Origin of the sequence: Bifidobacterium sp. FKU (genome assembly GCF_026016385.1) — a bacterium.
Lineage (GTDB): Bacteria > Actinomycetota > Actinomycetes > Actinomycetales > Bifidobacteriaceae > Bifidobacterium > Bifidobacterium infantis.
Map to the genome: position 1 here is coordinate 287,976 of NZ_CP092888.1, position 115,343 is coordinate 403,318.

The window sequence follows — 115,343 nt, forward strand, 5'->3', positions numbered from 1 at the left end:
CGTTTGGACAAGGAGACCAGCTCCCTGTCCGCCGCATTGCGCAATAACAAGGTGCGTGGCGCGTGGGGCGAGGCCCAGCTCAAGAACATTGTCGAATCCGCCGGATTGCTGGAACATGTCGATTTCGATACCCAGGTGGTGGTCACGGATGCCGATGGGCGTATGTTGCGCCCGGATATGATCGTGCATCTGCCGGGAGGCAAGACCATTCCGATTGATGCCAAAGTGCCTTATGCCGATTACCAGCGTGCCTGCGAAATCCCGGACACCGCCAGCCCCGAGGATATTGCCCGCCGCGATGATTTGCTGCGGTCCCATGCCAAGGCGTTGCGCGAGCATGTACGTGCTCTCGGCGAAAAGGCCTATTGGAATGCCTTTGATGTGGCACCCGATTTTGTGGTGGCCTTCATCCCCAATGAGGCACTATTGCAGGCCGCGCTCGAAGCCGATCCCACACTGATGGATGATGCGTTCTCTCGCAAAGTGGCGCTCACCTCGCCGGTCACGCTGTGGGCCGTGCTGAAATCCGTCGCCTATGCCTGGCAGCAGCAGTCGCTCACCGATGACGCCAAGCAGCTGTTCGATCTGTCCCGAGAACTGTACGAACGGTTCTCCACGTTGGGTGATTATGCCATCAAATTGGGCACCCAGATTACTAAGACGGTCAGCGCCTACAACAAGTTCGCGTCCAGCTTGGAACGCCGTGTGTTGCCCACCGCTCGCAAGCTGCAAAAAATCGAACCGACCAAGATCATCGAGGAAGTACCGATCATCGAATCAGATAAAGGCAATGTGAGCGAACTGTCCGCCCCTGAAGTGGTGCCGGCCGATGAGGGTGATACTCATCTGACTGCCTCAGGCGATAGTCTGGAGTCATGACTGAATCTGGATTCCGCCCCACTGGTACCCCGGACCTCGCCGTCGCGAAGAGCCATAATGACTTTGCCATGCTGGAGCCGCGTGAGCAGCTAGCCACCTTGCTGAGGGAGCATGTGGTGGGCCGTCCGTTCTCCGAACTTGCCGCGGTGACTTTCGACCACCATGCCGCCACCGTCATGGGCCATGTGCTGATTGACGCTTTGGAAGATGCGGGCTATTCGGTTGATGACTTCGATGCTGTTGGTGCCTTGACCGCAGCATCTGTGCCCATGGTGTCCGCCATGATCCAGGCCGCCTCCTCTCGTGGCGAGGACCTAGATGGATTCGTGATGGACTTCGTCTACCCGTCCATCAAGGGCCCCTCCATCGAAGGCCGCCGTGTGGTGCTGTTGGATGCTTGGCTGTCCGAAAAGTCGTACGTGCAGACCAGCTCGCTGGTCACCCTGCGCAACGGCAATGAGCTGAGCCTCGACTTTGGCATAGTGGAGCAGCTGGGTGCCAAGGTCGTGGCCATCGCCTCGCTGGTCGGTGGCGGTGCCAAAGACATCAATGTGGTCAACCCCTCCACCGGCGACGAGCAAACGCTCCCCTTCATCCAGGTCTTCGACGAATCCGAACTGCGGTAAATCCACCTTTGACTTCCCTCGCATAAAGTCAGCCGGGCTGAGCAGCGAAGCTGACTAAGAGGAACCGGTGAATAGCGTTATCGAGGAGAAAGATTGCACGCACCCAACCAGATTTCTTTGGCTGCCAAGGCTTCAGGTGAACCGGAATTCCGTGAAATCGGCCTTGGGCCGTGGTCTGAGACCCATCCCGGCGAGCCTCGTCCTGACGATCCGACTTCTCCGAATTATGACGGTCGTTTCGACTCGGTGCTGTTGAACGACGGCGACCGCCGCAACGTATTGGACCGTTACCGCTACTGGACCGTCGCTGCCATTAAGGCCGATCTTGACGCTCGAGGGCGTCACGACTTCGAAGTTGCGGTGGAAAACTGGACCCACGATTTCAACATCGGTTCCATGGTCCGCACCGCCAACGCCTTCCAGGCCAAGCGCGTACACATTGTCGGTCCACATAAGTGGAATCGCAAGGGAGCGTTGATGACCGAACTGTACCAGCACGTCGAACACCACCCCTCCATCGCCGAACTGGTGGAAAGCTGGCATCATCGCATCGCCGGTGAAATCGCCTATGAACGAGCCAAGGCCGGTGCCGCCGCCATCCATGCGCATGATGTGGCTGTGGATGGAAACAACAAGCACCTTCATGAGCTGCTGGCCGAAATCGATGCTTGTGATGCGCGCATCAAGGAGCTTCAAGCCGCCCGCGTCATCGCCCTCGACATTATTCCCGGCGCAGTGCCGATGGAAGCCTATACCTTCCCCAAGCGGTGCCTGCTGCTCTTCGGTGCAGAAGGCCCCGGATTGAGCGACAAGTCTCTCGCATTGGCCGACGATGTGGTCTACATCTCTCAATTCGGTTCCGTGCGCTCCATTAATGCAGGCGCTGCGGCGGCCGTGGCCATGCACGCATGGATTGCCCAACACGCCGTATCAGGCGTGTAGCCATGCGCCGACAATCCCGCCGCATCTGCCCAATATGGGCCACATTAGAGGCATGATCTACGCCACCAAATCCATCGCCGCGGCATTAATTCGCATTTGCCGCCGGCATCGTCGGCATCCTGCTCGCCGCAGGCATCAGCAGCTCCGCGCAGTCCACACTGGCCGAAGCCGTTAAACCGGACTACTGGATTCCCGAATGGTGGCAGTCCGGCCTGATTCTCATCGCCTGGGCTGCCGCCGCATGGATCGGCGGTCTCATCATCACCGGAAAAGCGGATATCAGATATCAAATAACGCGGGTTACTGCTTTGGCAGTTCTGCCGGTTCGGCCATGGTCCTGGCAGTTTGTCATGGCTATGGCTTTGGCGGTTCTGCAGTGACCATGGTTCTGGTGACTCTGACCCCATGGATTTGACCACCGTGGTTCACTGCGCTTAACCAGCTCCCATCACTGTTCCAGCATGAGGTATGCCGGCTGCCCGCAGCTTATTGAGTAAAGGATGTTGTTGCATCACCTCCTCATAGGTGAATCGGACAATGGTGTCGACTTTGGCCCGGTACAGTGCCGTCTCCCGTTCTTTCTCCGCCTGAACTGCACCACGAACGCCCTTGCGGTCATTCATATCCGGGTTCACATATTTTTCATAGCCATCGAATTCGCCCACGATAAGCCGATTCTCAGGTAGCCGCCAGAGGAAATCCACGCGATACAGAGCACCGGTTTGCGGGTCGGTGATGTTTTGTTGCAGTTCTGGGGCTAATAGGCCGCCTGCGATGATGGTGCCTCGTCCAAGTGACTCGCCACCATTCTCACTCGCCGGATTGGCATAATGCAGTAGGCGGAATATCGGCGTGCAATCACGTCGCATAGTGCTGCACACATTCAGAATGTCCGTGATGGCGACGCCGTTGCGCAGCGCCGAATCGATAATGGGCAGTGCAAATCGGAAGTCGACGGACAGCCCGCAATCCACCACCGTTCTGGCTTTGCTGGTCACCGGGAGTCCATTGGCATATTCTGGCGTGCTGCTTGACGTGAAGATGCGTTTGACCTTTGCACTGCTGGCGTTGGGACCTCGTGATGTTGTGGCGAGAGTGATGGTGCCAGCATGAAGATGCCATTGGTGTTCAAAATCGTGGATGGCCGCTGCCGTGACCCCGGCGAACACCCAATCCGGATGTCTGTTATGAAGAGTTCGTGCAATATGTCTGATACGTTCGTCGGGTTGTAGCGAATCCCAGTATTCCGAAGCGGCGTACATGTTGGGGAATACACGTTTGAGTTCGCGCGCCTGCACGCGCCGAGCCAGCGCCGAGCGGTGTGCCTTGGTTGTTCCATAAGCGCACTGTTGCGTTGCTTCAGCCTTCGTGATGAGTATGTCCACTGCTTTGTGATGTTTCATGATTCGACGGTATGCCAATGGTGAACACGGTGTCTATCTGTCTGGGGTTATGTGGTTCTAGCTTCGGTGCCTAGATGTGTGTTTTTGCCTGATTATCAGGCATCTGACCGTATTGGACTGATTATGTGGATTCTTTTGGGTGGGTATGCAAAATGTGGATAACTGGCGAGGTGCGCAGGGCGATTGTCGTTCATATGTTCGATGTAGGTGTGTTTGGGCTCATTGTGAGCTTATTAGGGTGGCCATGCAGATACTTCAGTGGGGCACATTTGCGGTTGGGCCGTGGCGTTGCCTCGCTGCGGGGCGTCTCAGCGGGGCGTTCTATTGGTTGGACCGCGGTTTTGTTTTGCTGGGATGGCTGAGCGGGGCGTTTCATCGGTCAGCTCGCGGTTTTGCTCTGCTGCGAGTCGTCTCAGTAAGGTGAACTTGCGGTCCGGCAACGGTTTTGCCCCGCCGAAGAAGCCAGCAGCGGGGCAAATGCTCGACCGGCTTGAGCTTCTGATTCGCTGAAGGGCTCCAGTAGGTAGGAAAATGAGGATTCCCGACAACTGCGTGTCACATACGGCTCATATAGTTATGGCCATGCCAACATTTTCACGCGAAGAAATCGTGCATTTGGGCGATCTGGCCCGAATCGCGCTCACCGATGAGGAAATCACCCGTCTGCAGGGCGAACTGAACGTCATCGCAGACTCCATCAACAAGGTCCAGGAAGTCGCCTCCGACGATGTGCCGCCGACCGCCAACCCGGTTCCGCTGGAAGCCTACCTGCGCCCGGACGTCGCCGAAACCCCGCTCACGCAGCAGGAGGCGATCGCCGGTGGCCCGAAGACCGAGGCCGGAATGTTCGTGGCACCGCGAATCCTGGGAAGCGAGGAGTAATCGATGAGCAACGAAACCGCAACTCTTGTCAAACTGTCTGCTGCCGAGCAGGCCGCTGCCATCAAGAAGGGCGACGTCACCTCTCGCGAGCTCGTCGAAGCCCACCTCAAGGTGATCGAAGCCGCTGAGCCGTCTATCAAGGCCTTCCTGAAGGTTTCCGGCGATGTGGCTCTCGAGCAGGCCGACGCCTTCGACGCCAAGTCCGCCGAAGACAAGGCCGCCCTGCCCGAGCTGGCCGGTGTGCCGATCGCCATCAAGGACATGATCGTCACCAAGGGCATCGAAACCACCGCCGCCTCCAAGATCCTCGAGGGCTGGGTGCCGCCGTACGACGCCACCGTCATCGAAAAGCTCAAGGCCGCCGGCATGCCGATTCTCGGCAAGACGAACCTCGACGAATTCGCCCAAGGCTCCTCCACCGAACATTCCGCCTACCAGACCACCCACAACCCGTGGGATACCGAGCGTGTGCCCGGCGGTTCCGGTGGTGGCTCCGCCTCCGCGGTCGCCGCATTCGAAGCCCCGCTCGCCCTCGGCACCGACACCGGCGGTTCGATCCGTCAGCCCGGCGCCCTGACCGGCACCGTGGGCGTCAAACCCACCTACGGCGGCGTCTCCCGTTTCGGGGCCATCGCCATGGCCTCCTCGCTCGACCAGATCGGCCCGGTCTCCCGCACCGTGCTCGACTCCGCACTGCTGCAGGAGATCATCGGTGGCCACGACAAGCGTGACTCCACCTCCATCCCCGAAGGCCCGCGTCCGATGGTCGCCGCCGCCCGCGAAGGCGCCAAGCGCGATCTGAAGGGCATGAAGGTCGGCCTCATCAAGGAACTCGGCGGCGACGGCTTCCAGCCCGGCGTCGAGGCCCGCTTCAACGAGGCCGTCGACAAGCTCAAGGACATGGGCGCCGAAGTCGTTGAGGTCTCCTGCCCGCACATCGGATACTCGCTGGGCGCCTACTACATCATCATGCCGTCCGAGGTCAGCTCCAACCTGGCCCGTTACGATGGCATGCGCTACGGTCTGCGCGTCATGCCGCCGGCCGGCGTGCCCCAGACCGCCGCCAACATGATGGCCTACACCCGTGAGGCCGGCTTCGGCGACGAGGTCAAGCGCCGCATCATCCTTGGCACCTACGCCCTGTCCGCCGGCTACTATGACGCCTGGTACGGCTCGGCCCAAAAGGTTCGCACGCTCATCATCGAGGACTTCAAGAAGGCCTTCGAACAGGTCGATGTGCTGATCTCGCCCACCAGCCCGTCCACCGCCTTCAAGTTCGGCGAGAAGATGGACGATCCGCTGGCCATGTACGTCAACGACATCGCCACGATTCCGGCCAACCTTGCCGGCATGCCCGCCATGTCCATCCCGGCCGGCCTGTCCGACGACGGCCTGCCCGTCGGCTTCCAGTTCATCGCCCCGCAGCAGCGCGACGAAGTCATGTACAAGCCGGCTGCGGCCCTCGAAGCCGCGCTGGAAGACAGCTGGAACGGCCCGATCTGGAACGACCTCAAGACCCCGTGGCTTGACGGTCTAGGCAAGTGAGCATCGGAAGGAAAGAAACAACATCATGGCTGAAAAACTGATGAAATACGCCGATGCCACCAAGAAGTACGATGTGGTCTTCGGTCTGGAAACCCACGTGGAGCTGTCCACGAACACCAAGCTGTTCTGCCCGGCCCACATCGAGTTCGGCGGCGAGCCGAACACCGAACTGACCCCGGTGAGCCTCGGCCTGCCGGGCTCCCTGCCGGTGATCAACAAGACCGCCGTCGATTACGCGATCAAGCTGGGCCTGGCCCTGCACTGCGAAATCGCCGAGTGGAGCCAGTTCGCCCGCAAGAACTACTTCTACCCGGACATGCCGCGCGACTATCAGATCTCGCAGTACGACAAGCCCACCAACGGCAATGGCTACCTGGATGTCGAACTGGAGGACGGCACCGTCTTCCGTGTGCCGATCGAGCGCGCCCACATCGAGGACGACGCCGGCAAGAACACCCACGTGGGTGGTGCCGACGGCCGTATCGAAGGCGCCGATCACTCGCTGGTCGACTACAATCGTGCCGGCGTGCCGCTGATCGAGATCGTCACCAAGCCGATCGAGGGTGCGGGCGATCGCGCTCCCGAAATCGCCGGCGCCTACATGCGCGCCATCCGCGACATCGTGCGCGCGTTGAACATCTCCCACGCCCGCATGGAGCAGGGCAACATGCGCGCCGACGTGAACGTCTCGCTGCGTCCGAGCCCGGACGCCCCCTACGGCACCCGTTCCGAAACCAAGAACGTGAACTCGTTCCGCGGCATCGAGAAGACCATCCAGTACGAGATCCGCCGTCAGGCCGCCCGTCTGGACGACGGCAAGGAGATTCTGCAGGAGACCCGCCACTGGGATGAGGCTTCGCAGACCACCGCCGGCGGCCGTCTGAAGTCCGATGCCGACGACTACCGCTACTTCCCGGACCCCGACCTCGTCATGCTCCACATCACCAAGGAGCACATCGAGGAGATGAAGGCCCAGATGCCGGAAATGCCGCGCGAGCGCCGCAACCGTCTGAAGTCCGAATGGGGCCTGAGCGACCTTCAGATGCGCGACATCCTCAACGCCGACGCCCTCGACCTGATCGAGGAAACCGTCAAGGCCGGTGCCAAGGCCGCCGGTGCCCGCAAGTGGTGGTTGGGCGAGCTTTCCCGCGAAGCCAACGCCAAGGGCGTGTCCCTCGAAGAGCTGCCGATCACCCCGGCCGACGTGGCCGAAGTCGAGAAGCTCATCGCCTCCGGCAAGCTCAACGACAAGCTCGCCAAGCAGACCGTCGAAGGCGTGCTGAAGGGCGAAGGCACCCCGGATGAAGTCGTCAAGAAGCACGACTACAAGATCGTCGAAGACAACGGCGCCATCGAGGCGGCCGTCGACGCGGCGTTCGAAGCCAACCCGGATGTCGTCGAGAAGCTCAAGAGCGGCAACATGAAGCCGATGGGCGTGATCATCGGCGCCGTGATGAAGGCCACGCGCGGCCAGGCCGACGCCAAGGCCGTCACCAAGGTCGTCATGGGCAAGATCAAGGGCTGATTAGATTCACTGGCTCCCGCTGGCGGGAGCTGTCGAACGGAGTAAGACTGAGGGTAGTCGCCATGGTCGGATGACCACCCTCAGTCCGCTTCGCGGACAGCTCCCGCCAGTGGGAGCACTTATTTGTAGGGAAATCCTCCAGTTCAAATTCGTTAGACAGCTCCCGCCAGCGGGAGCCTTTATTGATTCTGTAAGAAAGTCGACTCAGAGCATTTCCAGCGTTCACCCAGTCGAGTAAGATATGCTCGGCACTGGACCGTGAGCCGAAACAAGCCGAACCGGGGGATGTATACCGATGACCGCAACCAACGAGACGCTGAGCATGGCTACCGAAGTGCAACTGAAGCGCGATCTGCCACAGAGCATCGTCATTCCGCCAATTCGTGGCGAAATGGTGCACCTGCGCCCCGCCACCGCCGAGGATCTGCCTCGTTTGGATGAACTAGATGCCTTCTATGGCGCATCCAAGATCACCGGCAAGGATGCGGTCACCGAACGCGCCATTGTACACACGTGGGTCCGCCGCTCCCAAGCCTGGGAAGCCGGTCAGGCGCCCGCCGAATCCGGCGTGGGCGACCCGGAATCCCGCCGCACCATCGCATGGGCTGTATTGACTGACGCCGACCATGACGATGACGGTCAGCTCGATGCGGCCAGCACCGATAATGTCATCGGCATGATTTTCCTTATCGACATCGACGGCTGGTCCAAGTCCGCCCGCATCCAGATCATCTTGGGCCGTGAATACCGTGGCCGCGGCTACTCCCGTGACGCCATGCCGCGTGTGATGACTTACGGCTTTGCGCCCGAACCGGCCGGCCTGGGCATGCACCGCATCTGGGTGAGCGTGCCGGAAAAGAACAGCCGTTCGATTTCGGTCTACCAGTCGCTCGGATTCGTGCCGTCCGGCACCTCGCGCGACGCGTTGTGGGATGTCGAGAACAACAAATATCAGGACCTTATCGTCATGGACACGTTGGTCGACGAGTACGATCCGATTCGTTCGCTTGACGCTTTTGGCATGCACTTGATTGAGGACAACCCGGGTGTCAAGGAAGCGCTGTCCGCGCGTGAGCATTCCATCGCCATCCAGCAGAACAAGCCGGAACCCGAGCCGGCACAGCGTGGTGAGGCAGCCGCCGTCACGACGAGTGACGTGCAGTCCCAGGCCCAGACGCCGGCGGCCGCACAGCCAGTCGAGCCACAGGCCGGGCACCACGACGATACGCAGAAGAACGCGCGCCACAGTCTCGAAGAGGAAAGCAACTGGCCGTACGATCAGGCAGAACGCAAGCCCTCAAAGGAAGCATGGTGGCGTACGCTGGGCCGCGGCCGCAAACGCGATACGGAAAGTGAGTGAGTAAACAAGCATGAGTGCCGAGGATCTCGACAATTACGAAACCGACGCCGAACTCGCGCTGTATAGGGAATACCGTGACGTCATCAAGCTGTTCACCTATGTGGTGGAGACCGAACGTCGCTTCTACTTGGCGAATAAGGTCGATTTCAACGTGCGTTCCGCTGGCCAGGACGTGTATTTCGATGTGCAGCTGACTGACGCATGGGTATGGGATGTCTACCGTTCCAGCCGTTTCGTCAAGTCCGTGCGCATCGTGACTTTCAAGGACGTGAACGTCGAAGAAGTCCAGAAAACCGATATCGACATCCCCGACGACATCCACTGATCCGGTGTCACGCCACGGCGGTCGCCTATTCACCGATTATGCGACCACGGTTTGCCGGGATGTCACTTGATACGTGTGTCGTGTTCGATTCATGCTCATACCATACTCATGGCGCGCTCGGGTCGCGGGCCCGTCTTTTTCCGTTGATGAGATGAGAGTGAATAATCGATGTCAACACGAGTGATGAAGAGGATAGTCGGTTCCGTCGCATGCCTCGTCGCGTCTGCCATGTTGTTGCCGGGAACAATCCGGCCGGCTCAGGCTCTGGAGGCCGACGGCCGGTACTACAGCAGCAAACAGCCGTATGTGGCCCCGAATGACGCGACCGCGTCGTCCTATAGCAAGGCTCCGAAAGGATACGGACCGATTTATACCGAGAGCATGGCCCGTCACGGATCACGTGGCCTGTCCAGCTACAAGTACGATGCGTTGCTGATGAGGATGGCCGAGACCGCCGCTCGGGATGGCGGGTTCAAGTCGGAGGCCATCAAAACCGAGTTCGTGAAAAACCTGAGCGGCATCACCGCGGCCAATGTCGAGAACGGCTATGGCATGCTGACCGGTCAGGGCGCACAGCAGCATTACGGTATCGGAGAACGTGCGTACCAGCGTAATCGGTCGCTGTTTGATCAGGCCGCAGCGGATGGCGGGACGATTGCCTACCAGTCCTCCGGCGAAGCGCGTGCCACTGAGTCCGGCGAGAACTTCGAGAAAGGTTTCAACGAGGCTTCGGGAGGCAGGCTCATCGGCAATGTCAGCGCGCCGACGAATCCCGCCGATTCCGGCAATGGCAAGGATTTCCAGAAGAATCCCGACACCCTGTACTTCCACAAGGTGCAGAATCCCGATGGCACAAGCAAGGTGCCGGGTACCAAGGCATACGACATCGCGAACAACTACCAGAATTTCGTTGCCAATGATGCGACCATCGCCGGTGCTGAGAAGACCATAGGTGACAACGTCGACGTCAAACGGGCCTCACATGACCTGTTGTCCCAGATTTTCACCGAAGAATTCCTCGCCAAACTCGAGAATGGCGAATATAAGTGGTACAACACCACAGACGGCACCAAGAAAGGCGGCAAGAACTGCGCGCCAGGTGCCGATGCGTCCAAAGATCCCGACGCATGCGGCGAAGTCTCCAAGAAGATCAAGAGTGAGTATGACGCCGCGATGGATTTGTACAACCTGTACATCATCGCCGCCGACATGCACAATGAGAACACCGGTGACCACACCTTCGCCTTCGACCAGTATTTCCAGGGAGCATATGCGGATGATGCCAGACTGTTCGCATGGGCGCTTGATACCGAGGACTTTTATGAGAAGGGGCCGAGCTACGCCGGTCAGAACGAGACCTATTCCATCGCGCAGCCTCTGTTGGATGATTTCCTCAATACCATTGATGCGCGGGTGAACGGAGGATCCACTGTGGCGACGTTCCGGTTCGCCCATGCGGAAACCATGATGCCGTTTGCCGCATTGCTGGGATTGCCGGGCTCCACGCAGCAGGCACCGGCCTCCACCACGGACGTGTACACTTACGACAACAATGAGTGGCGTGGCGAATCGGTGACGCCGATGGCCGCGAATGTGCAATGGGATGTGTACGCCAGGAAGGGTGAGGACCCCGCCACCGGACAACGGTACACGCCCATCGTGCGCATGTTGTACAACGAGAACGAGGTTCCGTTCCGTTCCGAATGCACGCCGGTCGCCGATGGTTCGACATGGTACAAGCTGACCGAACTGAAAAGCTGTCTGGCCGCCGATCATAAGACGCTCGGTCAGGATGCCCGCATCGCGGAACAGGCCGATGCGACCCCGTCGCCGCAGCCATCCGGCAAGCCCGCGACCGATCCCGATGCGGCGACGCATGGCGCCGGCAAGGGAACCGGTGCCGGTCAGGCATCATCCACCACGAATGCCCGTCCGACGTCACTGGCACGTACCGGAAGTTCGGTCACGGTGTTTGTCGTGCTGACGGTCGGATTGATGCTGATAGGCGTCTCGCTGAATGTGTGGCGTATGCGTCGCTGATGCCGACTGTCCGCTCATAATCATCCGGCGCCGTCTTCCACATGAAGTGAAGGACGGCGCCGCCTATTCGACGCGAATGAAAGCCGCATGCCGGGCACGGGTCGAGCCTTCGCGCGACAAAGCCGCACGCCGGGACCATGCACGATTGCAAGCATCGTCTTCCCTACCTTCGGGTAGACTGCTTGAGATCTTGTTTTATAAGGAGACCTCAAAGTGACGCAAAAGCAATCCGTGGTGATTATCGGCGGCGGTCCGGCTGGACTGACCGCCGCATGGGAACTCGTCAAGGACGGCGGCGCGGAAAACTATGACGTGACCGTGCTGGAAGCGACCCGCGAATTCGGCGGTATCTCGCGCACCGTAAAGCACAACGGCAACCGCATGGATATCGGCGGCCACCGTTTCTTCTCCAAAGACGAACGCATCATGGATTGGTGGAAGACCGTTCTGCCGTTGCAGGGCGCACCCTCCTATGATGACAAGAAGCTCGGCCGCGACCACGACATGGAGCCGGGAGGCCCCGATCCGGAGACGGAGGACAAGGTGATGCTCAAGCGCCACCGCGTGTCCCGTATCTTCTGGAACCGCCACTTCTTCGATTACCCGATTTCGCTGAGCCCCAACACGTTGAAGGCCATGGGCTTCAAGCTCACCATGGTGGCCGGTTTCAGCTACCTGAAGTCCATGTTCCACAAGCTGCCGGAAGACAACCTGGAGAACTTCTACATCAACCGTTTCGGCCGCAAGCTGTATTCGATGTTCTTCGAGGGCTACACGGAGAAGCTGTGGGGCCGCCACCCCTCCCAGATCTCCGCCGACTGGGGTGCCCAGCGCGTCAAGGGCCTGTCCATCATGGGCGTGCTCAAGAACGCCTTCCAGAAACTTAGCCCTAGGAAGCGCTCCAACGCGGAGGTCGAGACCTCGCTGATCGAGGAGTTCTGGTATCCGAAGTACGGTCCCGGCCAGCTGTGGGAGACCGTCGAGTCCAATTGCGAGGCCGCCGGCGTCAAGGTGCTGACCGACGCCAGGGTGGTCGAGGTCCGCCAGACCGATGGTGCCGTGTCTTCCGTGGTGTACGAGGATTCCGAGGGCAACCGCACCGAGCTTTCCGGCGACCAGTTCATCTCCTCGATGCCGGTCAAGGACCTGGTCAACGCCATCGACGCGGCCGGCGACGATCCCGAGGCCGCTGATTCCAAGCCCGCCCCGGCCGATATGACCGAGGTGGCCAACGGCCTGCCGTACCGCGACTTCGTGACCGTGGGCCTGCTGGTCAAGCACCTGAAGCTCAAGAACACCACCAACATCCCCACCCTCGGCAACCCGCCGATTGTGCCGGACTGCTGGATCTACGTGCAGGACCCGGGCTACAAGGTCGGCCGTCTGCAGATCTTCAACAACTGGAGCCCGTATCTGGTCAAGGACGTGGACGACACCGTGTGGGTCGGCCTCGAGTACTTCTGCGAGGAGGGCGACCCGTTCTGGAACATGAGCGAGGAGGACGTCACCAAGTTCGCGATCTCCGAGCTCACCCGCATGCGTGTGATCAACGGTCCGGACGAGGTCATCGACTCCCATCGTGAGCGCGTCAGGAAGGCGTACCCCGCCTACTTCGACACCTATGAGCACATGGACGAGCTCATCGAGTACCTCGACGGCTTCGGCAACCTGTACTGCGTGGGCCGTAACGGCCAGCACCGCTACAACAACATGGACCACTCCATGGCCACCGCCATGGAGGCCGTCGGCAACATCAAGACCGGCAAGACGTCCAAGAAGAACGTGTGGTCCGTCAACACCGAAAAGTCCTACCACGAGAAAAAGTGAGTAAACCTTGTTGAGCTCCCTCGTCACAGAGGGAGTTTTTTTGGTTTTCGGCGGGCCGTTTTGCGTTGGTCGAGTTGGCGTTGTACAGTAAACGAAGTTCGCGAAGACTCAGAGACGCAGCGAACATTCATGAGCGGTACGACCGCAATAATCACTCTTAACGCCTGGATAGGCATGGGCCTGTTCGGTATGGAAAGGGCAACCAGTGGCAAATAGCCAGAATCTTGAGGATATGAAGCTGCCTGAGCTCAAAGAGCTCGCTAAACAGATGGGCCTGCGCGGCACGTCGACCATGCGCAAGCCCGAGCTGCTCGCCACCCTGCAGGCGGCGCGCAATGGTGGAGAGCCGCCGGCCGGTGTGACCGTGCGCGCCCCCAAGGCCGCCAAAACCGCCAAGGTCGTCAAGGCTCCGCAGTCCGATGCCGCTGAGGCCAGCACCACAGACAATGCTGACGTGGCCACCCAGTCGCTGGCTCCGGCTCCGGCTGCCACGGAACCGCAGCTCGATTTGCCGCTTCCCGTGGCCGACGATGCCAAGAAAGACGAGACCGAACCGCGACGCACCCGTCGTAAGGCCGCCGATGATGCCGCATTCGAACCGCGTGCGGCCCGTCGTCGTCGCGATGACGACCAGTCCGATTTCGCTCGCCGCAAGCCGCGCAAGAAGGCCGATGAGGCCGGCGGTCTGCTGGCCACGCTCGATTTGGGAGATGCAGCGCCTACCGAGCGTCGCCGCGAGCGCCATGAGGACGTGGAAGTTCCTCTGATTCGCCGAGTCCGTGATGATGAGGACGAGCAGCCTCGCCGCCGCCGTCGCACTGCGGAAAACAGCGAAGAAACCGTGCGTGACCTCGACGATATCCTGGCCACGCTGCCCACGCAGAAGCACGAGGAAACGTCCGAAGACGGCGAGCAAAACGACGATCACGAGTTTGTGCGTCGTAACCGCCGCGACCGTAGCGATCGTAACGATCGCGATAACCGTAATGATCGCAACGATCGCCGTAACCGCCGCATGCGTGGCCGTGATCGCGACAACGCCGATGATGATCGTCGCTATGATGATCGCGATAATCGTAGCGATCGCAATGACCGTGATAGCCGCCGCGAAGAGCCGCAGGAGGATCTGGTGCCGGTGGCCGGCATCGTCGACGTGCTCGACTCCTACGCTTTTGTGCGCACTTCCGGCTACCTGCCAGGCCCGAACGACGTGTACGTTTCCATGGGCCAGGTCAAGAAGTACGGCCTGCGCAAGGGCGATGCCGTCCATGGTTCGATTCGCGCCCCGCGCGAAGGCGACCGTCGCAACCAGCGCCAGAAGTTCGTGCCGCTGCAGGCCATCGATTCCATCAACGGCCAAAGCGTCGAGGATGCGCTCAACCGTCCGCAGTTCTCCAAGCTCACGCCGCTGTACCCGCAGGAGCGTTTGAAGCAGGAGACCGCCCCGAACAAGCTCACCGGCCGTATCATGGATATCGTTTCCCCGATCGGCAAGGGCCAGCGTGGTCTGATTGTCTCCCCGCCGAAGGCCGGTAAGACCATCACCCTGCAGAACATCGCCAACTCCATCGCCGCCAACAACCCCGAGGTCCACCTTATGGTGGTGCTCGTGGACGAGCGCCCCGAAGAGGTCACCGATATGGAGCGCACGGTCCAGGGCGAGGTCATTTCCTCCACCTTCGACCGTCCGGCCTCCGATCACACCACGGTTGCCGAACTGGCCATCGAACGCGCCAAGCGTCTTGTGGAGCTCGGCCAGGACGTGGTCGTACTGCTCGATTCCATGACCCGACTGGCTCGCGCTTACAACATCGCAGCCCCTGCCTCCGGCCGCATCCTGTCCGGTGGTGTGGACGCGCAGGCCCTCTACCCGCCGAAGAAGTTCTTCGGTGCGGCCCGCAACATCGAGAACGGCGGCTCCCTGACCATCATCTCCTCTGCGCTGGTGGAAACCGGCTCCAAGATGGACGAGGTGATTTTCGAGGAGTTCAAGGGCACCGGCAACATGGAGCTGCGCCTGTCCCGCGAGCTGGCGGACAAGCGACTGTTCCCGGCCATCGACATCAACGCTTCCGGCACCCGCCGCGAGGAGCTCATCACCAATCCGCAGGAACTGCCGGTCATCTACCGTCTGCGTCGTCTGCTGGGAGGCATGGAGCCCGAGCAGGCCTACCAGACGCTGGTGCCGCGCCTCAAGAAGACCGCCACCAACCGCGACTTCCTCGCCGCCATCGTGCAGCAGGCCAACACCGGCAACGCGGTCAACGGCAACTGATCAGACCGCTGAACAATAGTGTAAGGGCTGCACCCCGATTGATACGGGGTGCAGCCCTTGTCGTATATGATGCAAATACATCAACTATCACATTGCAGTTGTAGTATTGCCGTCAACGTTCACATGCACGCTGACGATATATGAGATGAAAGAGGCATCCATGTGTTCGATTGTTCTGGGAGTGGGCAATGGTGCGGCCATATTCGGCGATGCGGATGCCAGCCATATCCCCACCGGCGACTATGACATCTGAGATATCTGACTTTGCGCATCGTGCAAAGCCGTAATCGGGAGTATCCTCGAATCTATGAGCGAAACGAGCAGCGACTGGCAAAGGACCACCATCGACTCCGCCCAGGCGGCGGCCCACCCGGAAACCGCACAAGCGGTGGCGCGCATCAAAGCGCTGCGCCAAACCATCGATAACATCGATTCGGCGGCCATCGCATTACTGGCCGAGCGGTTCAAGACCACCTCGCAGGTCGGCGTGCTCAAAGCCAACGCCGGATTCGCACCCGAAGACACCAAGCGTGAGGACTATCAGATCGAGCGCCTCCACCGCATCGCCATCGATGCCGGGCTTGATCCGGAAATTGCCGAGATGTACCGTGAATTCGTGGTTACCGAAGCCAAGAAGCGCCACCAACGCATAGCCGATGCCGGTGGCGACCCGGGCGTACTCGACGTATTCGCCTGATTCGCCCGCAGCGAATGGGCACCTTTCGGATATTCGTCTATAGGGCAAGTTGCCTGCAGCGACTACATTAATACGGGAATGGAATGCCCATAGTGGCCGACTGTATGAATGGGATACGTAGATGAGATGTGGCACCGCACTGGTCAGTTGCGCATTGTGCGTGGCTTCGATTCTCGGCGGTGCTTGGATGTCTCGTCCGACTCCGGTTGATTACGGTCCGGTGCTCGCTACGGCAAGTGATATGTACGCTGTCACCGATGCCGAGGGGGAGCCGGTCCGTTGGTATGTGGTAGGGAAGGGCGGCGCCGGCAATGGCGCCAGTGCCGATTCCGGCAATAGCGGTTCCACTGATACCGATTCCGCCAATAGTGATTCCGGCACGTCCAAGGTTTCTCGTATCCCCGCTTCCGCCGCCACCCTGCCATGGAAAGTCAGCGTCACCTACTCGCTTGACGGTCCGAACGTCGAGGCAAACGAGGTTGCCGGCGCGTCTGGACTGATCGGCGTGTATATCGATATTAAACCGCAAACCAAGGAGGCCAACCGTACGATCCCGGTTGTCGCCTTTACCGTGCCTACGCAGGTAGCCGATGATGTTTCCGCTGACAACTCCATTACGGTAACCACGCAAGGTTCCAATACCGTAGTCGCCGCAGCTGGAAAAGCCGCAACCGGCTTGGAATTCAGCTGCTATATGAACGCCAAAGACTTCTCCATGAGTTCCGTGGCGCTCGCCGTATTGCCTGCCAATTCCAGCAGTCCGGCAGTTGGTGCTAATCCCGATGCCGCGAATGCTGCCGCACAGCCTGCTGCCGATACGGATGTCGCCCAACTCACCGCCTCTGCCGACACACTGGTTGATGCACTGACCGACGCCGGTTCCGGTGAACAGCAACAGCTCATCGAGCAGCTTCAAACCCTGCGCGATAACGAGCGTGCATTGAACAAGTCTGTAGTGGCCGAACGCGAAACCGCCCATAAGCGGACGTTTGAAGACTATATGGCCGCGTATGTGGGCGCATATACCACGCACCTGTCTGGATCGATTGGCACCTCCACCCAGTTGCCGGCGTTGATGGGCACGGCCGGCGAACTGTCCGGGGACACGCCTTTGGCTCAAGCCGTACTCGACTTGGCCAACGCGGTGAACAACGTCAGTGCCGCACATCAGCATGCCGGTGCGGTCGATGCGTTGGACGAGGTGATTCGCCGCATCCAGCAGCAAGGCACCACCGGACTGGTGGATGATCTGACCGCCGAGGCTTCGGAGGAAGCCACTCGAGGCTCCAAACAATACGCCGATGGACAGAGCCAGCTCTCCGCCGCAATGATTCCGTATTCGATGAAATACACGGACGTCTATACGGCCAATTTGAGCGCCCTGACCGGTGGCACGTCCTCGGGCGCCACCGCTTACGAGAGCCAAGCCATCGCCGAAACCAACGGTAGCGATGAACTCGCCGACGCTCAATCCAAGGTCGATGCCGCGATGAGCACGCTTGCCACCGCCTCCGAGCATACGGGCAAAGCCACGGCCTTGCGCCAGATTGTATTGCGATTCTCCGATCAGTTCGAAGGCGGCGCGTCCTCGGCTTCCGGCAGTGATGGTGATGGCTCGTCCGGTGATGTCTCTTCCGGTCCGGTGACCGAGGCTCAGGCACTGACTAGCCTGGTCGATTCGCAATCGCAATCGTTCTACGGTAAGACCCGGGCCACCCAAGCCAAGCGTAAGGCTGATGCTGCCCGTAAGCAGGCCAAAGCCGTGCAACAGCAGCAGTCGCAGCATTCCAAGGCCTCACTGGTCGATGACACCATGTCCATGTCTGCTGGCGATGTGATGAACTATGCGGGTGGTCTTACTTCGGCCATCGGTGGTGGTGATAAGTCCGACTCGTCTAAGAGCGCTGGTTCGGGAACGAACGACTCAGCCAAGTCGAGCGATACTGGCGATTCCGGCAACAATCTTGACACCGCTCCAGTACTGTTCGGTTTTGGCACTGGCGGCACGCTGCTCAAGCACGATATGAACGCGCTGATTAATGAGACCGTGGAGATCAGCGATGCTGGCACGCTCTTGGCGCAGGCCGTCGCGCAGCTCGATAGCCCCAATACGCAACAGAAAACCGCCGAAACCCGATATCTCATCGTGATTCCGACGGTGTGATGGTGTATGCGGGAAAATCCGCATGTGACAGGTGCCCAATACGCGTAAAGTGCGTTATCGGTGTGGGACGCCGCGTCAAAAACTGGCTTTTTCGATGCGGCGTCCCACACCCTCTTGTAAGTCAGAGCTAACTATAGTTTGAAGAATGGCTAAATTCCAAGGATTTGTTGATTTGGTCTGTGGGACGCCGCGTATATAAAACGTTTGACACGCGTGGTGGCCCACGCTATTGTGGGCCGCCAGCTTACAATGCGGGATATTTGCGTGCCGTCCCACAGTCGTGTCATCCGAACGTCAAAAAACAAAAGAGGGGAACCTCAATAGGAGGTTCCCCTCTTTTGCTGCTGCGCGCAACGCTCAGTGCTTTGGCTTCTTAGCTGGCCGAGCCGTTAAGCGGGAAGCCCGGTGGGCTTCCCGTAGGCTCGGAACGAGCGGCATTGCCGTGAGACCTACTGTTGTTGTGCGCAACGCTCAGTGCTTTGGCTTCTTGGCTGGCGGCTCACCGAGCTCGCTGGCTTCGACGGCGACCTCGGTTTCGGGCGCGTCTTCGGCGGCGGATTCCTCAGCGTGCTTGGCCACCAAGTCGAACTTGCCGACCACGCGACCGGCCTGCGCGATATCGCCCAAGGCGGCGTGAATCGCATCCACGCCATCCGCCGCCGCGGACAGCGCCACGGACAGGATCGGGGTCTTCATGGAGACCTTGGCCTCGGACTTGATCTTACGCAACTGCTCCACGGCCTTGCCGGCCCAAGTCAGCAGCTCGGGGGAAGCACCGGTGGCGGCCTCGACATACGGGTCCACGACCGGCCAGGCGGCGCGATGCACGGAACCGGAACCGGCGTGCATCCAGCTCCACACTTCCTCGGTGGCGTACGGCAGATACGGGGCCAGCAGACGGGCGAAGGCGTCAAGGCCCAGACCCAGTGCGGTGCGTGCGGACTTCACGGCCTTCTCGGACGGTACGTGGCCCTGCTCATCCGGGGTGCCATAGGCGCGGTTCTTGACCAGCTCGATGTAGTCGTCGCAGAACTGCCAGAAGTAGGACTCGATGGTCTCCAGCGCCTTGGAATGCTCGTAGGATTCCAGCGCCTCGGTGGCCTGACGCACCACCAAAGCCAGCTTGGCCATAGCGGCGCGATCCAGCGGCTCGGTCACGTCGGCCGGGTTCCATGCGGCCTGGGCGGCGGCACCCACATGATGGTTCTCGTCCTCGCGGCCGATGGCCAGCGCGAACTTGGTGGCGTTCAGCAGCTTGATGGCCAGTCGACGGCCGATCTTCATCTGGCCGATGTCGTACGTGGCGTCCAGGCCGAGGCGAGCGGCGGCGGCCCAGTAACGCACGGCGTCCGCGCCGAACTTCTCGATCGGCTCGTTCGGCACCACGACGTTGCCCTTGGACTTCGACATCTTCTTATGGTCGGGATCCAGAATCCAGCCGGACAGCGTGGCGTGAGCCCACGGCAGGCACTTGTTCTCCAGATGCGCGCGGTCCACAGTCGAGAACAGCCAGGTGCGGATGATGTCCTGACCCTGCGGGCGCAGGTCCATCGGGAAGGTGGAAGCGAACAGGGCCTTGGAGGCCTCATCCGGCTCGGCCCAGTGGGCCACGATCTGCGGGGTCAGCGAAGAGGTGGCCCAGGTGTCCATGATGTCCTTTTCGGCGGTGAAACCACCGGGCACATCACGCTGGGACTCGTCGTAGCCCTCCGGCACGTCGATGGTCGGATCGATCGGCAGACGATCCTCGGACGGAGTGATCGGGTGATCGTAATCCGGCTCGCCGGAAGCGTTCACCGGGTACCACAGCGGGAACGGGACGCCGAAGAAGCGCTGACGGGAGATCAGCCAGTCGCCGTTGAGGCCGTGGACCCAGTTCTCATAACGCACGCGCATGAAGTCGGGGTGGAACTCGAGTTCCTTGCCGCGCTCGATAAGCTCGGCGTTCAGCTTGGCGTCGGTACCGCCGTTCTTCAAATACCACTGGCGGGAGGTGACGATCTCGAGCGGCTTGTCGCCCTTCTCGTAGAAGTTCGTCATACGCTTGGTCGGGGTCGGCTCGCCGTCCAGATCTCCGGACTCGCGCAGCTTGTCGACGATGATCTTGCGGGCGGAGAACGTGGTCTTACCCGCGGTTTCGGCAAAGACCTCGCGGCCGGCCGGGTCCTCGATCCAGTCCGGGGTATCCATCACGATACGGCCGTTGCGCTGGATGATCGGGCGGGTGGGCAGCTTCAGGTCGCGCCACCACTCGACGTCGGTCACATCACCGAACGTACAGCACATGGCGATACCGGCACCCTTGTCCATTTCGGCGGCCGGGTGCGCCAGAATCGACACCTTGACCTTGAACAGAGGGGAGTAGACGTACTGGCCGAAGTACTGCTTGTAGCGCTCGTCGTTCGGGTTGGCGATCAGCGAGGTGCAGGCCGCCAGCAGTTCGGGGCGGGTGGTCTCGATGTAGATCGGGGTGCCGTCCTCAAAGCGGAAGGCCACCTTGTGGTAGAAGCCGGGGTATTCGCGGGACTCGAGCTCGGCCTGGGCCACGGCGGTCTGGAAGGTCACGTCCCACAGGCCGGGGGCGTCCTGCTGGTAGGCCTCGCCACGGGCGAGGTTGCGCAGGAAGGCCTTCTGGGCCACGCGCTGCGGGTGCTGGCCGATGGTGTGGTAGGTCTGCGACCAGTCGATCGACAGGCCCAGCTTGCGCCACAGGGCCTCAAACAGTTTCTCGTCCTGAGCAGTCAGACGCTCGCACAGCTCGATGAAGTTCTTGCGGGAAATCGGCACCTGATCCTTGGCGTCAATCTTCTTGCCATCGGTGCCCTCGAACGGCGGCTTGAAGTCCGGGTCGTAAGGCAGAGACACGTCCACGCGCACGCCATAGTAGTTCTGCACACGGCGCTCGGTAGGCAGGCCGTTGTCATCCCAACCCATCGGGTAGAACACGTCGTAGCCGCGCATGCGCTTGTAGCGTGCGATCACATCGGTATGCGTGTAGGAGAACACGTGGCCCACGTGCAGCGAACCGGAGACGGTGGGCGGCGGGGTGTCGATGGAGTAGACGGCCTTGCGGTCGCGGGTGTTGCGGAATTTGTAGGTGCCGTCTTCATCCCAGACGGCGCGCCACTTGTCCTCAAGTCCGTCCACACCGACCTTGTCGGGCAGCGGGGTGAGGTTGGCGTTGATGATGGATTTGCCTTCAGTCATAAAGCCAAAGTTTATGCACGTTGCATGACAAGCCGAACTGTACAGTAAACAGCCCAGTAGGCTGTTCGCAGGCGAGGTACGAACGATCGAACGATAGTGAGCCAAGGACTATCGGGCGTAGTCCGTCCGTGACTGAAGGTTGCCTATTTCACCGTCAACCCGGCCAGCGGCATGCGGCGATTGATCATCGAGGTCGGGTAGCCGGAGACCTTGGTGGACGCCACAGTGAAGCATTTGCGGGTATACAGCCAATCACTGGCCGCATCCTCGCTGATCAGCCGGGCGTACGCCTTCATTCGTGCCTCATAATCGGCGTCATTAGTGGCGGCGCGAGCATCCGCATAGGCCTGTTGCGCTTCGGTATGGTCGTAATGGAACATGGAATCAGGGTCGGCGAATATGCCGGCATCATCCGTGCCGTCCATGCTCATCACGGTCAGTTCCCATTTGCCGTCCTTGATTCGTTTGGCATAATCCTCATCGGAGAGCACTTCAAGGTTCACCGTGGGGCGCGGCTGCCGCTCGATCTGCTGCTTGATGGTTTCGGCCAACGACCGGTATTCTTCGGGAACCACCAGATTCACCGTAGTCAGATATTGCGCGCCGAAGTAGGAGAACATCTGCCCGGCTTGGTTTTCGTCATGCGGGTACAGTCCGGTCAGATCTTCGTATCCGGGTTCCAGCGGGCTGATGGGGCCGCCCAATGCTCCGGCAGCGTCGGGTTGGGCGGAGGCGATGCCGGCTGCGTCGATTTGATAGCGGAAGGCTTTACGCGCCTGTTCGTCGGAGAGCAGCGAATCGGTACCGTTGTTGTAGGCCAGCAGCACCTTATCCGTAGTGGCCCCCTCCTTGACGGTCAGGCCATCCTTGTCGTTCAAACCGGTGGCCGTCGAAGCCGAAACCGGTGCCGCCATATCGAGACTGCCGTCGGTCAGGGCCTTGCTGAGCGCATCGGCGTCGGAGTATTGCATAAATTCAACGACATTGCTGGCCGTTTTGGTGCCATGGTAGGTATCGCTGCGCGCCAGCTTCAGGGAATGGCCAGGCTGGAAATCGGCCACGATGAATGGTCCGGAACCTATGGCCTTGCGTTGATAATCGGCACTGGACGACTCGGAATCGTAGACAATGCCGAGTCTGCCGGACAGCGCTCGCAACAGCGTCGGATTGGGTTTGGCAAGCGTGATGACCACCGTGGTGGCGTTCGGATTGGTGACCGACGCCAGATCGCCCAATTCGTCGAAGTCCGCCACCTTGTTGGTCACGTTCTGTTGCAACGACCACACGGCGTCCGAGGCGTCCAACGTATGACCGTTCGAGAAGGTGACGCCCGATTGCAGTGTCAGGGTGACGGTCAGTCCGTCATCGGAAGTCTTCCAGCTTGTCGCCAGTCCCGGCTGAAGCTTGTTGTCTTGATCGACGGTCACTAATGTCTCATACACATTGTCGATGAGCAGACGTTCGGCTGCTGCAGAGGAATCGGACCGAATATCCAAGGATTGCGGCATATCGCCGATGCCAATGGTCACATCGGCATCGAGAGGCGATCCCGGCTGGAACCGGTTTTGCATGAACGTCCATCCCACAACCACGAGTGCGCCGAGTGCCACGGCGACTCCGAAAAAAATCCCCCACTCGGACCATGTATTGTTCCGCTTGCTGTGCTGCATGGTCTTCAGTCTAGCGGTGGACTCAGCCTAGAATCCGCAATTCACCATGATGAGGCATGAGCTAGTGCTTGGACGTGCTCTTGCCGGCTGGCGGCGCATAGCTAGGGCAGGTGTCGGACAGCGGGCAGTTGGCGCAGTCAGGGGTACGTGCATGGCATGTGGCTCGGCCGAACAGAATCAGTCGGTGGCTGAGATTCGTCCACTCTTCGGGCGGAAAACAGGCGGTGATTTCCTTCTCGATTTTCACGGGATCAGGGTGCGCGGACCGCCAATCCGACCGCCAACGCAGTCGTCCGGTTACGCGCATCACATGCGTATCGACCGGGAATCCGGGGATATCGAATGCGTTGCCGAGCACGACGTTCGCGGTTTTGCGGCCGACCCCCGGCAAGCTGGTCAGTCCATCCATCGTGCGCGGCACCACGCCGCCGAACCGTTCGTCCAGTGCCGTGGCCAGTCCGATGAGATGCTGGGTTTTCGAACGATAGAACCCCAGTGGATGAATGATGTCTTCGACTTGGGCCGGATTCGCGGCCGCCAAGTCACGAGCGGTGGGGAAGGTGGCGAAGAGTTCGGGGGTGACCGTGTTGACACGCTTGTCGGTGGTCTGGGCGCTGAGCACGGTGGCGATCAGCAGTTCGAACGGATTCGAGAAATGCAGTGCGCAAGCTGGCGCCGGAATCACCTGGCGCAGAATGTCGTATTCGTCATGCATGCGCGTGAGACGCGCGGATTTGGTTTCTCTCATCGTATGGATCTAAGCGGCGTAGTGTCGATGATTGGTAGTTTGCAGCGCTGCTGGTCTGTCAGGCGGCGGTGTTGAGATCGGGAGTATCGTCATCGGCGTCGATGGCGGCAGAGGATGCTTTGGCGGCCTGCTGTGCGGCGGCAGTTTCCTTATCCGTCTCCGGCGGGTCGAATCGGTAGCCCACGTTGCGCACGGTGCCGATGAGGTGTTCGTATTCACCGCCGAGCTTGGCGCGCAGACGACGGATATGCACGTCGACCGTACGAGTGCCACCGTAGTAGTCGTAGCCCCATACTTCCTGCAGCAACTGGGCGCGCGTGAACACGCGGCCGGGGTGCTGGACCAAGTACTTGAGGAGTTCGAACTCCTTGTATGCCAGATCGATGGGGCGTCCATGCAGGGAGGCGGTATAGCCGTTGGTGTCCACGATGAGGTCGCCGGAGCGAATCTGGCCATCTTCCACCGTGGTGGTGGATTCGGCGGGAGAACCGGCTGCTGCGGCTGTGGGAGCGTTGCCGCGCTCGGAGACCAATCGCAATCGGCCCTCGACTTCAGCCGGGGAAGCGGTGGTGACCACCACATCCGCAATACCCCACTGGGAGTTGACCACGGTGAAGCCGCCTTCAGTCAGCACCAGTACGATCGGCGTGGATAGGCCGGAAGCGTGGATGAGGCGGCACAAGGTTTTGGCGGTCGCCAGATCATCGCGTGCATCCAGAAACAGAATGGTGTTCTCCGGCATCTTCACCAAGCTGGCTGCATCCATCGGCAGTACACGGACGCGATGAGAAAGCAGGGCGAGTGATGGCAAAACGGTGGCGGGGTCGCTGGCGAAAGTCATCAACGTAAGATCCGTCACGCTAATCCCCCTTTATCCTGCAATGTGTTACGCAATTGCTTAGTGTGGCCGTACGAGTCGTCAGCGGCGTTATGCCGCTTTCGCAAAGTTTTCATTATTCTACGCGCTTGTAGTGGACACATAGGTTACAAGTTTGCGGAATATGGAACGGCGGACGTCCATCAACCGATGATACGGCCGAGCACCAGTGCGGTTGCGGCGATGGTCACGCCCATCAGCATTACCGACATCAGGCCGGTGCCGATCCACGGATAGCGGATATCCGGGTCCGGATCGGCGTCGCGCACCCACAACGTGGAGGCCACGGCCAAGGCCAGTCCCAAAACGATGAGGATGATCAGGGCAACAGTTCCCGCAACGGTGCCCTTGGCAAGCATTGCGCCCAAATCAGGCAGGAAGCACCAGCCGGCCACGGCGAGAGCCGCCACACCGGAAGTCACGGCGTGGGACAGGGCGCGGATGAGATGGTCCCGCTTCTCGCGGGCCATCTGACGTCCGAACGAGAAGACCACCAACATGACCAGCAGCAGGCCCATGGCCAACGCCCACGAATACCACGGAAGCGTCGAACCATCCGCGGCGGTCTGGTCCGGCGGCACCTTGCCGGCGGGGAACGGCACGGTGACGAACATCAGGGAGGCCGCGCCGAACAGCAAGGTGACGACGCGATCCAGCATCGTGCCGCGCAACGGCCAGAAAACAAGGAACACGACCAGCGTCAGGCAGGCGACGACCCGGGGGGCGGTGGGGTCGGCGCCGGGCAGGGTGACGGCCGCGGCCGCGATGAGCAATGCGTAGGCCGACAGCTGGACCAGCAGCATGCGCAGAACCTTGTTCTTGCATTCCTTCCAGGTGATTTCTGCCATGGTACGCCTCTCAGATAATCGAATCGCTACGTCAATCCTACGTCGGGCGTTGGAACGGTGCCGTCGAGCATTGATGGCCATCCGTGGCGACGAGATGCGTGACGGCAAGTCAGAACGCGATGACGCCCAGATGCTCCAACAGCACTTTGACGCCGATCAGAATCAACACCACACCGCCTGCGATCTGCGCGGGTTTCTGCCAGTGAGCGCCGAAGGCGCGCCCGATGTACAGGCCCGCCGCGGAGAAGAGGCCGGTCACCACGCTGATGCAGAGGATGGCGAACGGCACGCTGGTTGCCATGAACGCCAGACTCACGCCCACGGCGAAGGCGTCGATGCTGCACGCCACGGCGAGCGGCAGCATGTGCTTCCAGTCGAATTGCGCGGTCTCCTTGGCGTTCTCCGCGTCCTCCTCGTATGCCTCATGCACCATGTTGCCGCCGATGAACGCCAGCAAACCGAAGATGATCCAATGATCGAATGCGGTTACATACGCGCTGAATGCGGAGGCCGCGTAATGCCCCAGTATGAGGAAGAGGGCCTGGGAGCCGCCGAACCAGAGCGCCGATCTGACGGCATCCCCGGGTCTTACGCGGGAGACGGTGAGTCCCTTGCCGATGGAGACGGCGAACGCATCCATGGCGACGGAGACGGAAATGAGCAGGGTCTGAACGATTATCGCAATCATGATGTGATGGAAGGTTCATCGCCCGAACTCCAGACGATGGGCCTCGACCAGCGTTCCCACACGCCGCCTACGCCTAGCTGAAAAATACATCAGCACTATATCACGCGATGCGCGTCGAATCAAAAAGGCGGGAGGCCTCCGGAGAGGTCTCCCGCCGACGATTCGGAATCGAATCACTTGCCTTCGTTGGCGAGGCGTTCGCGTGCCGCGATGATTTCCTTCTCGGCATGCAATTACGGACGGCCTGCGGCCGGCTCAATGCTGGCTCAGCCGCTGTCGCGTCTTCGTACGCCGCCGCCGGAAAGCCCACCGGGCTTTCCTAAAGGAAATCACTTGCCTTCGTTGGCGAGGCGTTCGCGTGCCGCGATGATTTCCTTCTCGGCGGCGTCAGCACCGGTCCAGTAGTCTCCGGGCAGGACTTCCTTGCCCGGCTCCAGAGCCTTGTACTGTTCGAAGAAGTGCTTGATTTCGGCCTTGTGGTACTCGTTGACGTCGTCGATGTCCTTGATGTCGTCGAAACGAACGTCGGCGGGCACGCACAGCACCTTGTCGTCGCCGCCGGCCTCGTCGACCATGTGGTACAGGCCCACGGCGCGGCACTCGACCACGCAGCCCGGGAACACGGAGTTCGGAATCATCACGAGAGCGTCCAGCGGATCGCCGTCCTCGCCCAGGGTGCCGTCGATGTAGCCGTAGTCATCCGGGTAACCCATTGCGGTGAACAGGGTACGGTCCAGGAAGACGCGACCGGTATCGTGATCGACTTCGTACTTGTTCTTGGAGCCGCGCGGAATTTCCACAACGACGTTGAAGGTCTCTGCCATGTCAGTTCTCCTTGAAAATCGACGGTTACGTTATCGTCTCACCACAATACCCTGTTTGCGCCTGCAAAACAGGTGCGGAACTCAAGAAACCGTGCTGAGATTATGCCGACACTATGCCTAAACAGACGAAATCCTCCCGTTGAGGGGAGGATTTCTAGCGGTTTACGCGCACGATATACCCGTGCGCGTAAGCGGCATCACTGTTGCATTACCGTTGCAGTACCGCATCACTGCACGGACAGGATGTGGGCCACATCCGCCCAAGGAGCCAGAGACACGTAGTTGTCCCAACCCCACTGGAATTCGCGGCCGGTCAGCTCGTCGCGCACGTTGAGCGGGCGGTCGGTGGGCAGACCCAGCTCGCCGAGTTCCAGGTGAATCATCGACTGGTGTGCGTTGTGTCCATCGAGGTTCACGACCACAATCAGCGTGTCCGCTTGGCCGGTACCGGTCAGTTCGGCCGGCGTGTGGCGTGCGAAAGCCAGAATATTCGGGTCGGACGTAGGCAGCACGGTGAGGTTGTGGTAGCTCAACGCGGCCGGGTGGGCGCGACGAATCTTGTTGAGCGCGGTGAGCATCTCGGCCACGCCGTACTGCTTGGCCTTGCTCCAATCGCGAACCTTGACCTCGTACTTCTCGTTGTCGATCTGCTCTTCGAAGCCGGGGCGCTGCTTGTTCTCGATGAGTTCGTAACCGTTGTAGATACCCCAGGACGGCGAGCCCATGGCTGCCAGCACCGCACGCACGCAGTGGCCGGCTACGCCGTTGTCTCGCATGTAAGCGGTGAGAATATCCGGCGTGGTGGGCCAGAAGGTGTTGTGCTGGTAGTAGCCGTCGTCGCCATTGGTGACCGGCAGATACTCTTCCAGTTCGTCCTTGGTGTTGCGCCACGGGAAGTAGCAGTGGGACTGGGTGAAGCCCACGTAGCTCAGGGCGCGCATCATGCCTGGGCGGGTGAATGCCTCGGCCAGGAACAGGATCTCCGGGTGCTTCTTGGTCACGGCGGCAATCACGTCCTGCCAGAAACGCACCGGCTTGGTGTGCGGATTATCGACCCGGAAGATCGTCACGCCCGCCTTGATCCACAGGTCCATGACGCGCTCGACTTCCTTTTCGATGCCCGCCATGTCGGCGTTGAAGTCGATCGGATAGATATCCTGATACTTCTTCGGCGGGTTCTCGGCGAACGCGATGGAGCCGTCCGGCTTGTGACGGAACCAGTTCGGATGAGCCCTGACCCACGGGTGATCGGGCGAGCACTGCAGTGCGAAATCAAGCGCTACCTCCAGTCCGAGTTCGTGCGCACGCCGGCATAGGGCCTTGAAATCGTCCATGGTGCCGAGCAGCGGATCCACGGTGTCGTGGCCACCCAGCTCGGAGCCGATGCCGAACGGTGAGCCCGGGTCGTCGGGGCCGGCGACCAGCGTGTTGTTGCGGCCCTTGCGGTTGGTCACGCCAATCGGGAAGACCGGCGGCAGGTAGACGATGTCGAAGCCCTCGGCAGCGGCGCGTTCGAGACCAGCCATCGAGGTCTTCAGCGTACCCTGAATGATCTTGCCGGTGTTCGGATCGATGGTGGCGCCTTCGGAACGCGGGAAGAACTGGTACCAAGCCGCGAAGCTGGACTTCGGGCGTTCCACCTTGAAACGCTGGGGCTGACTGGGGGAGATGCCGTCTCGCAGCGGGTGAGTCTCGTGCAGGGCGGCGATGGTCGGGTTGTCGCCGGCGGCGAGACGATCCTCGGCGCTCAGCGTCTGATCGGCCATGGTCTCAGCGGCCTTCTCCAAGGTCTTGCGATCGCGTGCGGTCAGGCCGGCGTCCGGGGTTGCGGCCCAACGGGCCAGCAGCTCGGCACCGGAATTGAGTGCGTTGTCCACGTCGTCCATCACACGCACCTTGATACGGGTGTCGTGCAGCCAAGAAACGTACGTGTCTTCCCAACCTTCGATGGTCACGGTCCATTCGCCGAGCTGACGCTTGACGGCCGCGTAGCCATCCTCCCAAGGCTTCAGATCGCTGTGCTCGCCGCACTTGACCATCACGGTCCAACGATCGAGGCCGGGATTTATACAGGTCATGGCCTGGCGCATGGTTTCCTTGCCGCGCGGGTTGCGCACGATGGCGGTGGCACCCACCTTGGTGCGGCCTTCGATGAACACTTGGGCGGTCATCTCAAACGGTTCGCCGAGTTCCACACGGGCGGGGAAGATGCCACGCTCCTCGGCGGGAGTGATGTCCATGACATTGATGCGGCCGAACTGGCCGGGCTCGTTTGCTTCGATGGACGGTGCGGGGGCTTCGACAGCCAGGCCTTTCAGCGCTGCTGCGACGCGTGCCGTTTCGGCGCTGACTCTCTTGCTCTTGGTTGCGGGGCTCTTTCGGGCAGAAGTCGCCTTTGACTTCGTCTTCGTGGTGTTGTTATCGGTATTACTAGTGCGCGTGGTCGCGCGATGTTGTACTGCTGCCATAAGGCCCCATTCTAGAGGCTTTTGAACATATGTTGCACATTGTGGATAACTTTCAGGTAAACGTTCGGTCAACCGCATGAGGTGGATAACTCGGCGGAAGAGTTATCCACAACTCGCCGGCAAACGGCAAGCTCGGACCACATAGGCCGAAAAACCGGCTGTAGTGAATGAAAATCTGCCATGATCGTGGCCTACCCGTACACAGTGCAGTATGCGGGGAACGTACCAGGAAAGGACGAATGATGATAACGACATGGCGGCAACGGGGCATGGCCATCGTAGCGATGCTGACCGGTCTGATAATAATGGTGGGAGTGGTGTTCGGCTCGGCGAATACGGCGTATGCCGCGACGTTGACGCCCGCCGACGAAAGATATCACGTGACGTTTCCATACAACGATATGGAATATTACGTCGGTGTCGCGGGGCTGGACGCTTCGGGCAACAAATACTACTGCATCGAAGCGGGGAAGCTGAGCGACTATGTGATAGGCCCCACCACGGTGCTTGCCTCCGATGAGAACGCCCGGCGTATGGCATGGATCCTTGACCGGTACCGCGACACGGATGCCGCCACCCATGCGGCGATCGGCATCATCGTGCAGGATCACTTCGGGCGCGATCGGGACGAGTGGGCGAGACAGATGGCGGTCATTCAAGGCCGGTATCCCGAGATCGTGGCGAAGGCGGCCCAGATCTGGGATCAATCGGCCGGCAAGACGCCTGCGGGCACGACGGTGGAACGCACCGATGCCGAGGCTTTGCGCAGCGGTTCCATCTTGGTGAAAGTGGTGAACCGCGCCGGCGACGCGATCGCGGGAGTGCCGTTCACCGTCACCTTGCAGGGGCCGGCGCGGTTCGTCCAAGGCGGCAACACGTTCTCGGGGGTGTCGACGAGCGCCGGATCCTCGATCGCGTGGGAGGCGACCGGTGCCGGCGAGGTGACGGCGAACACCACATACGAGTATGGGCGGATGCACGTCATGGACAGCACTCAGGACATGCTGGCCTTCGATTCGATGGCTTCCGTCGGCGGTTCGTCGTCGACGTTCCAGGTGCGCAAGGATTTCGTTCCGTCGGTGTCCACGCAGGTGTCCGATAAGGTGCTTGATGCGGCTTCGCCGGTGTTCGATGATGTGACCAGCGGCGTGGGGGACGAGGGCAGTCATTGGGTGCCCGGTCTGAAGCTGCAGGCGCGTGGATACTATTTCGACGGGCTCGGCAAGGACGATTTGGGCAAGGTCATCGCGCCGAACGCACGGGAGAGCGCGGACGCTTTTCTCGCCCGGTTGGCGTCCTCGGGTCATAAGCCGGGTGCTTATGGCAAGGCGTCCTTCACCGGTGTGGGGCAGCGGGTTCGTGTGCAGGCCATGACCAAGCCGGACGGTGACGCCGCCTATCTGACTCCGAAGACCGGCGGCTTTGGCACCTGGGTGTGGGTGTTCCGGCGGAGCGAGCAAAGCAAACGGGCGCAGGAATACCTTACCGGCGACTGGGTGAGCCCGTTCATGGAGGCTTCGGAAAGCAACGTGGGGCGCGGGAAGGTCGAAGTCATGTCGACGGTCACCGAACATTCGGCGGATATCGGCGCCGAACTCAGCGACACCATCACCGTATCGGGGTTCCCGGCGGACCACGGCCAGTTCACGGGCGATGAAACCTATGGTTTCGCGGCGGATCAGCCGTATGCGACGGTGAGCGTATGGTGGTCCGGCGATCCCGACAACCCCTCCAACGATGAGGCATACAAGCCATCCGGGGGAGAGGTTCCCACGGAGGACGACAACCACCGACTGCTGGCCACCTGGGAGATTCCTGCGATGAATGGCACGTTCAAAATCGGCGCCGGGGCGTTGGACGCGCATGGCGCTCCCATGCATCTGACCGCCGATCGGCATGGGTGGTACGTGTTCGTCTGGCGGTTCGAGGGGGATGACCGTGTCTCCCCGGCGTCCAGCCGGTATGACGATGCCTGGGAGCGTGTGCGGGTGCTTCCCCCATGCGAGCCGGAGAAACCGTGCGAACCGGAGAAACCCGAGACGCCGCCGGCGCCGGCGGAGGCAACCACGCCCAACCCTCGCCCGTCACTGCCCGTCACGGGTGGCGATGTGTCGCTTGCCTCGGTTCTGGCCGTGTCGGTCCTGGCGATAGGCGCCATACTGTCCATCGTCGTTCGGTGGCGTCGTCGCTATGACCGATTCAACTGATTTTGCCGAGGATTCCCCCGCCTCTTAGCGGAAGCGTGGGCGGGGGATGAATCGGCTTTCCTTTTATGCTATACCGGCATTCAGTCGTACCTATCGGAAGCGAGGTGTTTGCTGTGAAACTCGAATCGAATCATCATTCGGTGTTCCTCATGCATTATCATCTCATACTCGTCGTGAAATATCGGCGCGAAGTGTTCGACGACACCATAAATAACATTATATTGTAGTGCTTACTTTTGCAATAATACTATTTCCAAGGAGATGCTATATGGAAAGAAATTTAATTTTGATTGATTCTATACCAACTGTCGTTTGGGGCAAAGAATCAGAGAAAATATATATCTATGTTCATGGAAAAAACGGGAACAAAGAAGAAGCTCTTTTTTTCGCCAATATTGCTGAAAGAAAAGGTTATCAAACTATTAGTTTTGATTTACCATCTCATGGTGAGAGAAAAAATAAAGATAATGAGTGCAATATATGGAATGGAATACATGACTTAGAATGTATCTGGAAATATGTTCAACGTAACTGGGATAAAATTTATTTATATGCTTGCAGCATAGGCGCATATTTCAGTCTGCACGCTTATAAGAGCAGAAATATTGAAAAATGTCTTTTTCTTTCGCCGATACTAGATATGGATTATTTAATACATAATATGTTTTCATGGTTTGATGTAAGCGAGAATGAATTAAAGGAAAGACAAAAAATCGAAACACCGATTGAAACTTTATCATGGAAATACTACCAATATGTAAAAGAGAATCCTGTTCAACACTGGGATATACCAACAGCTATTATGTATGGCAGCAAAGATATATTGCAATCAATAGAAATTGTTCGTCATTTTTCAATGAAATTTAATTGCCAATTATACATATCAAAAGAAAGCGAACATTCATTTATGAGTGATTCTGATAGAAAAATTGTAACTGATTGGATAGAGGGAAGTATTTGAATCTCTTATTTTGTATAAATCTAAACCAATCTAATGCAGTCTAAGGTAAATATGGAGCTATCATCATCTATCAAGACAACGCTCGCCGATGGTCTTTGCCGTTCATGCGGTCAGCGCGGTGGCTTGCACGGCGGCCCTGAGCCGGTCCTCGGGCATGGCTTCGGCCGCGCCGCCCAAGGGGAACTGTGCGGCCCCATGGGATCGCGACAGGGAGGCGTGCAAGGGTCGGAAACATGGTCGAACGCGTCTTCAACCGCATGAAGCACTACAGCAAGGCCGCCACCCGCCACGACGGGCTCGACGAGGCCTTTCTCGCCGGCCCCCGGCTCATCCTCATCGCCATCTACCTGAAAAAACGCGGCCAAAAACCCAACTAGTGTAAACATAGGGGAGAAGCCCGTCATTTCTCATAGGCAATTCCCTCCATTTCCCGTTGTAGCTGCCGCAGGGTACGCCGGATATGGTAGCCTGCTGTGGTTCTGGATCGTCCGTAATGTCTGCCGATTTCTTCATGTGTGTACTTCTTAAAAAATACAGGTAAATCATTTCCCGTTTCTTCTCTGGCAACCGGAACATGGCAGCAACAAGGGAAGCGTTACAAAAGGTTACTGTCTGCCCGCAGATTGTGACGGGATATTCCGTGTCCGGTTCCGGGGAGGGAAAATATTCATCATCTGTGCTTAAAGGATAGTGCTTTTCATCAATGAAATATTCAAGGAATATTTCTTTTCCCGTCTTTTGCACCTTTGCCGTCCTGCGTCAATTGCTGCATGGCGTATGACAATCTTACAGTAGGCGTTGAACGTATACTCGATATATTCCCGGTATGCTTCTGTATCGGTCGTGGAAATTCCCTCCCCTTCCTCCTAAAAGGGTGGTACTTGGTTTAAAAGTTTTTGTATGATAGAGAGAGACGGCAGCACTTTTTGCTGTCGCCCCTTGACTACCCATAAGCGAAAACAGGCGAGACTGTCAACGGCGGCTCGCAGAGCCGTTTATCTTGACCGTTGACTGGCTCGACTGGTTTTGCTAACCGTTCGACAAACTGGAAATTATCAAACAGGGGCTGTCAATTCAATATGATTCCCCTCTGAATCAATAAACTCTACTACCCAATTAGTGTTTATTTGCGTCAACGGAAAACATAGTTCTAAATCTTTAATTTTATTTTTAAGAATTTCTAAATCTGCAACATCAATACTGGGTAAGCAATTACTCCCAAAGCTGTGATTTTCATTCATTTTTTCAAAAGCAAATAAACCAAAACGAAATCCGTTTATATCAAAAACACTATAAATTTCGTTTTTTATAGTCACTTCTTTTTCGAAGAAATTCTCATAAAAACGGATTGCTCTCTCCATGTTCTTAACGCATAGATATAGTGACTTAATATGACAGTCCAATATTTTCTCCTCCCAGAATCCTTATTTGTCTTTTAGTTTCTGGTTTTATTTTATCGCATAAATATTAACTTCTCTATGAATTTTCCCTTATATTTTTCGGAATAGAGGGATAGCTGCCTATCAGATTTTAGTGTGTTACTTTATCGCACATGAGCATTGGAACCTGGGTTGTCCGATCCATAGCCCTCCAGCGGATTGACAACGCCCCACACGCCAAGTCCAGCGCCGAGGGCTACAACAAGAGTCTGCGAAGTATCAATAGCGGAAGTGAAAAACTGCATAGAACCTCCTTTTCTCCGGGATATTCCCGGCCATGAAAAAAGCCGCCATTTGTGGCGGCAGGTTACATACTTCGGCTGTGATGTCTTGGGACATAGTTGACGGGTATCCTGAGGCATGCTTCACATCTGTCGTGGGGCATCGTTGACATCGTTCGCCGGCTTGCGGTATCGATGTTCGCGGGTGGCGTCGAGCGTCTGGCCGGCGAGGATCTCGCCGGTCTCCGGGTCGGCGGCGACGGCCTTGTCGCGCGGGTGCTCGCCGCGTTGCGCTCAGGACGTGGTCTGATTGTCGCCGGCCGTGCCGGACCGCCGCCGTGCATCCATGACGCCACAACGGCCGCCAACCCCATCGTTGTCAACCATGCCCCGGAACACCTGTCAGCCATGCCCCAGGACATGCGTCAACCATCCGCTCGAACTAGACACTCCGAAAAGCCTTGTACTTACAGCGTTCCTAATAGGAAACAATCATACGTATTGGGGTGATTTCCATTCGTTGAAGAACGAGGACGCGATGGAATACGAGTGCTTCCAGATGCTGACGATGGGCGCCGGCTGCTCCATCGGGGACCAGCTCCATCCGAGAGGCGGGTTGTCCGACGCCACCTACGATCTGATCGGACGGGTCTACTCCTAGGTGGAGGCCCTCGAACCGTACACGCTGGATACCGACACGATGGCGGACATGGCGGTCATGACGCCGGAACGCGAATGGAACATGGACAGCGCGCTGTCCGATTCGTTGATCGGCGCCAACCGGATGCTCACGGAACTGGGATGCCAGTTCGACATCATCGATCCGGGCATGGACTTCACGCGGTACGGCGACGTCGTCTATTTCTCCCACCCGTTGTTCCGCATCTACAAGGATTTCGCCCCGTCGTGGGTCAAGGCGGTCTTCGCCGACGTCCTCGATCTGCTGATGCCGAGGCAGCTGGTGCGCAAGGATGACGGGCATACGGTCAGCGGGCTGGAGGTGCAGCTGCGCCGTTCGGGTTCGCGCAATTCGTTGATGCTGCATTGCCTGTATTATCCCTGCAAGAAGTCGGCCGCCAACCTGTACACGATCGACGAGAAGGTTCCGCTGTTCGACCAGCGCGTGCGCGTGTACGCGGGCGACGCCGAGATCGAGTCGGTCCATGCGATCCGTCAGGGCGAGGTGATCTCCGAACGGGACTACACCGTGGCCGACGGGTATGTTGATCTGAACATTCCCAAGATCGACGGGTACGAGATCATCGAGTTGTCGCTGAAATGACGCACTGACTCAAAATCTCACCACGGACTAACGGCCAATACGGGTGTCCGATCGTCTCTGAGCCCTTGTCTCACAAGGGTTCAGAGACATTGAATGTGACTGCAAGGGTGCGGGAGTTCCCTTGATTCCTTTGTACCATGGAACGCAAGAGGCCGCCAGCCTTGTTGGCTGGCGACCTCTTGCGTTATTGGTAGCGGGGCATGGATTTGAACCATGGACCTCTGGGTTATGAGCCCACGTTTTCTTATATTGTTCTAGTTTGTTATTGTCTATTGTATAGTGCGACAATGGTTCGAAATACGGCGTTTTGTTTGTTTCATATTGGTTGTGATTGGCGAGTTTGTCCAACTTTTGTCCAGATTATTTGTGTCCAGATTTGTCCAAATCTGGTAGCATATAACCAACTGTTGAAGGAGTAGCTGATATGACGAAGCGGGAAACGTCCGGACAGATCACCGAACTGGAGCGAGGACGGAAGTATTCGATTCGCGTCCGTCTCGCTCCAGACAATGAACATAAGTCTTGGCATTGGTCAAAGTCGCGTAAGGTCTACGGGAACAAAGCCGAGGCCACGGCAGCGATGGTTGCCTACAAACAAGAACTCGAGGATGAGCGTTCCGGCAAGAACGTGACGGTGGCGGAATACGCTGACATGTTCCAATCCAACCGCAAGGCTCTCGGCACGGTTTCCGTGCTCACCATTGAGCGGGACCAACATGAGATTGACCACATCAAGAAATATCTTGGAGAGACAAGAGTAATCGACCTTACCTCGCAGCAGATCGAGAACGCCTATTTACGCATGTCGGAACAGGATGGAGCTTCGCCAGATGCCATTCACAAGGTCCATATGAAATTATCCCAGATCATGCGCAAGGCTTTCTTGGATGAGCTGATTAACCGCAACCCATGTGATGCGGTGGAAGGCGTCAGGCGCCCAAAGGTGAGCCAACAGAAGCGCAGGGAAACACGAATCACAAAGGAACAGGCACTCGCATTCGTTCACAAGATACGGCAGGAACCTCAAGACGGGCGAATTGTAGCGGTCTGGTTGGGCGTGGCCACGGGTCTTCGCCGTGGCGAAGCACTGGCGCTGGTGTGGGAAGACGTGGACCTAGACAACGCGCGATTGCGCATTCGTAAGCAGCTCGGCAAGGAGAAGATTCTGAAGGATCCCAAGACCGCCAAGTCTCGACGCACCATTTCCATCGACAGGCAGACAGTTGAATTTCTGAAGCAGTGGAAAACTCGCCAACATAATCTATTCCGCGCCGCAGGTGTTGAACAGCAAGATGATTCACCAGTATGCAGCAACGAATTATGCGGATTCTTGGACCCCGACAACTTCAGCCGTTGGCGTCGAAAGTTTTACGTCAAAGAAGGTCTGGCGCACTATACCAATGAGACTCGGTACGTTGATAAGCGCGGAGTCGAAAGGGCGAAACAGACTGGCTACGTCGGTCCTAATTTCCATGCGCTTCGTCATGCTCAGGCCACACTACTCGTTGCTGGAGGCGTGGATCCTAAAACGGTTCAGGCTCGTCTTGGACACGAGAGCCTGAACACGACGTTGAATATCTATGCTGAGGAGGTAGGAGAAAACGACCGCAAGGCAGCTGACTTTATGGGAGAGCTGCTTCGCAGCTAATGTTAGTGGCCTATTCTCCGTATGGTCCCATGAAACGGGATCCGTTGAAGTGCATCATATGATCTGGTGTGTCGGCGCACCATGCTTCGGTTTCCCATGCTAGTAGGGCGAGGTATTTTTGCATGGTCTTGCGATCAGGAAAGCATGAGACCAATACGATTTTGTCCCACTGCTCGGAGAACAGTTCGTGCAGTTCATTCTTTCTGGTCACGTCAACCGGGCCGTGAGTACTTGCAGCTTCCATGAGAAATAGCCAGCCACGTTTTGCATCCCAAGCGATGACGTCTGGCACCTTCTCGCGAGCCTTAAGACTGATTCCAAGTTCATCCAACAATGCGGGGTCTACGGCACCATGCTTATGGTCAGTATCGTCGATATAAGCGACTTGGCATCCGGGAGCAAAGCGTGGCAGCATTTCCTCCACCATTGCTTTAATCAGAAGAGACTGACCACTTGGAGATAGACTCAGGGCAGCACCTGAAGGAAGAATCACAGGTGTTTTTGGCATATTCTTCCGTTCCTCTGCAAGAGATTGATAGGATTCATGCTGCTCGAGGAATCTCTTGAGAATCAATTCGAACTCGGACTCGCCGCGATGCAGCAGCATATTCAACGTGTCATTTGTTATACGGTAGTTCCATTTTGGAGAATTGATTGGGCGATCGGGTCGATCGGCATTCTCCTCCACTAATTCGGCGATTACGAATTGATGGAGCGTAAACCTGCGGATGGTTTCACGGGTATTTGGTTTGTAGTCCACTTCATAGTAGTCTCTAATCCAATCCATGATGGCGCGGGTTCCCAACATGGGATTGGTAGCCTGCTGCCAGTTGTCTCCGGGCTTGAGCTGAAGTAAGGCGAGCAATGTCATTGCGCTACGCTCATTTTGTTGGTCCTTGCCAACTCCAAGTTCGCGCAATGTGTCAATGGCATCAGCAATCAGCTGGCTTTTGTCCATGAAAAACAGATACTAAATTGAGAAAAGCCGCGTAAATACAGTATCTATCAGCAAAAAACCAAAAAGAAAATAAGGAAAATTACAACGAAATTACAACAAATGAAAGAGCCTGATGTAACGACTTATGCAAAGAAATACAGAGTTATGAAAAAATAACATTTGAAAAAGAGTGTCTTTTTCTATGCAGTGTAACAGCAGACTATTTCATTTCTGCTTGATTACTCTAAAACTTATTAGTCTATGGTTTGTCAAGGGCTTGTTGCGTAAGCAATGCTGAACAGCACCCTTTACAAAATATAGGCTAATAAGTAGTTTTTCAAAAGCAGAAAAGAAATGACAACGCTTATAACAGCATGATTTAATGCAGATAAAGGCAAAATTGAAAGTTATGGAGGTAACGGAAATGAAAATGAAAAATCCTATGCTGGTGGTAACAGATATAGAGAAATCAGTTGAGTTTTATAAAAAGGTTTTTGGGCTTCATGTGATTATGGATTTCGGAGCAAATAAAACTTTAACTGGCGGTTTGGCTTTGCAGACAGTTGAAACATATAAAGACTTTATTGGGAAAAGCGATATTTCTTTTGGTGGCAATAACTTTGAAATTTATTTTGAAGAAGATAATTTTGATGAATTTGCGGATAAGCTGAAAGAATGTGATGTTGAATATGTCCACCCTATTGTAGAACATTCATGGGGACAGCGTGTTGTTCGTTTTTATGACCCAGATAAACATATTATCGAAGTTGGAGAGAATATGAAAATAGTATGCAAGCGTTTCTTAAACAGTGGAATGACGCCGGAACAAGTAGCGGAACGCATGGACGTACCTATGAAATTTGTCAATGCTTGTATGCGATAAATTAGAATTTGTGGAGATGATAGAATGGAATTTAACAAACTAATACCAGAATTAACAGTTAAAGATATAAAAAGAACGAGGGAATTTTACCTTAATATATTACAATTTAAAATTGAATATGAACGAGTAGAAGATAAGTTCATGTTTCTATCATTTGAAGATTCACAGTTTATGTTTGAAGAATTACGAGATGATGGCTGGAATGTTGCTGAAATGGCATATCCTTTTGGTAGAGGAGTTAATTTTTCTATTGAAGTAAATGATATTGATAAAGTATATCAACAGCTTATTCGCTCTCAATATCCGTTGTTTAGAGAAATGATGTTGAATAAATACGAATCTAATGGAGAACTTATTGAACAAAAAGAGTTTTTAGTGCAAGATCCAGATGGTTATTTATTAAGATTTACACACGAATAATACAAATCCCAGTTTGTTTGGGAGATACGCTCCAAATCTCGCAAACCGACGGAGTGATCCGCCAGCGGTGGCAGTCGTAAGACATAGCGCCACGCCAGCTTGCTGGCGAGCGGGCGGTTCACTTCGGCGGTTTGGCGAGCGCAGCGAGCCTTAGAAAGCCCCCGTTATCTAACAAGGGGGGCACAAAAAACAAGAAACAATATACACTACTAAGCGGAAAACGCTGTATTTATAAGGTAAAACCGCTTATGACAAGGTGTTAACTAAAAAAGCACTCATTTAACACATAAAAATTGAATAAGGCATAGGAAAGACAGTTGATTTCAAATAAGGAATTGATTGTCTTTTTCTTTTAGGAAAAATTTAAGTAGAGGCAATTATCAGTAAATGGTAGTTGTTTTTTTGATTGGAGGAATTAAAGAATGAATGATAAAAATTTTATTGAAGAATTAAAACATAAACGGAATGAATATGGGGTATCTCAAAGAAGATTTGCCGTTGCCTGTGGTATCAGTCGTACATATTTTAATCAAATAGAGAACGGTAGTGTTGTTCCCTCTGATGAACTAAAACAAACAATGCAAAAACAGATTGAGCGTTTTAATCCGCAAGAACCATTATTCTTATTGATTGATTACTTTCGTGTCCGCTTTCCTACTACGGACGCATTAAAGATTATTCGTGATGTGTTGCAATTAAAATCTGATTATATGCTTTATGAAGATTTTGGCAAGTACGGATATGAAAGCAAATATGTTTTAGGCGACATCAACATCATGTGTTCCATGCAAGAGCATTTAGGTGTTTTATTAGAACTAAAAGGCAGAGGGTGTCGGCAAATGGAAAGTTATCTATTGGCACAGGAACGCTCATGGTATGACTTTATGCTTGATTGTTTAACGGCAGGTGGTAAGATGAAACGGCTTGACTTGGCAATCAATGATAAAGCAGGAATATTAGATATTCCAAAATTAATGGATGACCTTTGTCCTATCGCAAACTTGGGCGAGAGAGAGCTCGGAAGCAGAGGCGAGCTTGTCGTCCTGTTCAATGGCTAAGACGCTGCTGCCGGGGGCTGCTTGACGTGCAGTCACCGCTCCTAAGATGCCGGTGCCGGAACCAAGATCGAGTATGTGAACGGGCTTATCAGAGTGAGTGAAGAGACTCGTGGCTTGTTCGGCAACTGGCATGGGAGTAAGAAACTGTTCCCATTGCTGCTGCTGTTCTGGAGAAAGCAGAGTGGCGGCTTTGTTGCGTATTTCGGCGATGGTTTCACTCATGTGGTTAAGAATAACCGGTCCCGTCGTCGTGCGCAGAAAGGCCCGGCCTCCTTCTGGCTATTTGCCTTAGAAGAAAACCGGGCCGAAGTTTTATCGGCGGCGCTTGGGCCAGCTGATGGGAATGCCGCCATTGGCGGTGAGGTAGCCGTTCAGGGCCTTCTGACTGATGTAGTCCTTGTTTCCCACTCGGATTGATGGCAGCGCGTCCATCATTAGACGAGCTTTGGAACGGCCAACTTTGAACATGCTTTGGAGAGCTGCGACATCGAGGAACTGGAGCTGAGTGTCTGGTTCAGGCTTTTCCATGACGTTCCTCCTTCGGCAAAGCGAAATACGAATTCCAGTAGCTCCAAATGACTTCTCGACAGAAAGTGACTTGTTTAGTCGCGAATTCGAGAAGGTCGGGGTGGTCAGCCTCACAGGCCTTCAGAAGATCGAAATATCCGTGAATGCGCTCTTCCTCCACCAGTTTGACAATGGACATGGCGTCGGATTGATTGCCTTCAACCAGTGCGATTTTTTTCCAGTCCGCACCGTTGAACTCGAGCACGTCTTCGGGACTGTATGGAGCCTTATCCGGATCATCCATGTGGATCAGGTATCGAGCCATGCCACGGGGATTCTCCAATCGCAGGATCATCTTTGGGCCGCCGAATTGCTCAAAGAAACGCTCGGCGTTCTGGCGTGTGGTCGTGTTGGCCCACATTGCGATTACATGGCGGTGTGGCTTCTTCAGTTCGCCAGTGGTGATGTCGGCAATGTCCTGATCGTGTACGGGAGAAACAAGGATTTCCAGACCGCTGATCTTCATTCGGTCTTTCCAATCGTCGGGACAACTATCGGGATAGATTAGGCCAGCCCAGTACCTGCCTTTTTCGTTCGTAGCTTTTCTCTGATGAGTCATGTCCCTCATCTCTCATCCCTTGCGGGGGCGTCGTAGTAGCCCCCACAACTTGTTTGTCGGGTGTGAACGGGCTCCCGCTGTCGCTTCGCCCGCTTCGTCGTCAGTGCCGGGGCGTCGCAGTGAGTGGATGTCCTGATCCGTCATGAACGGCACATGGATATACCGCACGGTATTGGACTCGCTATCCCACAAATAGCCATCACCGGGACGGTTGAAACTGATCTGCCATGGGCGGGCACCACGCTGCACGGCGTCCTCGCCAAGGGCCATCACAGCCTCGCTCTTGGAATTCAGACGCAACGCTAACGTGGTAAGCAGCAGACTGCGATAGGGGAGACTGGTGCTCACGCGCGGGTTCTGCGTGGACACGACCACGGTACAGTTCAATGCTCTAGACCGAGACAGTGCCGATCTAATGGACTCCACGCACGCGTCCGAAGTCTTCTTATCAGAACCGGAACGGATGAGATCGGCGGCCTCATCAATGACGAGCAGGCGGTGCCGCTCATGCTGATCATCGACGGTGCGGACTTGCCCACGCCAACGTTCGGCTCGTGTGTCCACGTCCATGTTGAAAGCGGAGAGAAGATCTTTCGCTTCTTGCAAGGAGTAAGCCTTGTTATCGAGCACGGCGGCGTAGTTTTCGGCCTCCATGCCGGACTTCAAATCAATGAACCAGACTTCCCCGCCAGCCTCCACTTCTTGCCTGATGATGTTTGCGATGACGCTGCCCTTGCCGGAATTGGATTCACCGATGATGGCGAGGTGGGCGGTGCGGGGTATCGAGGCCATTTGCTTTGGCCTCGATACCTCTGCACCTAGCTCATACCGTTGAACGGCATTTTGTTTCTTAAGAAGCATTATCGGAGCTCCTTCAGTTTTGCGAAGGTGACCTTGTATTGCGCTGATCGGAAGAGCCTGCGTGGAATGATCCGGACCTCGGTAGGCTGGAATCTCATTCCCAATCGTGGAGCTACTTCGTCCGCCCACTTGTTGATTCCCTCGTCGCTCGTGTAAGCGGCTGGAATTGTGAAAGTGATTCGTGAGGGGTTCCAGCGCCATTCCACGGAGCAGCATTTGATCTGTTCTTTCGTGAGGGACATCGGCTTAGCAGATAGTGCGGATGCCATGAGACTATTGCGTAGAGCGAATACCACGTATGCTGCGACCCCGATAACTGCAATAGCGCAAGCGATTGCAAGAATGGCAGCCGGATGTTGATGTACTAAGGTGATGAGTGCGTCCATTTGTCCTCCTTGTGGACTTAAGGGTTTGGATTGTGGATGTGGCTGGAGGGCGTCCGACAACGTCCTCCAGCGCTATATGTCAGATGCCGAGGGTCTGCTTGATCATGGCCATTTCGAGCTTGCTGGGGAAGATTCTGCCGATCGACATTCCGTCGAGCAGGACTTCGATGCACTCGTAGCGGTTACCGGCTTTGCTGATACCCTGCACGATTTCCGCGTGCAGCCGTGGTGTCTGTTCGTCTGCCATGTTGCCCACCTCCTTTCTGGGTTTCGTCGATGGTTCCATCCAATCGCGTATCCGAAAACTTGTTTTTATTGAGGTGTAAAATTTACACTAAACAGTATTGAAGAGGATTGTTTTTCGTTGGAATCCCGGCGTTTCTAAGGATCTGATAAAAATATGAAAATTGACTGCGATAATCTGATTCGTGCCTTGAAAACGTTGGCTATGTCGGAGGGCTTGAGTCAGAAAGAGCTGGGTGCGAGTCTAGGTTTTAGCCTTAATCGAACGAAGAACCTTTTCTCCGGACGGTCAAAACTCAGCGGTGAGGAAGTGCTCCGGATTCTTACCAGTCGAGAGCATCCATTACCGAAATTGAAGCGTTACCTACCGCTCTGCCAACTGCAACAAGATCTATGGGCTATCGAGTCCGAAAACCGTGGCGCGTCTGAAGAGAGCGAACTGGCTGTTGCGGATGCACAAGCAATACAGGGTTCCCTCATGACGGTGAATGTCAATAAACCACTTTCGGAGATGGCTCGTGATGTCATGCATGACAAGAAATGGCGAGTGCTTCCGACCGGTTGGATCTGTTCGGTGACAATCGTGGGTGACCAATGTACGTATGATCCGATTGCTCCGGACTTTGTTACGGCAGTATCGGCGATGAAGAAGATGGGGTGGATTTGGAAGCGAGGAAGTGGCGTATTCGCAAATTGGAACAAGATAAACGGCGGCATGTCGGGGGAAGAAGCAGCTGGATATTGTGAGAACGCCTTACGGTCGTTCATTCTTGATCCTGAAAATGATGTAAGTATGAGTGACTCGTTTCGCCGGGCCGTACAGAAATATTGGGTGGGGGCGTCCGATACCGAAGAAATCGACAGGCTTCGGAATGTTGTGGAAAATGTTCGGCGGATGGCGGAGCATTGGGTAGATTGGGAATTGTCTGACGAGCCCAATGAATATGGTGTGTCACCAAAACAGATTTATGCGAACAAGTTCGACTACTTCGAGCAAGAGGTTCTCGGAATGCGGCAGCTTCATTTTGATTTGCTCAATGATGGAACTGAAATTCCGTCCGACTTAGAAACTAGATATCGTGAGACCTTCTCGGAAGACGGCAAGCCTTACAAATATTCCTACCGTATTGACCTTATCCTCAAAGTCAACGATGGTCCGGGACCCCTTGTAGACGCCTCTCCAGAGGACTGGAAGCGGTACCATGCAATCCGTGATGGTTCGTGAATTTGTTGATTCATGTTGGTACTGCTTGGCGGATTTGTCCAGAATTTGTCCAGATTCACGGTGTGTAGACGGATGTTGGAATACGAGAAAAGGCTAGGAATCAAATAATTCCTAGCCTTTTCACTGGTAGCGGGGCATGGATTTGAACCATGGACCTCTGGGTTATGAGCCCAGCGAGCTACCGAGCTGCTCCACCCCGCGTCGGCACGTCCTGTATTTGGACAGCTCGCTCAACAATACCCGACTAATCAGGAGTGTCAAGATTCTCGGGCGTGTCGGCCATGGGATGGGGCACGGCTCAGGCGGCCGGCTGGCCGGGCGCTGACCTGACGGTGACCGTGCTCAACGCGCTCGGCCTGTTGGTCGGCGCGTTCATCGGCGCGTCCACGTCCACGGCCAAGCTCACGGCCTGATATGCGAAATATTTCGCCCGGTGGATTCGGTGGAATATTTCGCGCCCCGGACAAACAACCCCCGCCCAAGATCGCGGACCATGCGCATGGCGTGGATGCCGCGACTTGGGCGGGGGTTTCGTCGTTTCAGACCGTCAGAAGCCGTTGTTCCTTCCTGCGTTCGGCGATCTTCTCGGCGAGCCATGTGTTGACCACGGCGTTGCGGCTGACCGCCAGCTCGTCCGCTTCGGCGTCGAGGCTTTCGACCATCCAGTCGGGCAGGGTGAGATTGACCTTGCGGGTCTTGGTCTTCGCGGGGCGGATGACGCGGGGCTTCGTCATGTCGAAGTACCGGCGCACGTCGTCGCCGCGTTCGAAGGCCTCGTCGATGTCCGAGGCCTTGACCGTCTCAATCGTCCTTGTGCTGCTCATAGGTGTCCTCCTCGTAGTCGCGTGAGTGCCGCACTGAGATGATGCGGACGATGTCCTTGTGTTCTCCCCGGTAGGTGACGATGGCCGTCCAGTGCTTGCCGTCGATGACGCCGAGCTCAAGGTAGCGGGCGTCGTCGCTGCGCGGGTCGGCGTCGAATTCAAGCACGACGTCGTCCCGCATGCGTTGGGCCTGCTCGAAGTCGATGCCGTGCTTGGCGAGGTTCTTCGCGCTTTTGGCCGGGTCATACTCGAATTCCACGTCCTACCTCCTACTGAATACCTATCATACACTTAACGAATACCATTGCAATACCTGTGGTGTTCATGAGGTGAGTATGCTCGCTGACACCGTCTTCCCGGGCCTTGAATCGGGCATGGGTGCGGATGCGGCTGAGGGACGTCAACTGGCAGCGCCTCGTGCTGATTGTGTTGCGAAAGAACCCCCGACCGGATGGTCAGGGGCTATGCAAAGTATGGAATTGACGAGGTGAAAACCTCTGGGTCATGAGCCCAGCGAGCTACCGAGCTGCTCCACCCCGTGTCGCGCCGGTGTCCCGTGAACCGCCCGCCGGACGGATGCCTTGAACCGTTATCCCGAATGTTGACATAATGGGAGCATGCCTATCAAGATCCCCAGCGGCCTGCCGGCCAGAGCCATCCTCGATTCGGAGCGCATCTTCGCTCTGGAGAAACCCGAAGCGGAGCGTCAGCGCGTCCGTCCTCTCAAACTGGTGATCCTGAACCTGATGCCCAAGAAGATCGAAACCGAAACGCAGCTGCTGAGACTGATCTCCAAATCGCCGCTGCAGGTCGAAATCGACTTCATGAAGACCTCCACGCATGAGGCCACGCACGTTTCCGCCGATCATCTCGTCAAGTTCTACGAAAACCTCGATGCGCTCAAAGACAACTACTATGACGGTTTTGTGGTCACCGGCGCGCCTGTAGAGCATATGCCGTTCGAAGATGTGGACTACTGGGACGAGTTCAAGACGATTCTCGACTGGGCCTCCACCCATGTGTTCTCCACCATGTACCTGTGCTGGGGTGCGATGGGCGCACTGTACTACCGCTACGGCATCCACAAGGTGGATTACCCCGAGAAGATTTTCGGCGTATTCCCGCAGTACCTGCAGGACGAATACTGCTTCCTGACCAATGGTTTCGACGAGATTAATCTGCAGCCGCACTCCCGCCTCGCCGGCGTGAACGAAAACGAGGTACGTGCCAACCATGACCTTCAGATTTTGACTTGGGGGCCACAGTCCGGCCCGGGCCTGATCGCCACACGTGACTTCTCCGAAGTGTTCGCGCTCGGCCATTGGGAGTACGGCAAGTACACGCTCGCCGAGGAATACGAGCGCGATATGGCCAAGGGCATGACCAACGTGCCCTTCCCGAAGAACTACTTCCCGCATGACGATTCGAAGCTGGAACCGTTGTTCGCCTGGCGCGCCCACGCCAATCTGCTGTGGCGCAACTGGCTCAACTGGGTGTACCAGACCACGCCGTATGACCTGACCGAGGTGCCGCAGCTCAGGGCTGAGAAGAAGCTCGGTACTGATCGTTCGATTCGGCATGAGCCGGGCGGGCCGCGCCAGGATGATTTCGAGCCGTTCGCCCACGACGGATATGGAGTGATCAGAGGGTAGCGCAAATGCCGCACATCCTCGTATTGTGACTAATAGCGCGCAACGCTTGCGCAACATCCGAATAACCTTGCGCCGCCGCCGATTCCAGAAGACGCGCCGGTGTAGTATTGACATTGTCTAGACGCAGGCAAATAATCACTCTTCAGTCATTCGGAGCCGAATGCCAGCGCAGACTCCGTGTCCGCGCCCGGCAGACTCCACACCGAGGAGACGAAAGTAACGAGCACGTCACATTTGCCTGCCCGGTGGGTTTAAACTGACACCTGACATTGAAGAAGCAGGAGGCGTGATATGGTCGGTTCGCTCAGCGCAGGATTGCTGTTGGCTGACGAGGCAGGCGCTCATCTGCCCTCGGTTGATGACTTCCTTCCCCCGGAGATTCTGTTCCAGGGAACTCCGTTTGCCATCAACCGCATTATTCTGATTCGTATCGTGGCAACCATCGTGCTGTTGGTGGTGCTCGGCGTGACCGCAAAGCGCGCCAAGCTCATCCCCGGCCGTTGGCAGGGCGTAGTCGAGTACGGTCTCGACTTCGTGCGCGACAAGGTCGTGTATGACGTGATGGGTGAGGCCCGCGGCAAGCGTTACGTGCCGATGATCACCACCCTGTTCTTCACGATTTTCATCTTCAACCTGTGCGGCATCATTCCTGGTATGAACATGGCGGCCAACGCCACGGTGGTAATGCCGCTCGTGTTCGCCGTCTGGACGTTGGTCCAGTACTGGGTCGCCGCCGTCCGCTCGCAGGGCCTCGGCCACTATCTGCGCCACGAGCTGTTCACCCCCGGTGTGCCGTGGCCGGTCTACATCCTGCTGGCTCCGATCAACCTGCTTGAGTTGTTGATCATCCGCCCGGCCTCTCTGACCATCCGTCTGTTCGCCAACATGGTTTCCGGCCACCTTATGGTCGCCACCTGCCTGGCGTTCGCACAGTTCTGGATGGTTGACGCGGCCAACAAGCTGCAGGGCATCCCGGTGGGTGCGCTGTGGTTCGCCGGTGGTTTCGCCATGACCTGCTTCGAGGCGTTCGTCGCCTTCCTGCAAGCCTACGTCTTCGCGATTCTTTCCACCGTGTACATCAACCTGAGCTTCCCGGAAGAGTGACGGGCGACTAACCCGCCGCTTCCGGTCCCCGGTCTGGGAAAATCGCAGACCGACCAAACCCCAAGATTTATAACGTCGCCAAGTACGTTAGAAAGGAAACACAATGGATATCATCACCCTCGCAGAGGTCGCCGGCAACCTGTCCGTCATCGGTTACGGTATCGGTACTCTTGGCCCTGGCATTGGTCTGGGCATCCTCTTCGGCAAGGCCATGGAATCCACCGCTCGTCAGCCTGAGATGTCCGGCAAGATCCAGACCATCATGTTCATCGGCCTGGCTCTGGTCGAGGTGCTGGCACTGATCGGCTTCGTCGCCGCCCTGATCATCCGCTGATCAACAGACGAAAACCGATTATGTCCATCACTGAAAGGAGGGCTTGATGACACAAGCAGCAAGCGGGATTGACCTGTTCATTCCTGAGGTTTATGACATCGTATGGTCGCTGATCATTCTTGTCATCGTTGCGGTGTTTTTCTACAAGTTCTTCATGCCGAAGTTCAATGCGATCTTCGACGAGCGTGCCGCCAAGATTCAAGGCAACATCGCCAAGGCGGAGCAGGCTAAGAAGGACGCCGACGAGGCCAAGGCCAAGTATGAGGCCCAGCTGAGCGCCGCCCGTGTGGACGCCGCCAAGATCCGCGACGACGCCCGTGCCGAAGCGTCTCACATCATCGCCGACGCCCGTTCGCGCGCCGAGTCCGATGCGGCCCAGATCGCCGCATCCGCACAGCGCTCGATCGAATCCCAGCACCAGCAGGCCATCGTCTCGCTCAAGGGCGAGGTCGGTGCGCTTGCCACCGCTCTGGCCGGCAAGATCCTTGGCGCCAAGCTGGAAGACAACGACGTGCAGTCCTCGATGATCGATTCGATGATCGACGATCTGGCCGTCAAGAAGTGACCGTGACCATCCGTAACCAGAAAGGGAGGTGACCATGCGAGGAGAGGCATCACGTATTGCAGACCGCGAGTCGCGTGATTCGCTGGCCCCGAAACTGCGCGACACCCGTGAGGACGCGTGGCGGATCGGCAACGAACTGTTCACGATCACCAAGGTGCTCGACGACAGCATCCAGCTCGAACGCGCGTTGACCGACCCGTCCCGCCCGGTTGCCGACAAGGTGGCCGTGCTGACGGAACTGCTCGGCGACAACGTGCATCCGATGACCATGGAGATCATGACCGATTTGGTCTCCCGTCACTGGAGCCGTGCGCGGGACATCGCCAACGCGGTGGAGGATTTCGGCGTGGACGCCATGATGTACTACGCGGACGCCACCGGCGCCACGCTGCAGGTCTCCGTCGAGCTGTCCGAACTGCATTCCGCGTTGCTGAACCTGCCGGTTGTGCGCGCCAAGCTGTACGACTACCAGGCCACCAGCGAAGCCCGTGTGAAGCTGTTCCACGAGGTGTTCTCCGGCAAGACCCTGAACAAGGTCACCATGAGGCTCGCCGAGCACGCCACCTGCAACCTGCGCCGCCGCCGATACCTGGAAACCATCCAGTGGCTGATCAACAAGCTCTCCCGCCATATGGGCGAATCGATGGTCACCGTGACCACCGCCACCCCGTTGAAGCCGGAACAGATCAAGCGACTGGTCGAGGTCTACTCCGCCAAGGTGGGCCGCCAGGTGCACATCAACTCGGTGGTCGATCCGACCGTGCTGGGTGGTATGCGCATTCAGGTGGGCGACGAAGTCACGGACAACACCGTGGTCGCACAGCTGCAGAACCTTCATCGCAAGGTGCAGACGGAGGCGACTCCGGCCTGACCGGCCGATCCAATCCGTCCAACACCACACACAAGCAAAGACTTGACTGAACAATAACCAATAGAAGGAGTGATCATGGCAGAACTGACCATCGATCCCGCCTCGATTCGCAAGGCCCTCGACGACTTCGTGTCGTCGTACAAGCCGAGCGACACCCCCACCCAAGAGGTGGGATATGTCGCCACGGCCGGTGACGGCATTGCGCATGTGACGGGATTGCCTGGTTGCATGGCCAATGAGCTGCTGACGTTCGAAGACGGCACGCTCGGCCTGGCGTTCAACCTTGACGCCCGTGAGATCGGCGTGGTGATCCTCGGCGATTTCGCTGGAATCGAGGAAGGCCAGGAAGTGCGCCGCACCGGCGAAGTGCTCTCCGTGCCCGTCGGCGACGGCTACCTCGGTCGCGTCGTGGACCCGCTGGGCAAGCCGATCGACGGCCTCGGTGAGATTCAGAACATCGAAGGCCGGCGTATCCTCGAAGCCCAGGCCCCCGACGTGATGCACCGCCACCCGGTCGACGAGCCGCTGTCCACCGGCCTCAAGGCCATCGACGCGATGACCCCGATCGGCCGCGGCCAGCGCCAGCTCATCATCGGCGACCGCCAGACCGGTAAGACCGCCATTGCGATCGATACCATCATCAACCAGAAGGCCAACTGGGAATCCGGCGACCCGAAGAAGCAGGTCCGCTGCATCTACGTGGCCATCGGCCAGAAGGGCTCCACTATCGCCTCGGTGAAGCAGAGCTTGGAAGACGCCGGTGCCATGGAGTACACCACCATCGTGGCCTCCCCGGCAGCCGATTCCGCTGGCTTCAAGTACATCGCCCCGTACACCGGCTCGGCCATCGGCCAGCACTGGATGTACAACGGCAAGCATGTGCTCATCGTCTTCGATGACTTGTCCAAGCAGGCAGAGGCCTATCGTTCGATTTCCCTGCTGCTGCGCCGCCCGCCGGGGCGTGAGGCATACCCGGGTGATGTGTTCTACCTGCACTCCCGCCTGCTCGAACGTTGCGCCAAGGTCTCCGATGACCTGGGCGGCGGTTCGATGACGGGTCTGCCGATCGTCGAGACCAAGGCGAACGATGTGTCCGCCTATATCCCGACCAACGTGATCTCCATCACCGACGGCCAGATCTTCCTGCAGTCCGATCTGTTCAACGCCAACCAGCGCCCCGCCGTGGACGTCGGTATCTCCGTCTCCCGAGTCGGTGGCGCCGCACAGACCAAGGCTCTGAAGAAGGTCTCCGGTACGCTGAAGATCTCCCTGGCGCAGTACCGTTCGCTGGAATCCTTCGCCATGTTCGCTTCCGATCTGGATGCGGCTTCCAAGGCCCAGCTGACCCGTGGTGCCCATCTGACCGAGCTGTTGAAGCAGCCGCAGTTCCACCCGTACTCGCCGGAACAGGAAGTCGTGTCCGTATGGACCGGCACCCACGGCAAGCTCGACGACCTCGACCTGAAGGACGTCCTTCCGTTCGAGCAGGGACTGCTGGACTACATCGACCACAACACCGATATCCTCAAGACCATTCGCGAGACCGAGGAATTCACCGCCGACACCGAGGCTGCCCTCGATAAGGCCGTGGATGAGTTCCGTTCGACGTTCGTCTCTTCCGCCGGCAAGCCGCTGGTCGAGAAGAAGCCGGACGTTGACAAGGCCGCGCCGGTCGATCAGGAAAAGATCGTGGCGGGAGAAAAGTAAGCCATGGGCTCGCAACTCGCATTGAAATCACGCATCCACTCCACCGAGTCGTTGGCGAAGATCTTCAACGCTCAGGAGATGATCGCGTCTTCGCATATCGCCAAGGCCCGTGATGTGGCCCTGAACGCGAAGCCGTACTCCGATGCGATTTTCGATGCCGTGCAAGCGTTGGTGGCCCACACCCATATCACGCATCCGATTGCGGTGAAGGACGAGAACAACCCGCGTGTGGCCGTTCTCGCCCTCACCTCGGATCGTGGCATGGCCGGCCCGTACACCTCTTCGATTATCCGTGAAACGGAGTCGCTGCTGTCCCGCCTTGATGCGGCAGGCAAGCAGCCGGAGCTGTTCGTGTACGGGCGTCGCGGTTCGACGTACTACAAGTACCGCAATCGTGACATCGCGGCGACGTGGGAAGGAAACACCGACCAGCCCGGCGTGGAAATCGCTGAAACGATCTCCGACACCCTGATGGACGCCTACATGAAACCGGCCGAGAAGGGTGGAGTCTCCGAACTCTACATCGTCTACACCGAGTTCATCAACATGGTGGTGCAGAAGGTGCGCGTGCTGCGCATGCTGCCGGTCGAGATCGTGCAGAACGAGACCAAGGTGCCGTCGCCCGATGAAGCGGCCCCGTCCACTGCGGACATCGCCCCGCTGTACACGTTCGAGCCCAGTCTCGAAAAGGTGTTGAACGCGATTCTGCCGAAGTACATCAAGTCCCGAATCCACGAGTGCCTGCTGACCGCAGCCGCGTCGGAAACCGCAAGCCGCCAGAACGCCATGCACACGGCGACCGACAACGCGCGAAACCTGATCGATGACCTTACCCGCAAGCTCAACGCTTCCCGTCAGGCCTCGATCACCCAGGAACTTACCGAAATCATCGGCAGCGCCGACGCGCTGACCAAGAAGGAAGAGTAGGAACGCATATGGCTGACAACCAGACCACTGCGGCCGAGCCTACCAACGGTCGCGTCACCCGCGTCCAGGGCTCGGTTATCGACGTTGAATTCCCGGTGGGTCATCTGCCCGACATCTACAACGCCCTGAAAGTAACGATCGTCAACACCGGCGCCAAGGAAGAAGGCGAGGCGAAGGAGACCGAGATCACCCTCGAGGTCGAACAGCACCTCGGTGATTCCACGGTCCGTTGCGTCGCTCTGAAGCCCACCGACGGCCTGGTCCGTGGTGCCTCCGTCTCCGACACCGGCGTCCCGATCTCCGTGCCTGTCGGCGACGTGACCAAGGGCCACGTCTTCGATGTGTCCGGTAACATCCTCAACAAGAAGCCGGATGAGACCATCACCGTCTCCGAGCGTTGGCCAATCCACCGCAACCCGCCGGCCTTCGACCAGCTGGAGTCCAAGACCCAGATGTTCGAAACGGGCATCAAGGTCATCGACCTGCTGACCCCGTACGTGCAGGGCGGCAAGATCGGTCTGTTCGGTGGTGCAGGTGTGGGCAAGACCGTGCTGATTCAGGAAATGATTCAGCGCGTGGCCCAGAACCACGGTGGTGTGTCCGTGTTCGCTGGCGTCGGCGAGCGTACCCGTGAGGGTAACGATCTGATCGGCGAAATGGCCGAGGCCGGCGTGCTTGAGAAGACCGCACTGGTCTTTGGCCAGATGGATGAGCAGCCGGGTACCCGTCTGCGTGTCCCGCTGACCGCACTGACCATGGCAGAGTACTTCCGTGACGTGCAGAACCAGGACGTGCTGCTGTTCATCGACAACATCTTCCGCTTCACCCAGGCCGGTTCCGAGGTGTCCACCCTGCTGGGTCGTATGCCTTCCGCCGTGGGTTACCAGCCGAACCTGGCCGATGAGATGGGTTCCCTTCAGGAGCGCATCACCTCGACCCGTGGTCACTCGATCACCTCGTTGCAGGCCATTTACGTGCCGGCCGATGATTACACCGACCCGGCCCCGGCCACGACCTTCGCCCACCTGGATGCGACCACCGAGCTTTCCCGTGACATCGCCTCCAAGGGCATCTACCCGGCCGTGGATCCGCTGAGCTCCACTTCGCGAATCCTCGATCCGCGTTACGTGGGCCAGGCCCACTACGACTGCGCCAACCGCGTCAAGGCGATTCTGCAGCGCAACAAGGAACTGCAGGACATCATCGCCCTGATCGGTATCGACGAGCTCAGCGAGGAAGACAAGACCACTGTGAACCGCGCCCGCAAGATCGAGCAGTTCCTCGGCCAGAACTTCTACGTGGCCGAGAAGTTCACCGGTCGCCCCGGCTCCTACGTGCCGGCCGACGAGACCATCGAAGCCTTCACCCGCATCTGCGACGGCGTGTACGACGACGTCCCGGAGCAGGCGTTCTCCGGCATCGGCGGCATCGACGACCTCGAAGAGAAGTGGCACAACATGCAGAAGGAACTGGGTGCGTGATGGCTGCGGAAAAAACCACGATGAAGGTCAACATCGTCGCCGCTGACCACCCTGTGTGGCACGGCGAGGCGACGAGTGTGACCATTCCCGCCTCTGAGGGCGGCATGGGCATCCTGCCCGACCATGAGCCTGTGCTCACAGTGATCAAGCAGGGTACGCTCACCGTGGTTGAGCCCGATGGCGATCGTCACATGTTCGAGGTGACCGACGGATTCATTTCCTTCGACTCGAACAAACTCACCGTGGCGGTCGAGCGCGGCCACGACGTCCAGTACTCCGGCATCGCCGAGTGATCTGAACCAACTCCTTAAGGGGCTCTCTGGTTTTCCAGAGAGCCCCTTTTGCTATGTATGCCATGTGTTGCGCTACAGTGGTGGCCTATGCGAGTTATTGTTGCCGACTGTTCGGCCGAGTATTCGGGCCGCCTCAACGCCTCACTGCCCCTGGCCAAACGTGTATTGCTGATCAAGGCCGATTCCAGCCTGTTGATTTTCTCCGAATTGGGCTCCTACAAGCCGCTGAACTGGATGACCGCGCCCTGCACGATTCGTGAGATCGACCCAGCCGCCAAATCTGCGCAACATTCCCGGGAAAGTGTCGCTGGTGGGGCTGTGGATGGTGATTCCGCGACGCATTCCCCGGAAAGTGTCGCCGCTGGTGAGCCGGAAAAGGTGTTACGTGTCAGCGCCGACAAGGGCTCGGACATTCTTGAAGTGACGCTGCAACACATCTATTCCGACCAAACCTATGATCTGGGCGAAGATCCGGGTCTCATCAAGGATGGCGTGGAAGACCATCTGCAGCGCTATCTGGCCGAGCAGATCGAGCGTATCGGCAAGGGAGCCAAGCTGGTGCGTCGCGAATACCCGACCGCCATTGGCCCAGTGGATATTATGGCCGTGAATGCCGAAGGCGAGCATGTGGCTGTGGAAATCAAACGTCACGGCGGCATTGATGGCGTCGAGCAGCTGACTCGCTACTGCGAACTGCTCAATCGTGATCCGCTGCTGGCCCCGGTGCACGGCATCTTCGCCGCACAAACCATCACGCCTCAAGCCCAGGTCTTGGCCAAGGACCGCGGCTTCACCTGCCTCATTCTCGATTACGACGATATGAAAGGCACCGAGGACGACAGTCTCAGGCTGTTCTAGATATAGCAGGGGCTCCCTCATCAGAGGGAGCCCCTGCTATATCTTTTAGTACGCGGCGAGAATATCGATTACGAAGACCAACGTGGAGTTGGCGGGAATCGAACCTTGCTCCTTATCTCCATAGGCCTGATCCGGCGGAATCACCAGCAGAACCTGAGAGCCGACGGTCTGGCCGACCAGACCCTTCTGCCAGCCCTCGATAACCTGATGCTGGCCGCTGGAATCGCTGAACAGATCGGCGTCGATTGTGGAATCGCGATCCCAGGACGAATCGAACTGCTTGCCATTCGTAAGCCAACCGGTGTACTTGACTACCACGGTGTTCTTGTCGGTCAGCTTGGCGCCGTTACCCTTGATCAGCGTCTGCGAGATCAGCGAATCAACCGAACCCTGACCGTTCATGTCAATGGACGGCTTGCCATTCTTGGCTCGCGTCACCTTCGGCAGATTGGCCGGCACATTCTTGACTTCCTCGCCAGTGGCCTTCTTCAGGTCCTTGGACTTGGAGACAAATGTCATCGCCAGAATGTAAGAGTATCCGGACGAATCCTGAGCGTTGACGCCAAAGCCGATCGTGGTGTTGATCTTGGCGCCCTTGATCTGGTTGTAGTAGGTCGAGGAGAGGGTCTTGGAATCCACCTTCAGCGAGCAATCCGGCGTGTTCTTGGTCCAGGTGTCCATGAGCTCGGTGCCGTCTTTAACGTTGAGCGCGATGCCTTGGGCACAGACGCGGTCGCCCTCCTCGATCACGTCGCCATCGCCCTTTTGCAGCACCACATAGGAGCCGTCGGACACGGTCATCGGCGTATTAAAGGAGATGGTCGGCTTCTCGCCGAGCTTGCCCTTGGCGGTCACGCCGGCAATTTGGCCCTTCTTGTCAGAAGAGTCGGAAGATGAAGAGGAATCGGAAGAAGAGGATTTCGAGTCCGAGTTCGAACTGGAGCAGGCAGCCAGCGACACGCACATCGCCAGTGAACAGGCAAGAGCAACGGCCTTGCCGAGGGGGGATAACATAGACTTAACAGACTTACGCATGGCACACCACCCTACTGGTAAACCTTGATTTTCTGCGCTCCTAGGTAATAAACAGGTGAAGATTGTAGAATGGTTGAGTTATGAGTGCTGAAGAACAGACTACAAGACCGGATAAGGGCGCCAAGCGTCCATCTCGTCATGCCAAGATCATGCGTGGAGTGGTGACGCCTATCTTCGGCCTATTGGCCGTGGCGGCTGTGGTGTTGGGGTACATGAATGCCACGATATGGAAGCCTTCCACCGAAATCACCGCTTCCGCAACCATGAGCGGCTCCCGGTATGCCGTCACTGATCCGAATGTGCTGACCTTGTTGGATCAGAACGCCACGATAACCGTGGACTCGGGATCCTCTCAGGACGAGGCGTGCGTGGCGTTGGGTCCGGCCAAGGATGTTGCCGGATGGGTCGCGTCCGAGAAGTCCTATACCCGCATCACCGGATTGGCATCATGGAGCGAGCTGAGCACCCGGAAGGGAAGCAGCACGAGTCAGGGAGCGCCTACCAGTGCCGATGACGCGGTGTCGTTCAAGGATTCCGATATGTGGACTGACGTGAGATGCGGCACTGGGTCCGTTTCGCTGGAGAGCAAGAAGACCGGCGCCTCGACGGTAGCCATTGTGGATCTGGGCGAAAATGCCACCAACGCCAAGGTGCAGCTGCACTGGGTGCGCTCCGAAGTGCCGGACTTTGCGATGCCGTTCTATCTGTCCGGCGGATTGCTGGCCGTGCTGGCCGTACTGTGCGCCTCCGTGTTCGCCATGCCGCCGCATAAGCGCCGCAAGCGCATGGTGGAAGGCACGGCAAGCGCCGTAATTGAGGAAGAGGCGCCCGCCAGCATCGCAGTGTCCGGGAAGCCGGATGGGGCAAGTCGACGTAATCGTCGCCGCCACGCCACGCATCAGCGTTCGGGCCGTGCGTCCTCGCAATCTGAAGCCACCGAAACACCGGTTATCATCGACCCAAGTTCGCGTAACCTGGTCGCCGACCAGCAGACCGGTGCCGAGAGCGGCGCTGAGACCGGCTTCAGCGCCGGCGATAACGAAGCGACTTCGGTAATCACCCCTGACGAACTGCAGGCCTACTTCTCCCGCTTGGCCCAAGAGGTCAATACCGGAGACGACTCGGCCGATGCCGGACAGGAGGAAAGCTGATGAACAAGCGATGGAACAAACTGTGTGTGGCCGCCCTCGCCTGCGTGGCGTTGGTCGTGCCGTTGACCGCCTGTGAAGGCCGGCTGCCGACGCCGGCTGCCGATACCTCCACCAAGGTTGCGCCGGATTTGACCGAGACGCAGGAGAAGAAGATTCGCCTGAAGATTCTCAAGACGATCGATGAAGCCGATCAGGCCAAGAATCCCGATGGATATGCGGCCGTTATGGGCGGGCCCCAGCTGGACATTCGCATCAGCCAGACCACGATCAATCAGCGTGGCGGCGGTATGTCCCAATATGCGACCATTCCCAAGGACATCGCCCAGACGGTGATTCCTACGGACGACGGATGGCCTCGCTCGGTGTTCACCATCACGACCACCACCGAAGATCAGCAGTCCAAGCGTTTGCTGGTCTTCGATCAGGAATCCGCCCAGCAGAATTACAAGCTGATGGCCATGGCTCGACTGTTTGAGGGAGCCAAGCTGCCAAAGTTCGAGATTCCGACTCTTGGCTCGCAGATGGGCACCGCAAAGGATGAGAAGCTGGTGGCCACTCCCGCCGATGCCTTGACCCAATACGCCGATGTGCTGCAGAACGGTTCCAAGAGCCAATACGCTTCCAAGTTCGCAGACGATCTGCTGCGCCAGGAACTGGCCAATACCACGGCCAAGGTGCAGGAAGGTATGCAACGCAACAACGGTACGCAAGAGCAGAAATTCACCGCTGTGCCTGAACAGATGTGGGTGATGCGTGCTGCAGACGGTGCCGGTGATTTGGTGGTTGGCCGTATTAACGGCGAATGGACTCGCAAGGCAGGGGATGGCCGCGAATCGCAGCCGGCTTCCGACGACGAGAAGGCGCTGTTCAATAGCGACAAGTACACCAGCACCATGAAGGTCACGTATGTGAACGTGGTGGCCTTGTACATTCCGTTGGCAAGCTCCGGTGCGCAAATCACCGCCGTGGGCGCCGACCGTCAGCCGGTAAAGGTCGAAGCGCTGTAATTGTTGCCGCCACCCACCGCGCGGTTAACGCCCCACCACGATGTGATTCGTCCACCACGATGTCGATAAAATCTTACCTTTCGCATAATGATGCCGTTTGGGGTCACATCGTGGTGGGCGTTTTGCTACGTGGTGGGAATTTCACCGCGTAGTGGAAGAATCCCTACGTGGTGGGAATCGGCATTACAATCAATGTCAGCAAATGTGATTGTTGTTGTACGCGAATCGCGTGGAATCGGGAGGCATTATGGCAGAACAGCAGTTCAATCCGGGAGTCTCATTGGCGGGCGCCGTCGATTTGGAGGCGCTGAAGCATCAGGTCAAGGCCGAGCCCGGCCAAGCGGGCGGCGCGCCTGCCGCTGGTGGGTACGTGATCGACACCACCGAAAACACCTTCCAGGCAATGGTGCAGACTTCTGCGACCTTCCCGATCCTGCTGCTCCTGTGGGTGCCGACCGATGACCGCCTGTTCCCGATGGCCCGTGTACTGGGCGACGCGGTGAATGCCCTGAACGGCCAGATTCAGCTCTCCCGTATCGATATCTCGTCCAATCCCTCGATTGCCCAAGCGCTGCAAGTACAGGGCGCGCCCGCACTGTTTGCGTTGATTGCCGGCCGTCCGATGCCGCTGTTGCAGGGCCTTCCGGGTGACGACGAGCTCAAGCAACTTACCGACGAGGTGATTCCGAAGATCATTCAGGCCGCCGCACAGTCTGGTGTGAACGGTACCGCGCCGTACTCGGGTGATCCTGATTCCGATGCCGCCAAGAGCGCTGGTGCCACCGGTGCCGGCGCGGGTGCTGAGCAGGTGCCGCCGGAGCATGCCGAAGCCCATCGTTTGGCCGAGGAGGGCGATTACGCCGGTGCCGCCGCCGAATACGAGCGCGTGCTCGAATCCGACCCGTCCGATGCACTGGCCGCCCGCGAACGTGCGAAGGCGCTGTTGCTGGCCCGCTCCAGGGCCGCTGATGTACGTGACGTACGTGCCGCTGCCGCCGCAGCGCCGGACGATGTGGAATCGCAGTTGGCCGTGGCTGATATCGACATGATCGGTGGCCAGATTCAAGACGCTTTCGATCGTTTGCTGGACTTTTTGGCCGCCGGGCACAAGGCCGATATCGAGCAGGTTCGCAAGCGTCTGCTCGAATACTTCGCCATCCCCGAACCCACCGACCCGCGTCTGGCCCGCGCCCGCCGTCGCCTAGCCACCCTCATGTACTGATTGGTTTTGGCTCCCCTCTTTGAGAGGAGCTGTCAGGCGTAGATGACTGAGAGGAGCGCGCGAGCGTACTTGATTGCTTCCCCTAAACCATCCGATTCTTCCCGAAATACTGCTGGAATCTTGGCCCCTCCAGCGCCAGCTCCTCCTCGAAATCGTCCGCCCACTTACAGAACGGACGGTTGGCGAGACCATCGTTATTGAATCGCGCCTGATCGGTGATTTCGGTGATGCAGAATTTCGGAATCGTCAGATTGGTAACCGGCCCGGATCGTTCGGCCTCGGCTACGATGAGCGGCGCGTTCGGCCCGCCGAACACGTCCACGCTCCAGCCGTCTTCCGCAATCCACACGGAATACCGGTTCTTGATGATTACCGAGCCGCCGCGCTTGATGAGTTCGGCGGCGATGCGCGTGTCGATCTCGCGCTCGACCTCGTAGCGCGTGCCACCCACGGACGGACCTTTGACGGTGACATACGCTTCCGAGAACCGGTCGCGGTATTCGTCCAGCACGGCCACCGGATTTACGTCGGACGTCATGTCGACGTGAACCTTGTGCGAGACCAGCCGCACGCGCAAGGCGTAATTGTCGGCATGCACGTAGTAGCTTTGAATGATGAGGGTCGGGGCGTCGCCGTCGTCGTATTCCGCCGGCAGCTCGCGGCAGAAGAAGCGGCGTTCGTATTCGAAGTCATCTGTAGGTTCCGACATAACCCCATTGTAGAGCCGATGATGGCGATTTTCTCGTTATTTTGGCGACGTATGTGCCTCATGCAGCGTGATGTGGTGTACAGTAAAGAAGTTACTCGGGTTTGTAGCTCAGTGGATAGAGCGTCTGTCTCCGGAACAGAAGGTTCCGGGTGCACTCTCTGTCGGAGTTACCGGCCAGCCCTACTGCTGACTGGGTTTGTGAACTTGAGCAATAATTGAAAAAACAGTCTCAGTAACGATTAGTAACGATGACTGCAGCACCTCGCCACCTCTGAAAGTGGTGTAGAATTAGTTAGGTTTGGGTTCGTAGCTCAGCTGGATAGAGCGTTCGCCTCCGGAGCGAAAGGTCGAGAGTTCGAATCTCTTCGAGCCCACAAACAGAAAAGCGTCTTCATTGAAGGCGCTTTTCTAATTACGGCGGTTGCGGGGACGGCTACGTTCCCGGGTGAGTTCAACCAGTCGTTTGACAGGCATACGACCATCGTTTCTTGCATGGATTAGTCCTCTGTGTGACCATCCACGGATGGTGCTGGTCGGGATCCGGATACCTTCTCTTGCAAGATGGTCGCGGTATTCGGATGCCGTCATCCAACCGGTGGCTTTATTAAGCCGTGCTAGGAGTCTGTCCGCCACTTCATGGCGTTGCACGAGGGAGCCGCATGCGGAGCATCTGCCCATCGGAGCTCCCTCCTCTGCCCACACGACGCCATGTGCACAGTGCGGGCATGCGCCCATAGCTTGCCGTGGTGCTGGTGGGTTGAGCATGCGTCGAATCTTTTCGTCCAAATCAGCCAGTTCTTCAAGCCAGCCTGCGGCATTGATAAGCAACAGTAGGCGATCGACATGGAGAAGAATAAGTTTGCATAGGAACGGCACATCGTCGTCGGTCCGGGGAAGCGCGCGTAATCCTGCGGCGATAGCAGCGATACGGAGCTCATGTTCGGTATGACAGTACAGATCCCAAGCGCCGAAGCGCAGCATGGCAGGAGCAGTACCTGGCTGTGGTGTTTTTACCGGCCTTGGAAGAAAGATGATGGAACCATGATTTCTGACCAAGATGCAAAGACAGACATGGATCAAAAAGTTGTCAGGTTACTTTCCACCTATGGTTCAACTATGGACAACAAAGCTCATGGTGGTAACCTCATACACAAGCTTCTCATTGAAGGTAGGCTTAGCGTCAAAAGAATCTAGGCATCGTTCAAATTGCGGGAGAGCGACGTGTGCATATAGCGAGCTAAGTCCTAGGAATGAGAGTAGATAAAGTCCCCATAGGAAAGGCAGCTTCTTGGAAAGTGAGGACATTTTCTTCTAATCCAAGGCGAAATGCTGCACGTCTTTTGAATCAGAATATATTTCTGAGGAAAGGTGAAAGAGAAATGAATGCTTTTGCTAAAGCAGTGCGTCGATCAATCGAACACGATAGCGATATGGCCCCAATCATTGCCAATGTCCCCTACTTCAAGCTGCCGAAAGACGCAGGGGAAGAAGATTCTCCGACTAACGAAGCGAACGAAGCAAAACTGAAGACTCCTGAGTACGAGAACACGTTCAGGGAATGTTTGGATCCATCCAATGGCGGGGGCTATTTTCTAACCGACGATAATCAGTCAATGTCGGATGATGAAGTCAGGCGCAAGATTGATCTACTATTGCACGAACCGACTGTTTATATCGTGTATTTCCATGAGCCCAAAGGCGGTTACAAGGGTTACAACAAAGGCGATAACCGTCGCGACTGGACCGTGTATGTGGGAGAGACCAACCATATCGCTCAACGAACTGTCCAGCATGTTCTTCACGTCGAGGACGACGAAGACCATGTCGATGATGCAGGGAATGAGAGTGAGGCTCATAAGTGGGCAAGGGAGAAGCAAACAATAGCTGATAAAACCATCTCTTATGCATTGAAAAACAATGTCGAAGTGCGTCAGTTTGTAATTCATCAAGGACTGTTCAATAAATCATTGACTCTTGATATCGAAAACAAGCTCATCGATTATATGCAATCGGTCGCTAACGTCCACTGCCTCAATGGTCGACCCAATGCCCAAGGACGCTATTTTACCGCTGAGGCAATGCCGTATGTCGTTTCGGCAATCTGGAATCGTCTCTGCGGTGATAACGATCGAATACTTGATGTTCAAAGTAAGCATGATGCCGCCCAATCCTCCCATAAAAAGGCGAAAAAGCAGAAAACGCTTAGCACACTTTTCGAGCTCGAAGAGAACATTTGGAATTTGTCCACTTACAAGCTCTCGCCATTCCACAGCCTTGGTGATGGTCAGAAGAAGGCAATAGATGAGGTTCGTGCTATCGCTGATCGGGTGGTGTCGGAATGGCCGGCAAATCCCAGGCATCGGCTCTTCCTGCTCGAAGGCAGCGCCGGAACAGGCAAATCAATCGTGCTGAGCTCGTTATTCTATCGTTTGTGCACTGAATACGACATGAAGACCCCGCCGTTGGTGAAACTGCTCGTACATAACGAGGAATTGTTAAAGCAGTATAGGGAAGTTGCCAAACTTCAGAATATTTTAAAATCGCGTCGTGCAGGGGCTTTGGCTGAATCCGATAATGTTCTGAAGGCTGGCACATTCGCTGAAAAAAATACTCACGATGTAGCGGATATCGTACTTGTGGATGAGGCTCATCTCTTGTTCACGGCCAAGGGATTCATGACGCATAAGAATTATCTCTCGAGGATTGTGCGGAGGGCGAAGGTCGTTATCGCGGTGTTCGATCCCCATCAGATAATGAATTCAAGAATGCAATGGGATCGGCAGCTTTTGGAAAAGCTGTTCGAGGGGAAATACCCCGAGAAGAATCCAGGGGAACACGAGGAGCGCCTGCTACGAAGCGAACCTTATGAGATGAATCTGCCATCCACTGAAACGACTGCGCAACAACCGATTCCAGTCACGGTGCAACGACTGAGGCTCAACCAGCAATTCCGCATTTGCGGCAGCGATGCTATGGTCCACTGGATCCAGGCGCTGACAGGAGCTGATGAAGACGAGATGTTCATTACAGCCAAGTCGGCGTCAAGTGGCATCTCGGCATCCCGTATTATCAAGCCAATTCCCGACGAGGAATCTCAGGGCACTGATGATGGCGCTTACATTCCTTTCGATGAAAAGCAATATAGCGTCAAGGTCTATAGTTCTCCTCTGGCCATGCTCAAGGCGTTGGATAATAGACGCAAATCATTCAGAGAGGAGCTTGAGGATATGCGGAAGAAGAGTAAGCTGTCTTCCGCGTATCCGATAACAGACCTTTGTCGTATAACTGCAACATACGACTGGCCTTTTAGTTCTTCCAAGCATCGAGGATCTGTGACGCTCTACCGCATTCAGAAACTTGATGGACATGCCGAATGGAGAATGCCGAAGTGGGAGAAGGACGGTCTTACCCCTGTGCCGGATCTCAAGGAAGGCGAACGACTGCTTGATTCTTTCGATATGCCATGGAATGATGGCCAATCCATGCTTAAGTCTGCGGAGTCTGTGGATCTAGATGGAACCAGCTTTGGCGATAATGCGGATAAGAATGATCACTGGGTTTCAAGGCGTAACACGGAGCAGGAGGTAGGCTCTTATTTCACCGTGCAGGGCGCTGATCTCAATGTCGCCGCCGTCATCATTGGCCCATCGGTGACCTGCGGCCATATCAGTGACAATGACGAAGGCAAGTGGATAAAGCGCGGGGTCGATGGGCATGAAGAGGAAGTGCAATACATTCAATTTGAACCGGAATACTCCAAAGATCCAGCTATCAAAGTCATCAAAGAGGGCGACGACTCGAATGCCAATGATTCAAGCGCCAATGATTCAAGCGTAACAAAGGACGTTATTGTCCAAGACGCCATTGACTTCAACAGAACGTTTATCCGTAATCAGCTGAATGTCCTGCTTACCCGTGGCGTTCGGGAGCTGTACATCTACGCGGTAGATGAAGGGCTGCGCGCGGCTTTGAAGGATGCCGTCGGTGGATATGCCAAAGACTAAGACAAAGCTGCTTGCCGCTGATCGGAGACGGATGGTCCTGGGCAGTTAACGCCTTATGACAAATCAGCCATTGCCACTGTTTCGCTCATGCTGGTTGCTTTGCATGGCTAAGTGACATGCGGCAAATATTCTGTTCCTCCAGTAACGATTCAGTAACGATGACCTCCCGATTCAGCGAGTTTTGGGCCCTCCAACGAGAAAACAACTAAAGGCAGAAATGGCGGAATTCCAGCGATTATAGCCCCAATCAGTGTTGTCTGATACACTCAGTTTCTGGCCAAGCGGAACAGAAGGTCGTGGGTTCGATCCCCATCAAGCCCACCAGCATGGCTTTCGGCTAGCCGCCGGAAGCCTTTTGCATATTCGGCGCGTGATATTAAGCGCGTGCAAAGCTGGTGCTGGTGCTGGTGCTGGTGCTGGTGCTGGTGCTGGTGCTGGTGCTGGTGTCGGGGTCGGTGATGCCGGCTCGCTTGGGTCGTGGAAAAACCGCCCGGTTTGGCGAGAACGGTAGTCGAATCGTCTGGAATCGTCTGGAATAGCAAGGAATAGTCTGTTGATGGCCGTATGCCGGGCATCATGCGCGCTAAACGCGACTTCGCTCAGTAGACTGCTACGTAATCGGCATTGCCAATCGTTGCTGATCGTGCGATTGGTCGTAGCCGGTGGTGATGTGTACCGGCGCCGGCCGCAGCAGGTGGGCGCCCCAAGATGAGAAGGAGCACAATATGAGCGAAAAGATGGAAGCCGTAGCCACTTCCGAGGCGCCGGCCGCGCTGGGCGCATACAGCCAGGCGGTGAAGGCCAATGGCTTCGTGTTCGTATCCGGCCAGCTGGGCATTGATCCGGCCACCGGCGAACTGGCGGGCGAGACCGCTGGAGAGCAGGCTGCACAGGCGCTGAAGAATATTAAGCACATTCTCGACACTGCCGGTACCGGCATTGAGCATGTGTGCCGTGCCACCATCTACCTGAAGAACGTCGAGGACTTCAAGGAAGTGGACGCACGTTACGCTGAGGCGTTCATCGGCTCCGTCAAGCCCGCCCGCGTGGCCTTTGGCAACAACATGATTCCCAAGGGCGCGCTCGTGGAGATCGACGCCATCGCGGTGGAGTGATTCGAACGTTTCCCCGGCGGCCCGTCTGCGCGCATGGTGTGTGCAGACGGGCCGCCGCGTATTGTGCGACGCATTCCGGGGAATGTTTCGCTGGGCGGGGGGTGCGAGGTGTGGTTCCGCGACACGTTCCCGGGAACGTTGCGCTGGAATCGTTGGGCGGTGGTCCGTGCCACAATAGAGACCATGGCATCCAAAGGAAAACCGTCGCCGCGTTCGGCCGTAAGCCCGCTGAGTGATGAGCAGGTCAAGCGTCTGGCCGCCCGCCACACGCTTGTGGACTCGACACAGTATTACCCGACCGGCCCTCGCACGCCCAATCAGCCGGAGATCGACGCGCAGAATCCCAAGGCCACGAAACGGTTGCTGGCCGGCGTGTCCGGGGTGTTCCGCGCCAGCTGCAAGACCAAGGCCTGGGGCTTGGAACAGGTGCCGGAAACCGGACCGTTCATCACCGCCGCCAGTCATATCACCATGTTTGATGTGTTCGTGCCGATGATGAGCCTGTTCCACATGGGCCGCCGCCCCCGTTACATGGCCAAGGCCGAGATGGCGAAGTGGCCATTGATCGGCAAATGGTTCCAGTTGGTCGGCATGCAGCCGGTGCAGCGTCATTCGGGCAAGGCCAAGCAGATCGAAGAGACCTCGATTGATATTCTGACGTCCGGCCGTCCGCTGACGGTCTGGCCGGAAGGCACCGTGACCCGCGACCCGAAAAAGTGGGTGATGAGCATTAAGGAGGGCGTGGGATATATCGCCCTTGAATCCTCGCGCAGACTGGGGCATCAGGTGCCGCTGTACCCGGCGGTGACGTGGGGTGCCGCCTCCATCAACCACTGGTGGCCATGGCCGCGCAAAAACGTGGTGATGTGCTATGACCATGCGCTCGATTACTCCGATCTGCTTGCCGACATGGACTCATGGGGTGAAGAACCGCCTGCCGAGGCCGTGAACGAGCTGATGTGGCGCGTGCTCAAACGCATGAACACAGTACTGGAGGAAATTCGTGGCGAACAGTTCCCCGCTGAAGGCTACTGGGACTACCGCAGCATGAGTCGCAAGCCTTGGCCTGAAGCCGGCGGCCCGTTCCCGGCTGAGAAGTAGCCGCACAAGTTCCCGTACGGGGAGCCTAGGCGAGTAGCATGGCACAAGATTGTACCGATGAAGTTGCGCGACAAGCGAAGGTAGGAATTTGATATGGGTAAAAATATAACGGTTCTCGGTGCAGGAGCATGGGGTACCGCTTTCGGCCAAGTGCTGGCGGACGCCGGCAACACGGTGACCATGTGGGCCAAGGAGCAGCGGATTGTCGAGGACATTCGCGATCGCCACCACAACACCGTGCGCCTGCCGTCCGTCGAAAAGTTGCCGGACAACATGACCGCCACCGGGGATCGCGCCGAAGCCGTCAAGAACGCGGACATCGTGGTTGTGGCCATCGCCGCGCAGTTCGCGCGAGTGGCACTCGTCGAATTCAAGGGACTGATTCCCGATCACGCCATCGTCGTCAGCCTGATGAAGGGCATCGAGCGTGGCACCAACAAGCGTATGGACGAAGTCGTCCGCGAATCCCTTGACCTGCCGGCCGACCGGTTCGCCGCCATTTCCGGACCGAACCTGTCCAAGGAAATCGCCGATCGTCATCCTGCCGCCACCGTGGTGGCTTGTACGAACCTCGATAATGCCACGAAGGTGGCTGAGGCATGTACCACCTCCTATTTCAAGCCGTTCGTGACTACCGACGTCATCGGCCTGGAAATGTGCGGCAGCCTGAAGAACGTGACCGCGCTGGCCGTGGGCATGGCCCGCGGTGCCGGCTATGGTGAGAACACCGCAGCCATGATCGAAACTCGTGGACTGGCCGAACTGACCGCGCTGGGCGCAGCTGCTGGCGCCGATCCCAAGACCTTCTTCGGCTTGGCCGGTGTGGGTGATCTCATCGCCACCTGTGGCTCTCCGCTGTCTCGTAACTATACGTTCGGCGCGAATCTCGGCAAGGGATTGACGGTCGAGGAGGCCACCAAGGTCAGCAACGGTGTGGCCGAAGGCGTGCCCACCACGGATGCGGTGGTGGCTCTTGGCGAGCAGTTTGATGTGCCGACCCCATTGGCATATCAGATGAGCCGTGTGCTGAACGAAGGCATTTCCTGCTCGGAGATGCTTGCCGGACTGTTCGGGCACGAAGTTACCGGCGAATAACGAGAGAAGCGACGTATACGTGGCGTATACGTTGTACGTGCAAAGTCGTGTGGCGTATACGTCGTTGACGTGCGCGAGTAGACTGGTGTGTGTCTCTTGTGCGCGGCGGTCCGAGCGCGGTTCGGTCCGGTTGGCGGTGCAAAGCATAGGCTTGAAAACGGTTGTAGTTTCAATAAAAGGATGGTTATGGCCAAGAAGCGTGTTGTGGTGCTCTATGGTGGGCGTGCAGACGAGCATTCAATTTCCTGCATCTCCACTGCCGGTGTGCTGGGGGCCATGGACACTGAACGGTTCGAGCCGATTCCGGTCGGCATCACCAAGGACGGCAAGTGGATCATCAACGGCGAAGATCCTCGTGGCTGGAATCTGGATGGCGGCGAGCTGCCGACCGTAAAGATCACCCCGGAATCGCGCCCGGTGATGCTTGACCCCTCTCGCGGCCAGGACGGTTTCTTCATCGGCGAGCCCAGCCACATCAATTCCGCCGATTCCGGCTTCGGCACCAGCTTCGTCAGCATGCCCGACCCGGAAATGCACCATGCGCTGACCTCCCTTGGCCATGTGGACGCGGTACTGCCAGTGCTGCACGGTCCCTATGGCGAGGACGGTACGGTTCAAGGCCTGCTGGAAATGATGGGTGTGCCGTACGTGGGGTGCGGAGTGTTTGCTTCCGCCGCCTGCATGGATAAGCATTACACCAAGGTGGTGCTGGGTGCCGCCGGCATTCCCACCGCGCCGGGTGTGACGGTCGATGCGCGCAACTTCACCGCCGCCGATGTGCTTGCCAAGATCGAGGACGCCGGTCTTACCTATCCGCTGTTCATCAAGCCTTCACGCGCCGGCTCCAGCTTCGGTGTGACCAAGGTCGAGAAAACCGATGACCGCGAGACCCAGCAGGATCGTCTGGCCGCCGCCATCGCCACCGCCGGCGAGCACGATTGGAAGGTGCTCGTTGAGCAGGGGATTGATGGCCGCGAAATCGAATGTGCCGTGCTGTGTCCGAAGGCCGGTGACGAGCCTGAAGCCAGCTGGCCCGGCGAAATCGTGCTCGATCATCAGAACGACGACCAGTTCTACGATTTCGACTCCAAGTACATGGATGCCTCCGCCAGCCACGTGGAAGTGCCTGCCAATCTGCCAGTCAGCGTGCTTGAGGACGTGCGTGACGTGGCCCGGCGTGCGTTCAAGGCCGTGGATGGTGCCGGCTTGAGCCGTGTGGACACCTTCGTGACGCCTGATGGCACGGTGATGGTCAACGAAATCAACACCATGCCCGGCTTCACGCCGATTTCTATGTATCCCAAGGCTTGGGATGCCACCGGAGTGAGCTACACCGAACTCATCACGCGATTGATTGAGGGTGTGCTGAGGTAGGCGCTGCGCGGCGGGCGGATGACGTGGGTCGGCCGGTGGTCGGCCCACGGCCGACACGTCGTCCGTTGTCGTTGCCGTGCCCGTTCCCGTCGTTCGTTCATGCCGGGTTTCCCTAAGTTCAGCGGACGGACACCAAATGGCGAACGCAGTTCATCGTCGCGCCACCGTCAGGACAGGTTGGGCGCTTAGTTTCTTCTCTTGGATTTGCAGGCCGTGCGGATGCCGCGCATCACGGGCCTGATTCCCCAGACCATCGTCTGGATGATGTTGAGAAAAGGAACAGTATGAACAACCTGCGTAAGATCGCGGCCGGCTCCCTTGCCGCCGTACTCGCGTTTTCGATGGCCGCCTGCGGTTCGAGCAACGCCTCCGACGGCAACGCCAAGACCTCCGGCAAGGCCGTCACCGTGAACGAGAAGTCCGCCAAGGCCACCTCCCTCGCCGATTTCGGCACCATGGAGGACCTTGAGAAGGCCGCCAAGGAAGAGGGCGCGCTGAACGTCATCGCCCTTCCGCACGACTGGTCCAACTACGGCGAGGTCATCGAGGGCTTCAAGAAGAAGTACCCGGAGATCAAGGTCACCGAGCTCAACCCGAACGCCTCATCCAAGGAAGAGCTCGACGCCGCTAAGACCAACAAGGGCACCGACGCCGCCCCCGACGTCTTCGATGTCGGCCAGGCCATCGCCGCCACCTCCACCGACTACTTCGCCCCGTACAAGGTGCAGGCCTGGAACAAGATCCCTGATGCTGCCAAGAACGCCGACGGCGCCTACTACGCCGACTACACCGGCATCATGTCCGTGGGCTGGAACGCCGACAAGTACGGCGATGTCGCCTCCCTGAACGACCTGATCGATCCGAAGTTCGCCGGCACCGTGTCCCTGAACGGCAAGCCTACCGAGGCCGGCGCGGCCTTCAACGGCTATCTGATGGTCAACCAGCTCGCCGGCGGCGACATCAACAACCTGCAGCCCGGTCTCGACTTCTTCAAGAAGCTCAAGGAAGCCGGCAACCTGAACACCATCGATGTGACCAACGGCACCATCGACTCTGGCCAGACCGGCGTGGTCTTCGACTGGACCTACAACCAGGCCTCCTACAAGAAGGAACTCAAGTCCAAGGGCGTGAACTGGAAGTACAAGACCTTCCCGAAGGCCCAGGTCGTCAGCTACTACAACCAGGCCATCAACAAGGACGCGCCGCACCCCGCCGCCGCACGCCTGTGGGAGGAATACCTGTACACCGCCGAAACCCAGAACCTGTGGTTCAAGGGCGGTGCCAACCCGGTGCTGCTCGACTCCATGAAGGCCGACGGCACCGTCGACCAGGCCACCCTGAAAGACGCCATCACCATCGAAGGCCAGCCGGTCACCTACAGCAACGATGACTCCACCCGCATCACCGAGTGGCTTCAAAACAACTGGGACAAGACGATCGGCAACTGAGAGTCCACGATGACCGCCGCAATCGCACCCATCGCGCCGGACGGACCCGTCGCCTCCAAGGCCGCGGGTCCGTCCGCCGCATCGTCCCCCGCTTCGTCCGCACTGGCGAAGCACCGTCAGGAGCTTGGCACGCTCGCCACCACGCTCCCGTTCTTCGCCTACACCGCCTGCTTCCTGCTGGCACCCACCGTGATCGTGATCATCGGCGCGTTCCAGGATCGCAGCGGCGGTTTCACGCTTGCGAACTTCCACAAGATGTTCGAAGCCAACACCATCGCCGCATTCGGCACCTCGATTCTGGTGTCTTTAGCATCCTCTCTGATCGGCGCAGTGGTGGGCGCGCTCGCTTCCTACGCACTGGTCATCGGTGCCAAGCCGAACGGCCTGCTGCGTCGTATGGTCTCCGCCATCTCCTCCGTGCTCGCCCAATTCGGCGGCGTGATGCTCGCGTTCGCGTTCATCGCCACCCTCGGCATCAACGGCATCGGCACCATGCTCATCAAAACCCTGACCGGCTATACCGTGAACCCGAACTGGCTCAGCTCCCTGCCGGGGCTGGTGACCGTCTACTGCTACTTCCAGATTCCGCTGATGATCATCATCTTCCTGCCCGCGGTCGATTCGATTCGCCCGCAGTGGCGCGAGGCATGCGAATCCCTCGGTGGCAATACGTTCCAGTACTGGACGCGTGTGGCCTGTCCGATTCTGGCACCCCGCTTCATCTCGGCGTTCCTGCTGTTGTTCGCCTCCGCGTTCTCCGCCTATGCGACCGCCGCAGCCCTGTTCTCGCAGCGCTCGATTCTGGTGCCGTTGATGATCCAAGGTGCCATGCGCAATGAGATGGACCCCAACCAGCAAGGCTTTGCCCAGGTGCTGGCATTCGCAATGATCATCGTCGTGGCCATCGTCATGCTGCTGAGCCACGCCGTGGAGAAGAGGGCCGGACGTTGGCAATGACTTCCCGAACCATACGCACCGTCGAAACCGTCGGCACCGGCGAAACCGTCGGCACCGGCGTCAAGCCGCCGCAGCTGCGTGCCGCCCGCGTGCGCAGGCAGAGCATCATCAAATTCGTGATCCTGTTCGCCACCCTGTCGTTCCTGTTCGTGCCGCTGCTGGCCATGTTCATCTTCACGCTGCGGCACCCGTTGTCCGGTCGCTGGTCGGCCGCGCCGTGGACGGCGATTTTCACCGGCAACGGCGAATCGTTGGGCGCCGATCTGAGCGTGCTATGGCAGGGCGTCGGCATCTCGCTGTCGTTGAGCGCCGTCACCGTCGCGATCATGCTCATCCTGCTGGTGCCCACCATGGTCATCGTGCATATTCGGTCCAAAGCCCTAGAGCGTGCGATCGAATGGGTGGCCACCTTGCCGCTGACCATTCCGGCCATCGTACTGGTGGTGGGTTTGGGCCCGATCTACCGCTGGCTGTCCGCCGACGTGTTGAGCACCAACCCAATCTGGCTGTGCTTCGCCTACGTGATTCTCGTGATGCCGTTCGCCTTCCGCGCGATCGCCGTGGGGCTTAACTCCATCGACGTCAAGACGCTGGTCGAGGCATCCCGCTCGCTCGGTGCCTCCTGGCCCAAGGTGTTCCTCAAGGTGATCATCCCGAACCTATGGCAGTCGATTCTCTCGGCATCCTTTATCTCCATCGCCGTGGTGCTGGGCGAATACACCGTCGCCTCGCTGCTCGGCCGTATGAACCTGCAGGTCGCGCTCTACCAGCTCGGCCAGTCCAATTCTCAAATCTCCACTGCCATGTCGCTGCTGGCTTTGCTCTTCGGCGTGGTGCTCCTCGTTGCGCTCGACCTGATCTCCGACGCAATGCGTAAGTCAAGGGAAGGTAAGTGACCCGATGAACAACGATTCAACTCCCACCCGTCAGGAAACCGGTACCGCAGTGGACGCCGCCCCGGCGTCCCCGGCCATCCCGGCAGCCGTGTCCTCTACCGCCGAAGACGCCTTCAAGAACGATCCCACCGCTACCCTCGAGGGCGTGCGCGGCAAGGACGTGACCAAGGCCGCCAAGGCCCTGCTCAAAGACACCGTCAAGCGCGGCGGTGGTTCCATTCAGATGCAGAACGTCGTCAAGATCTATCCCGGCTCCACCGTTCACGCGCTCGACGACTTCAACCTGGACATTAAGCCCGGCGAAATGGTCGTGCTGCTCGGTGGATCCGGTTGCGGCAAATCCACCGCGCTGCGTTCGCTTGCCGGTCTCGAAGACATCCAAGGCGGACGCATCATGGTCGGCGGACAGGACGTCACCGGTGTGCCGGTGAACAAGCGCGAGATGGCCATGGTGTTCCAGGCGTACTCGCTGTTCCCGCACATGACCGCCCTTGAGAACGTGGAATTCGGCCTCGAAGTGCGCGGCATGGGCAAGGCCGAACGCCGCAAGATCGCCATGGAACAGCTGGAGCTCGTGGGGCTTGCCGATCAGGCCAAGAAGTACACGCAGCAGATGTCCGGCGGCCAGCAACAGCGCGTGGCCCTGGCCCGCGCGCTGGCCGTCAAGCCGCGCGTGCTCCTGCTCGACGAGCCTCTTTCCGCCCTCGACGCCAAGGTGCGTGTGCAGCTGCGCGACCAGATTCGCCGCATCCAACTCACCACCGGCACCACAACCGTCTTCGTGACCCACGATCAGGAGGAGGCGCTGGCCGTGGCCGACCGCATCGGCGTGATGAACAAGGGCAAGATCGAGCAGATCGCCGCCCCGCAGGACCTGTACCAGCGCCCTGCCACCGAGTACGTGGCCACGTTCATCGGTCTCACCAACCGTCTGCCCGGCGCATCCAATGGCGACGAGGCCGTGGTCTTCGGCCAGCGCGTGCCGCTGCTCGCCGGCTCCGCCAAGGGCGATTCCGTGGCCGTGCTCGTGCGCCCGGAGAATCTGACCCTGACCCCGGCCGGCGACAACGATTCCCATGTGGGCGAACGCGCTCGCGTGGAGGTCATTCACTTCCTTGGCTCTTTGGTTCGTGTGGACACGGTCATCACCTCCGGCGAATACCAGCGCTGGAACAAGGGTGAACAGCTCAAGGCCACCGTGCAGCTGCCCGCCAGCGAGCTGCCGGCCGGTCTGGCGGTGGGCGATGACGTGATTGTCGCCCCGCGTCCGGTCGCCGTGCTCGCCTGCTGAATGGCGCTGCGATGATCGTGCGGTTCTGTTCTGTTTTTTGTGACTGTACGATCGTCGAATGGCTTATCGGCAATGATGTGTGTGGGACGGCGGCGATTTTTGGGCGATTATCGCGTGCCGTCCCACGCCGGTGCGGGATGGCATGAACGTCAAACGATGTACATTCGTGCCGTCCCACAGAATGTATTGGGGAATCGTTGCAATGACGCCATTTCTTCGTGCGGCGTCATCAGTCATATGTGGAGTGGTGTGGGCCGCCGCGAAAAAATCGGGTAAAATCGCGTGGCATCCCACAGTAATCTTGCAGAGTAGGGGACTTTCTCGTCATTGGGAATGATTGACGTTGATCATTCCTTGCCCATTGATGATTTCGGGTATTCGGATTTTATGGTGGAAAAGGGCTTATAAATCACCCTTCTCCAAATTCTTAATAAGTGTGGAAAAATCGACACCTAAGTTGTCTGTAATGTCGTGATCATTCACTTCATGCCAATTGAAAGTATCGTATAACATAGCTTTATTGAAAGCACTTGAATTAAATCGTGGCTTACGCTTTTTATGGAGCTTCTCATTGAAAAGGATTTTGGCTCGTAAGGCATCAAACGAGTAACCTCTACCCATTCGCTCTACCTGCCTAATAATGCTGTTAATTGACTCCGTATAAGCATTAGTGAGCCTTTTATCAAAGTAGTTGAATATTTCAACATGCCAGTTGTCTACGGCTCTCACGAGGTCTTTATATGCGTCTTTAGAGTTGCTGGACATACAACGGTGTCTCCATTGACTATAACGAAGATGACCTTCATCTGGATCAGGAGTATCCCATATCCAGTAAAACTCTTCTTTGAGTTCATAGGCTTCTTTTAAAGCAGGAAGATTACCTAACCAAGTATCTAAGAGGAATGATTCACGTTCATTTAGATCGTGTTTACGCTTTAGAAGGATAAACCTTTCACGCATAAGGGTACGTCTTTCTTTTTGGCTCATATGGGCTTTCAAAGACTTTCTGACGTTATCTAAGGCTTGATTAGCCATTCTAACTACATGAAACTTATCTACGACAACTTTAGCTTGTGGAAGGATAGTGTTCACTGCGTCTTTGTAGGGCTTCCACATATCCATTGTGACGTACTCAATGTAAGTCCTGTCACTGATTTCTGAAAGACGTTGGATGACTGTTTCCTTGTTACGGTTAGGCTTGATGTCATAAATAGTCCTGCGTTCAATATTAGTCAATACAAGCCGAGGTCTACGGATAATATGTATCTCGTCTATCCCAAGCCACTTAGGAGTTTCAAACTGGTATTCACGTTCTTTGAGTGCCACATAGTCCTTAAAAACGTTCCTAATGGTTTTCTCGTCAACACCAACGCTTTCTGCGACTTCTACAAAGGTCTTAGACATGGATTGCTCTTGAATGGACTTTAAAAGCCTTTTGGTCATACTACGCTTTTCATCTACAGATATTAGGCGTTCCCAGAAGGTAGATCCGCATTCACGACACTTGTATCGTCTACGGTTCAATTGTAAGCCCACTCGCTTTAAACGAATGGGCAAATCCATAATTAGTTGATTTCTTGAACTGTGTTTGTACAACTTGTCAAAACCACATTTAGGACAACGTTCAGGTGGTCCGACTGCTTCAACTTTAAACATCATATCGGTTTCATTTTCTTGTGGCGGTTCTATTGTTTTAATGTCTGGTAGGGATAATAAGTCTGACATATTATTCATCCTTTATTACTCTGCGGTGTTAAGGTATCAATTATAGATTTGATGTCGAAATCATCAGTGTTAAATTATTTTTGTGACCACAAATGCACTTAGAAAATCCCTTAAAGCATTAGCTGGTTCACTTGAATAGGGAGTTGTAAAAAAGTTCCCTTAGCCTGCACAACAAGATAATTTCGAAATATCTTTATCGAACGTAAGTGCAACTAATTTTAGCCCTTCAGCCATTGTTAAATATGGTGCTAGGGTTTCTGTTAAATCTTCTATCGTTAAGCCAAATTTAACAGCTAATGATGCTGCATAGATGACATCTCCTGCATTTTCAGATACAATATGAACCCCTAATACTTTTAGTGTTTCTGCATCTGCTACTAGTTTAAATACACCGGTTGTTTCACGGTTTACAATTGCTCTTGGAACAGCATCTAAAGGTAATACAGATGTCTTCACATCATACCCTTTCTCTTTTGCTTGTTCTTCTGTTAAACCAACCGTTGCAACCGTCGGATTCGTAAACGTAACAGCAGGAACTACCGATAAATCTATTTTTTTGTTTAATCCACCAATAGCATTATCAGTAATAATTCCACCTTCATAGGCTGCTACATATACAAATTGTGGTCCTAAAGTCACATCTCCTGCTGCATAAATCTTTTCATTACTTGTTTGACCAAAATCATTGATCAGGATTTCATTATCTTTTCCAGTTTCAACACCTGCTGCACTTAAATTTAAAGAATCCGTATTTGGTTTTCTTCCAGTGGCAACAAGTAACTGATCTGATTCAATGACTTCTCTACTGCCATTTACTGTTACGTAAACCCTTTTTATCTCTCCACTTTGTTCAACACGCTCAAAAGTCGCCCCTTTGACAAGGTTTATACCCTGTTCAATTAACGCTTTTTCAACTGACTCTGAAATCTCAGGATCATACTCCTTTAAAAGTCGCTCACTTCTTTGCATAAGCGTTATTTCTGAACCTAAATGATGAAATAGTTGTCCAAGCTCCATTCCAATGTATCCTGAACCAATTACAGTTAATCGTTTTGGTATTTTCTTTAACTCAAGAAGTGTTGTACTAGTTAAATAGTCCATTTTTTCAAGTCCTGAAATTTGGGGCAACGAAGGCGATGCACCTGTTGCAATTAAAAAGCGTTTTGCAGATAACTTTGTCCCATTGACCTCAACCGTACTAGCATCAACGAATTTTGCTTCACCTTTAATTAAATCAAAATTATATTCATCAATTAAATCCATATATTTTTGATTCCGAAGTTCGCTCACCAATTTATCCTTTTGCGTGATTAAACTAGCTAAATCCACTTCTCCAGCGGATGTTTGTAAACCTATAAACGGATTGTCTTTTGATAAATGATTGATTTCCCCTGCCCTAAGAAGAGTTTTTGACGGAACACAGCCAATATTCACACAGGTTCCCCCAACCGTTCCACGCTCAATCATTCCAACTTTTGCACCGTATTCTATAGCTTTAATTGCCGAAGAAAAGGCAGCAGCACCAGAACCAATAATAAGAAGGTCATAATTGTCTTCATTAATTAACGCCACGTTTTCTAGTGATGATACTTCTTCAATTTCTCCGGCTTGGTAATTTGCTTCATCAATCGCCTTTATTGCACTTTCAACCTCAATATCATCGGGCAGTTCAAATACTGCTTCACCACGACGATAACTAGACTCAATATTTTTAGCACCTATCTTTTCAAGTGCTGATTCTACGTGTTTTTCACAACCCGTACAAGTCATTCCTGAAATGTTTACCTTAAATTTATTCATAAAAAAGCTCCTTTCGTTAATTAATCTCTCATGTTATAATGTTTCTATTATTGGACACGAATGTAATTTCTTTTCATCTGGACATCGTTGTTTTAAGTCGTCTAACATAGTTTCAATTCGTTTTAAATCCTCTATTTGTTTTTGCACTTCCTTTTGTTTTTTAGAAACAAATTCGAACATATCTTGACAACGAACTTCATCTTTATCTACAACACCAAGTAATTTATAAATCTCGCTTAAAGAGAAACCAAGTTCCTGTATTCGTTTAATAACCCCAACACGCTTAACGTCATCATATGAATATATCCGATAACCAGCTTCCGTTCGGTGAGGTTCTTGTAATAAATTTTTTCGCTCGTAATATCTGATCGTTTCTTTATTAACTCCACATTTATCTGCAAACTCACTAATGCGATAAATCATCTTATTTCACCCCCTGAATATTATAAACCATGTACCATAGTACACGGTCAAGTAAATTGGACTATTTTATTTTTTTCCCAAAGTATCACTCGTATGTGATTGATACTTTTATATAATACTATTGATTTTCCTAACATCCCACCAGAAAATCCGATTTAAACACCAGTTGTTTTTAAACTATTAAGAAAGTAATTCCACTATATATTCCGAAGACCCATGATTTCTTCCCCCATTCCCAATGCAATCGAAACGCCGTGCCGTATTCTTGAAGAGTATTGCACGTGTGATCGGTCCGTTTGCGGCCAGTAACTATGGGGGATAAGTATGAGCAAACCAATGCCGCCGGCGCAGCAGCCGCAGGTACCTGAGCAACCACAGCATCCGCAACAAACCCCGCGCGATTGGTGGTTCACGGCCCATCGCCGGTTTTCGACAATCGGCTCGGCGCTCGCCATTATGATGGTGTTCTGGATCGGACTGAATACTCTGGCCACTGAAGCACTACGAACGCTGCTTGGCGCCGATGTGCCCGCTTGGGCTGTGTTGCTCGCCTCCTCCGGGCCGCTGTATGTGGTGGCCATGCCGCTGAGTATGTTGGCTTTCACTCGCGTACCGGTTATTCGCACCCGGCAGTACCCCATGAAGGCGGGGGAGTTCATTCAGATTTTCGTCATGTGCATTCCGGTAATGCTCTTGGGCAATATGATTGGCAATATATTGTCTGCCGGAGCCACTGATGGTCAGGCCACCAATCGCATCAACGACATGATTCTTGGCAGCGACTGGCGGGTGAACGCATTGTTCATAGGCCTGTTGGCACCGGTTTGCGAAGAATGGATTTTTCGCAAGGAGATTATCTCCCGCCTGCGCCGGTACGGAGAAAAGACCGCAATCATGTTCTCCGCATTGGCATTCGCGCTATTCCATATGAACGTGTTCCAGTTCTTCTACGCCTTTGGCCTAGGACTGATGTTCGGATATGTATACACACGCACCTCCCGACTGCGGTATTCAGTGGCTATGCACATGCTGATCAACCTGAACGGGTCAGTACTCGCCCCATTGGTGATACAACAGATCGATCCCCGCATCCTCGACGGCACAATCAGCGAGGCCGAAATCATGCGTATGGCTGAAACCGGCAACATGGGCGGCATGGGCATCATGATGTTGTACGGCACAATGATGTTGGGCCTCTGCATTGCCGGTATCGTGCTGCTTATCACCAAGCGCAAGAGCTGGGAGTTCTATCTTGCGCCAGAGGAGTTGCCTGCGGGGCTTAAAATACGCACCGCTTATGCCAATCCCGGCGTTATCTCGTACCTACTGTTGACTGTGATTCTTACCGGTTGGATGCTGTTCGCATGACTGTCATAGCCGGACCCAGAGAGGCGAGCCGGGAGATATCACAGATTGTCTGACGAGCCGCCATCTTCAACAAGGTATTTAGTGCCCGAACCGGCGATGGCGCGCGCGGCCATATCCCTCACGGTGGAGGGCAGCACGCCCTCGCGGGCGAACACCAGCACCTGACCGGTCATGCCGTACGGGGAGAAGCCGGTGAACTTGACCAGCGGCGGCTGGCCCTCCAACGTCACGTCGGCGGTGGCTTTGGTTACGCGGTCGAGAATATCCCTGCTGATCGCGGACGGATCGCCAGAGGCCTTGGCCGTGAATTCAAGCGTGGCCATGCCTTCGCTGGCCGGCGTGAGCTTGGTCAAGGCGGCCGTGTTGAGCACCGAATTGGGAATGACCATCATGTCCCCGGAGCGGGTGCGCACCACGGTCTGCCGCCAGGTGATGTCATGCACGGTGCCCGTGACGCCTTGAATGGTCACCAGGTCGCCGGGCTGGATCACGCGGCCCAGCATCAGGCCGAAACCGCCGATGACGTTGGCGATCGTATCCTTCAAACCCAGTGAGATCGCCACGCCTCCGACGCCGAGGGCGGTGACCAGGGTGGTCGGATTGATGCCGAACACCGGTTGCAGCACCATCGCCGTACCGGTGACCCAGATGGTCACGCGCGTGAGATTCACGAAAATCGAGGCGCTGGGAATCTGCGAACTATCCAGAACCCTGCGCAGCACGCGGCTGATCACGCGATCGGCCGCGAACACGACGGCCAGCACGACGGCCAGCCAGATGAGCTTGCCCGCATTGACCTGGAACCAGTGTGCGATATCTTGTGCATATTCGGTCATATGCCCTACTGTATCGACCATTTCTGGTGAAGTCGTAAACATGCGGGCCCACGTCGGGTTTTGGCCGTTGCGGTGGTGCCGGTGGTGCGATACCGGTGGCGTGCCGTCGGCACCACCGGCACCACCGCGGCACCGCGGTGCAGCATCGTCGTGACGATGACGTCGCGGTGACGCCTAGTCCCGATGCTCGCGGCAGGTCTGTCCGAGACCCCTGGCCAAACGAATCGGGTCGAGAATCTCATCCAGTTGCTCGGCGGGCAGGTCGGTGCGTTCGCCGGCCACCTCACGCACGGTGCGACCGGTGCGCACGGCTTCGGCGGCGATGTCGGCCGCATGCTCATAGCCGATGTAGTGGTTGAGTGCGGCGGCGATCGACGGCGAGGACTGGGCATACGAGCGTCCCAGACCGACGTGGATCTCGATGCCCTCCACGCAATTGACGCGGAATGTCTCCATGGCCCGCGTCAACAGGGCCATGCCGGTCAACAGCTCGTGCACCATCACCGGGTCGAAGGCGTTCAGCTGCAACTGTCCCTCGGCCACGGCCCAATTCACGGTCACATCCATGCCGAAGATCGTGAAGCAGCACTGGTTGACGCATTCGGGGATCACCGGGTTCACCTTGGCCGGCATAATCGACGAGCCGGCCTGACGCGCCGGCACGTTGAGATCGTTGAAACCGCAGCGCGGCCCGGAATTGAGCAGTCGCAAATCGTCGGCGGCCTTCTTCAGGTGCACGGCGAGGCTCTTGATGGCAGCCGACGTGGCCACGTACGCGCCCATATCCGTCATGGCGGCCACGGGGTCGGGGGCGGCGGTGACCGGCAACCCGGTGATGTGCGCCAGATGCCTGATGGCGGACTTGCGGAATCGCAGATCCGCGCAAATGCCGGTACCGATGGCGGTGGCACCGAGGTTGAGCTGGGCCAGCAGCGGCACCACGCGATCGAATGCAGCCAAATCAGACTTCAACAGCGTGGCAAACGCATGAAATTCCTGACCATAGGTCATTGGTACGGCGTCCTGCAGCTGCGTGCGGCCAATCGTCACGTCATTGATATGTTTGTCGGCCAGATCGTGGAAGGCCTTGGCGAGTTTCTTGGTGGACTCGGCGAGCGGCCCGATCGCGTCGATAAGCGCGAGTTTGCAGGCGGCCGGGTAGGTGTCGTTCGTGGACTGCGACTCGTTGACGTCGTCGTTCGGATGGATGTATGTGTAATCGCCGCGCTGGTGGCCGGCGATTTCCAGCGCACGGTTGGCGATCACCTCGTTCATGTTCATGTTCGACGAGGTGCCGGCACCGCCCTGCATCACATCGACCGGGAACTGATCGGCCAGTTTGCCGGCCTCGATTTCCAGGCAGGCGGCGCGAATGGCCTCGGCCTTGGCCGGGTCGATCAGGCCTAATTCCTCATTGGCGATGGCGCAGGCGCGCTTGACCGTGGCATAGGCGCGAATCAGCTCGGGATGTTGGCTATCGGTGATGCCGGAGACCGGGAAGTTGCCGATAGCGCGCTGGGTGTGAATGCCCCAGTAGACGTTCGCCGGCACCTCCATCTGGCCGATGCAGTCATGTTCCAGACGGGTTTTGTTCGATGTTTCGCTCATGCTTCCATCTTCCTGTGTGAGGGCTGGAAACGCCAGCATGAGAGGCTGATTGCGCCTTGTGAGAAACCTCACGCAGGGTTCAATTCGACGGAAACAATCCAGACTCACTGGTTTTCGGTCAAGCGGTGTACCCGGGGAATCCTGCGGGGCCGTTCGACGGTGAGATGGGGGATGGCGCGGCATGCGTGGCGGCGGCCGGCATGCCGGGGGCGGCCGAATCCTGCGCATTGTGCACGAAGATGCGATTCCAGTAATTGAGCATGTCCTTTTGGCTCATGGCCAGGTATATGCCCATGGCCAGCACGGCCACATCTTCTTTAAGCAGGTCTTTGATTTCGATGGCGTCGCTCAATTCGGGCCAACGTTGCAGCACGGCGAGCATGCCGCCCACGGTGAACTCGACCATGAGATCGGTTTTCAGGTCAAGGTTCTTGGGGTCGCGTTGCAATGTGCTGAGCATTTGCAGACGGCAGAAGTCGCGCAGCGATTCGGTCAGTTCAAGCGTGCTGTGCGGGCCTGCCAACAGGGCCAGGCGGTCGAGGCGTTGCCGTTGCTCTGGATCGGAGAGCGTGGCGGTGACGCGGTCTCGCCATTGTTCCTCGGGATTGCCATTTGGGTCGGGGGTGCGGTTGATCGGAATCGATTCGACCTGATGCAGGATGGCTGAATCGGCCAATTCGGGCAGGCTGGAGAAGTGATAATAGAACGAATTACGGTTCACGCCAGCCTCACGCACCACATCGGTGACGGTGATCTTGCGGTAGTCGCGGTCGGCGAGCAATTCCCAGAAAGCGTTCTCTAGGCGTTCTTTGGCGGGCAGCACCTCGGAATCATGGCGTGGACGTGGCATCTCTTCCTCCTGATGCACCAGCGTGATATGGTCACGCTGTCTAATAACTTATTGGGCAGTATAACTATTATTTGTGGACATGTCTATGAGCTAATCGGCGATTTCAGTTGCGTCCTCCGCTGAGGGCGAAGCTGCGGTGCCGGTATCGGTATCGGTATCGGCTCTGGCCGGGGCCGCTCTATCTGTTCCTGTCACGGTTCCTGCTGGGGTCTCGGCTGTTCCTTTGGCGGTCGCAGAACTTGGTGCGGAAGCTGGGGCGGGCGTCGGCCTGTGTTTGGCCGTGGACGCCTTGAACAGTATCGCCAGGGCCTCAACCAAATGACGCCGGTCTGCGGGGGTCAGCCCTACATACGCGCCAAGCATCGCCGGAATCGAAGCGGGGAAGTTGCTCATCACCTCGCTGAAACTGGTGGCGCCGTTGGCGTGCAGCACGGTGAACAGCGCGTCCACCGCACGCTTGCGCTGTTCGGGCGTAAGCGTGGCGATCCAATGGTTCAGCTCCTCGTTAAACAACTGCGAACTGGAACTCAAATCCGGCTCGGTGATGAACTGGTCGCCATCCAATAGCCAGGTGAAGGCGGAATGCTGCATGATGCCATCCGAATCGGAAGAGACCACGCGGCAAGGCTCCGGGGTCTCGAAAATCATGCCCACAATCGACGAACTTGGCACAATTTTCGTCACCTTCGGCTGGATGGTGCGGTAGGCGGGGCTGGTCACAATCTCCGGCGGGAAACCGGGGCCGTCCAGTGAATAGACATGCTGAATGCGCTTGCGCACCTTGGGGTCGGCGTTCATGGCCGCGTAAATCGCCAGATTGCCTCCCTTGGAATGGCCGACCAGAATAATCGGACCCTCCCACAGTCGCGCCACCGTATCCAGATAGGCGCTGGCTGAACGTTGCGCCGGCACCGGATACTGGAAAGCCATATTGAAATCTTCCTTCCATCCGATGAGCGAATCATCGGTACCGCGGAAGGAAATAACCAACGTGCCTTTGTAGGTCGGCTTCCGGCGCTTGTGGCCGTCGGGCAGTTGGAAGGTGGCGGCGGCGAATTGGGTTTGCTCGCCCTGATTGATGTGCTCGACCACCGCGCCCAGGCGAACGTTGGCGTAGCGGGGGTTCTCGCCTGCGGCCTGGAACAGGTCGTGGGTCAGGTCCGGATTGACCACTGAAACCATTTGGGCTTCGTGCGGCTTGTCGTCGGCATGCGTTTTCGGCGAACGATGCAGCTCGCGGTTGGCCTCGTCAAGGCTTACCGATTCAAGCTCGGGATGCCAGATACCCTTCAGCCAGATCAGTGGATGCTTGGGCTCGAAAGCGCGAATGCGTGCGGCGAACGAGCCTGACCGCGTCTCATCCAGCATCAACGTCGGGCAGATACTGGCCACATCCTCATAGATGAGCGTGGAGATGATCAAGGCGTCGATTTCGTTGAACGGCAAGTCGGCGAAGGAGCGCGTTTCGGTGTGCGCGTAATCGATAATGCCGGTCATACGCACCTCCTGCTTCCGTTGATATTGCATATCCCCTTGGGTCATGTGGTCTTGCGATCGCGTGCGGCCGTGCGGCTGCGCGCAGCAATTAACCATATGCATTCCATTGTAGGGATTGTACGGTTTTGGCCGGCGCGATCGAGCAAGACTGCACCGACGGCGAACAATTCGTGGAAGGATTCCCGTCAGCTTGTCGAAAATTGTCGGGTAGCGGGGGTTGCGATGCCAGCCAGCCGACCACCCTCCGGCGTTACGTGCCACTTCCCGCCAGCGGGAGGGGTAACCACTCAATCCTTTTGACGAGGCGGACCGCTGGGCCGGTCAAGGGTTCGGTAGATCGAAGCACGCCAGATCCACGCCCTCGAGTTCAAGCAACTCGGCCTTGATATCGAGTCGGTCGCCGTAGCCGCCAAACGCGCGGCCCGAGCCGACTACGCGGTGACAGGGCACGATGATGGTAACCGGATTGCGCTTCACTGCGCCTCCGACCGCCTGCGCGGCCATGCGGCCGCCGCCGCGTCGTTCGGCCAATTCGGCGGCGAGTTCGCCGTAACTTACCGTCATGCCATAGGGAATCTCGGCCACCAGATTCCACACTTCATGTTGGAATGGCGTGCCGGCGGGATGCAACGGCGGCACCTGATCCGAGCCGGGGCGTTCGCCGGCGAAATAGGCGGTCAGCCATTCGCGGGTTATACGGAATACGTCGGGTTCACGATCGGGTTCGCGATTCGAGTCGAGAACGGCTTGGTGGTCGGTGGCCCACCACCAGTCTTCAAGACAGAGTTCGGTAAGTCTCTCGCCGTCCGAGGCCATCATCATCCTGCCGATGGGCGTTTCGACTGTGGCCCGCATCAGTTGTCGTTGCGTCATACCGCCATTATCGCGCGTTGAGGGATGAAGCCCATACCGTGCCTGATTTCATGAAGGACGGGTCGTGCTGTACGGTCAGTATTGCGTGCTGGGCAGCGATATCTGACATAGTGGGGGTTCTTGGGCCGGCGTGAGTGTTCTTTCCGACATCCCAACCGTCTAACTCCGTTTCGAGGGGCTGATTTGGGTTATTCCGGAGGTCTATCTCCGTTTCGAGGGGCTCCTCATCCGGGAAACCGCAAGTATAAACGGCTTCGGGCTAACGTCATTACGCCGTTTTTGGCCCGTGTCTACTCAGCCACCAGCCCCTTGAAACGGGAGTAGACCTCCGGAGAAGGCCAAATCAGCCCCTTGAAACGCAGCGACCCCGCTGATTGGAGTCAATCAGAGGGGTTCAGCACATTGCTGATGCAGCTGGTCCGCCTTGAGGCGGAACGTAACCAAGATTCAGGCGGGATTACTCCGCAACGAGCGCCAGGAAGGCGGCGGCCACGGCGGCTGTCGGGTTCGGGAATTCCTCGTCCTGGTTGAAGAACGGCACGTCGGCGTAGTTCAGGAACTTCACTTCGGCACGGTCGCCGATCAAGGCCTTGGCCTCTTCGGCCAGCTGATCGGTTATCGTCATGCGTTCCTGATTTCCACGGCCATGGCCGTGCAATGTGCCCATCGCTTGGTTCTACCCGCTGTTTATGCTGGCCATGCCCATCGCTTGGCTGCTGTATACGGTCACCGCGAGTTATGTGCACGGCGGCCCCCGATAATCGTTGGAAAACCGGTGGGACACGCGGGGGCTTGGCTTTTTCCTGAGATTGGCGTATCTTTGTCACCTGTTGCCCGTGAAGGTAACACATGCGGACATAGCTTAGTTGGTAAAGCGCAACCTTGCCAAGGTTGAGACCGCGGGTTCGAGTCCCGTTGTCCGCTCTCGGATGGCTGGTTCAGGATGATTGATTCAGCCTGAGGATGACCCGGGCGGTTGGCGCAGTGGTAGCGCACTTCCCTGACACGGAAGGGGTCACAAGTTCGAATCTTGTATCGCCCACTCGATGAATCGCCGGCAGAATGTTGCCGGTTTTTTCATCACAAGCTCGGGCGATTGGCGCAGCGGCTAGCGCACTTCGTTCACACCGAAGGGGTCGTAGGTTCGATTCCTACATCGCCCACCCGATATCACGCTCGTCAGTCTATGATGGCGGGCATTTTCTATATCTGCCGTGCCACGGTTCCTTATATGGCGTCCGGCCTCGGGTGGCATTTGGCTGTGAGCGGTTTCCGATTATGAGTGGCGTCCGGCCGTCGTGCAATCCCGCTGCGCACGGTGCCGTTTGGGCTGTAATACGGGTGCTTTGAACCGGCCATAACTTCTTCATATGTCCCGGGGCTTGTGTCGTGTGCCGCGGCGTGCTTCCATAGTGGATATGGCGGTGCGGAAGGGGAGCCGCCATACTTACTTACACAAGGACGTCTTGGTCCGCCAGGGCAACGCGCATGGAAAGGGGTTTGCGATGGTGTGCACCACGCTGAATTTCGCGGAGAAATACCTGCTGAAAACCGAAGTCAGGTCCGTTGCCGGTATGTCCGGCGGTACTTCCGATGCTGGTACTGATTTCGATGTCGATTTCGGTGGCGAGGGCGACCTCAGAAGCGATCATGCCACCGGTTTCAATCGCTCGCTATCGGCCGACGATTATTGGGCTGCAGCCGGATATGCCGATGAGTCATTGTATTGATGGACGTGATGACGCGATAAGGGCGCATCGATAAGTGCGGCTGGTGTCGTGGCTGATGCTGCATCTGGTGCTCGTTCGGTGGTCGCGGCTGATGTTCCGTACGGACCGCCTGCAATGGTTTTGCATCGGTGGTGCGTCATAATCCGGACCGTCGCCGACGCTGTGGACGTTTGGCGGCGTTGAAAGGACAGATAATGGATTGTCAACGCCGCTGAGAACGATTGGCGACGGTGGTGGGACAGCGGATGCCCCACCACCGTCGCCAAGAGTGGTACTTGTGTCGGTGGCGTCCAAAACATGGCCCGGCACCGACATCAGATACTCTGAACGTCGGCGGATTCCCGTTCTGTGCCCCAGCGCCGACGTTTGATTCCTGCTTATGCGAGCTGGCGTCGGTAAAAAGGCAGAACTTGGTTCACCGGCGATGTCTCAGCACGTTTGCGCGCGTCGGATCCTTCTGGAGCAGCAGGAAAACGAGAGCCACAACGAGCAGGACGGCGATGGAGAGCACGCCGAACGAAGCGTTGCCGGTCAGGGACGTGGTGGTGGCCACCAGGAAGGTGCCGATGATTGAGGCCGTTTTAGGGAAGAAACAATAGTGAGACCGGGGAACCCTTGAAATCATTGGGGAATCATGGTGGCGATGCATGCGATTAACACATGTTGTTAACACAGATGTGGAATGAGGAGGCGCGTGAGGCTCGTGGTCTGCGACGCATGAGTGTGACCGTGAGCTCCCCAGCTGATGAGTGCAAAGGCAGAGATTGGTTTCACGCGGGACTTGTCTGCCGAAGAGCGGCGATTGATGCAGGGTCTGTGCGATGCTCTGCAGCAGTTGCTGAACAAGCAGTACCAGCGGCACATGTGGGACTGTTCGATAGCCTGAAAAATTTTGCCGCAGACAATCTAGGCAATGTGCTTGGCGGGGATTTCAATCTCGGTTCGATTGGTGATTTGCCGGCGGTAATCGGTGAGCATTTCAATGCCGATCAGTTGGGTGAAATCAACAGGTCGTTGGCGACCATTTGAACGCCGACCGACTTGACGAGCTGCAGGCGCTGGCGGAGGAAAACATCTCCGCCGACCAGATCAGTCAGGTCGCTGGCGCAATTCAGGAGCAGGGTGCCAATCTGGACCTCGGATCCATTGCCGAACAAGCAGGACTGCCCGCTGACATCATCAGCCAGATTTCCGGACTATTGGGCAAGTAGTCGCCTTAAGCTTTAACGCTGACGGTGTTGTCTCGGCTATTGCGTGTTTTGCGGTCGCTCAGCAAATCATATGGGTCGTAGGTAACCGATTGCGAGCGCTGCTGTACACAGATGTGTACGTGGGTCGAAGCGGATTCGTGGTGGCAGGTGAGACAAGCTGCCCTCGCATGGCTGGAAAAGCTTCGGTCTCGTGGAGTGCGATGTTAAAGCTGCTCAGGTCAACGGAATGGCGGAATTCCGCCGATGCAACTTGTGGTTGCGCTCGAATAACCGGCGATTGCAACCCAAAGATGGTGGCGGGTGACATGGACGGCATGCCATAGTGAGCCCATCGGCCGAACATGACATGATAAAGATTACGTATGAAGGGACATTCCAATGAGTTTTCGCGCTAACCTGCAGTACCTACGTGCGCAACGCAACCTGACCCAGGAACGATTGGCCATGTTGCTTGGCGTCTCGCGTCAGGCCATTTCGAAATGGGAATCCGAAAAGGCCTATCCCGAGATGGACAAGCTGCTTATGATCTGCGACCTGTTCGGCTGCACGCTTGATGATCTGGTACTTGGCGATGTGAGTCGGCCTGCCGCGTCGGCTTCTGCGGCCGGTTCGTCGAATGTTGACTCCTCGGCTGAGACGGCATCGCCTTTAGCCGCTTCTTCCAAAACGGCGGGCATAATCGCTCCTATCGCGGAGCTTGCGCAGGATATCACTGGCTATGATGAACATCGCCGCCGATTCGCGCTGCTGATTGCCGGCGGTGTTGCTGTGATTGTCGCCGGGGTTGGCATCGGCAACCTGTTCGATTCCAGCAATTCCATTCTCGGAGCGACGCCGCTCAACGATTTTCTGACGTTTCTGTGCGTCTGTGTGGGTGTGATTGCGGGGCTGGCGATGCTGATTCCAGGAGGTCTGTCGCGTATTGACTTCAAACGGCGTCACCCATACGTAGAAGATTTCTACACCGGGGAGGACCGCAGCCGAGAATTGCGGCTGCTGGTAATCGGCATCGTCGGTGGCATCTCGGCTATTCTGATTGGCATTGCGGTGACGGTGTATGCCGATGACATGCTCGGCGTCTCCGATGGCTGGCCCAACGCAATTTTTCTGCTGCTCTGTGCGCCCGGTGTTTTCGGGTTTGTCTACTGCGGCATGAGATACAGTCTGCTCAATATCAACGCATACAACAAAGCGGCCGAGGACGACCGCAAGGAGCATGCGGGCGAGCAGGATTTCTACGCCAAACTGACCGGCGCGGTATGCGGCATTATCATGATGATAGCCACGCTGATTGGCCTGTGCTTGCTGTTCCTGAGCCCAGCTGCTCTGCGCGGTGATTGGTCGACCGGCGTTACAAGCATGTTCTGGGTCGCATGGCCTATCGGCGGCGTGCTGTGCGGAATCGCGGCCACCGCCATCCAACTGTTCAAGGATTATCGCGAGCGCTGATTGCGCGTCGCAAATTAGTTAGTTTCGCGTCGGGTCTTTCTGCAGCAGCAGGAAAACGAGCGCCACAATGAGCAGGACGGCGATGGACAGCACGCCGAACGAGGCGTTGCCGGTCAGGGACGTGGTGGTGGCTACCAGGAAGGTGCCGATGATTGAGGCTGTTTTGCCGAAGATATCGTAGAAGCCGTAGTATTCGTTGGCGTGATCCTTGGGGATGATTTTGCCGTAGTATGAGCGGGACAGCGCCTGAATGCCGCCTTGGAACATGCCGACCAGAATCGCCAGAATCCAGAACTCCACGGCCGATTTCATGAAGAACGCGGCGAAGAGCACGATGCACATGTATGCTACGACCGCCGCCGTGATCATCACTTTGCAGCCGAACCGGCCGGCCAGACGGCCGTAGAGAATCGCGCAGGGGAAGGCCACGAACTGCGTGACGAGCAGTGCCACCACCAGCTGGGTGGAGTCGATGCCAAGCTCGGCACCGTAGGAGGTACTCATCGAAATCACCGTGTTCACGGCATCGATGTAGAAGAAGAACGCGATCATGAACATCCACAACGGCTTGTTCTTCACGATCTTGCCGAACGTGCCCGCCAGTTCGCTGAACGTGCCGCGCATGGCCGAGCCCAGCTGGTCACGGGTGGCGCGATAGTGCACTTGGCGGTAGCTGGTAAGCAGCGGGATGGTGAATGCCACCCACCAGATGGCGGTGATGATGAATGAGGCGCGCGTGCAAGCCACCGTGGACCAGCCGAAGAGCGACGGGCCGCCGAAGATCAGCGCGATGCAGAAGATGAACGGCACGGTGGAGCCGATGTAGCCCCAGCCGTAGCCGTGCGAGGAGACCTTGTCCATGCGCTCATTCGAGGTGGTGTCGATGAGCATCGAATCATAGAACGTCAGCGAACCGTTAAGGCCGATGGTCGCCAGAATGTAGACGATGAGGAACGGCAGCCAGGTCATCGGCAAGGCCATTGCGCAGCAGGTGACCACGCCGGTGCCGAAGAAGCCCAGGAAGAACTTGATTTTCATGCCTTGCACGTCGGCGATGGAGCCGAGCAACGGCATGAGCAGCGCTATGACCAAGGAGGCAATGGTTTGCGCGTAGCCCCAGGCGGACACGATGTTGCCGTCCGCCGGCATCAGTGATTTGGCGTAGATGGGGATGACGGCGGTGGACAGCAGCACGAATGCCGAGTTGCCGACGTCGTAGATGATCCACTTCTTTTCGCGGGCGGTCAGTTTGGCGCTTTGCGGCACCGGTTCGTGGACATTCGTGGGATCAGTCATATGCACTCCTCGACGGTATTCAACTCAATCTATCGTAGAAGCGCGGACTAGGGTAGGGGGACCATTCCGGTTGAACGGCGGGTGAATAATGCCGGGGCCCCTTTCTAAGGGGAGCCAGGGCAGAAAAATAGCTCCCCTCGCTGAGGGGAGCTGGCCGCGAAGCGGACTGAAGGGAGCCGATCGTGGATTCCCCCAGATGAGGAAATCCACTCAATCGTCCGGAAACTATTCGCCGATCAGCGCGATGGCCTCGTCGTAATCGGGGCATTGCGGCACGCCGTTGAGGCTACGCTGGATGGCGATGGATGCCGCCGCGTTGGCGATCTTTACCGATTCGGCCAGACTATGGCCCTTTGCCAGCATCGCGCACATCACGCCGGTGTGGCAACCGCCCGCCGAACGGGTGTGTACGGCCTTGGTCGGGTATCCCTCGATATGAATCGTCTCGCCACCTGGCTCACGAATCCAAGCGCCGCGGGCGCCGACACGCACCACCAGCGGCGCGCGCAGTGTAGTGCCCAAGCCGTCACACAACTGGTGCATGAAGTCGTCGAGTCCACCGCCGATGGTGACCTTGCTGTCGTCGATCGGCGCGCCTAGGCGCTCGGCCAGCGTCATGGCCTCCTGACGGTTGCAGGACCAGACCGGGCGTGCAAGCACCAGGTCCTCAAGCATATGGTCGTTGACCAGACGCAACGTATTGGTGGGATTAATCACCAGCGTGTAGTCGCGTGCAGCCGGGTCGGTACCGGCCTTGAGTAGGAATCCGTCCACGCCGGTGGCCGTATGGTCCATCAGTGTGTTGCCGCTGATGTGCACCACGTCTTTGGGCTGCGGCTCCAGCGTGTTGAACGTGTCCGCGTCGCCATGAGCCTCGGCGCCATAGGAAGCGATGAACGTCTTCTTCGGCGCGCCGGAGCTCAGCACCACGCGGAAACCGGAATCCTCATCAAGACGATCCTGGCCGATATGCGTAATGCCGTTGTCTTGGAATGACTGGCGGATGAAATGCGCCCACAGGCCGTTGCCCAGAATGCCGGCGTGCTCGGTCGGCACGCCCATGCGGCTGGCCGCCTGCAGCACGCGATAGCTGCCGCCAATGGAAGGCTTCGGATGATCGGCCACGGCGAATCCGCCCTGTGCCGGCACCTCGTCCACATTGAGCATAATGTCCACCCAGACTTGCCCCAGTGAAATCACGCTGGGCTCGTGAGTGCCGATACCTCGCCTGAGATTCAACATGACAGCCTCCTTCGTCGTAAGTTGCACGAGGACCCCTTCGTCCCTTGCTATCTCTTATACCGAGATTATATGAGAGTTTGCTGGATGCGGAATAGGCAGGCCGGCGTGTTTTATCAGGTAAACGCTACGATTTGCGGCGTAATTCGCCGATGGCGAACCAATGCCGAGCCGCTCGCGAACCGCTGATGGCCCACTCGCAAGTTACGCTCGAACCGCGCGTGAACCGCCGAAGTTCGCCCATGATACACGCAAGAGTTGCGGTTGTCGGTATTGGGCTATATATTTGTGAAGTTGTGTGTTCGGCATGTCGGGTGAAACCGGCGGTCGAATGCGCGAAAGACTTGACACATCAAGGTTAAGGGAGTCCATCATGGCAGCTCGTTGCGCAGTGTGCGGCAAGGGACCGCAGACCGGTTTCACCGTTTCCCATTCGCACCGTCGTACCAAGCGTAGCTTCCGCCCGAACCTGCAGTCTGTGCGCACCACGATTGATGGCGAGAACACTCGCCTGCGCGTGTGCGTCAAGTGCCTCAAGGCCGGCAAGGTTCAGCGCGTGGCCGCGTGAATCGCGTACTAACGTGGAGCAAAACCCGTTTGAGCTTCGGCTCAGCGGGTTTTGTTGTTTCTGCGGCCTAAAGGGGCCGTGCGAATAGAATAGGCCAATATGAGCATCACTATGGACACCACTCTCGCTTCGCTGGTCACCAACAAGCGTCGCGTGTCCGCGCTCAAATCGCTGGGAATCGTCACTGTCGGCGACGCCCTGACCTACTATCCCTTCCGCGTCACCGAACCGGTGCCGCTTCGCGCCATCCGCGAGGCCGCACCCGGCCAGCAGATGGCATTTGCCGCCGTGATACGAGACATGCGCGTGGTGCCGATGAACGCTCGCCGCGGCTACCGACTCGAGGCGGCGGTTGACGACGCCGACTTTGCCCGTTCGCGTCGCGTACCCGGCAGCACGGCTCGGCTCACGTTCTTTTCGTATCGTAAATCGTATGTGGATTGGGTCAGCATGCGGCTGCGCGCCGGCACGTCTGTGGTGGTCTCCGGTATGCCCAGCGAATACATGGGTCAGCTGCAATTCACGCACCCCGAAATCCTCACTGTCGCGCCCGGGTCGGCCGGAACAGGAGCGGGGCTTGAGGGTTACGCTCGGGGCGCGGCATCCGGCAATGGCGCGTTTGCGGGAAGTACCGATCCGTATGCCAGTGCGCAGTCCGCGTATCCGCCGGCCGCGGCTGCCCCTTCCGGGGCCGCGCTGAAATACGACGCCGATACCGTGCAAGAGGCGCTTACCCGCGTCTGCCGGCCCCGCCCGGTATATCACGCCAGTTCGCGTATTTCATCCGAACATATTCATGAGACGATTCTGGGATTGCTGTGGATGATGGGGGCCCGCACGTCATCCACGCCTGACGGGCAACTCGCTGGCGCTGGGTCAGCCGACATCGTGGCTCCCACGACCGACACCATCGCCGTCCAAAACGGGGAAGAGAAGTCCGGCACGACCGCCGAATCCGGTGCTGAGGCGCTCTCCCAATCCATCCCAGATGTGCTGCCCGAATCGGTGCGCAAGGCCAAGAACCTCATGCATCGGGCTGAGGCGTTCCTGGCCATTCATGATCCGTCCTCCACGTCCCGGTTCAAGGAAGCCATCGAAACCCTGCGCTATGAGGAGGCTTTCGTTTCGCAGACCTCGCTGCTTAAAGCCAGGTCGCACGCCCATAAATCCGCGGCTCACTCTTGCCCGTTGGTAACCGACAGTCTGCGCGATCAGTTCATCGCATCCCTGCCGTTCTCCCTCACTGCAGGGCAGCAGCAGGTTATTCATGATATTGCCGCCGATTTGGCTCATGACTGGCCAATGCAGCGTCTGCTGCAAGGCGAGGTGGGCTCCGGCAAAACCGTAGTGGCGCTCGCTGCCATGCTCCAAGCCGTAGACGCCGGCTATCAGGCCGTGCTTGTTGCCCCGACTCAGGTGCTGGCCGAGCAGCATGCCGAAACCATTGGCCGGATGGTGGAGCAACTCAAGCCAGCGATTCCAGTCACGTTGTTGACGGGCGGCATGAAGCTTGCTGCGCGACGTAAGGCGCTCGCTGCGGCCGCCAGTGGCGAGCCGGGCATTATCGTGGCCACGCACGCGGCATTTTCCAAGACCTTCCAAGCCCCGCACTTGGCCTTGGTGGTAATCGACGAGCAGCACCGGTTCGGTGTGGAACAGCGCGAAAGTCTCAACGCCAAAACCGACGACGGCACCACGCCGCATCTACTGGTGATGACCGCCACGCCCATCCCGCGCACCGCCGCCATGACTTGGTTCGGTGATCTCGATATTTCCTGGCTCACCGAATTGCCCGGCGGCCGCAAACCGATTCGCACCGTGGTGGTTAATGAGGCCGACGCCGCCACCATGGGGCGTATGTTCGCGCACATTCGCGCGCGAGTCGACGCGGGGGAGCAGGCCTATATCGTGTGCCCGCGCATTGATGCGGATGATGAGGAGAACGAAGGCGGTTCCGGCGTTTCGTCAGCAGCCGGTTCTGCCCGCGGACGCGCCGCAGCATCTGGTTCCAGCGCCCGCACAGCTGCGGGCGGCCGTGCAACGCGCGCGGCGGCCGACGCCATCGGCATCGACGATCCCTACGAAACCTTCGACGAGAACGGCGAAACCGTGGCTCGCCCGCCATTGCATGCGGTGGCCGAAATCGCCGACCGGTTGCAGAAACTCCCGCAATTCCAAGGCATTCGGTTTGCGACTCTGACCGGCCGCGACAAGGATGACGTCAAAACCCAGGTCATGGCCGATTTTGCCGGCGGCGAGACTCCGATCCTGGTGTCCACCACGGTGATCGAAGTCGGCGTGGACGTCAAGCAGGCCAGCTGCATCGTCATCTTTGATGCCGACCGATACGGCCTCTCTCAGTTGCATCAGCTGCGCGGCCGCGTGGGGCGTGGCGGCACCAACTCGTGGGCGTTCCTTATTTCCCGTGCGGAACCCGGCTCCCCGGCCGAGCAACGGCTCGAAGTGATTCACCACTCGCTCGACGGTGCCGAAATCGCCCAAGCCGACTTGGAATTCCGCGGTGCCGGCGATGTACTCGGCGACGCCCAATCCGGCGGCAAGTCCAGCCTGAAGCTCCTGCGCGTGGTCAAGGATGCCGACATGATCGCCGACGCCCGCACCCGTGCCGAGCAGCTTCTGGCCGCCGACCCCGAACTGGCAGGCGAGGTCCAACTCGCCGGTGCCGTCCTCGACTTCACCCGAGGCAACGAAACCTTCCTGACCTCCAGCTGAGGCACCTCCAGCTAAGGCCGAGGCCGCACGCCGTGATCGCACGATATAGATTTTCCGTATGCCGATCGTGAGGAAATCACGGTCGGGAAGCCCCCGAATGTGCTTCAGTGGAGGCAAGACCATTCGTACATGAGGGGGTTGCGATGAATCGGAGTCAGGATGCGGCGTTGGGAACCGGGCATCTGGTGGCGTTGGCAACAGGCGGTGTGATTGGACTGGGTGTGATGTCAATGCCCGGCATAGGCATTGGCATTATTGGTACGGGATTATGGATCGCGGCGTTGGTCGGCTTGGGATTCTCCGTCATCGCACTTGTTCCGCAGCTCTTGCTCAACAGCTCAGGTGAGTGCCCCGGTGGCCAATATCAGCAGTTGCGCGATACCGTGGGGCGATATGTGGGCGGAGTAGGCGCGTATCTCTTGTGTTTTCTCGTATTTGACATAGCGGCTTATGCGCTGTCGGCGGCCCAACTCCTGCCGGTGCCGCCGTTGGTGGCACGTGGCGTGGCGATACTGATTATTGCGGTATTCGTGGCGCTCCATGCATGGGGTGCGCGGGCAGCGTCGGCGGTACAAGTATTGCTGATACTGCTGTTGGCCGTGGTGTTCGGTCTCTATGCAGGGGCCTTGATACCGCATGTGCAGGCACGGTATCTCACGCAGGATGTGATTATCGGTTCGCCTACGGTATTCGTGTTCGCGTGTCTGTACATGACGTTCATGATGAACGGTGTGGCATTGGTGTCGAACTATGCTGCGGCTGCCCGTGCACCGAGGCGTACGGTGCCGCGCGCGATGCTTGTGTCTTTGCTCGTGGTGGCGCTGGCGTATGTGCTGCTGTGCGTGGTGGATGCCGGGGTGCTTCCCATAGCGCGCGTGGCGAATCAAGACATATCAGTGAGCGCGCGCATTGCCGTGCCTGGCAATGTGGTGCGAGCGTTCACCGTTGGTGGGTCGGCGCTGGCCCTGCTCACCACACTGAATGCAGCTATTGGCTGGATGGTATACCCGCTGCATGCGGCATGTCAGGATGGTTGGCTGCCGCGCGAATTGTCTGGCCTGTCGCCGCGTACCGGTACGCCCGTGCGATTGCTGGCAGTGATATTGGTGGCGGGGGTGGTCCCGCTCATTGTGGGAGTGTCTACCACAACGGTGTCGTCTAGTGTCACGATTCTGATACTGGTGTTGCAGCTTGCGCTTGCCGCCGGGGCATACCGATCATTGGCACGAGATCGAATGCTCCCGCGCGTCGGCTGTGTCGCGGCGATTGTGGTCGATGTATTGGTTATTGCATGGCTGTTGTACACCATGAATACGTTGCTGATTGCCGGCAATGCACTGTTGCTGGTGGTCGCTGGTGTGGGGGCCCGGGTGCGGGGCAAGCGCTTGACGTCGGTGTCGAATGCCTGAGTGCCTGGCCGCCGAATCCCCGAATATGTGCGAAAACTTGAGGGAAAACACAGTGCCAAGGTACCTGCGATATGCGGTCATAAGAAGTCCATATAACAAACGGGCCTTGTTGCCGTCAATGCCGTTCTAAGATGTGGCTAACGTTCACAGAGCGATTGCGATAAGGTTCCTGAGAATCGCAACACCGCAGCTGCCGATGTGAAAAGTTCCGCTCAACGGCATCAGGGGGATGCTTGGCGGAGCGGGCATCCTGGTCAGATGCTTGAACCGAGCAAGGAGAGCCGCATCATGAATATTCTGGTGCAGTCACAAAGTCGACGTTCGCCGGGGGTATCGCGTGCGTCTGCCGTTCTATCTGTTGTTTCGTTATCGGTGTCATTGATGCCTATGCGGCTACGGTAGCCGCTGCTATTGGTGTGGTGCGTTGCCTTTTGTATTCAGACAACACACATATCGCCCATGTCTCCAACCACAATGTGATTGCCGCAATCGCGTGAAGGCGCAGCTGTATGCGTCTTCCGCAACATAGGTCGACGGTATCGATTCGTTGGCTTCTTGCGTCGTCATGCATGGAGTTGGGCGAAGCCATACCTGTTTGCGCCCCTGTAGCCGCGCGCCTCGTCATTCATAGTCACTTTCATCATCGAAAAAAGAAGGGAAACTCATGTCAACCTCATCACAACACTCACAGCGTGCGCCGCTGACCAAACGAGGCAAGGCGTTGCGCATAGTCCTCAGCTCGGCCGCGGTGAGTGCTTTGGCGGTGGCAGGATTGCAGTTCGCGCTGGGCACCGCATACGCTGTCGGCGACGTATGCGACCTCTGTTCGGCCAACTATAATCCGGTAGCTTGCTGCTCCAGCGGTGGTTCTGCATACGATTCCAACCCCGGCGGCGGCATCGATGTATCAGCGCAGAAAGCCAGTTTCGACAGCTATTGCGCCAATTACAAGGCGCAGCAGGCTGCACGGAAGGAACAGCAGCAGACTCAGCAGCCGGCGCAACAGCAGGCACCTGCCCAGCAGCCGGCTCAACAACAGGCACCCGCCCAGCAGCCGTCACAGCAACAGGCACCCGCTCAGCAGCAAGCCGCACCCCAGGCCACGCAACAGAACGGCGGTGCCGCTTACCAGGAAACCAGTGGTTCCAACGATACGGCCGTGAACACCGATGCCGGTCAGCAGACCGAAGCCGGAAAATCGGAAGACAAGGGTGCCTCGCATAGCGCTGACAAGAACTCAACAACCGATAAGAAGACCTCCGACACCAGTGCGAGCAAGGACGAAGCCAAGATTAAGAAGTCCAAGAGCAACAAGGCTTCTGCCGCCTCAGATACCGAGGCCGACACCAGCGCAAACCCGGTAATCGACAAGCCCGAACCCACCAATCCTGTGGTGCGCGTACTTGCCATCGTGGTGATTGCCGCAGCAGTGGTTGGCACCGTGGTTGCTTCGGCGATTGTTCAGCAGCGCCGTAAGCACGCGCTCGCCGTGAGCGATGCCGGGAATGTGGCTGATGACGGTGGTGACTTCGATGCGGACCAGCAACCCACTGCAGTATTCGATTTCAATCTTGACGGTCAGTCTGCCGACAACACCGGCAATAAGCAGTAATTCAGAGGAGGGAACAATAATGAACAACATCGCAAACGAGAACGGCGCTAAACGGGGCCGCTGGGCAGGCAAGGCCATTGCCTGGGTGGCAGCCGCAACGCTCGGCCTGACCGGACTGGCGTTGCCGTCCAGCGCCAATGCTGTCGAGGCGGGCAACGGTACTGCTGTCAATGGCGCAAACCAGGAGGATACGCCGTTTGACTACTATTCGGATGTGACCAATCTACCGGTCGGCCATGTGTTTGAGAACATCACGCTGGAACGTTTGGAGGATATCCTCAAGAACGGATCGGGCAATTACGCCATCCTGATTGGTGGCACGTGGGACGCCAACGTGACCAAGGCATTACCGGTGATCAACAAGGTGGCACAGGCCAAGGGCATCACCAAGGTGTATAACTTCGATCCGCATCTGGATAACGCCGGTGACTCCACGCTGGTGAACATCAACGACAAGAACAACAAGGTCGCGTCGTTCGCCAAGCGTTTCCAGCAGACCGTCGATGATTTCGGCCTGAAGGACATCCAAAGCAAAGACGCCTCTCAGGTGGTGGATCTGCCTACGTTGTTCACCTACAACAAGGATGCTTCTGGAGACAAAGTACTGAGCGTTGCCGCCGGTGCCGACAGCGTTGCCAATGAAGCTACGGTGGGCACTGCGTTGTCTGCGATTGCCAACAACGCTGCCGTGCGTACGAATGGTGATTTTTATGTTGACTATTATCTGACCCATAATTCGCAGGGACAGGCGAGCGTGTTCAAATCCGGCGAACAGAAGGATGTCAAATTGGTTTCCGTCACTTATGGCGAGCTTGAGAAGATCCTCCAGTCTGAAGGCAACCACTATATCTTCTTTGGTGCCACATGGTGCGGCAATACGTACGCGACCATTCGTTATGTGAATCAGGAGGCCTCCAAGTATGGCGTTGACCACGTCTACACCTTCGACACCATTCTTGATAATACTTCCGGCAAGAATTCACCGTTCCATATTCGTGATAACTACAGCAAGAGTGCTACGGGAGATCATCCGCTGGCCGATTTGTATACGCACCTTGTGAACACCTATCTGCCGAACCTTGTCACTGAAGATGGCAGCCACGGTGTGATTGACTCGACCGGAACTGGTGCAACCCGTCTGCAGGTGCCGTTGCTGTTGCATTACAACAGGGACAATACAGCACAACTTGCAGGTACCGATCAGCCGGCCGGTCCGATTACTGACGAAGTGGTGGATTATCATGGCGCGAGGAACAACGTGGACACTAAGCCTCAGCCCACGGCCCGTGAATACATGCTTGCTTGGGCAGGCACGACTTACGACGACAGCCAAATCATTCCTGGCGGTTACTCCATTACAGGTGACGATCTGAACGCCGCCCACAACTTCGGCCGTACCGTGACCAATGATCGTGACGCCTACATCGCCCAGCTCGACCACTTCTACTCGCTGACCAGCCTGCGCGGCACCATTGGTGCCGCCAAGAGCGTGCCGCTGGACGGCTACGCCCAGGCCAACGTCGATGCGTTCAACACCGCCATCGCCAACGCGCAGAAGACGGTCTCCAACAAGACGGCCACCATTGATGCCACGGACGGTGCCATTACGGCCATCGCCAACGCGCAGAAGGGTCTGGCTGGCGGCAACACCGGCAACAACGGGAACACCGGGAACAACACCAACAATGGTGCCAACAAGGGCACCAATACTGGTAAAACCAACACCACTGGTACCAAGAACGGCGCATCCAAGAACGCTGCTGGTGTCAAGTCCCTGTCGAACACCGGTTCCGCCATCGTCCCGGCCACCGTGGCCACGCTGGTATTGCTGCTGGTCGGCGTGACGGGTGCAGCCGCTCGCCGCCGCGTGTATGCCCGGCATGCTTCAGGTTCTGCCAAGCACTGAGCACGGCATCGAATTCAAGGATTGATTTATGGGAGTGCTGTCTAACATCGATCCCACCGCAGTGACGGTCTGGGTGGCAACCATCGTGTTGTTTGCCCTGATCGCCCTGCTGCGTGCGGTATTCAAACTCAATTTCAGCGTACTGACCATCCTTGCGTTGATGCTGGGCATCGCGCTGAGTCTGGCGTTCAACGGGAATGTCGATTCACTGAATCTACTGGGAAACATCTACATCAATCTCATTACCGCCTTGGTGGCACCGCTGATTTTCGTGTCCATCATTTCCAGCATCACGTATGTGGGCAGCCTGCATAGACTGCGCAGCATCGGATTGCGCTCGGTCGGTTGGCTGTTGCTCACCAATCTCATCGCCATCGTGCTGACCTTGTCAGTGGCGATCCCGCTGCACATCGGTTCCGGCGTTACGCTGGTCAATGACAAGTCCACGGCCGGCTTCCTGACCTCGCAGACTGCGCCGTTCGATCAGGTGGTGCTCAACTTCTTCCCGAAGAACATCATCGGTGACTTGTCCGGTAACCGCGTGGTGCCGATTATCATCACTGCATCGGTATTGGCAATTGCGATTGTGTCGGTCAGCAAGCAGAAGAGTGTGGATGTTATCACGAGGTTCTTCGAGCAGACCAAGGACGTGATTTACAAAGCAGTCGGTTACGTAGTGGAACTGACGCCGTACGCGGTGGTGGTGCTTGGCGCTACCTCCACTGCTGCAACCACCTCCAAAGCCGATGCGTTGCTTTCGTTGCTCGGCATACTGCTGTTGGGCTTTGCACTGAACCTTGTTCAGGCGTTCCTGGTGAATGGCGCGCTGGTGAAACTGGTGGCCAAGGTACCGGCGCTGACGTTCTTCAAAGCCGTGTTGCCTGCGCAGACCACTGCATTCACTACACAATCCAGTGTTGCCACGCTGCCGTTGAGCATTCGCCAGATCGGCACCATCGGTGTAGGGGCTGACATCGCGAACTTCACCACGCCCATTGGCACCACCATTGGTATGCCGGGATGTGCCGGCGTGTGGCCGATGCTGTCCGCCGTGTTCACCATCAACGCTCTTGGACTCGATTACGGACCAGGGGAGTATGTGGCGCTTGCCGTGATCGGATTGTTTGCTTCGATCGGTACGGCAGGCGTGCCGGGAACCGCCATCGTCACCGCTACTACGGTGTTTACCGCCGTTGGCTTGCCGGTGCAACTGCTGGTGCCATTGGTGCCGGTGAGCAATATCGTCGGCATGCCCAGCACCATGGCCAATGTGTCTGCGGCCGTTACTTGTGCCACGATTGTGGCTCGGCAGACCGGCGAGCTGGATGACGATGTGTTGGCTGGTGCGCGAGCCCGTGCCCACTCCCGTTCCCGTGCCCGTTCGCGTTCCGCCACGGCACCGGCAGGAGTGCCGGTTGGTCTAGCTGGTGTGGCTGCAGCTGCGTCGACTGCCGGAGCTGGGGCGGTGAGACCTTCAGCGGCAGATGCAGCGATCGGCAAAGTCAGGGGCGGCAGGCATCGCGCGGATACGGTGTCTCAGCCGGTGCTTGCTCCGGTCGCGACGCCAGTGGCTTCGGCTTCCGGAGCTTCTGTAGTCGCTTCATCGGGTGTTCCTTCGCTTTCTGCGCCGGTTGCGTCCCCGCTGGCTCATCCGCTTGCCGGAGGTGTGTCCTCAATTCCGCGTGCGTCGTTGTTGCACCTTGGCTCGGACGGTGATGATCGTCCCGTGCCGGTCGGCGCATGCGGCGTGGCAAGCACCGTTGCAGCATAAGTGCCGCATAAGTATGGAGTAAGGAAGGTGATGCTATAGCACAGACCAGCGCAGACATACATCGACATTGACATAAAAGGCGGCCTGCATTAGATCATTGCGCAGGCCGCCCAGAGCATCCGAGCAAGGGGCACTCGAAGTGCACTATATCATTGGTGCGCTTCGAGCACCCCATTGTTGTTCATGATTGGTATGCGTAGATGAGCCTGTACAGTGAAAGCTATGCGTGTAATTTCTGGACGATTCAAGGGCGTGGCGCTTGCTACGCCGAAAACGGGTACCCGGCCTACCACGGATCGCACCAAAGAGGCGATTTTCTCGCACCTCGACTCATGGGGAGTGCTGGATGACGCCCGCGTACTGGACCTGTTCGCCGGTACTGGTGCGTTGGGCATCGAAGCGCTGAGCCGTGGCGCGCGAGAACTCGTGGCCGTGGAAAGTTCCCGGCCTGCGGCGGCGCTGATTACCAAGACCTTGTCGCAGTTACAGAAGAATCGTTCGTGGGATGCTTCGCTCAAGGCCCGTGTGCTGGTCAAAAAAACCGAGCAAGTGGCTGGCGGCTTTGGTGAATCCTTTGACGTGATATTCATTGATCCGCCCTACGCCTATGAGACCGCTGAATGCAATCAGTTGTTGGCCAATCTGGCGGTGGGCAGCGCCACCAACGAGAACACCGTGATTATGCTCGAACGCTCGGTACGCTCCAACACCCCCACCGCCCCCGAAGGCTGGCAAATCACTGAAAGCCGCAACTACGGCGAAACCGCCGTCTTCTACATCGAATCCGCGGATGACGACTCGGATATAGAGCGTTCCGACGATTCCGCCGCGTAGTGAATCTCCCACCGTGTGGTGAATTAATCGGCGAGCCGGCGCGGATGGGCGGCGGAGACCTCCCAGCCCAAGGCCATCAGGGTCTTGCGGTCGGCCTTATCCAGCGCCTTGCAATCCAGTGCCGCGATAAGGTCTGGCCGAATCTCGGCGGTGCGGGCCAGCGCTTCGTCGCGGCGAAAACGGTCCACCTTGCCGTGGTCGCCGGACAACAGCACGTCCGGCACCGCAATACCACGCCACACGGCGGGCTTGGTGTACTGGCGATGTTCAAGCAGTGCGCCCTCGCCGGTATAGGACTCCTCCACGATCGAATCGGGATTGCCCATGAACCCGGGCATCAGGCGGGTGATGGCCTCAAGCATCACCGATACCGCTACTTCGCCACCGTTCAGCACATAGTCGCCAATCGAATATTCGCGTACATCGACGCCCTGGGAGCGGTAGTAGTCCGGGATGCGCGCATCGTAGCCCTCATACCGGCCGCAGCCGAACAGCAGATGGTCGGCATGGCTGAGCTCGGTGGCGTCGCGCTGGGTAAACAACGGGGCCGATGGGTTCGGGAAGATGAGCACCGGTGTGCCGGATGGGGCGGAGGAGTCAGACGGCCGCGAGAATCCCAGCAGTTCGTCCAGGCATTCGCTCCACACTTCGGGCTTCATCACCATGCCGGCACCGCCGCCGACTGGCGTGTCATCCACCGAATGATGCACATCGTGGGTCCAGTCGCGCAGGTTATGCGCCTTGATCTCCAACAATCCCTTGGCCTGGGCTTTGCCCATCAGGCTGAGGTTCATCACCTCAAAGTATTCGGGGAACACGCTCACGATATCGATCTTCATGTTATCCAGCCTAACGGTAGCCCCGCCCGCATTACACGGCCACCACTACACTATTGCGGTGATGAATACGACGATGAGAATCCCCACCCGCAAAAAGCCCGAAGTGTTGTCCCCGGCCGGCAACCTGAGGGGTCTGAAAACCGCGGTCGATTATGGTGCCGACGCCGTCTACTGCGGCGGCAAAGCCTTCGGCATGCGATCGGCTCCCAAAAACCTTAGCCTTGAGGATTTCGAGGAAGGATCGCGCTACGCCCATGAACGCGGCGCTCGCGTGTACGTGACCTGCAACGTGCTGCCGCGCAACAACGAGATCGAAGCCATGCGCGAGTACGTCGGCCAGCTCAAAGACACCGGCGTGGACGCGCTGATCGTCTCCGATATTGGCGTGATGATGATGGCCCGTCAGGTGGCTCCGAATCTGGAACTGCACGTCTCCACCCAGGCCGGCGTGACTAATTATCAGGCTGCGAACGCCTTCTACGAGCTTGGTGCTCGCCGTGTGGTGTTGGCCCGCGAGATGGACTTGCAGGCCGTGCGTGATATTCGCGCCAACATTCCCGATGACCTCGACATCGAATGCTTCGTCCACGGTGCTATGTGCATGGCCTTCTCCGGCCGCTGCCTGTTCTCCAACTATCTGACCGGCCGCGATGGCAATCACGGCGAATGCGCCCAGCCATGCCGCTGGAAGTATTCGATCGTGGAAGAGAAGCGCCCCGGCCAGTACTTCCCGATCGAGCAGACCGAGAACGGCGCCTATCTGTTCAATTCGCAGGACATGAATATGCTGGGGCACTTGGATGATTTGATTGACTCCGGTGCCACCAGCCTCAAAATCGAAGGCCGCGCGAAAAGCGCCTACTATATCGCCGCCATGACCAACGCCTACAAAACCGCGGTTAATGAATACATGATTCAACGCGGTTTTGAAGACGCTGATGGCAATGTTTTGAAGCCTTTCCATGACCGTGTGATTCGCCCGGGCGACCCCGATTTTGGCCAAGGAACCGAAGATCAAGTGATGCGCAATGCTGATGCCGCGTTCGCCGGTGTGGCCGATGAGGGATATGACCGTGGCTCTGATACTGCGGTTGCCGATTCGGTCACCGGCTCGGTTGCCGCAGAACGTGACCGCGTGACGGTTGCTGATGCCGTCGACTCAACTGCCTCTGGTACGCCGGCCGGCACCGCCGTCGAACCCGACGGCATGAGCTCTCACGCCCGTTCCACGCGCCGCAAGTCCAACACCGCGGTCGAACAGATTGAGACCGATTGGAAACATGCGGCCGTTCGCCCGGCCCCACACGTCGAACTGCCCGAATGGCTGCTCGAGGAAACCGACAAGGTGGCCCACCGCGACTACTCCACCGGCTTCTATTACCCGGAGCACAAGGTCACACAGAACACCGACCGCTCCGCCTACTTCCGCTCATGGCTGGTAGTGGGCGAAGTGCTGAGCTGGAGCGCGGACGAAGACGGACGTGTCACGCTGATGAGCCGTAACAAGATTGAGCCCGGTCAACAGGTCGAATTCCTGCTGCCTGGCGAGAGACCATTGGTCTTTACCGTGCCGGAAACCGGCCTGCGCGATGCCGATGGCGCGCCAGTACCCGCCATCAATAATCCGGCGCACGTGTTCTCGATGCCCTGCCCGCACCAGGTGCCCATCAACGCCGCCATCCGCTCGCGCACCAAAAAGCCCACCCTCAAAGCCGAATAACCTACCACTCCGCCCCCGCTGACTGGGGTGGTCAGCCGTAGGCTGACTGGGGTGGTCATGGGAATCATGAACACCGCCCGCACCCAAGAAAGAATGCCTTATGCCTGAATACAGCGAAGAAATCCTCGATTCCAACAGCATCAGCTCTACCGATAAAGCCGGTCGCCCTATTCCGGTGACCATCCCCATCGCACTGGCCCCCGGCATCAAGGTGGTGTACACCACGCGACTGGGCGGCCTGAGCGCCGGCGATTACGGCAACCTGAACCTCGGCGGCAAGTCCGGCGACGAACCTGAGGCCGTGCTGTCGAACCGCATCGCACTCGCCGAAGCGGTGCAAGCCCGCCTATCGCTGGTCTCCCAAGTACATTCCGGCGTGGCTGTGGACGTGGACGACTCGTTCGTCATCAACACCCCCTTCGGCTTCGACGTGTCCGGCACACACGGTGAGACTGACACTCCGCGCGTCATCGAGGCGGACGGCCAGGTCACCGCACAATCCGGCATCGCCCTGGGCATGTTCGCGGCCGACTGCCTGCCGGTGCTGCTGGGCGACCCGGTCACCGGTATCATTGGTGCGGCCCACTGCGGCCGTCGTGGTTTGGAGCGTGGTGTGATCGGCGCCACGGTAGACCTGATGAAGAGCAAGGGTGCCGACCCGGCGAACATCGTCGCCACACTCGGCCCGCGCATCTGTGGCGACTGCTATGAAGTGGGCGACGAGATCGCCGATCGGTTCATCAAGCGCTTCCCGCTGACCAAGACGAAGACCCGCTTCGGTGGTGCCGGCATCGACATCGCCGAGGCGGCAATGATCGACCTCGCTTTCGCCGGCGTACATCAGGTGGTCGATTCTATGCCGCGCGTGCACGCCGCCACCCAGTACCTTGAGGAAGACCCGGAACTCGCCGAACTGTGCCGCACGGACGGCGAAGGCCCGGCCGAGCTCGCGGAGCGCATCGACAACATCAGCCACAGCATGTGCACGCTCGAAAACCCACTGTGGTACTCGCACCGCCGCGCCGCGCTCGCCAACAAAACACACGAAGGCCGCCTCCTCGCCCTCATCGTGCGTGACTAAACGGAGAATGCGAGCACATTCCGTGGAGAAGATGTGATGCAGTTCACGGACGGCCAGCCCTCACCCTACGGTGGTGCCTATGACTGAGAGAGATTTCGATACCCCCGTCGAGACGCCTACCGTCCAGCCGGCCCCCGCTCAGGGCACCAAACCGGCACAAACCGTGCCGGTGGTAGCCGTAGTGCTGGCCGCCGGCTTCGGTACGCGCTTCGACCCCGATAATCCCAAGCAGCTTGTCTCCGTGGGCGGCAAGCCCATCGTGTGCTGGAGCATTGATGCCTTTGAACATTGCGATCGCGTCAGCGACATCGTGGTGGTGGTCAATCCCAAGGTGCGCGGTGAAGTGGAAACGTTGGTTGGCGAGATGGGCTACACCAAGGTCCGCGTCATCATTGACGGCGGTGACGAACGTGTGGACAGTACCGCCGCCGCGCTCGACATGCTGGCTACGGCTGGCATTCCGGACGATGCCAAGATTCTGATCCATGACGCCGTCCGTCCGTTCGTGGAACAGTCCGCCATCGACGGTTCGATTGATGCGCTCGACCAGTTCACGGCCGCGACCGTGGCCTACGCCTCAACCGACACCGTGCTGTTGACCGAGGATCTGGGCGATTTGAAAGTGGTCAAGTCGGTGCCGGACCGCCCGAACACCTTCCGCGCGCAGACCCCGCAATCCTTCCGCTTCGCGACGATTCGTCACGCTTACGATTTGGCTGCCGCCGACCCGGACTTCCATCCCACCGACGACACGCGCGTAGTGGTCGATTATCTGCCTGATGAACCCGTCGCCATTGTCTCCGGTGCGGAAACCAACCTGAAGATCACCACGTTGGAAGATATTCCCACAGCTGAGCGTATCGCCGAGGAGATTCTCGGTCGTGATCCCAAGGAAGAGGCTCGCGCCCGCATGCACGCCCTGCTGGCCCAAGCGGCCGGCCAGATGCATCGCTAGACTGGCATTATGCGTGAACTCAATGTTGTGATCTCCGGCTTCGACCACTATGACGGCGTGGAGGTCAATCCCGCCGTCGAAGTGCCCAAGGCCATCGCCGAGCAGGGACTGGGCGTCTCCTCTGCTCCGGACGATCCGTTGGAGCAGATCGCCGTCACCGTTCATGCCGTCAGCATCCCGGTGAGCTTCGCCAAAGCCTGGCCCACGCTGAAAGAGACTATTGAGGCCACCAAGCCCAATATCGTCATCGCCACCGGGCTCAAGCACGCAGCCCGAGGCGTGATGCTTGAACGATGCGCCACCAACCTGATGGACGCGATCAGGCCGGACGCGGACAACGTGACCCCACGCCGCGAACCCATCGACCCCAATGGCCCGGCCGCCTATTGGACCCGCCTGCCGTTGCGCTCGATCCTGAATGATTTCACGGACGATTCGATTCCGGCCACCCTGAGTTCGGACGCAGGTACGTTCGTATGTAATTCGCTGTTCTACAACTTGCTCAACTGGACCGCCACCCAGGAGCGGGTGCTGGGCGGATTCGTCAGCTTCCCTCCGGTCGTTCCGGCGCATTCCAGCCAGCATGGTCTACCACTCGACCAGCAGACCGCCGCTGGCCGTGATGTGGTGCGCGAAGCCGTACGCTACTATCTCAAGCCCTCCAGCTCCGGCATCCTCATCGCCTAGCACGCTGTGCGCCACGCCGGAATAGAACATGGTTCGCACGCATTGTAACGATTGCGCGTCGCTCAACGCTCAGCGCTAGTGCGATGCGCTACAGTGCTTCAAGGATGTGCCAAGAGCTTTATGCGTGTGCGAAAGGAATAAACAGCGATGGTGGATCGTTTCCCGGTGGTGCTGCGAGGATATGACAAGGAGAAGGTCGATGCTGCCTTCGACGCTACTCAGGAGAGTGTGAAGCGTGCGCAGCAGACGTTGGCCAGCATGCGTGAGCAGATTGCGGCGGATGACGACCGTATTCTGCAGCTGCAGGCCCAACTTCAGGAAGAGAAGAACAAGAAGCCGGAAGGCAACAGCTTCGCTTCCTTGGGAGCGAACGCCCAGCAGATGCTTGCCTCCGCCGAACAGACGAGTACCGAACTGCTGGAACGCGCCAAGCAGGACGCGTCCTCCATCCGTACCACGGCTCAGGCGCAGGCCGAAACACTGATCAACAATGCCAAGCTGGATGCCCAGCATATTGTTGACGACGCCAATGCCAAGGCCGCCTCGATTCTGACGAACGCCAACAATCAGGCCGAATCAGTGACCACCTCCGCCAACGAGGACGCCGCACAACTGCGCTCCGAAACCGCCAAGACCATCACCGAACAGCGTCAGACCGTCGAGCTTGAGCTCAGCAACGCGCGCGAAGAGCACACCAAGAAGATGGCTTCCGAGCGCTCCACTCAAGAGCGCGAAATCGCCGACATGAAGGCGGAAGCGACCCAGCAGGTTGCCGCAATGCGCAAAAGCGCCAATGAGGAGATCACCAAGCTTAAGTCTGATTCCAACGATCAGATTGAGGCGGCGCTCGCCGAGGCCAACAAGAAGCTCGCCGACGTGCGCGAGCAAGTGTCCAAGATGATGACCGAAGCCCAGCGCAAGGCCAGCGAAATCATTGATGCGGCCAAGACCAAGGGTCAGGAAATCACTGATGAGGCCGAGGTCAAGCGCACCAGCACGATGAGCCAGGTCAACGCCGAGGTCGAGCAGATCCGTCACGACATCGCCGCTCAGCAGGATGAGGCCACGAAGAAGGTCAACGAACTGCTGCAGCACCTCGAAGAGCGTCGCGTGGCGGCCAAGCGGGAAGCCGATGAGTTGGTCGGCCAGGCCAAGAACACTCGCGACCAAGCCGATTCATATGCCGCGTCCAAGCGCGAGGAGGCGGACATCCAGGCCGCCGCAATCGTGCATAAGGCGGGCGAGGAAGCCGATGCGCAGATCGAGGAGCGTCGCGCCGCCGCCCAAAGCGAGCTTGACGGTCTGTCCAAGCGCATCGCCGATCTGCAGGAACGCGAGTCCGTCATCACCCAGCGTGTTTCGGAACTGCGTTCTATGTTCTCGCAGGCGTTCTCCGGATTTGCTTTCGGTGGTAATGCGGCGGCCTCTGGTCAGAGTCAGGAAGCCGCTGCCGTGGCGTCATTGCCGGTGGTCGCGCCCGTCCCGGAAGTCAAGCCTGTGCACAACGAGGCCGATGATCAGCCGGGTGAGTTGAGCGGAAACGAGTCGGCTGCCGACGATCACAATGAGACAGATGCGGCACCGGCTGATTCGGCTGCGCAGAATGAGCAGTCCGAATCGTCTGAGCCGTCCGAGCACCAGACACAGGGCGAACCGGAGGCCCCGACTCAGGAGAATACAGCCGTATCTGAGCAGAACGGCGAATGACAGGCCTTCGATTAGACTACTAGCGGTAAGAATTACGGCACCTGCGCTTTCGAGCCAGGTGCCGTATTCGTTTGGATCTGCGCCGCAAGCGCACCATCACAGAAGGAGTATGACATGAGTGAATTGACGCCTCTGACCGGCGAAGCATTGAATACCCTGCGCGGCGATTTCGCACAGAGTGGCACCAACCGTCTGGCCATGAACGCGGTGACCGCCGCCGGCATCGACAAGGTGGCTCGCAATTATGACCGCGCTCGTCTGATGCAGCGCCGTTTCTCCACCATCGTTGACAATGGCGAAGCCACCCATCAGGATCGCTCCGGCCGCTGCTGGCTGTTCAGCTCCCTGAACGTGGCCCGTTTCGTGGCCAAGAAGAACATGAACTTGAAGGAGTTCGAGTTCTCCCAGAACTACGCGATGTACTACGACAAGCTGGAGCGCGTCAACTACTTCCTTAAGGATGTGGCCGCTCTGGTGGCTGCCGGGGAGCCGTCCGACTCCCGCCTGATGCAGCACCTGCTCGCCGACGTGATGGGCGATGGCGGCCAGTGGACCATGGCCATGAACGTGTACAAGAAGTACGGCGCTGTGCCCAAGGACCTGTTCCCGGAGACCGAATCCTCCAAGAACACCGGTGAGATGAACACCCAGCTGCGCCACATGCTGCACACCGCCGTGGCGCACATGTACGCCGCTGACGGCGATGCCTCCAAGGTCGAGGCGATTATTGCCGACGCCACTGCTGCCGGCCACCGTATTCTGACCATCCACCTGGGCGAGCCGCCGGTCTCCTTCGACTGGGAATGGACCGACAAGGATGGCGAATTCCACCGCGACGGCGAGATTACGCCGGTTGAGTTCTGGAAGAAGTACGTGGGTCCGGCTGGTCTTGAGGACTACGTGTGCCTGGTGGATGATCCGCGCACCGAGCACGCCAAGGGCAAGAAGATCGGCATCGAGCACCTCGGCAATGTGGCTGGCGGCGACGCCACCGAGTACCTCAACGTGCCAAACCAGTTCATGAAGGACTGTGTCAAGCAGATTCTCGTTGAGCAGGGCATCCCGGTATGGTTCGGTGCCGACTGCCACCCGTTCATGGACCGTGAGAACGGCGCTTGGGCCACCGACCTGTTCGAGTACGGCCGCGTGTACGACGTGGACTTCGATTTGGACAAGGAAGCCCGCGTGCGCTTCGGTGACTCCGCCATGAACCACGCCATGGCTTTCGCCGGCGTTGACGTGGCCGACGACGGCACCACCCGCCGCTGGCGAGTGGAGAACTCTTGGGGCACCAAGATCGCCGACAAGGGCTACTTCACCATGTCCGACGACTGGTTCACCGAATACGTCTACGAGGTCGCCGTCCCCAAGGCCATGCTTCCCGAAGAGTACCGCAAGGCCTTGGAATCCCCGGCCACCATGCTCCCCGCATGGGATCCGATGGGCGCGCTCGCATAAGAGGGCGTATGGGCTTGACGGGTGGGTGCCGCCCGTCAAGCCCGGTGCCGCCGTGGACGGTCCATAATCGCCGGTCCCGCCAGCGGTGCCGGCGGCGAACTGCTATAGTGGGGCCTTCGCATCCACGGCGGCATGCCCGCGGTGCGCGGATTACGGGAAAGGAGTCGAGCATTGGCAGCGTTACGTGGCCCGGATAGTTCCGAGGATGAACGTCGGTTGGGGGAGCAGGCCGTCTTTCCCGAGACCGTCGACGTCAATATCCGCCAGCTCGACCCGATTCCCGCGCCGCGCGCCTTTCTCAAGGAGCAGCCGCTCACCGATGAGATGAGCGAGTTGGTGCTCCATTCACGCCAGGAGATCCGCGACGTGCTCAATGGCCGTGACGATCGATTGCTCGTCATCGTGGGTCCGTGCTCGATCCATGATCCGAAGGCCGCGCACGAATACGCCGAGAAACTGGCCGCCGTCAAGCGTGAGCTTGAAGACCGTCTCGTGATCGTGATGCGCGTGTATTTCGAGAAGCCGCGCACCACGATCGGCTGGAAGGGGTTGATCAACGACCCCGATCTGGACGGTCGCTTCAATATCCGCAAGGGCATGTGGCTGGCGCGCAAGGTGCTCACCGATGTGCTGAGCCTTGGCCTGCCCGCCGCCACCGAATGGCTTGACCCCATCACCCCGCAGTACATCTGCGACGCGATCAGCTGGGGCGCCATCGGCGCGCGCAACACCGAATCCCAGGTGCACCGCGAGCTGGCCAGCGGCCTGTCCATGCCGGTGGGCTTCAAGAACTCCACCGACGGCTCCGTCAAGGCCGCCGCCGACTCCTGCTACGCCTCCGGTTTCGAACATCATTTCCTGTCCATCAACTTGGACGGTCGCGTGATTTCCGCCGAAACCAAAGGCAACCCGGATTGCCATCTGGTGCTGCGCGGCTCCGGCCACGGCCCGAACTACGATGCCGAATCCGTGCGCCGGGCTTTGGGAGATCTCAAGGCCTCGCAGGCGACGGGGCCGAGCCGGCACGGGCTCGTCATCGACGCCGCCCACGGCAATTGCGGCAAGGACGAGCGCCGCGAAGCCGAAGTCATCGAAGAGATAGCCGAGCGTCTGGCGCATGGCGAGCAGGGCATCACCGGCGTGATGATGGAGAGCTTCCTGGTGGGCGGCCATCAGAAGCCGGCCCCGCTCGACCAGCTGGTCTACGGCCAGTCCGTCACCGATGCCTGCGTGCCGTGGGATCGCACCAACGAACTGTTGCACACCCTGGCCGGCGCCGTCACCGCTCGCCGCTCGGCTAAATAGCTTTGTCTTTGTAGAAATGCTCACTGAGACCCACTCAGTGAGCATTCTTTGCCAATAACGGTGGTCATGTCAGTTTGTTCCCGTGACACCTTATCCTTGGGAAAGATACTGACCCAAGGAGAGATGTTATGCAGCAGCAGGAGGAAGCAGCGCATTCGCTGCGTCCGTTGCAAGTCGGTCCGCAGCCGTTGAACACCCCGGAAGAGCTTCGCGCCATTCGTCAGGCGATGGGGGAGGGGAAGAATCCGCTCGTCGTCACCGATGTGCCTCGTTGGGAGGATCAGGTGGGTGTCAGTCGCATCATCAACCGCCGCGTATTGGAGTTGGAGCCGCTGCCCACGCCCGCGCAAGTGCTCGCTGAGCTCCCGCTGACCGATCAGGCTCAGGAAATCGTCGCCTACTCGCGTGATGAGATTCGCGCGTGCCTGTACGGCCAAGATGACAGGTTGTTGGTCATCGTCGGCCCCTGTTCGGTTCATGACCCGAAGGCCGCGCTGGACTACGCGCATCGATTGGCCAAGCTGAAAGACGAGCTCGGCGAGCAGCTGCTCATCGTCATGCGCGTGTACTTCGAGAAGCCGCGCACCACCATCGGCTGGAAGGGCCTGATCAACGACCCGGATATTGATGGCAGCCACAATATCCGCAAGGGCCTGTTGCTTGCCCGCAAAACCTTGCTTGGTGTGCTGAAGGAAGGATTGGCGGCCGCCACGGAATTCCTGGAGCCCACCAGTCCGCAGTTCATCTCGGATGCGGTGAGTTGGGGCGCCATTGGTGCGCGCAACACGGAAAGCCAGATTCACCGCCAATTGGCCAGCGGGCTTTCCATGCCGGTCGGCTTTAAGAACGCCACCGACGGTTCGGTGAAGGCGGCGGTCAACGGTTGCTTCGCCGCTGCCCAGCAGCACACGTTCTTCGGCATTGACCATCTGGGGCGTGCCTGCGCAGTCGAGACCCTTGGCAACCCGGACTGCCATGTGGTGTTGCGCGGCTCGATTCACGGCCCGAACTACGATGCCGAATCCGTGGCCAAAGCCATGGAAGACGTACGCGCCGAAATGCCCGCTGAATCCGCCGCCTCGCATGGTCTGATTGTTGATTGCTCGCACGGTAACTCCGGCAAGGACGAACATCGTCAGGCCGAAGTCGTGCGCAATATTGCCAGCAGAATTGCAGCTGGCGAACAGGGCATCACCGGCATCATGATGGAAAGCTTTATTGAAGGAGGCAATCAGAAGGCCGCGCCGCTTGATCAGCTGGTCTATGGCAAGTCGATTACTGACAAGTGCATCAGCTGGGAAGAAACCGAGGCCTTGCTGCGCGAGCTTGCGGAAGCCGTGGCCACGCGGCGTTGGCACTGAGTTGCGTCATCGGCTCTCTCGCAGGAGCAATGCAACGAAACGTCTCTACCCCTCAGCCTGCCATTCGGCGGCCACCTCCCCTGACATGGGAGTCGAAAGCGTTGTGAAAGGAACTTACGTATGGGTATGAAAACTGTAGCTATTATTGGCGCATTGGATGAGGAAGTGGCGCTGATCGCCAAATCGCTCACGCATGTGACGCACACCGCCAAGGGCAGCCTTGACATCGTGTCCGGCACGGTCGACTCCTTTGGTTCTGACGTCATCAAGGTTGCCGCAACGGTAGGCGGCATGGGACTGGTCAATGCGGCCGCCACCACGCAGCTGCTGATTGACGAGTTCGCCCCGGACGCCGTGATTTTCAGCGGCATCGCCGGCAACCTCAACACCCACCTGCACATCAACGACGTGGTGCTCGGCGGCACCCTGCGCTACCTCGACACTGACATGCGGCTCGTAGGCCAGTGGAAGCCCGGCACTGCGGACGCTCCGGTGGAGGAATTCCACTCTGATGACCGTCTGCTGGAAGTTGCCGACGAGGCGCTTGCCAATGCGGGCATTACCCACATCACCGGCATCATCGCCTCCGGCAACTACTTCGTGGACACGCCCCAAAAGGTCGAGGAGGTCATCCGACTCACCGGGGCTGACGCCGTGGAGATGGAAGGAGCCGCCGTGGCACAGGTCGCCGCCCGCAATGACGTGCCGGCACTGGTGATTCGTGCCCTTTCCGACAACGCCGACACTGATTACGAGGTATTCAAGAAGTTCGACATCTCCGACTACGCCGATACCGCCGCCCGTCTGGCCGTCGACATCGTCAAGCGCCTGTAATCGGCGGGCTGGCCCATCTCACCATCCACGCTTTGGATATGATGACCACTATATGAGCGCTTTCAAACTATTGCTTATAACCTGAGTCATACTCGGTGTTCGGCACGGCGATGTGCGGGAGCTCATCGCTGGGGCCACAAGCCGTGCCAGTCCTTCTCCCGTATCCCGGTCGCTGTGCTTGATTCGTCCGTCATCGCGAACACGTGATGCGCACGCCGCACCGGGGTTTATCCGCAAGAGGAGAAAGAAGAAGGACAATGTCTGCAAGCGCATCCGCGACTGTGGCCAAACCGGTGAAGAAGGATTCCGTTCCCGAGATCATCGCCGCCTCGATGGTGGGCACCGCCATCGAATTCTACGACAACTACTGCTATTCCATCGCCGCCGCCAGCTATTTCGGCGCGATTTTCTTCACGGACGTCGCCAAGTCCAACCAGGCCCTGGCCACGCTGATGGCTTTCGTGACCTTCGCCGTATCGTTCCTCGCCCGCCCGTTCGGTTCCATGTTGTTCGGCCACTTCGGCGACAAGCTCGGCCGCAAGAAGACGCTGGTCATCGCCCTGATGACCATGGGCATCGCCACCTTCCTGGTCGGATGCCTGCCCGGCTATGAGCAGATCGGCGCATGGTCCATCGTGATCCTGTGCATCTGCCGCGCCTGCCAGGGCGTGGGGCTCGCCGGTGAATGGTCCGGCGCGGCCTTGGTCGCCACCGAGAACGCCCCGGCCGACAAGCGCGCCCTGTATGGCTCCTTCCCGAACCTGGGCGCCCCGATCGGCTTCTTCTGCGCCTATGGTCTGAACCTGGTGCTTGAGGCCAACCTGAGCCAGGAGCAGATGCTCGCCTTCGGCTGGCGCATCCCCTTCCTGTGCTCCGCCGTGCTGGTGGCCATCGGCCTGTACGTGCGTGCCCGCATGTCC

102 protein-coding genes, 6 tRNA genes and 4 pseudogenes (2 of these 112 cut by a window edge) are annotated in these 115,343 nt (G+C 57.8%); 76 read left to right on the forward strand and 36 right to left on the reverse strand.

Going from position 1 to position 115,343, the window contains the following annotated elements; genetic code table 11:
- From rmuC to MMB48_RS01305, 3 genes are all read left to right on the forward strand, one after another.
- Positions 1-879, forward strand: the 3' portion of a protein-coding gene (rmuC, locus tag MMB48_RS01295) for a DNA recombination protein RmuC (RefSeq protein ID WP_032744544.1). It extends 546 nt beyond the left edge of the window; only the last 879 of its 1,425 coding nucleotides appear in the window; its start codon lies off the left edge, out of view; its stop codon occupies positions 877-879.
- Complete coding sequence (locus tag MMB48_RS01300; RefSeq protein WP_012576696.1) at positions 876-1,505, forward strand: phosphoribosyltransferase; 630 nt, start codon at positions 876-878, stop codon at positions 1,503-1,505. Before rmuC ends, MMB48_RS01300 begins: the two co-directional genes overlap by 4 nt.
- A 93-nt stretch (positions 1,506-1,598) precedes the next feature.
- Positions 1,599-2,447 (forward strand): TrmH family RNA methyltransferase, encoded by an 849-nt coding sequence (locus tag MMB48_RS01305; RefSeq protein WP_012576697.1) that lies wholly within the window; start codon positions 1,599-1,601, stop codon positions 2,445-2,447.
- A 434-nt stretch (positions 2,448-2,881) separates the two neighbouring features.
- Here the strand turns inward: MMB48_RS01305 and MMB48_RS01310 are convergent, their stop codons facing one another.
- Positions 2,882-3,850 (reverse strand): type IV toxin-antitoxin system AbiEi family antitoxin domain-containing protein, encoded by a 969-nt coding sequence (locus tag MMB48_RS01310; RefSeq protein WP_007051533.1) that lies wholly within the window; start codon positions 3,848-3,850, stop codon positions 2,882-2,884.
- Positions 3,851-4,432: 582 nt separating this feature from the next.
- On the opposite strand from MMB48_RS01310, the gene gatC reads away from it, so the two are divergent.
- The 10 genes from gatC to MMB48_RS01360 all read left to right on the forward strand — a co-directional run bounded on the left by gatC (position 4,433) and on the right by MMB48_RS01360 (position 18,490).
- Positions 4,433-4,732 (forward strand): Asp-tRNA(Asn)/Glu-tRNA(Gln) amidotransferase subunit GatC, encoded by a 300-nt coding sequence (gene gatC, locus MMB48_RS01315; protein WP_032744654.1) that lies wholly within the window; start codon positions 4,433-4,435, stop codon positions 4,730-4,732.
- 3 nt (positions 4,733-4,735) lie between these two features.
- Positions 4,736-6,277 carry an Asp-tRNA(Asn)/Glu-tRNA(Gln) amidotransferase subunit GatA gene (gene gatA / locus MMB48_RS01320; RefSeq protein ID WP_032744545.1) on the forward strand — a complete coding sequence of 514 codons (1,542 nt, stop codon included), beginning with the start codon at positions 4,736-4,738 and terminating at the stop codon, positions 6,275-6,277.
- A 25-nt stretch (positions 6,278-6,302) separates the two neighbouring features.
- A complete protein-coding gene (gene gatB / locus MMB48_RS01325; RefSeq protein ID WP_032744547.1) occupies positions 6,303-7,802 on the forward strand; it encodes an Asp-tRNA(Asn)/Glu-tRNA(Gln) amidotransferase subunit GatB in 1,500 nt (499 codons plus the stop codon).
- 295 nt (positions 7,803-8,097) lie between these two features.
- Positions 8,098-9,162 (forward strand): GNAT family N-acetyltransferase, encoded by a 1,065-nt coding sequence (locus tag MMB48_RS01330; protein WP_032744548.1) that lies wholly within the window; start codon positions 8,098-8,100, stop codon positions 9,160-9,162.
- A gap of 10 nt (positions 9,163-9,172) precedes the next feature.
- Complete coding sequence (locus MMB48_RS01335) at positions 9,173-9,487, forward strand: DUF2469 domain-containing protein (RefSeq protein WP_003828150.1); 315 nt, start codon at positions 9,173-9,175, stop codon at positions 9,485-9,487.
- Positions 9,488-9,655: 168 nt separating this feature from the next.
- The gene (locus MMB48_RS01340; RefSeq protein WP_080714823.1) at positions 9,656-11,527 is read left to right on the forward strand and encodes a histidine-type phosphatase; all 1,872 of its coding nucleotides are present in this window, start codon (positions 9,656-9,658) and stop codon (positions 11,525-11,527) included.
- Positions 11,528-11,740: 213 nt separating this feature from the next.
- A complete protein-coding gene (locus MMB48_RS01345; RefSeq protein WP_032744550.1) occupies positions 11,741-13,354 on the forward strand; it encodes an NAD(P)/FAD-dependent oxidoreductase in 1,614 nt (537 codons plus the stop codon).
- Positions 13,355-13,559: 205 nt separating this feature from the next.
- Positions 13,560-15,629 (forward strand): transcription termination factor Rho, encoded by a 2,070-nt coding sequence (gene rho, locus MMB48_RS01350; RefSeq protein WP_032744551.1) that lies wholly within the window; start codon positions 13,560-13,562, stop codon positions 15,627-15,629.
- A 307-nt stretch (positions 15,630-15,936) separates the two neighbouring features.
- Positions 15,937-16,326: a chorismate mutase gene (locus tag MMB48_RS01355; RefSeq protein ID WP_032744552.1), complete on the forward strand. Its 390-nt coding sequence runs from the start codon at positions 15,937-15,939 to the stop codon at positions 16,324-16,326.
- A gap of 121 nt (positions 16,327-16,447) precedes the next feature.
- Positions 16,448-18,490, forward strand: a complete 2,043-nt coding sequence (locus MMB48_RS01360; protein WP_032744553.1) for a hypothetical protein — start codon at positions 16,448-16,450, stop codon at positions 18,488-18,490.
- A gap of 471 nt (positions 18,491-18,961) precedes the next feature.
- Here the strand turns inward: MMB48_RS01360 and valS are convergent, their stop codons facing one another.
- The 8 genes from valS to MMB48_RS01400 form a co-directional block, all read right to left on the reverse strand.
- Entirely contained in the window at positions 18,962-21,697 is a 2,736-nt protein-coding gene (valS, locus tag MMB48_RS01365) for a valine--tRNA ligase (RefSeq protein ID WP_032744554.1), read from the reverse strand.
- A 143-nt stretch (positions 21,698-21,840) separates the two neighbouring features.
- Positions 21,841-23,367: an ABC transporter substrate-binding protein gene (locus MMB48_RS01370; RefSeq protein ID WP_032744555.1), complete on the reverse strand. Its 1,527-nt coding sequence runs from the start codon at positions 23,365-23,367 to the stop codon at positions 21,841-21,843.
- 61 nt (positions 23,368-23,428) lie between these two features.
- On the reverse strand, positions 23,429-24,115 hold the full coding sequence (gene nth / locus MMB48_RS01375; RefSeq protein ID WP_032744556.1) for an endonuclease III: 687 nt from the start codon (positions 24,113-24,115) through the stop codon (positions 23,429-23,431).
- A gap of 58 nt (positions 24,116-24,173) precedes the next feature.
- Entirely contained in the window at positions 24,174-24,956 is a 783-nt protein-coding gene (locus MMB48_RS01380) for a winged-helix domain-containing protein (protein ID WP_032744557.1), read from the reverse strand.
- A gap of 179 nt (positions 24,957-25,135) precedes the next feature.
- Positions 25,136-25,840 (reverse strand): hypothetical protein, encoded by a 705-nt coding sequence (locus MMB48_RS01385; protein ID WP_032744558.1) that lies wholly within the window; start codon positions 25,838-25,840, stop codon positions 25,136-25,138.
- A gap of 109 nt (positions 25,841-25,949) precedes the next feature.
- Positions 25,950-26,528 carry a manganese efflux pump MntP family protein gene (locus MMB48_RS01390; RefSeq protein ID WP_012576717.1) on the reverse strand — a complete coding sequence of 193 codons (579 nt, stop codon included), beginning with the start codon at positions 26,526-26,528 and terminating at the stop codon, positions 25,950-25,952.
- A 329-nt stretch (positions 26,529-26,857) separates the two neighbouring features.
- Positions 26,858-27,352: an inorganic diphosphatase gene (locus tag MMB48_RS01395; RefSeq protein WP_032744559.1), complete on the reverse strand. Its 495-nt coding sequence runs from the start codon at positions 27,350-27,352 to the stop codon at positions 26,858-26,860.
- 227 nt (positions 27,353-27,579) lie between these two features.
- Positions 27,580-29,820: an alpha-1,4-glucan--maltose-1-phosphate maltosyltransferase gene (locus tag MMB48_RS01400; protein ID WP_032744560.1), complete on the reverse strand. Its 2,241-nt coding sequence runs from the start codon at positions 29,818-29,820 to the stop codon at positions 27,580-27,582.
- A gap of 242 nt (positions 29,821-30,062) precedes the next feature.
- Here MMB48_RS01400 and MMB48_RS01405 point away from each other — a divergent pair, with 242 nt between their 5' ends.
- The 4 genes and pseudogenes from MMB48_RS01405 (at position 30,063) to MMB48_RS01420 (ending at position 33,365) form a co-directional block, all read left to right on the forward strand.
- Positions 30,063-32,027, forward strand: coding sequence for a cell surface protein (locus tag MMB48_RS01405; RefSeq protein ID WP_032744655.1), 1,965 nt, complete (start codon positions 30,063-30,065; stop codon positions 32,025-32,027).
- A gap of 113 nt (positions 32,028-32,140) precedes the next feature.
- A pseudogene (locus MMB48_RS01410) lies at positions 32,141-32,242 on the forward strand (transposase); the annotation flags it as partial.
- 53 nt (positions 32,243-32,295) lie between these two features.
- A complete protein-coding gene (locus tag MMB48_RS01415; RefSeq protein ID WP_080714827.1) occupies positions 32,296-32,988 on the forward strand; it encodes an alpha/beta hydrolase in 693 nt (230 codons plus the stop codon).
- A 233-nt stretch (positions 32,989-33,221) separates the two neighbouring features.
- Entirely contained in the window at positions 33,222-33,365 is a 144-nt protein-coding gene (locus MMB48_RS01420; protein ID WP_168928627.1) for a hypothetical protein, read from the forward strand.
- Between the two features lie 23 nt (positions 33,366-33,388).
- On the opposite strand, the pseudogene MMB48_RS11650 reads toward MMB48_RS01420, so the two are convergent.
- The 3 genes and pseudogenes from MMB48_RS11650 to MMB48_RS01430 form a co-directional block, all read right to left on the reverse strand.
- Positions 33,389-33,839 (reverse strand): annotated as a pseudogene (locus MMB48_RS11650) (RNA polymerase sigma factor).
- 204 nt (positions 33,840-34,043) lie between these two features.
- A complete protein-coding gene (locus tag MMB48_RS01425; RefSeq protein ID WP_230581250.1) occupies positions 34,044-34,349 on the reverse strand; it encodes a VOC family protein in 306 nt (101 codons plus the stop codon).
- 194 nt (positions 34,350-34,543) lie between these two features.
- A pseudogene (locus tag MMB48_RS01430) lies at positions 34,544-34,672 on the reverse strand (Maff2 family mobile element protein); the annotation flags it as partial.
- 496 nt (positions 34,673-35,168) lie between these two features.
- Between MMB48_RS01430 and MMB48_RS01435 the strand changes: the two are divergent.
- The 3 genes from MMB48_RS01435 to MMB48_RS01445 all read left to right on the forward strand — a co-directional run bounded on the left by MMB48_RS01435 (position 35,169) and on the right by MMB48_RS01445 (position 37,578).
- Entirely contained in the window at positions 35,169-35,309 is a 141-nt protein-coding gene (locus MMB48_RS01435) for a hypothetical protein (RefSeq protein WP_230581251.1), read from the forward strand.
- Positions 35,310-35,930 (forward strand): hypothetical protein, encoded by a 621-nt coding sequence (locus tag MMB48_RS01440; protein WP_234884537.1) that lies wholly within the window; start codon positions 35,310-35,312, stop codon positions 35,928-35,930.
- Positions 35,931-36,354: 424 nt separating this feature from the next.
- Entirely contained in the window at positions 36,355-37,578 is a 1,224-nt protein-coding gene (locus MMB48_RS01445; RefSeq protein WP_032744564.1) for a tyrosine-type recombinase/integrase, read from the forward strand.
- Between the two features lie 10 nt (positions 37,579-37,588).
- On the opposite strand, the gene MMB48_RS01450 is transcribed toward MMB48_RS01445, so the two are convergent.
- Positions 37,589-38,536: a BsuBI/PstI family type II restriction endonuclease gene (locus tag MMB48_RS01450; protein WP_032744565.1), complete on the reverse strand. Its 948-nt coding sequence runs from the start codon at positions 38,534-38,536 to the stop codon at positions 37,589-37,591.
- 388 nt (positions 38,537-38,924) lie between these two features.
- Here MMB48_RS01450 and MMB48_RS01455 point away from each other — a divergent pair, with 388 nt between their 5' ends.
- The 3 genes and pseudogenes from MMB48_RS01455 to MMB48_RS01465 form a co-directional block, all read left to right on the forward strand.
- The gene (locus MMB48_RS01455) at positions 38,925-39,398 is read left to right on the forward strand and encodes a VOC family protein (RefSeq protein ID WP_230581253.1); all 474 of its coding nucleotides are present in this window, start codon (positions 38,925-38,927) and stop codon (positions 39,396-39,398) included.
- Between the two features lie 24 nt (positions 39,399-39,422).
- The gene (locus MMB48_RS01460; protein WP_012576726.1) at positions 39,423-39,818 is read left to right on the forward strand and encodes a bleomycin resistance protein; all 396 of its coding nucleotides are present in this window, start codon (positions 39,423-39,425) and stop codon (positions 39,816-39,818) included.
- 422 nt (positions 39,819-40,240) lie between these two features.
- Positions 40,241-40,798, forward strand: a pseudogene (locus MMB48_RS01465) (helix-turn-helix domain-containing protein); the annotation flags it as partial.
- Here the strand turns inward: MMB48_RS01465 and MMB48_RS01470 are convergent.
- The 5 genes from MMB48_RS01470 to MMB48_RS01490 all read right to left on the reverse strand — a co-directional run bounded on the left by MMB48_RS01470 (position 40,790) and on the right by MMB48_RS01490 (position 43,496).
- Entirely contained in the window at positions 40,790-41,098 is a 309-nt protein-coding gene (locus MMB48_RS01470; RefSeq protein ID WP_041981656.1) for a hypothetical protein, read from the reverse strand. The pseudogene MMB48_RS01465 and the gene MMB48_RS01470 overlap by 9 nt on opposite strands.
- 90 nt (positions 41,099-41,188) lie before the next feature.
- Positions 41,189-41,404: a hypothetical protein gene (locus MMB48_RS01475; protein WP_032744566.1), complete on the reverse strand. Its 216-nt coding sequence runs from the start codon at positions 41,402-41,404 to the stop codon at positions 41,189-41,191.
- A complete protein-coding gene (locus MMB48_RS01480) occupies positions 41,391-42,011 on the reverse strand; it encodes a Rep family protein (protein WP_080714830.1) in 621 nt (206 codons plus the stop codon). Before MMB48_RS01480 ends, MMB48_RS01475 begins: the two co-directional genes overlap by 14 nt.
- A gap of 3 nt (positions 42,012-42,014) precedes the next feature.
- Entirely contained in the window at positions 42,015-42,794 is a 780-nt protein-coding gene (locus MMB48_RS01485) for a type IV secretory system conjugative DNA transfer family protein (protein WP_230581255.1), read from the reverse strand.
- A gap of 534 nt (positions 42,795-43,328) precedes the next feature.
- Positions 43,329-43,496, reverse strand: a complete 168-nt coding sequence (locus MMB48_RS01490) for a hypothetical protein (RefSeq protein WP_012576732.1) — start codon at positions 43,494-43,496, stop codon at positions 43,329-43,331.
- A gap of 153 nt (positions 43,497-43,649) precedes the next feature.
- Between MMB48_RS01490 and MMB48_RS01495 the strand changes: the two genes are divergently transcribed.
- Entirely contained in the window at positions 43,650-44,717 is a 1,068-nt protein-coding gene (locus MMB48_RS01495) for a helix-turn-helix domain-containing protein (RefSeq protein WP_032744568.1), read from the forward strand.
- A 124-nt stretch (positions 44,718-44,841) separates the two neighbouring features.
- On the opposite strand, the gene MMB48_RS01500 is transcribed toward MMB48_RS01495, so the two are convergent.
- Positions 44,842-44,918: transfer RNA gene (locus MMB48_RS01500), tRNA-Met, on the reverse strand.
- Between the two features lie 53 nt (positions 44,919-44,971).
- Between MMB48_RS01500 and MMB48_RS01505 the strand changes: the two genes are divergently transcribed.
- Positions 44,972-45,130: a hypothetical protein gene (locus tag MMB48_RS01505; RefSeq protein ID WP_234884538.1), complete on the forward strand. Its 159-nt coding sequence runs from the start codon at positions 44,972-44,974 to the stop codon at positions 45,128-45,130.
- Between the two features lie 126 nt (positions 45,131-45,256).
- Here the strand turns inward: MMB48_RS01505 and brnA are convergent, their stop codons facing one another.
- Positions 45,257-45,541 carry a type II toxin-antitoxin system BrnA family antitoxin gene (gene brnA / locus MMB48_RS01510; RefSeq protein WP_032744569.1) on the reverse strand — a complete coding sequence of 95 codons (285 nt, stop codon included), beginning with the start codon at positions 45,539-45,541 and terminating at the stop codon, positions 45,257-45,259.
- Positions 45,519-45,800 (reverse strand): BrnT family toxin, encoded by a 282-nt coding sequence (locus MMB48_RS01515; protein WP_032744570.1) that lies wholly within the window; start codon positions 45,798-45,800, stop codon positions 45,519-45,521. The genes brnA and MMB48_RS01515 overlap by 23 nt, the downstream gene beginning before the upstream one ends.
- Before the next feature lie 358 nt (positions 45,801-46,158).
- Here MMB48_RS01515 and MMB48_RS01520 point away from each other — a divergent pair, with 358 nt between their 5' ends.
- From MMB48_RS01520 to nucS, 10 genes are all read left to right on the forward strand, one after another.
- Positions 46,159-47,193 carry a homoserine O-succinyltransferase gene (locus MMB48_RS01520; protein ID WP_032744572.1) on the forward strand — a complete coding sequence of 345 codons (1,035 nt, stop codon included), beginning with the start codon at positions 46,159-46,161 and terminating at the stop codon, positions 47,191-47,193.
- A gap of 291 nt (positions 47,194-47,484) precedes the next feature.
- Positions 47,485-48,297, forward strand: coding sequence for a F0F1 ATP synthase subunit A (atpB, locus tag MMB48_RS01525; protein WP_032744573.1), 813 nt, complete (start codon positions 47,485-47,487; stop codon positions 48,295-48,297).
- Positions 48,298-48,400: 103 nt separating this feature from the next.
- Entirely contained in the window at positions 48,401-48,631 is a 231-nt protein-coding gene (atpE, locus tag MMB48_RS01530; protein ID WP_012576739.1) for an ATP synthase F0 subunit C, read from the forward strand.
- A 46-nt stretch (positions 48,632-48,677) separates the two neighbouring features.
- A complete protein-coding gene (locus MMB48_RS01535; RefSeq protein WP_032744574.1) occupies positions 48,678-49,196 on the forward strand; it encodes a F0F1 ATP synthase subunit B in 519 nt (172 codons plus the stop codon).
- 34 nt (positions 49,197-49,230) lie between these two features.
- Positions 49,231-50,067, forward strand: coding sequence for a F0F1 ATP synthase subunit delta (locus tag MMB48_RS01540; protein ID WP_032744575.1), 837 nt, complete (start codon positions 49,231-49,233; stop codon positions 50,065-50,067).
- 75 nt (positions 50,068-50,142) lie between these two features.
- Positions 50,143-51,774, forward strand: coding sequence for a F0F1 ATP synthase subunit alpha (gene atpA, locus MMB48_RS01545; RefSeq protein ID WP_032744576.1), 1,632 nt, complete (start codon positions 50,143-50,145; stop codon positions 51,772-51,774).
- A gap of 3 nt (positions 51,775-51,777) precedes the next feature.
- Positions 51,778-52,701, forward strand: a complete 924-nt coding sequence (locus MMB48_RS01550; protein WP_032744577.1) for a F0F1 ATP synthase subunit gamma — start codon at positions 51,778-51,780, stop codon at positions 52,699-52,701.
- An 8-nt stretch (positions 52,702-52,709) separates the two neighbouring features.
- Positions 52,710-54,182 (forward strand): F0F1 ATP synthase subunit beta, encoded by a 1,473-nt coding sequence (gene atpD / locus MMB48_RS01555; RefSeq protein WP_012576744.1) that lies wholly within the window; start codon positions 52,710-52,712, stop codon positions 54,180-54,182.
- Entirely contained in the window at positions 54,182-54,475 is a 294-nt protein-coding gene (locus MMB48_RS01560) for a F0F1 ATP synthase subunit epsilon (RefSeq protein WP_012576745.1), read from the forward strand. Before atpD ends, MMB48_RS01560 begins: the two co-directional genes overlap by 1 nt.
- Positions 54,476-54,562: 87 nt before the next feature.
- Complete coding sequence (gene nucS, locus MMB48_RS01565) at positions 54,563-55,333, forward strand: endonuclease NucS (RefSeq protein ID WP_007051476.1); 771 nt, start codon at positions 54,563-54,565, stop codon at positions 55,331-55,333.
- A 45-nt stretch (positions 55,334-55,378) separates the two neighbouring features.
- Here the strand turns inward: nucS and MMB48_RS01570 are convergent, their stop codons facing one another.
- Positions 55,379-56,368: an FKBP-type peptidyl-prolyl cis-trans isomerase gene (locus MMB48_RS01570; RefSeq protein ID WP_032744578.1), complete on the reverse strand. Its 990-nt coding sequence runs from the start codon at positions 56,366-56,368 to the stop codon at positions 55,379-55,381.
- 80 nt (positions 56,369-56,448) lie between these two features.
- Here MMB48_RS01570 and MMB48_RS01575 point away from each other — a divergent pair, with 80 nt between their 5' ends.
- The 3 genes from MMB48_RS01575 (at position 56,449) to MMB48_RS01585 (ending at position 59,748) form a co-directional block, all read left to right on the forward strand.
- On the forward strand, positions 56,449-57,519 hold the full coding sequence (locus tag MMB48_RS01575) for a hypothetical protein (protein ID WP_032744579.1): 1,071 nt from the start codon (positions 56,449-56,451) through the stop codon (positions 57,517-57,519).
- Positions 57,519-58,526, forward strand: a complete 1,008-nt coding sequence (locus MMB48_RS01580; RefSeq protein WP_012576748.1) for a hypothetical protein — start codon at positions 57,519-57,521, stop codon at positions 58,524-58,526. The genes MMB48_RS01575 and MMB48_RS01580 overlap by 1 nt, the downstream gene beginning before the upstream one ends.
- A 247-nt stretch (positions 58,527-58,773) precedes the next feature.
- Entirely contained in the window at positions 58,774-59,748 is a 975-nt protein-coding gene (locus MMB48_RS01585; RefSeq protein WP_012576749.1) for a tetratricopeptide repeat protein, read from the forward strand.
- 82 nt (positions 59,749-59,830) lie between these two features.
- On the opposite strand, the gene MMB48_RS01590 is transcribed toward MMB48_RS01585, so the two are convergent.
- Entirely contained in the window at positions 59,831-60,457 is a 627-nt protein-coding gene (locus tag MMB48_RS01590) for a CYTH domain-containing protein (protein ID WP_032744580.1), read from the reverse strand.
- A gap of 97 nt (positions 60,458-60,554) precedes the next feature.
- On the opposite strand from MMB48_RS01590, the gene MMB48_RS01595 reads away from it, so the two are divergent.
- From MMB48_RS01595 to MMB48_RS01655, 13 genes are all read left to right on the forward strand, one after another.
- A tRNA-Arg gene (locus MMB48_RS01595) sits at positions 60,555-60,640 on the forward strand.
- 117 nt (positions 60,641-60,757) lie between these two features.
- Positions 60,758-60,831 (forward strand) — tRNA-Arg (locus tag MMB48_RS01600).
- Between the two features lie 571 nt (positions 60,832-61,402).
- Entirely contained in the window at positions 61,403-61,651 is a 249-nt protein-coding gene (locus tag MMB48_RS01605; RefSeq protein WP_136527179.1) for a hypothetical protein, read from the forward strand.
- Between the two features lie 185 nt (positions 61,652-61,836).
- The gene (locus MMB48_RS01610; RefSeq protein WP_032744582.1) at positions 61,837-64,461 is read left to right on the forward strand and encodes a DNA/RNA helicase domain-containing protein; all 2,625 of its coding nucleotides are present in this window, start codon (positions 61,837-61,839) and stop codon (positions 64,459-64,461) included.
- Positions 64,462-64,856: 395 nt separating this feature from the next.
- Entirely contained in the window at positions 64,857-65,000 is a 144-nt protein-coding gene (locus MMB48_RS01615; protein ID WP_155270633.1) for a hypothetical protein, read from the forward strand.
- A gap of 186 nt (positions 65,001-65,186) precedes the next feature.
- A complete protein-coding gene (locus MMB48_RS01620) occupies positions 65,187-65,576 on the forward strand; it encodes a Rid family detoxifying hydrolase (protein WP_007054771.1) in 390 nt (129 codons plus the stop codon).
- Between the two features lie 183 nt (positions 65,577-65,759).
- Complete coding sequence (locus MMB48_RS01625; RefSeq protein WP_050496273.1) at positions 65,760-66,677, forward strand: lysophospholipid acyltransferase family protein; 918 nt, start codon at positions 65,760-65,762, stop codon at positions 66,675-66,677.
- Between the two features lie 93 nt (positions 66,678-66,770).
- Positions 66,771-67,772, forward strand: a complete 1,002-nt coding sequence (locus MMB48_RS01630) for an NAD(P)H-dependent glycerol-3-phosphate dehydrogenase (protein WP_032744584.1) — start codon at positions 66,771-66,773, stop codon at positions 67,770-67,772.
- A gap of 186 nt (positions 67,773-67,958) precedes the next feature.
- Positions 67,959-69,146 (forward strand): D-alanine--D-alanine ligase family protein, encoded by a 1,188-nt coding sequence (locus MMB48_RS01635; protein WP_032744585.1) that lies wholly within the window; start codon positions 67,959-67,961, stop codon positions 69,144-69,146.
- Between the two features lie 284 nt (positions 69,147-69,430).
- Positions 69,431-70,594, forward strand: coding sequence for an ABC transporter substrate-binding protein (locus MMB48_RS01640; protein ID WP_032744586.1), 1,164 nt, complete (start codon positions 69,431-69,433; stop codon positions 70,592-70,594).
- A 9-nt stretch (positions 70,595-70,603) separates the two neighbouring features.
- Positions 70,604-71,551, forward strand: coding sequence for an ABC transporter permease (locus tag MMB48_RS01645; RefSeq protein WP_032744587.1), 948 nt, complete (start codon positions 70,604-70,606; stop codon positions 71,549-71,551).
- Complete coding sequence (locus MMB48_RS01650; protein WP_230581256.1) at positions 71,548-72,447, forward strand: ABC transporter permease; 900 nt, start codon at positions 71,548-71,550, stop codon at positions 72,445-72,447. The genes MMB48_RS01645 and MMB48_RS01650 overlap by 4 nt, the downstream gene beginning before the upstream one ends.
- 4 nt (positions 72,448-72,451) lie before the next feature.
- Positions 72,452-73,738: an ABC transporter ATP-binding protein gene (locus MMB48_RS01655; RefSeq protein WP_032744588.1), complete on the forward strand. Its 1,287-nt coding sequence runs from the start codon at positions 72,452-72,454 to the stop codon at positions 73,736-73,738.
- Positions 73,739-74,140: 402 nt separating this feature from the next.
- On the opposite strand, the gene MMB48_RS01660 is transcribed toward MMB48_RS01655, so the two are convergent.
- The 3 genes from MMB48_RS01660 to merR all read right to left on the reverse strand — a co-directional run bounded on the left by MMB48_RS01660 (position 74,141) and on the right by merR (position 77,686).
- Positions 74,141-75,463 (reverse strand): ISL3 family transposase, encoded by a 1,323-nt coding sequence (locus tag MMB48_RS01660; protein WP_032743809.1) that lies wholly within the window; start codon positions 75,461-75,463, stop codon positions 74,141-74,143.
- A gap of 159 nt (positions 75,464-75,622) precedes the next feature.
- On the reverse strand, positions 75,623-77,263 hold the full coding sequence (merA, locus tag MMB48_RS01665; protein ID WP_080714717.1) for a mercury(II) reductase: 1,641 nt from the start codon (positions 77,261-77,263) through the stop codon (positions 75,623-75,625).
- Positions 77,264-77,296: 33 nt separating this feature from the next.
- Entirely contained in the window at positions 77,297-77,686 is a 390-nt protein-coding gene (gene merR / locus MMB48_RS01670) for an Hg(II)-responsive transcriptional regulator (RefSeq protein ID WP_080714099.1), read from the reverse strand.
- 336 nt (positions 77,687-78,022) lie between these two features.
- On the opposite strand from merR, the gene MMB48_RS01675 reads away from it, so the two are divergent.
- Positions 78,023-79,054, forward strand: coding sequence for a CPBP family intramembrane glutamic endopeptidase (locus MMB48_RS01675; protein WP_080714835.1), 1,032 nt, complete (start codon positions 78,023-78,025; stop codon positions 79,052-79,054).
- Positions 79,055-79,092: 38 nt separating this feature from the next.
- On the opposite strand, the gene MMB48_RS01680 is transcribed toward MMB48_RS01675, so the two are convergent.
- The 6 genes from MMB48_RS01680 to MMB48_RS01705 form a co-directional block, all read right to left on the reverse strand.
- Positions 79,093-79,890, reverse strand: coding sequence for a mechanosensitive ion channel family protein (locus tag MMB48_RS01680; RefSeq protein ID WP_032744590.1), 798 nt, complete (start codon positions 79,888-79,890; stop codon positions 79,093-79,095).
- Positions 79,891-80,064: 174 nt separating this feature from the next.
- Positions 80,065-81,498, reverse strand: a complete 1,434-nt coding sequence (locus MMB48_RS01685; RefSeq protein WP_032744592.1) for an aspartate ammonia-lyase — start codon at positions 81,496-81,498, stop codon at positions 80,065-80,067.
- 118 nt (positions 81,499-81,616) lie between these two features.
- Entirely contained in the window at positions 81,617-82,348 is a 732-nt protein-coding gene (locus MMB48_RS01690) for a TetR/AcrR family transcriptional regulator (RefSeq protein WP_013140181.1), read from the reverse strand.
- Positions 82,349-82,438: 90 nt separating this feature from the next.
- Positions 82,439-83,845 (reverse strand): DUF2974 domain-containing protein, encoded by a 1,407-nt coding sequence (locus MMB48_RS01695; protein ID WP_032744593.1) that lies wholly within the window; start codon positions 83,843-83,845, stop codon positions 82,439-82,441.
- A 321-nt stretch (positions 83,846-84,166) separates the two neighbouring features.
- Entirely contained in the window at positions 84,167-84,718 is a 552-nt protein-coding gene (locus tag MMB48_RS01700) for a methylated-DNA--[protein]-cysteine S-methyltransferase (RefSeq protein ID WP_050496274.1), read from the reverse strand.
- A gap of 457 nt (positions 84,719-85,175) precedes the next feature.
- Positions 85,176-85,343 carry a hypothetical protein gene (locus tag MMB48_RS01705; RefSeq protein WP_007057690.1) on the reverse strand — a complete coding sequence of 56 codons (168 nt, stop codon included), beginning with the start codon at positions 85,341-85,343 and terminating at the stop codon, positions 85,176-85,178.
- A gap of 226 nt (positions 85,344-85,569) precedes the next feature.
- On the opposite strand from MMB48_RS01705, the gene MMB48_RS01710 reads away from it, so the two are divergent.
- The 4 genes from MMB48_RS01710 to MMB48_RS01725 all read left to right on the forward strand — a co-directional run bounded on the left by MMB48_RS01710 (position 85,570) and on the right by MMB48_RS01725 (position 86,448).
- Positions 85,570-85,642 (forward strand) — tRNA-Gly (locus tag MMB48_RS01710).
- 46 nt (positions 85,643-85,688) lie between these two features.
- Positions 85,689-85,760 (forward strand) — tRNA-Val (locus MMB48_RS01715).
- A 48-nt stretch (positions 85,761-85,808) separates the two neighbouring features.
- Positions 85,809-85,881 (forward strand) — tRNA-Val (locus MMB48_RS01720).
- A 342-nt stretch (positions 85,882-86,223) separates the two neighbouring features.
- Entirely contained in the window at positions 86,224-86,448 is a 225-nt protein-coding gene (locus tag MMB48_RS01725) for a hypothetical protein (protein WP_012471999.1), read from the forward strand.
- A 415-nt stretch (positions 86,449-86,863) separates the two neighbouring features.
- Here the strand turns inward: MMB48_RS01725 and MMB48_RS01730 are convergent, their stop codons facing one another.
- Positions 86,864-87,073 (reverse strand): hypothetical protein, encoded by a 210-nt coding sequence (locus MMB48_RS01730; RefSeq protein WP_007054781.1) that lies wholly within the window; start codon positions 87,071-87,073, stop codon positions 86,864-86,866.
- A gap of 239 nt (positions 87,074-87,312) precedes the next feature.
- Here MMB48_RS01730 and MMB48_RS01735 point away from each other — a divergent pair, with 239 nt between their 5' ends.
- The 3 genes from MMB48_RS01735 to MMB48_RS01745 all read left to right on the forward strand — a co-directional run bounded on the left by MMB48_RS01735 (position 87,313) and on the right by MMB48_RS01745 (position 89,108).
- The gene (locus tag MMB48_RS01735) at positions 87,313-87,477 is read left to right on the forward strand and encodes a hypothetical protein (protein WP_007054783.1); all 165 of its coding nucleotides are present in this window, start codon (positions 87,313-87,315) and stop codon (positions 87,475-87,477) included.
- A complete protein-coding gene (locus MMB48_RS01740) occupies positions 87,474-87,659 on the forward strand; it encodes a hypothetical protein (protein WP_007054784.1) in 186 nt (61 codons plus the stop codon). Before MMB48_RS01735 ends, MMB48_RS01740 begins: the two co-directional genes overlap by 4 nt.
- Positions 87,660-88,037: 378 nt before the next feature.
- Entirely contained in the window at positions 88,038-89,108 is a 1,071-nt protein-coding gene (locus MMB48_RS01745; protein ID WP_032744594.1) for a helix-turn-helix transcriptional regulator, read from the forward strand.
- A gap of 18 nt (positions 89,109-89,126) precedes the next feature.
- On the opposite strand, the gene MMB48_RS01750 is transcribed toward MMB48_RS01745, so the two are convergent.
- Entirely contained in the window at positions 89,127-90,404 is a 1,278-nt protein-coding gene (locus MMB48_RS01750) for an MFS transporter (protein WP_032744596.1), read from the reverse strand.
- Between the two features lie 225 nt (positions 90,405-90,629).
- Positions 90,630-91,646 carry a carbohydrate kinase family protein gene (locus MMB48_RS01755; RefSeq protein ID WP_012576769.1) on the reverse strand — a complete coding sequence of 339 codons (1,017 nt, stop codon included), beginning with the start codon at positions 91,644-91,646 and terminating at the stop codon, positions 90,630-90,632.
- 370 nt (positions 91,647-92,016) lie between these two features.
- Between MMB48_RS01755 and rpmB the strand changes: the two genes are divergently transcribed.
- The 7 genes from rpmB (at position 92,017) to rsmD (ending at position 102,476) form a co-directional block, all read left to right on the forward strand.
- Complete coding sequence (rpmB, locus tag MMB48_RS01760) at positions 92,017-92,211, forward strand: 50S ribosomal protein L28 (RefSeq protein ID WP_007051452.1); 195 nt, start codon at positions 92,017-92,019, stop codon at positions 92,209-92,211.
- A gap of 99 nt (positions 92,212-92,310) precedes the next feature.
- Positions 92,311-94,944, forward strand: a complete 2,634-nt coding sequence (locus MMB48_RS01765; RefSeq protein ID WP_080714839.1) for an ATP-dependent DNA helicase RecG — start codon at positions 92,311-92,313, stop codon at positions 94,942-94,944.
- Positions 94,945-95,087: 143 nt separating this feature from the next.
- Complete coding sequence (locus MMB48_RS01770) at positions 95,088-96,353, forward strand: APC family permease (RefSeq protein ID WP_050496275.1); 1,266 nt, start codon at positions 95,088-95,090, stop codon at positions 96,351-96,353.
- Positions 96,354-97,017: 664 nt separating this feature from the next.
- Positions 97,018-97,965 (forward strand): hypothetical protein, encoded by a 948-nt coding sequence (locus tag MMB48_RS01775; RefSeq protein WP_032744598.1) that lies wholly within the window; start codon positions 97,018-97,020, stop codon positions 97,963-97,965.
- A gap of 19 nt (positions 97,966-97,984) precedes the next feature.
- On the forward strand, positions 97,985-99,871 hold the full coding sequence (locus MMB48_RS01780) for a hypothetical protein (RefSeq protein ID WP_050496276.1): 1,887 nt from the start codon (positions 97,985-97,987) through the stop codon (positions 99,869-99,871).
- A 28-nt stretch (positions 99,872-99,899) separates the two neighbouring features.
- On the forward strand, positions 99,900-101,642 hold the full coding sequence (locus tag MMB48_RS01785) for a dicarboxylate/amino acid:cation symporter (protein WP_032744600.1): 1,743 nt from the start codon (positions 99,900-99,902) through the stop codon (positions 101,640-101,642).
- Positions 101,643-101,864: 222 nt separating this feature from the next.
- Positions 101,865-102,476, forward strand: coding sequence for a 16S rRNA (guanine(966)-N(2))-methyltransferase RsmD (rsmD, locus tag MMB48_RS01790; RefSeq protein ID WP_032744601.1), 612 nt, complete (start codon positions 101,865-101,867; stop codon positions 102,474-102,476).
- A 23-nt stretch (positions 102,477-102,499) separates the two neighbouring features.
- Here the strand turns inward: rsmD and trmD are convergent, their stop codons facing one another.
- Positions 102,500-103,315, reverse strand: a complete 816-nt coding sequence (gene trmD / locus MMB48_RS01795) for a tRNA (guanosine(37)-N1)-methyltransferase TrmD (RefSeq protein ID WP_012576781.1) — start codon at positions 103,313-103,315, stop codon at positions 102,500-102,502.
- Between the two features lie 73 nt (positions 103,316-103,388).
- Here trmD and MMB48_RS01800 point away from each other — a divergent pair, with 73 nt between their 5' ends.
- The 10 genes from MMB48_RS01800 to MMB48_RS01845 form a co-directional block, all read left to right on the forward strand.
- Positions 103,389-105,035, forward strand: coding sequence for a peptidase U32 family protein (locus tag MMB48_RS01800; protein WP_032744603.1), 1,647 nt, complete (start codon positions 103,389-103,391; stop codon positions 105,033-105,035).
- 100 nt (positions 105,036-105,135) lie between these two features.
- Positions 105,136-106,116, forward strand: a complete 981-nt coding sequence (locus MMB48_RS01805) for a polyphenol oxidase family protein (protein WP_032744604.1) — start codon at positions 105,136-105,138, stop codon at positions 106,114-106,116.
- A gap of 79 nt (positions 106,117-106,195) precedes the next feature.
- Positions 106,196-107,071 (forward strand): IspD/TarI family cytidylyltransferase, encoded by an 876-nt coding sequence (locus tag MMB48_RS01810; protein ID WP_032744605.1) that lies wholly within the window; start codon positions 106,196-106,198, stop codon positions 107,069-107,071.
- Positions 107,072-107,080: 9 nt separating this feature from the next.
- A complete protein-coding gene (locus MMB48_RS01815) occupies positions 107,081-107,758 on the forward strand; it encodes a pyroglutamyl-peptidase I (protein WP_032744606.1) in 678 nt (225 codons plus the stop codon).
- 147 nt (positions 107,759-107,905) lie between these two features.
- Positions 107,906-109,465 (forward strand): cell division protein, encoded by a 1,560-nt coding sequence (locus tag MMB48_RS01820; RefSeq protein ID WP_012576786.1) that lies wholly within the window; start codon positions 107,906-107,908, stop codon positions 109,463-109,465.
- Positions 109,466-109,579: 114 nt separating this feature from the next.
- Positions 109,580-110,923 carry a C1 family peptidase gene (locus tag MMB48_RS01825; protein WP_032744607.1) on the forward strand — a complete coding sequence of 448 codons (1,344 nt, stop codon included), beginning with the start codon at positions 109,580-109,582 and terminating at the stop codon, positions 110,921-110,923.
- A 171-nt stretch (positions 110,924-111,094) separates the two neighbouring features.
- Complete coding sequence (locus MMB48_RS01830; RefSeq protein ID WP_032744608.1) at positions 111,095-112,228, forward strand: 3-deoxy-7-phosphoheptulonate synthase; 1,134 nt, start codon at positions 111,095-111,097, stop codon at positions 112,226-112,228.
- A gap of 128 nt (positions 112,229-112,356) precedes the next feature.
- Positions 112,357-113,589, forward strand: a complete 1,233-nt coding sequence (locus MMB48_RS01835; RefSeq protein WP_032744610.1) for a 3-deoxy-7-phosphoheptulonate synthase — start codon at positions 112,357-112,359, stop codon at positions 113,587-113,589.
- 120 nt (positions 113,590-113,709) lie between these two features.
- The gene (mtnN, locus tag MMB48_RS01840) at positions 113,710-114,423 is read left to right on the forward strand and encodes a 5'-methylthioadenosine/S-adenosylhomocysteine nucleosidase (RefSeq protein WP_080714842.1); all 714 of its coding nucleotides are present in this window, start codon (positions 113,710-113,712) and stop codon (positions 114,421-114,423) included.
- 257 nt (positions 114,424-114,680) lie between these two features.
- Positions 114,681-115,343: the 5' portion of an MFS transporter gene (locus MMB48_RS01845; RefSeq protein ID WP_014484564.1), read on the forward strand. The gene runs 651 nt beyond the window's last position; only the first 663 of its 1,314 coding nucleotides appear in the window; the start codon lies at positions 114,681-114,683; the stop codon falls past the right edge of the window.

What these genes read in the sequence shown, in the direction of transcription:
- MMB48_RS01300 (WP_012576696.1), top strand. Translation starts at nt 876, where the DNA reads ATGACTGAATCTGGATTCCGCCCCACTGGTACCCCGGACCTCGCCGTC.
- MMB48_RS01310 (WP_007051533.1), bottom strand. Translation starts at nt 3,850, where the DNA reads ATGAAACATCACAAAGCAGTGGACATACTCATCACGAAGGCTGAAGCA.
- gatC (WP_032744654.1), top strand. Translation starts at nt 4,433, where the DNA reads ATGCCAACATTTTCACGCGAAGAAATCGTGCATTTGGGCGATCTGGCC.
- gatA (WP_032744545.1), top strand. Translation starts at nt 4,736, where the DNA reads ATGAGCAACGAAACCGCAACTCTTGTCAAACTGTCTGCTGCCGAGCAG.
- gatB (WP_032744547.1), top strand. Translation starts at nt 6,303, where the DNA reads ATGGCTGAAAAACTGATGAAATACGCCGATGCCACCAAGAAGTACGAT.
- MMB48_RS01330 (WP_032744548.1), top strand. Translation starts at nt 8,098, where the DNA reads ATGACCGCAACCAACGAGACGCTGAGCATGGCTACCGAAGTGCAACTG.
- MMB48_RS01335 (WP_003828150.1), top strand. Translation starts at nt 9,173, where the DNA reads ATGAGTGCCGAGGATCTCGACAATTACGAAACCGACGCCGAACTCGCG.
- MMB48_RS01340 (WP_080714823.1), top strand. Translation starts at nt 9,656, where the DNA reads ATGTCAACACGAGTGATGAAGAGGATAGTCGGTTCCGTCGCATGCCTC.
- MMB48_RS01355 (WP_032744552.1), top strand. Translation starts at nt 15,937, where the DNA reads ATGAGCGAAACGAGCAGCGACTGGCAAAGGACCACCATCGACTCCGCC.
- MMB48_RS01360 (WP_032744553.1), top strand. Translation starts at nt 16,448, where the DNA reads ATGAGATGTGGCACCGCACTGGTCAGTTGCGCATTGTGCGTGGCTTCG.
- valS (WP_032744554.1), bottom strand. Translation starts at nt 21,697, where the DNA reads ATGACTGAAGGCAAATCCATCATCAACGCCAACCTCACCCCGCTGCCC.
- MMB48_RS01370 (WP_032744555.1), bottom strand. Translation starts at nt 23,367, where the DNA reads ATGCAGCACAGCAAGCGGAACAATACATGGTCCGAGTGGGGGATTTTT.
- nth (WP_032744556.1), bottom strand. Translation starts at nt 24,115, where the DNA reads ATGAGAGAAACCAAATCCGCGCGTCTCACGCGCATGCATGACGAATAC.
- MMB48_RS01380 (WP_032744557.1), bottom strand. Translation starts at nt 24,956, where the DNA reads ATGACTTTCGCCAGCGACCCCGCCACCGTTTTGCCATCACTCGCCCTG.
- MMB48_RS01385 (WP_032744558.1), bottom strand. Translation starts at nt 25,840, where the DNA reads ATGGCAGAAATCACCTGGAAGGAATGCAAGAACAAGGTTCTGCGCATG.
- MMB48_RS01390 (WP_012576717.1), bottom strand. Translation starts at nt 26,528, where the DNA reads ATGATTGCGATAATCGTTCAGACCCTGCTCATTTCCGTCTCCGTCGCC.
- MMB48_RS01395 (WP_032744559.1), bottom strand. Translation starts at nt 27,352, where the DNA reads ATGGCAGAGACCTTCAACGTCGTTGTGGAAATTCCGCGCGGCTCCAAG.
- MMB48_RS01400 (WP_032744560.1), bottom strand. Translation starts at nt 29,820, where the DNA reads ATGGCAGCAGTACAACATCGCGCGACCACGCGCACTAGTAATACCGAT.
- MMB48_RS01405 (WP_032744655.1), top strand. Translation starts at nt 30,063, where the DNA reads ATGATAACGACATGGCGGCAACGGGGCATGGCCATCGTAGCGATGCTG.
- MMB48_RS01415 (WP_080714827.1), top strand. Translation starts at nt 32,296, where the DNA reads ATGGAAAGAAATTTAATTTTGATTGATTCTATACCAACTGTCGTTTGG.
- MMB48_RS01420 (WP_168928627.1), top strand. Translation starts at nt 33,222, where the DNA reads ATGGTCGAACGCGTCTTCAACCGCATGAAGCACTACAGCAAGGCCGCC.
- MMB48_RS01425 (WP_230581250.1), bottom strand. Translation starts at nt 34,349, where the DNA reads ATGGAGAGAGCAATCCGTTTTTATGAGAATTTCTTCGAAAAAGAAGTG.
- MMB48_RS01445 (WP_032744564.1), top strand. Translation starts at nt 36,355, where the DNA reads ATGACGAAGCGGGAAACGTCCGGACAGATCACCGAACTGGAGCGAGGA.
- MMB48_RS01450 (WP_032744565.1), bottom strand. Translation starts at nt 38,536, where the DNA reads ATGGACAAAAGCCAGCTGATTGCTGATGCCATTGACACATTGCGCGAA.
- MMB48_RS01455 (WP_230581253.1), top strand. Translation starts at nt 38,925, where the DNA reads ATGGAGGTAACGGAAATGAAAATGAAAAATCCTATGCTGGTGGTAACA.
- MMB48_RS01460 (WP_012576726.1), top strand. Translation starts at nt 39,423, where the DNA reads ATGGAATTTAACAAACTAATACCAGAATTAACAGTTAAAGATATAAAA.
- MMB48_RS01470 (WP_041981656.1), bottom strand. Translation starts at nt 41,098, where the DNA reads ATGAGTGAAACCATCGCCGAAATACGCAACAAAGCCGCCACTCTGCTT.
- MMB48_RS01475 (WP_032744566.1), bottom strand. Translation starts at nt 41,404, where the DNA reads ATGGAAAAGCCTGAACCAGACACTCAGCTCCAGTTCCTCGATGTCGCA.
- MMB48_RS01480 (WP_080714830.1), bottom strand. Translation starts at nt 42,011, where the DNA reads ATGAGGGACATGACTCATCAGAGAAAAGCTACGAACGAAAAAGGCAGG.
- MMB48_RS01485 (WP_230581255.1), bottom strand. Translation starts at nt 42,794, where the DNA reads ATGGCCTCGATACCCCGCACCGCCCACCTCGCCATCATCGGTGAATCC.
- MMB48_RS01490 (WP_012576732.1), bottom strand. Translation starts at nt 43,496, where the DNA reads ATGGCAGACGAACAGACACCACGGCTGCACGCGGAAATCGTGCAGGGT.
- MMB48_RS01495 (WP_032744568.1), top strand. Translation starts at nt 43,650, where the DNA reads ATGAAAATTGACTGCGATAATCTGATTCGTGCCTTGAAAACGTTGGCT.
- brnA (WP_032744569.1), bottom strand. Translation starts at nt 45,541, where the DNA reads ATGAGCAGCACAAGGACGATTGAGACGGTCAAGGCCTCGGACATCGAC.
- MMB48_RS01520 (WP_032744572.1), top strand. Translation starts at nt 46,159, where the DNA reads ATGCCTATCAAGATCCCCAGCGGCCTGCCGGCCAGAGCCATCCTCGAT.
- atpB (WP_032744573.1), top strand. Translation starts at nt 47,485, where the DNA reads ATGGTCGGTTCGCTCAGCGCAGGATTGCTGTTGGCTGACGAGGCAGGC.
- atpE (WP_012576739.1), top strand. Translation starts at nt 48,401, where the DNA reads ATGGATATCATCACCCTCGCAGAGGTCGCCGGCAACCTGTCCGTCATC.
- MMB48_RS01535 (WP_032744574.1), top strand. Translation starts at nt 48,678, where the DNA reads ATGACACAAGCAGCAAGCGGGATTGACCTGTTCATTCCTGAGGTTTAT.
- MMB48_RS01540 (WP_032744575.1), top strand. Translation starts at nt 49,231, where the DNA reads ATGCGAGGAGAGGCATCACGTATTGCAGACCGCGAGTCGCGTGATTCG.
- atpA (WP_032744576.1), top strand. Translation starts at nt 50,143, where the DNA reads ATGGCAGAACTGACCATCGATCCCGCCTCGATTCGCAAGGCCCTCGAC.
- MMB48_RS01550 (WP_032744577.1), top strand. Translation starts at nt 51,778, where the DNA reads ATGGGCTCGCAACTCGCATTGAAATCACGCATCCACTCCACCGAGTCG.
- atpD (WP_012576744.1), top strand. Translation starts at nt 52,710, where the DNA reads ATGGCTGACAACCAGACCACTGCGGCCGAGCCTACCAACGGTCGCGTC.
- MMB48_RS01560 (WP_012576745.1), top strand. Translation starts at nt 54,182, where the DNA reads ATGGCTGCGGAAAAAACCACGATGAAGGTCAACATCGTCGCCGCTGAC.
- nucS (WP_007051476.1), top strand. Translation starts at nt 54,563, where the DNA reads ATGCGAGTTATTGTTGCCGACTGTTCGGCCGAGTATTCGGGCCGCCTC.
- MMB48_RS01570 (WP_032744578.1), bottom strand. Translation starts at nt 56,368, where the DNA reads ATGCGTAAGTCTGTTAAGTCTATGTTATCCCCCCTCGGCAAGGCCGTT.
- MMB48_RS01575 (WP_032744579.1), top strand. Translation starts at nt 56,449, where the DNA reads ATGAGTGCTGAAGAACAGACTACAAGACCGGATAAGGGCGCCAAGCGT.
- MMB48_RS01580 (WP_012576748.1), top strand. Translation starts at nt 57,519, where the DNA reads ATGAACAAGCGATGGAACAAACTGTGTGTGGCCGCCCTCGCCTGCGTG.
- MMB48_RS01585 (WP_012576749.1), top strand. Translation starts at nt 58,774, where the DNA reads ATGGCAGAACAGCAGTTCAATCCGGGAGTCTCATTGGCGGGCGCCGTC.
- MMB48_RS01590 (WP_032744580.1), bottom strand. Translation starts at nt 60,457, where the DNA reads ATGTCGGAACCTACAGATGACTTCGAATACGAACGCCGCTTCTTCTGC.
- MMB48_RS01605 (WP_136527179.1), top strand. Translation starts at nt 61,403, where the DNA reads ATGACAGTACAGATCCCAAGCGCCGAAGCGCAGCATGGCAGGAGCAGT.
- MMB48_RS01610 (WP_032744582.1), top strand. Translation starts at nt 61,837, where the DNA reads ATGAATGCTTTTGCTAAAGCAGTGCGTCGATCAATCGAACACGATAGC.
- MMB48_RS01620 (WP_007054771.1), top strand. Translation starts at nt 65,187, where the DNA reads ATGAGCGAAAAGATGGAAGCCGTAGCCACTTCCGAGGCGCCGGCCGCG.
- MMB48_RS01625 (WP_050496273.1), top strand. Translation starts at nt 65,760, where the DNA reads ATGGCATCCAAAGGAAAACCGTCGCCGCGTTCGGCCGTAAGCCCGCTG.
- MMB48_RS01630 (WP_032744584.1), top strand. Translation starts at nt 66,771, where the DNA reads ATGGGTAAAAATATAACGGTTCTCGGTGCAGGAGCATGGGGTACCGCT.
- MMB48_RS01635 (WP_032744585.1), top strand. Translation starts at nt 67,959, where the DNA reads ATGGCCAAGAAGCGTGTTGTGGTGCTCTATGGTGGGCGTGCAGACGAG.
- MMB48_RS01640 (WP_032744586.1), top strand. Translation starts at nt 69,431, where the DNA reads ATGAACAACCTGCGTAAGATCGCGGCCGGCTCCCTTGCCGCCGTACTC.
- MMB48_RS01645 (WP_032744587.1), top strand. Translation starts at nt 70,604, where the DNA reads ATGACCGCCGCAATCGCACCCATCGCGCCGGACGGACCCGTCGCCTCC.
- MMB48_RS01650 (WP_230581256.1), top strand. Translation starts at nt 71,548, where the DNA reads ATGACTTCCCGAACCATACGCACCGTCGAAACCGTCGGCACCGGCGAA.
- MMB48_RS01655 (WP_032744588.1), top strand. Translation starts at nt 72,452, where the DNA reads ATGAACAACGATTCAACTCCCACCCGTCAGGAAACCGGTACCGCAGTG.
- MMB48_RS01660 (WP_032743809.1), bottom strand. Translation starts at nt 75,463, where the DNA reads ATGTCAGACTTATTATCCCTACCAGACATTAAAACAATAGAACCGCCA.
- merA (WP_080714717.1), bottom strand. Translation starts at nt 77,263, where the DNA reads ATGAATAAATTTAAGGTAAACATTTCAGGAATGACTTGTACGGGTTGT.
- merR (WP_080714099.1), bottom strand. Translation starts at nt 77,686, where the DNA reads ATGATTTATCGCATTAGTGAGTTTGCAGATAAATGTGGAGTTAATAAA.
- MMB48_RS01675 (WP_080714835.1), top strand. Translation starts at nt 78,023, where the DNA reads ATGCCGCCGGCGCAGCAGCCGCAGGTACCTGAGCAACCACAGCATCCG.
- MMB48_RS01680 (WP_032744590.1), bottom strand. Translation starts at nt 79,890, where the DNA reads ATGACCGAATATGCACAAGATATCGCACACTGGTTCCAGGTCAATGCG.
- MMB48_RS01685 (WP_032744592.1), bottom strand. Translation starts at nt 81,498, where the DNA reads ATGAGCGAAACATCGAACAAAACCCGTCTGGAACATGACTGCATCGGC.
- MMB48_RS01690 (WP_013140181.1), bottom strand. Translation starts at nt 82,348, where the DNA reads ATGCCACGTCCACGCCATGATTCCGAGGTGCTGCCCGCCAAAGAACGC.
- MMB48_RS01695 (WP_032744593.1), bottom strand. Translation starts at nt 83,845, where the DNA reads ATGACCGGCATTATCGATTACGCGCACACCGAAACGCGCTCCTTCGCC.
- MMB48_RS01700 (WP_050496274.1), bottom strand. Translation starts at nt 84,718, where the DNA reads ATGACGCAACGACAACTGATGCGGGCCACAGTCGAAACGCCCATCGGC.
- MMB48_RS01705 (WP_007057690.1), bottom strand. Translation starts at nt 85,343, where the DNA reads ATGACGATAACCGATCAGCTGGCCGAAGAGGCCAAGGCCTTGATCGGC.
- MMB48_RS01725 (WP_012471999.1), top strand. Translation starts at nt 86,224, where the DNA reads ATGGTGTGCACCACGCTGAATTTCGCGGAGAAATACCTGCTGAAAACC.
- MMB48_RS01730 (WP_007054781.1), bottom strand. Translation starts at nt 87,073, where the DNA reads ATGATTTCAAGGGTTCCCCGGTCTCACTATTGTTTCTTCCCTAAAACG.
- MMB48_RS01745 (WP_032744594.1), top strand. Translation starts at nt 88,038, where the DNA reads ATGAGTTTTCGCGCTAACCTGCAGTACCTACGTGCGCAACGCAACCTG.
- MMB48_RS01750 (WP_032744596.1), bottom strand. Translation starts at nt 90,404, where the DNA reads ATGACTGATCCCACGAATGTCCACGAACCGGTGCCGCAAAGCGCCAAA.
- MMB48_RS01755 (WP_012576769.1), bottom strand. Translation starts at nt 91,646, where the DNA reads ATGTTGAATCTCAGGCGAGGTATCGGCACTCACGAGCCCAGCGTGATT.
- rpmB (WP_007051452.1), top strand. Translation starts at nt 92,017, where the DNA reads ATGGCAGCTCGTTGCGCAGTGTGCGGCAAGGGACCGCAGACCGGTTTC.
- MMB48_RS01765 (WP_080714839.1), top strand. Translation starts at nt 92,311, where the DNA reads ATGAGCATCACTATGGACACCACTCTCGCTTCGCTGGTCACCAACAAG.
- MMB48_RS01770 (WP_050496275.1), top strand. Translation starts at nt 95,088, where the DNA reads ATGAATCGGAGTCAGGATGCGGCGTTGGGAACCGGGCATCTGGTGGCG.
- MMB48_RS01775 (WP_032744598.1), top strand. Translation starts at nt 97,018, where the DNA reads ATGTCAACCTCATCACAACACTCACAGCGTGCGCCGCTGACCAAACGA.
- MMB48_RS01780 (WP_050496276.1), top strand. Translation starts at nt 97,985, where the DNA reads ATGAACAACATCGCAAACGAGAACGGCGCTAAACGGGGCCGCTGGGCA.
- MMB48_RS01785 (WP_032744600.1), top strand. Translation starts at nt 99,900, where the DNA reads ATGGGAGTGCTGTCTAACATCGATCCCACCGCAGTGACGGTCTGGGTG.
- rsmD (WP_032744601.1), top strand. Translation starts at nt 101,865, where the DNA reads ATGCGTGTAATTTCTGGACGATTCAAGGGCGTGGCGCTTGCTACGCCG.
- trmD (WP_012576781.1), bottom strand. Translation starts at nt 103,315, where the DNA reads ATGAAGATCGATATCGTGAGCGTGTTCCCCGAATACTTTGAGGTGATG.
- MMB48_RS01800 (WP_032744603.1), top strand. Translation starts at nt 103,389, where the DNA reads ATGAGAATCCCCACCCGCAAAAAGCCCGAAGTGTTGTCCCCGGCCGGC.
- MMB48_RS01805 (WP_032744604.1), top strand. Translation starts at nt 105,136, where the DNA reads ATGCCTGAATACAGCGAAGAAATCCTCGATTCCAACAGCATCAGCTCT.
- MMB48_RS01810 (WP_032744605.1), top strand. Translation starts at nt 106,196, where the DNA reads ATGACTGAGAGAGATTTCGATACCCCCGTCGAGACGCCTACCGTCCAG.
- MMB48_RS01815 (WP_032744606.1), top strand. Translation starts at nt 107,081, where the DNA reads ATGCGTGAACTCAATGTTGTGATCTCCGGCTTCGACCACTATGACGGC.
- MMB48_RS01820 (WP_012576786.1), top strand. Translation starts at nt 107,906, where the DNA reads ATGGTGGATCGTTTCCCGGTGGTGCTGCGAGGATATGACAAGGAGAAG.
- MMB48_RS01825 (WP_032744607.1), top strand. Translation starts at nt 109,580, where the DNA reads ATGAGTGAATTGACGCCTCTGACCGGCGAAGCATTGAATACCCTGCGC.
- MMB48_RS01835 (WP_032744610.1), top strand. Translation starts at nt 112,357, where the DNA reads ATGCAGCAGCAGGAGGAAGCAGCGCATTCGCTGCGTCCGTTGCAAGTC.
- mtnN (WP_080714842.1), top strand. Translation starts at nt 113,710, where the DNA reads ATGGGTATGAAAACTGTAGCTATTATTGGCGCATTGGATGAGGAAGTG.